Origin of the sequence: Enterococcus sp. DIV1315a (assembly GCF_051712325.1) — a bacterium.
Taxonomy (GTDB): domain Bacteria; phylum Bacillota; class Bacilli; order Lactobacillales; family Enterococcaceae; genus Enterococcus; species Enterococcus faecalis.
Window position 1 is genome coordinate 2,232,501 of the sequence record NZ_JBIOOS010000001.1, and the last position, 115,343, is coordinate 2,347,843.

A 115,343-nucleotide genomic window follows, 5' to 3' on the forward strand; every position below is an offset into this window, starting at 1 on the left:
GTCTCTTCGACTTAACCTCGCATGCAATCGTAACTCGCCGGTTCATTCTACAAAAGGCACGCCATCACTCATTAACGAGCTTTGACTTGTTGTAGGCACACGGTTTCAGGATCTATTTCACTCCCCTTCCGGGGTGCTTTTCACCTTTCCCTCACGGTACTGGTTCACTATCGGTCACTAGGGAGTATTTAGCCTTGCGGGATGGTCCCCGCGGATTCCGACGGAATTTCTCGTGTTCCGCCGTACTCAGGATCCTCCTAGGTGTTGTTAGCATTTCGTCTACGGGGCTTTCACCCTCTTTAGCGGAATTTTCCAAATCCTTCAACTATACTAACAGACTACCATATTGGAGTCCTACAACCCCAACAAGCAAGCTTGTTGGTTTGGGCTCTTCCCGTTTCGCTCGCCGCTACTCAGGGAATCGAATTTTCTTTCTCTTCCTGCAGGTACTAAGATGTTTCAGTTCTCTGCGTCTACCTCTAATCAGCTATGTATTCACTGAAAAGTAATATCCTATAAAAGATATTGGGTTCCCCCATTCGGAAATCTCTGGATCATAGCTTACTTACAGCTCCCCAAAGCATATCGGTGTTAGTCCCGTCCTTCATCGGCTCCTAGTGCCAAGGCATCCACCGTGCGCCCTTATTCACTTAACCTTATCAACCTTACGGTTGGGTCTTGATCACTTCTTCTAGCGATAGAAGGTTAATCAATAAATAAGCAATTGAACTTATTAAAAAACTCATTCAACGCGGTGTTCTCGGTTTGTTTTGATTCTTTTTACTTCAATATCCAGTTTTCAATGAACGAATCTGATAGCAAAAGCTATCAATGGAGCCTAGCGGGATCGAACCGCTGACCTCCTGCGTGCAAAGCAGGCGCTCTCCCAGCTGAGCTAAGGCCCCGAACTTATTTGATTGAGAGTAGACCTCTCAAAACTGAACAAAGTAAAGACAAAATGTGTATTTCCGTAATATTCCTTAGAAAGGAGGTGATCCAGCCGCACCTTCCGATACGGCTACCTTGTTACGACTTCACCCCAATCATCTATCCCACCTTAGGCGGCTGGCTCCAAAAAGGTTACCTCACCGACTTCGGGTGTTACAAACTCTCGTGGTGTGACGGGCGGTGTGTACAAGGCCCGGGAACGTATTCACCGCGGCGTGCTGATCCGCGATTACTAGCGATTCCGGCTTCATGCAGGCGAGTTGCAGCCTGCAATCCGAACTGAGAGAAGCTTTAAGAGATTTGCATGACCTCGCGGTCTAGCGACTCGTTGTACTTCCCATTGTAGCACGTGTGTAGCCCAGGTCATAAGGGGCATGATGATTTGACGTCATCCCCACCTTCCTCCGGTTTGTCACCGGCAGTCTCGCTAGAGTGCCCAACTAAATGATGGCAACTAACAATAAGGGTTGCGCTCGTTGCGGGACTTAACCCAACATCTCACGACACGAGCTGACGACAACCATGCACCACCTGTCACTTTGTCCCCGAAGGGAAAGCTCTATCTCTAGAGTGGTCAAAGGATGTCAAGACCTGGTAAGGTTCTTCGCGTTGCTTCGAATTAAACCACATGCTCCACCGCTTGTGCGGGCCCCCGTCAATTCCTTTGAGTTTCAACCTTGCGGTCGTACTCCCCAGGCGGAGTGCTTAATGCGTTTGCTGCAGCACTGAAGGGCGGAAACCCTCCAACACTTAGCACTCATCGTTTACGGCGTGGACTACCAGGGTATCTAATCCTGTTTGCTCCCCACGCTTTCGAGCCTCAGCGTCAGTTACAGACCAGAGAGCCGCCTTCGCCACTGGTGTTCCTCCATATATCTACGCATTTCACCGCTACACATGGAATTCCACTCTCCTCTTCTGCACTCAAGTCTCCCAGTTTCCAATGACCCTCCCCGGTTGAGCCGGGGGCTTTCACATCAGACTTAAGAAACCGCCTGCGCTCGCTTTACGCCCAATAAATCCGGACAACGCTTGCCACCTACGTATTACCGCGGCTGCTGGCACGTAGTTAGCCGTGGCTTTCTGGTTAGATACCGTCAGGGGACGTTCAGTTACTAACGTCCTTGTTCTTCTCTAACAACAGAGTTTTACGATCCGAAAACCTTCTTCACTCACGCGGCGTTGCTCGGTCAGACTTTCGTCCATTGCCGAAGATTCCCTACTGCTGCCTCCCGTAGGAGTCTGGGCCGTGTCTCAGTCCCAGTGTGGCCGATCACCCTCTCAGGTCGGCTATGCATCGTGGCCTTGGTGAGCCGTTACCTCACCAACTAGCTAATGCACCGCGGGTCCATCCATCAGCGACACCCGAAAGCGCCTTTCACTCTTATGCCATGCGGCATAAACTGTTATGCGGTATTAGCACCTGTTTCCAAGTGTTATCCCCCTCTGATGGGTAGGTTACCCACGTGTTACTCACCCGTCCGCCACTCCTCTTTCCAATTGAGTGCAAGCACTCGGGAGGAAAGAAGCGTTCGACTTGCATGTATTAGGCACGCCGCCAGCGTTCGTCCTGAGCCAGGATCAAACTCTCATAATAAAAGTTAGAACAATCTTGCGATTGTTAAGCTCAATTTGTTTGCTAGCATATTGCTTGCTTGTTAAAAATGTTTGTTGTCTTGAATTGAATCAAGACGCCCTACACATTTGGTTCGTCTATTCTTTGTTCAGTTTTCAAAGGTCTACGTTACCTCGCAGCAACTTTTATATCATAACAAGCTTTCGTTTGAATGTCAAGAACTTTTTTGAAAAAGTTTTTTTAAGTTGTTTTGCTCGGTCGTTGTTGTCTGTTGTGACAACTTCTATATCTTATCATCTCGTTTGTTATTTGTCAACAACTTTTTTGTTGTTTTTTCAAACTTTTTTCGAGAGATTTGAAATCAAGAATTGTTATTTAATTATTGATTTCTGAATCGCTCAGCTGTGTGACTCGCCTTGCGACATGTAATAATATATCAAGATTTTGATGTTTGGTCAACACTTTTTTTCAAAAAAATTAAAAGAAGTTTTCAATCTGTTTTCATTCTTTTCAATTATTTCGTTTTTAAACTTTTTAAATCCTAATTGTCTATCAAAACAGTTTAATTCCTTACTAAAAATCGAACAATTTGAATCATATATTTGAAATAGTTCGATTAACTTTTTTACGTACAACATAAAAAAAGAAAGAATCTGTTCGATTATCGACAGATTCTTTCTTTTTTGTTTAAAACATTGGGACACCTTCAATATGATATTTTGACCAAATCGTTTTTAATTCTGCAGGTGCTACCCATGTATAGTCTTTATCCATTTCATTTTTAAGTGCTTGTTCATCCATCTCGAAGACAAACAGCGGAACATTTTCTTTATTGATATGCGCGTTAGTTAATTCTACTAAGCTAATTGAAGTAACGTCCAATTGAACCTCTTCTTTGAACCATTGTAGCATACTAGCTAAACCCGTCATCTCATCAGAAACTTTTGCCATCGCAAACTCAATCGCTTCACCTATTGGATGCATCAAAAATTTTTTACTACCATCGTTTAAGTTCAGTATGATTGTTCCAGCGACTTTTTTGTTAGACACGACATCCACCTCAATTAATTTTTAGATTCACTAACAAAAGAAATTGTAACACACTTTCTGAAAAAATACAGAATTATTTTTCAAGCAACTTATCCATTGCTTCATCAATCCATTCTGGAAGTTCTTTGTCTAAGGTTGCAAAGCCAATTTTTTTATTCTTATCCGTAAAATATTTTTTGCGTCGATGGTTTACTGAATGAACTTTGTCTTCAAGGGTCCGTAAAGATAAGCTAATCTTTTGAGAATATTCATCAACATCAATAACTTGAACGGTTACTTTTTGTCCAACGGTTAAGAGTCCATGGATATTTTTAGTAAAGCCAGCTTGTACTTCCGAAACATGAATCAGTCCTTGTGTTTCTTCGTCTAAAGAAACAAATGCGCCATATGGTTGAAGTCCGGTAATTGTGCCAGAAAGTACCATACCAATTTTGTACTTCATCAAATTTCCTCTTTTCATACGATAAATTTCTTTTTCCGTTTCTACTCATTTAAAATAATAGCATTTTTTCAACGTTTGTGCATTATTTCTTCCCTAGTTGTTAAAACAATTGTTTCATCTTTTAAGCAAAATCTACTATACTATAGGAAGTAAGACTTTATATAGAAGAAAAGGAGTTATCTTATGTTTAATTTTAATGAAACCATTGATCGTCGCCACACGAATTGTGTTAAATGGGACACCGTTGAAACGAGTTACCACGAAAAAGATTTACTACCTTTATGGGTTGCTGATATGGATTTCAAAGTACATCAGCCTATTCTTGATGCCTTGTCACAAGTTATTGAACAGGGCATTCTAGGATATGCAGTTGCACCTAATGAACTGTATCAAGCAATTCAAGATTGGCAACGGCAACACCATCAATTGATTGTTGAAAAAGAAGAAATTTTGTTTAATAGTGGCGTGGTACCCAGTTTGGCCACAGCCGTTCAAGCGTATACAGCACCTGCTGATTCTGTCATGATTTGTGATCCAGTCTACCCCCCTTTTGCAGATGTGGTAAAACAAAATGAGCGTAGACTTGTGCGCCATTCTTTACTAGAAGTTAACGGACATTATGAAGTTGATTTGGTTAAAATGGAACAACAGATAATCGAAGAAAATGTGAAACTGTTACTTTTTTGTAATCCCCATAATCCTGGTGGACGTGTTTGGACAAAAGAAGAATTGCTAGCAATTGGCCGTTTATGCCAAAAACACCAAGTAACTGTGGTTAGCGATGAAATTCATCAGGATTTGATTTTCAAACCGCATACCTTCACTTCCTTCACTGTCGCTTATGAAGCATTTAAGGAATTCACTGTTACCTTAACCGCGGCAACGAAAACCTTTAATTTAGCGGGGATTAAAAATTCAATGCTGTTCATTCCTAATGAAAAACTACGGCAATCTTTCGTATCTTTACAAGACAAAAATCATCAAGGCGGTATCAATACTTTTGGCTACGTTGGAACGGCAGCTGCCTATCAAACAGGGGAAGAATGGCTAACGGCGTTACTTGATTATTTAAAAGAAAATATTGATTTTGCCCTTTCCTTTTTCCGTGAAGAGCTGCCTAGCGTTCGTGTAATGGAGCCTGAAGGAACCTATCTTTTATGGTTAGACTTTAGTTCTTATTCACTAACGGATCGAGAACTTCGCGATACCTTAATTCATAAGGGGAAAGTGGTTCTAAATCCAGGAATTAGTTTCGGTCCCCAAGGTTCTCAACACATGCGTTTAAACTTAGCTTGTTCAAAAGAAACTCTCGAAGAAGGCCTTTTACGTATCAAAAAAGCCTTTAATTAAAAACAGCTGTCCTAGTTTTTAGGACAGCTGTTTTTAATTCTTTCTTTTGCGTTTAGCTAAATAAACTCTGACGAACCAGATACCTGAAAATAGAAGTAAAATTTCTCCAATTATGATTGTATAAAATCCTGGTTCATGAACGATTCCTTGCTGATCTACATACGTAAAAAACGTTCCTATAAATGGGAGTATTACTGCAAACAAAGCCAAGGCCATTGGATATCTGTATTTTTCTAACAAATTTGGTTCCTCTCCTTCTATTCTTTCACTCAGTATCCTATAAAGACTTCATTAAAAGAAGCGATTTGGATGCTTTTAAAAAAAAGTTAGTCGTTTTAAGAAAAAAATAAAGAGTACCAACGAATTTGTCCCTCGTTGGTACTCTCTTTTTCAATTGGTTAAACTTATTCACCAATGATTTCAACTGTGTCCATGACGACGTCAAATGTTGGACGGTCTTGGGCATCCCGTTGGACTCCACCAATTTCATCCACTACATCCATACCATCAACAACATGACCAAAAACAGTATGACGGAAGTCTAACCAAGGTGTTCCGCCTTGTTTGTAAGCTTCAATAATTTCTTCTGGAAAACCAGCATCTTCTAACTGACTCATCATTTGAGCTGGAACATTTTGATTAGTAACAACAAAGAATTGGCTGCCATTTGTGTTAGGACCAGCATTTGCCATTGACAATGCGCCGCGCAAATTGAAAACATCCCGAGAAAATTCATCCTCAAATGCTTCTCCATAAATACTTTCGCCGCCCATTCCTGTTCCGGTTGGGTCACCGCCTTGAATCATAAAATCAGGAATCACACGATGGAAAATAACGCCATCATAGTAGCCCTTTTTCGCTAATTCAACAAAATTTTTAACCGTTTTAGGCGCTTGTTCTGGGAATAATTGAACAGTGATGTCGCCTCGGTTTGTTTTAATGACCGCTTTTGGGCCTTTAGCATTTTCTAAATCTAATTGTGGAAATTGTGACATGAGAATGTCCTCCTAGATAATTATTTTATAGTTCCATCATATCGAAAAATGCTGAAAATTGCTATGATCTTTTTCCAATGATTAAAGAATGCTTTGATTCGTTAGCCAAACTTGCTTTTTTCGAAAAGCCGTGCTATTTTGTGAAGTGTTCGCAAAACGATCAATAGTTGTCTCAACCCTAAATGAATTAGGAGGAATTTTCAAATGTCTGATGAAAAAGATATTTATGATTTAACGATTATCGGCGGCGGTCCTGTTGGATTATTTGCTGCTTTTTATGCGGGAATTCGTAAAGCGAAAACGAAAATCATTGATAGCCTGCCGCAATTAGGTGGTCAGCTAACAATGCTGTATCCCGAAAAATATATTTATGATATTCCTGGATTCCCTGCTATTAAAGCCGGTGAGTTAATTGCCAATTTGGAAAAACAGATGCAGCCATTTCAGCACGATGTTTGTTTGGAAGAAGAGGTCACACACCTTGCACAGGAAGCAGATGGACTTCTGCGCTTAGACACAACTAAAGGCACACATTATTCTAAAACGGTTATCTTTGCGATTGGTAACGGTGCTTTCCAACCTCGACGTTTAGCTATCGAAAATGTTGAAGCCTTTGAAGGTGAGTCAATCCATTATTATGTGACTGACATGAAAAAATTCGCTGGCAAAAAAGTTGCGATTGCTGGTGGCGGCGATTCCGCAATTGACTGGGCTTTAATGCTAGAAAACGTTGCAGAAGAAGTATCTATTATCCATCGTCGCCCACAATTTCGCGGCCATGAACATAGCGTGGAACAACTGGAAAAATCTAGTGTTTCTATCAGAACTCCTTATATCATTAGTGATATTTTAAAGGAAAACGAAACGTTCACAGGCATCCAATTAACGGAGACAAAAGGTGACCAAACAATGGATCTCCCTCTGGATGATTTAATTATCAATTATGGCTTCACTTCTTCTTTAACACACCTCAAAGAATGGGGATTAGACGTTTCTAGAAATGCTATTAATGTTCATTCCGATATGTCAACTAACATTCCTGGTGTATACGCTGTAGGGGATATCTGTTCCTATGAGGGAAAAGTGAAATTAATCGCTACAGGATTTGGTGAGGCACCTACTGCCGTAAATAATGCTTTACATTACTTACGGCCCGATGCTCGACGTCAGCCAGTTCATAGTACAAGTTTATTTGAAAACGGTGTACCTAAATAAGGTTAGCACTGGACTTTAGCAGTTTTTAAGCCAAGGACAAAAATCTAAATCGGATTTTTGTCCTTGGCTTTCTGCTTTACTGAAAAGCCTTTCTTTTTCTCTTTTAAATTTATTTTTGATACAATAAAAAGTGCTAGGAGGAAGAAAGATGAACCAACCAATTATTTATTTAAATGAAGTATTCAACGAAGAACAACTGGAACAAGTGAAAGCTGTGGCACCCAATTATCTAGTTAAAACATCTACCGATCATTTATCCTCTGCTGAAGAAGAGGCAATCGAAATTATGTTAGGCTGGCATAAAGAAATTGGTCCGCGTTTATTAGCCTCTGAGACTAGTCACCTAAAATGGATTCAGCTCATTTCTGCTGGTGCTGATTATATGGATTTTGATAAATTAAGAGAAAAAGGCATTCTGTTGTCTAATGGTAGCGGAATCCATAGTGTTTCTATCTCAGAACATGTTTTAGGCGTTTTATTAGCACATACCCGCGGACTGCAAGAAAGTATCCAACAACAAATGCAACACACATGGAATCAAACAGCCCCTTCCTATCAACAACTTTCTGGGCAAAAAATGTTAATCGTAGGCACCGGGCAAATCGGACAACAATTAGCTAAATTTGCTAAAGGTTTAAATCTTCAAGTTTATGGCGTGAATACCTCTGGACATGTGACGGAAGGCTTCATTGAATGCTATTCACAGAAGAATATGAGTAAAATTATCCATGAAATGTCCATTGTTGTGAACATTCTTCCTTTGACTGAAACAACAAAACATTTATACAATCAGGCACTTTTTGAAAAAATGGCTCCTGAAACAATTTTCGTAAATGTTGGTCGAGGCGCCTCAGTAGCAACGAACGATTTGATAACTGCCTTAAACAATAAAACCATTGCTTTTGCTGCCTTAGATGTCTTTGAAGAAGAACCTCTTCCCGAAGATAGCCCTTTATGGGAGATGCAGAATGTTTTATTAACACCTCATATTTCTGGCATGACACCGAAGTTCAAATCAAAATTACTGGCGATTTTTATTCCAAACTTAAATCAATTTGTGACGGATCAGACCCTCGTCAAAAACCAAGTTTCCTTAAAAAAAGGCTATTAACTCAAAAAAGGCCTTCAACCATCTTTCAAGTAATTGCATGGTTGAAGGCTTTTTTTGCTATTTTTACCAGATAACCTTGAAGTTATCATTTGTCGACGCTTGAATGATTGGATGTTTTTTTAAATATTCTGCAATCAGTTCCGTCATATCAATTTGGATTTCTCGAATAATTTTTTCAGGTTGGAACATTTGATAGTTTCCGCCACCGACTGCTCGGTATTGATTTGTCACGATTTCCAAAACATCTTCTGCTTGCACTGCTTTGCCATGATAATTAAGTTTCGTCACTCTTTCACCAAACGGTTGTCTTAAATCCAGCGTATACTCAATACCTTCATACATATCATAATTATAGTATTGTGGTTTTGGATCGACATATTTCGGGTTAAAAATTGGTTGGCCTTTTTCTAACACAAAATAAGTAGCGCTTTGTTCTAACGCTTCACGGAGATCTTGTCCAGTGACACGCAATACAGCCAAGGTATTTGGATAAATATAGTTGGTAATGATATCGCGCATCGTAATTTGGTTATTAAACCCTTTGCCTTCATTGTTAAAAAGTGCAGTCCCTGAAATATCCGTTCCGCTTGAAGCCATTTGGACGTTATTAATAAATTCTATATATGGATGTTCTTTTAGGCGTACGGCATTCGGATTTTGAATCGTCATATCCCCTTCCACATTTCCCACTGGTTGGTCAAGCCACTCTTCTACCTCGTCATGTAACGCTGTTGTCAAAGCTAAAACTTCTGTATCTGGTTGTTCGTTCCCAACAGGATGAATAGCTGCGTCACTTCCAATAACGCGATAGCCTTTAGCCATAGGTTCAATTTCTAAAGTAATTTCTCCAACGAAAGCTCCTCTAAAACCTGGTTGAATCACAGGTATTCCATTCAGTTTTGTAGCAATTTCTCGATGTTGGTGACCAGTGACTAAGGCATCAATCCCAGGAACTTTTTCCAATAAATCGTAGCCTTCATTTTCTCCTGTTAGTAATTCCGTGGGTTCCCCTGTTTCTAAATCTTTTTCAAAACCGCCATGGTAAGCAACAACAACTAGATCCGCTTCTTCCCGTAATTTTGGCACGTATTCTGCCGCTGTTTCAACGACACTTTTAAACGTTAAATCTTTGACTGTTGCCGGCTGTTCCCAATGAGGAATATATTGAGTCGTCACGCCAAGGATGGCTACTTTAACCCCTTGTTTTTCTATGATGACATACGGCTGACCGAAATAAGGTTGTCCATCTTTCCCAAGAATATTGGCAGCTAAAACTGGCTGTTGATAACTGGCAATCGTTTCCTTTAAATAATCTAAACCGTAATTAAATTCATGGTTGCCTAAAATGCTAACATCATAATTCATTTGATTAATGATGTTAGTGATGGCAGCCACTGAATGTGTTTCTGCTTTTCTTACGTAGTAACTAAGCGGCGAACCTTGAATAAAATCCCCATTTTCAATTTGAAAAACTGGTCCTTTGGCAGACGCACGTAACTTTTTCAGCATGGTTGCTGCTTTTGCGGTTCCAAAAGGCAAATCCATCTTTTTTTCACTATAACTTGTTGGCATAATATACCCATGCATATCACTTGTTGCTAAAATTTTTATTTGCATTTTGTTTCTCTCCTTCTTCCGCCCAAAAGAACAGGAAGGTTAGAACACGAGCCATAACGACTCAGATCCCAACCTCCCACGTCTGTTTATTTATTGATTATTGGTTCCATGCTTGTTCAAATTGTGACGTTGCATCTTTCAATAATTTTTTCGTGTCTTTATTTGATGAAGCAAAAATACTTTCCATAATTGTCCGCATTTCATTATAGGCTGAATCAGCATTTTCTTCTACTGGGATAGCGAATAAATCTTTTACTGCGTTTTCAAGTTGTGCAGGTACTTTGGTTGTCTTAGAATTTTTGTACTCATCACTGTGTAAAACAGATTCTAGAATTGGCATATAACCTGTTTGTTGTGCCCAGTACAATTGTGAATCAGGCGTTGCTAAGAATTTCATGAATTCAAATGCCGCTGTCCGTTGTTCTGGCGTAGCACTATCGAACATATAAATATCTGTTCCTTGTTGTAAGTTGATTTTTTCAGGACGTGGTGCAACACCATATTCATAGCCACCAGCTTCAGCATCTTTTTGAACAAAACCAGCACCAGCAATACTACCGACAAACATCGCTACCTTTTTGTTTGCAAATGGGCCAGATAAATATTTATCTGAACCAGCTGTGCGGAAGTAACCTGCTTCGATACCATCACGGTAATAGTCCACGACTTCTTGTGAATCTTTGCTTGTTAAATCTAAGTCTTTATTAAAATCAACGCCTTTGTTTTTCATTCCAATTGCGTAATAGTTATTTAACGAGTCAAAACCAGCACCAACGACTTCTTTGTTGGATTTTTCGTAAATTGTTTTAGAAGCTTCTTTTAATTCCTCTAATGTTTTCGGTACTTCAACACCATATTCTTTCAACAAATCAGCATTATAGAATAACATTTCTGTCGATTTATTAAATGGAATGCCGTATTGTTTGCCGTCGATTTTGGCGCCATCTAACAATACCTCACGAATTGGTTCTGCATCTTTCCAGCCGATTGTGTCATCATCCATATATGGTTTTAAGTCCACTAACATTTCATCTTGTGCAGCATTCCATAACCAGCCTGGGTACGCTTGCGTAATTGTTGGTAAATCTTTTGGTGAAGTTAAAGTCGAATTGATTTTGGCTTGTAAATCAGGGTAAGCAGATTGATTTTGTAATTCCACTTTAATTTTTGGATTTTCTTTCATGAAGTCTTTCGTTAATTTTGTTAACGCTTCTTCTTGAACCCCATTCATTGCATGCCAGAAAGTGATTGTCGTATCTTCCTTCACTTCTTTCACAATATCGTTTGATTCTTTGGCCCCATTACCGTTACCACAAGCCCCCAATGCGAAAATAGCTGCGGTTGCTAACACTGTTGTTGCTAGAGTTTTGAACTTCATTTTTTTCTCTCCCTTAAAAAAATTTATAAAACAATTTGCTCGCCACGTTCTGGCAATATTCTTTCACCATACGGGTTTTCCAGTTTTTCTGGTTTTAACGTATGGATTGGAACCAATACTTGAGGTTCAATCAATGCAATAATTTTATCCAGATCTTCTGGAATTGCATGTCCTGAACAAGCTAAGCGGACAAAAGTAATGTCTTTTTTAGCCAACAAATCTAAAAACACGCGATACTGTGGATCAAAGTCCCCTAACGGTTGTGCATCACTGTGAATGTATAAACTACCTTCTTGGAGGTTGTCAAACTGGTTCACAACTTGCCACAAATAGTCTGTTTTGTCCTTTAGTAACGTGTCATACGGGATTTCTAACGCTGGATTCAATTCTGGTATTTTACCAGATTCAGCATAATAATAACGAACTTCTATTCCAAATACTTCAAGTAACAACGCAGCCATATTTGCTTCTAAAACGACTGTACGTGGTGACTTTTCAATAATCTTAGCAAAACGTTCCACGTTTGCTGGATAACCATTAAAGGTAATTTGTCGATTCGGGTTTTCTAGTTCTAAACGAACCAAGTGCTGAACAAGATCTTCTTCACTGACAACCGCTATTTGGGCTGGATCTGGTTCACGTTCTGGGAAGCTAATGCTTACGCCTTCCATCATTAATAATTCAGTATGTTTGGCTTTTTCACAAAAAGCTAAAGTCTCTTCACGATTATGGCCATGTAAGCGCAAATCACCTGTGTATGTGATGAAATGGTCAGGCGTGCGAATCAGTAATGCCGAAGCACCGTACGCATCATGATCAACAGGTACGATTTCCACTGAAATTTCGCCAACTTTAATCACATCGTTTTTATTAAGACCAATCATTTCTCGGGTAAAATTCTTTTCTTCAAACGGTGATGGAATCAAAAAATCACCTTTGCGATTTAAACTATTTAGAATCATTTTCGTTTCTTTTAATGTGTACAACGGAACAGCTGGGTCTAAATAATTAATCATGCGCGAATGATCTAAATGGGCATGAGATAAGAAAACAGCGGTGTGTTGATACTCTTTGTCTTCTGCACCATGATATTCATAACCTAAACGTGGATCATATAAGTCTTTTAATTCTGGCACTAAACGATTATTAATTAAGGTTTCAATGTGATCATCAGGCAAATCTAATTCTGGTCGAAATTCTGTACCAAAATCAAAGAAGATGTGGGCATCTTTATACGCCACTTCAATCACGGTTCCTCCAATTGTTAAAATGCCACTGTGAAAAGTCACAGTTGTTTTAGCCTTTGATTCCATTTTTTGCAACTCCTCTGATAATTTCTTTTCTGAAAATCAAGTAAATAATTAAAATTGGAATAACGGTTAATGTTGCAGCAGCCATTTGTAAATGTACGTCACTACCGCTCTCTGTCGCAAAGGCCGATAGTCCATTATTCAATAGACGGTATTTTTTCTCGTTCGTCACCAACAATGGCCACAAGAAAGAATTCCAACTAGAAATAAATGTTAAAATCCCTACTGTTACCAACGCTGGTTTTGACATTGGTACTAAAATACGCCAAATGTATTCTAAATCACTAGCGCCATCAATCTTGGCAGCCTTATAAAAAGTATCAGGAATACCTTTTAAATACCCGTTTAAATAGTAAATATAAAAAATACTAGTTAAAAATGGAATAATTAAGGCGCTGTAAGTATTTAACAAACCTAATTGCGCAATCGTTTGATAATTGGTAAAAATAATAGATTCATACGGAACCATTAACAACGAAATCATCAAAGCAATGACCACATTTTTAAAACGGAACTTCAAACTCGTTAACGCGAATGAAGCTAACACGGCGGTGACTACCGTAGCAATCGTTGTAACGCCTGAAACAAAGACTGTGTTCAAGAAATACCGAAGAAAGGGTGCTTTTTGAAAGACCTCTGTGTAGTTTTGCCATTGTGGTTGTTTCGGAAACATGGTTGGCGGCATGCTGGTCGCTTCAGAGTAACTCATTAAACCAGCTAAAATCATATAGACAAACGGAAATAACGTAATAACGGCTAAAATGCCTAAGAAAACAAATGCGATAATCGTTAAAACTTTTTTCATTGGCTTATTGCCCCACTTTCTTTAAGAGTTTATTTTGTAAGAAAGTGACCACTAAAATAATCACAAATAAAATCACTGTGGCGGCCATCGCAATTCCGGGACGTCCTGCAATGTGGAATTTGTCATAAATATAGTACACTGCGGTTGTGGCACTATTGGCAATCCCCGCACGACCACCGAATAAAGCATAAACTTGTGTATAAACTTTAAAGGCGCCAATTAAATTGACCGTTAATAAAAAGGCAATGGTCGGGACTAGCTGCGGAAACGTAATACGTCGGAAAATTTCGCCGTCTGAGGCGCCAAACATTTTCGCTATTTTAAAGTGTTCTTCATCAATATTTCTCAGTCCAGCCAACAAAATAATAATATTAAATGCTAAACTCGTCCAAACCCCAAAAATAATCAATGTTGGCATACTCATTTGAACATTATCTAGCCAGTTGACAGAAGGAATGCCGAAAAAGCCTAAGACGTAATTGACAATTCCATAATCGCCATTAAAGAAGTAACGGAAGACAATCCCAATGGCAATCGTACTCGTTACATAAGGCATAAAGAAAATCGTTTCAAAGAAACTCTTATGTTTAACTTTTTCAAAGATAATCCAAGCAATTGCTAGGGAAATTATCAAGGCAATCGGTACCACAGCAAATGCATAGAGCGCTGTATTTTTTAACGCTTTATAGAAGATTGGATCATTCAATACACGTTGATAATTTTCTAAACCAGCGTAGCGTTGGTTAATTAAGGAACCTTTTTGGAAACTCATCCACAAAGAACGAAACAGTGGATAAACGCTAAACAGTAAAATGATTCCTAATGATGGCAGAAGGAAGAGCCATGCTTTTGGTTGATTTTCTGGATTGTATTTTTTCATTAGTAAACCCGGTCTCCCGCTTCGTTAAAGATAAATACTTTTTTATATGAAAAATCAAAAGATAAAGTGTCTCCTTCTTCAATCGCTTCTTCTACACTTACAATTGATTTCACTTGTTCATTTCCTAATGTAAATCGTAAAATACGTTCTCGACCAATCAATTCCACTAAATCTGTCGTTGTGGTAAAGAGACCTGTTTCAGCTGGTACCACATCTTCTGGACGAGAAGCAAACGTATATTTCCCATCAGTCATTGGCATTTTAAAGCGTGCTTGCTCAAAACGCTCAAGCGGAATTTCAAAACTTTCATGGTACATTTTGCCGTCTTTCACTTCAACAGACAATAAATTAATAATTGGGTTACCTATGAACTGAGCAACAAATAAGTTATTTGGTTCTAAGTAAAGGTTTTGAGGTTCATCATTTTGTTGAATAACCCCTTCGTTTAATAAAATAATTTTATCACTGATTGATAGCGCTTCCTCTTGGTCGTGCGTTACAAAGATTGTTGTAATGCCTACTTCTTTCACCAAGCGGCGGATTTCTTCACGAATTTTCAAACGCAAACGTGCATCCAAGTTACTTAAAGGCTCATCTAATAATAAAACATCTGGTTTTTGAACTAACGCCCGGGTAATCGCAACACGCTGTTGTTGACCACCAGAAAGTGTGCCTGGCTTTTTATGGCTTAACTCTTCAATATTCGTTAGTTTCATATATTCTTCGGCAATAGCTTGTGCCTCTGCCTTGGGAACTTTCTTACTTCCTACCGTCAAAGGAAACATTACGTTTTCTAGAACAGTCATATGTGGATATAAGGCATAGTTTTGAAAAACGAACCCGATGTTCCGATCTTTTGGTGCTGTTTTGACAACCGATTGCTGTCGAAACTGAATATCTCCATCACTTGGATGTAATAAACCTGCAATTAAGTTTAAAATTGTGGATTTCCCACACCCACTTGGTCCTAACAAACAAACCAAGTCCCCTTGCTCAATCGTAAAATTGACCGATTTTAACGCTTCAAACCCATTATCGAATACTTTTTTCAAGTCGATAACTTCTATCATGACCCAACCTCCAAAAAAACATTTAATAGCATACCTTTTGATTTTAACATTTATTTCTTACAACCGCGAGAGCAAAGCTGTTTCATTAAGATAAAAATAGGTAAAGTTAATGTATTTTTTATGTAAAAAATGTTGTTTTTCTGAAAAGCCTGTTTACACTTTTTTTAACGCATAACAAAAAAGCAGAGAATTTTTCTCTGCTTTTTTGGTTATTTTTTAGAATCTTTTTCTGATTCCTTTACAATATAAATTGGTCTTTTTTTCGTTTCTAAGAAAATTTTGCCGATATATTTGCCAATAATTCCTAAACATAATAGTTGCAAACCACCTACAAAAAGTACAATACAAACCATTGAAGGCCAGCCGCTTGTTGGATCACCATTAACTAATGTTCGAAAGATAATCACTAACATTGCTAGTGCAGAACCAATACACGAAAAGGCGCCAACGTATGAAGCAATATTCAATGGTGTCTCTGAAAAATTGACAATCCCGTCAATTGAATAACTTAATAGACTCCAGAAAGACCAAGAGGTTTCTCCAGCAATTCGTTCTCGATTTTTAAATTCAATATATTCTGTTTTAAAGCCGACCCAGCTAAAGATCCCTTTTGAAAAACGATTATACTCAGATAACTCTAAAATCGCATCGACCATTTGTCGGGTCATAACACGAAAGTCACGGGCACCATCCACCATTTCTGTCTCAGCAATTCGATTAATGAGTTTATAGAACATCCGAGCAAAAAAGCTACGAATGGGCGGTTCGCCGTCTCTTGTTATGCGTCGTGTGCCAACACAATCTAAATCTGTACTGGTTTCAATCATCTCAATCATTTGAGGTAATAACTCAGGCGGGTCTTGTAAATCAACGTCCATGACTGTCACTAAGTCACCTGTTGCTTCTTTTAAACCAGCGTATAAGCCCGCTTCTTTCCCAAAATTTCGTGAAAAAGAAAGATAACGGACCTTCTCTGGATGTTCGCGATAAAGCTGTCTTAAAACAGCTAACGTATTATCTTTTGAGCCATCATTCACAAATATATATTCTACTGAATGAGACAGTTGCTGGCTAATTTTTTCTACTTCTTCAAAAAACAGCGGAATCGCTGCTTCCTCATTATAACAAGGGACAACAATTGATAACATTTTATTTCCTCCACACTTCAGTTAATTATCATTATACCATATAATAGCCTTATTAAATAACGATATCCAACTAAAAATAACTTAAATAGAAAGAACCTGAGAAAAAATCCAAAACGATTTTTTCTCAGGCTGACTAGCGGTTAAACGAAAGCAACAGAAATAGTCCTACGCACTACTTCAGCCTCTTTTGTTTAGCACTAAAATTATTTTGTTAAATCTTCTTGGTTTGCTTCAAATTGATAACGCGGTTCATCATTCTTTTCATCATAATCAACAATCAAATCATACCCTTTAAAGAACCAATCATCTGTTTCTTCAATAAAATAGGTAATCCCATCTAGGTTCTCTTTAATCATTGGCTCATCTGGCGCTTCTACAGACATCGCAATGGAAAAACCATCATGAACAGGTGTTTTTCCGTAAATTTTTCCGAAAAAACGAATGCCTGTCTCAGGCTGAACCCCGGTTTCTTCTTTAAACCATTGTTGGGCTTTCGGTGTCACTTCTAATTTCATTCTTTGTTCCTCCTTCACATCTCTGTCGCCATTTATTGTAGCACAGCGCAGTGCTTTTAGAGAATAAAGTGCTTAGCCATTCATTTTTTCATCTAATAAATCAACGTCTGCGGTATCACCGATAACTAATAAATTGTCGTTTTCTCGAACAATTTCAGAAGCATCTGGCGAAGCAATTACTTCTGTTTTCGAGCGGCGGATCGCTACCACAGTTAAACCAAATCGCTGACGGAAATTTAATTCTGCTAAGGTTTTATTGTAAAATTTAGGATTGGTGACCCGAACCTCAGCTAATGAAAATTCGCTAGATAATTCAATATAATCTAAAATATTGCGTGAAACAAGTTTGTGAGCAATTCGAATGCCCATATCCCGCTCTGGGTGAACGACCATGTCTGCCCCAATTTTATCTAAGACACGGGCATGATATTCATTGACTGCTTTGGCTAAGACATTGGGAACCCCCATCTCTTTAACCATTAATGTTACTAAAATACTCGCTTGAATATCTTCACCAATTGCCACCACTACGTGATCAAAATTCCGAATCCCTAAAGAACGCAACGTCATTTCATCTTGGGCGTTAGCCACCACTGCATGCGTTGCAATATTCATATATTCATTGACACGGTCTTCACTGCTGTCAATGGCCAAAACTTCTTGACCAGCTTCCACCAAAGTTTGGCATATGCTGCCGCCAAAACGTCCTAAACCAATAATTGCAAAATTTTGTTTCATTTCTTCTGACCGCTCCTGTCTGTTCGTTAAAATTAGTATAACAAATCCATAAATAAATTCCTAGAAGGATTTCCTAGAATTTATTTATGGATTTATCTGATATTTATTTGGCTAAACCATGTTGAAAAGCATAAATCGCCGCTTGGGTCCGATCATCCACATCTAGTTTTGCTAAAATGTTTGAAACATGTGTTTTAACTGTTTTCAAAGTGATAAAGAGTTCATCAGCTATTTCCTGATTACTTTTACCTTGTGCAATCAACATTAAAATTTCGTGTTCCCGGTTTGTCAAATCTTCGTGCAACACCGGCTCTTGTTTTTTTGTTAACCGTTCCATCATCTTATGCGTCACTTCAGGTTCCAACACACGCTCTCCGCGATAAGTCGCCCGAATTGCATCAGCAATCTCATGTGCTGTTGATGTTTTTAATAGGTAGCCCGCTGCACCAGCTTCAATCGCCGGATACACTTTTTCATCATCAATAAAACTCGTCACAATAATAATCTTGGCTTCTGGCCAATCTTTCAAGATCGCTTTGGTTGAATCAATGCCATCCATTTCTTCCATTACCAAATCCATCAAAATAACATCTGGACGTAGTTCCAATGCTTTTTCATAACCAATCTTACCGTTTTCTGCTTCGCCTACGACTTCTATATCCTCTTGAATAGATAAATATGATGAAACGCCTAAACGGACCATTTCATGGTCATCCACTAACATTACTTTGATCACTTGCAGTTTCCTCCTTTATGACAGGAACTTTAATTTCAACGCTGGTTCCCTGCCCTTTAAAACTAATAATTTTAACTGTACCGCCCATGCCGACAACACGTTCTCGGATATTATTTAATCCATAACTACCGGCTTTATTACTTTGTTCCTTCATATCAAAGCCGACACCGTCATCAACAATACGCAATAGCACGTTTTTATCGACTTGGTGTAAGTATACCTCTAATTCCTTTGCTTTGGCATGTCTTAAGGTATTTGAAAGTAATTCCTGCACAATTCGGAAAAGATGATCCTCAATGCTGCTATTTAAATGAACATCTTCAACATCCCAAATCAATTCAATTTTAATTTTTGTTTGTAGTTCTTTCAGTAATTGTTCAATACCTTTACGCAAACTTTTTCCTTCTAGACTGATAGGACGCAAGTGCAATAGTAACGCGCGCATTTCCGATTGGGAGGCATTAATGATTTCTGCCACCATGGCTAGTTGTTTGCGATATGGTTCAGGGGTTTCTGTTCGTTGTGCTTGTTCATTTAAGGCAGACAACATCATCATGGCTGCAAAAAGTTGTTGACTGACTGAATCATGCAACTCCCGCGCCAAACGATGCCGCTCGTTCTCTAAAATTTCTTCTTTTGTTTGCCCATCCATTAATTGCGGTCGACTGTTTAATAATTGCAATTCTTTAGACATCTCTAATAATTTATTTTTAATCGACCAAATATCTTGTTCGACTTCGGTTAGATAATGGTCTTGATTTTCACTGGTCGTTGGTTTGTTTAAGACTGGACTTTCATAATTACCATTGGCCAATAACCGAAGTTTTTCTTCAATCCGTCCATATTGCCCTTTTTGAACCAATGAAATCAGTAAAAAGGTCAATAAGCCTATTAGTAAGGATATGAGAACAATGTGCACAATTAGTGGTAAATAAAAGACTTTTCTCTGAAGAAGCTCTAATAGCCACCGGTTTTGTTTAATCGAATGAAAATATGAAAACAATGTAATTAAGATAACAATAAAGGTGCTAAGGGACGCATATAATGAAATCATGCGTCTTGAAATCCGATCGGTCATACACGGATCACCTCAACATCTCCTACTAAAGTGTTCGTCATAATTTTCAAACGACGAAGATTGGTATCGTAATCATTGCTGTAAATTTTTAATGATTCGTTTTTCAATTGATATTTTTCTTCTTCAAAACGTACCGTTCCGTAAAACGTTGAATGTTCTAACAAAATAGCTACACCTAACGGTACTAGAATTCGCGTGCGGCCAAAACCTTTACGAATAATAATAATATTGTCTTCTTTCGGTAGTAGCGTATTACCTAAATCAATAATGGTGTCCCCAGAGATTAAATCAATATTGATATCGTCCCATTCATAGATATTGTTACCAATGCGTTCGTTGGCAAACCAGCGGCGTTTAAATCGTTTGCCATTTTTAGGTTCTTTTGCCGCCGTCTCCACCATAATCATTTGTTTTTTACGCCAAGGTGCTCGCTCAGCTATATCCACGCCTGAAATCTCAAAGCCTTTTAAGCCGATAAAGAGTACGCCAAAAATCAACATAAACCAAACAGCCGTGCTGTTCATTGCACCAATGACAATAAAAACAACGCCGAGGACGAATTGAAAGTTGTTAAAATGTGTTTTTGATGCTTTCCTGGAAACGTAGGCCACAAGTAAAACGCCAATTGTCAATAAAACAGCTAATCCAGGATTATGTACAATTTGCCATAACGCCAGAATAAAAAGTAATGCTTCTGCGACGATAAAAAAGCGCCAAGGGTTATTCATAGATTTGCCTCCTCCCTCTGTCATTTATTTTACTCGTTTATTTTATTTAATCATAGTGGTTTGCGCCTCAGGTTACCATAGGACTTTAGCCCTAAATGTCCTAGATTGCGAAAGGACAGGCCTTGGAAGCTGCCTGCCCTACTCAATTATTTAGTTTGCTTCAACTTTTGTAATTTTAACTGTCATGTCGCCACCAGGTGTTGCAATAATCACTTGGTCGCCTAATTGTTTACCAATTAAGGCTTGCGCAATCGGTGAATCGTTAGAAATTTTACCAGAAAATGGATCGGCTTCGGCACTTCCTACGATTGTGTATTCCTCTTCTTCTCCATCAGGCAATTCTTGGAAAGTAACTGTTTTACCGATGGAAACTTCGTCTTGGTCCACGCCATCATTATCGATGATTTCTGCAAAACGAATCATATTTTCTAACGTTGTAATACGTCCTTCAACGAAAGCTTGTTCATCTTTAGCTGATTCATACTCTGAGTTCTCTGAAAGATCCCCAAAGCTACGAGCGATTTTAATACGCTCTACGATTTCTTTACGTTTAATTGTTTTTAATTCTTCTAGCTCTTGTTCTAATTTTTCTTTTCCTTCAAGAGTCATTGGATATACTTTTTCTACCATGTTAATTCTCCTTTTTCGCTTAACGATACGTAGTTCTTGGTTGGTTATTGAAAAAAATTCCGCTTTCAATCCACAAAAGAGTACCACGCTTTTTCTAAATTGTAAATATAATTATTGAATTTTTGTGATTTTGCTAAATTTTATTTATATAAATTTCTAGTTGCTACGCTTTCCCTCTGTTAAACAGATTACTTTTTGAGTATCTAAAAGCTTGGTGAATCATACAAAATTGATTCACCAAGCTCTTTTATGTTTTCATTTTATTCACTACTTGAATTATTGACATACTGATCTACTAATACTTGATGTTCTTCATATGTTTTTGAGAAGTATACTTTTCCTGTAGAAATATCTGCTACAAAGTATAAATAGTCACTTGGTGTCGGATTCAAGACTGCTTTAATTGACTCCTCACTTGGGCTATCTAATGGTCCTGGTCCATAACCAGTATTTTTATACAAGTTATAAGACGAGTCCACTTCCAAGTCAGCATACGTTACAGTTTCTTTGTGTTCTCCTAGAGCATACAAAATAGAAATATCTGATTGGATTGGCATATCGGCAGCCAAGCGGTTAAAGAATACTTGCGCAATTTGTTTGCGGTCTGCTTCTTTGACTCCTTCTTTTTCAACCAATGAAGCTAACGTTAAGACTTGCTGATTGGTTAAATTCTTTGCATGAATTGTCGGCGTATATTGTTCCATTACTGTGTTCATTTTAGCAATCATTTGTTCGACAAATTCAGGAAGTGTTGCTTTTTTGTAGTAATCATAAGTTGCCGGGAATAAATAGCCTTCTAAGCGATAACGAACACCTTCTGCGGTTGCAGCACTTTCAAGTAAATCAGGATACTTAGCCTTCATTTGATTGAAGAAGTCTTCGTTTTTCATTAATGCAATGAAATCTGCTTTCTTGAAATCCGTATTTTTTTCAATGGCTTCGCCAATTTTATCTATATCGTAGCCTTCAGGAATCGTTACTTTGCCATCTGCGATTTTAGTTGGTTCTGGCGTACCTCCTTCTTTTAGCATTTCACCAATTTCATCGAGTGTCATGCTTGGAGACATTTGATAATAGCCCGCTTGAAAATCTGTTAAGTTTTTAAATTTTACGTAGTAGTTAAAAACCATTCCGCTTTTAATGACGTTGCTTTCTTCTAAAACCGCAGCAATTTGCTTATTAGAAGATCCTTCTGGGATATGCACTTGAACAAGTTTCTTATTGTTCTTGTCTAGTGGTTGTAGCCCAGCGTCTACATATTTATAAAAAGTAAACCCAAAGATTGCCATCATTAAAACCAATACAGAAACTACAATTAACACGATACGACCGACTAAACGATCTTCTTTTTTACGTGTTTGTTTTTTTGTATTTGTTGGCTTTTCGTCTGTTTCAATCGGGGTTGGCTCTTCGACTGTCTGTGTTGTCTTGTCTTTCCCACGTCTTCGAGCAGCTCTAGAACCTACACGTGTTTGTGTTGTGCGGCTCGCTGTTTCTTGTGATTCATCAGATGAAGGTTGGGGAGACCTATCATTTTTTTCAGAGGAATCAGGTTGATCGCCATCATTTCTACCTTTTAAAGACCCAGTTACTTGATCTCTAAGCGAAGATTTGGGATCTTGGTTATTTTGGTTATCATTAGCCAAAACTAACCCTCCTTACTATTCTATCGTTTATGACTGAAACTATTATACATGAAACCTCTTTAAAATTAAATGTTTTTAATAAAAAGACCGTCATTCCCCGATAAAAAATTCATCATTGACAACGTTTAAAGCCTATGATGGCGCTTTTCTATTGAAACGATAATAAATCTTAAAATCCTCCTAAATTTATCGAAAATCCATTTTTTATTAAGAATTTTGTAGCAAAATATCACCTAAGTCTTTAGGCGATTGTACTAGGAATGTCGCTCCCGCCTCTTGTAATTCTGTTTCTTCACCAAATCCATACAAGACACCTATACTATCTAAGCCATTTTGTTGAGCACCAAGAATGTCATGATTACGATCACCAACCATGATAATCGCTTCTTTGGTTGGGTCTAATTGAGCTTCCGTTAATGCATACTGAATCACATCTGCTTTTTTAGAACGATGACCGTCCATGCTCGCTCCATAGATGCCTGTAAAATAACGATCTAAATCAAAATGAGTAATAATCTTTTTAGCAAATTCTTCTGGCTTGGAAGTCGCAATGTATAACTTTGCTCCCGCTTCCTTTAACCTTGTTAACACTTCTGGAATCCCTGGATACACATGGTTTTCAAACATGCCTTTTCTCTGATAATACGCTCGATAATGACCCACGGCTTGTTGCGCTGCTTCAGCTGAAGGCGCCATGTGCAAAAACGACTCATATAAAGGCGGCCCTATGAAAGAACGTAACGTCTCCTCGCTAGGAGCTGGCCAGCCTAATTGTTCTGTTGCGTATAAAATAGAACGCATAATGCCGCTACCAGAATCCGTAATTGTGCCATCTAAATCAAATAAAATCGTTTGATACATCTTCACTTCACTACTTTCTAGCATTTTTTGTCTAATTGATTCTTCAAAATAAGATACGCAAAAGAAGCACATTTTTCAGCGCTTCTCTGCCTTTTTATTTATTTTGCTGTAAACGTATCTGGTTTTTTATCTGATTGCTGCATTTCATAGGCAATGGCTTCAACGATTCGGCGGCTAGCTTGACCATCCCCATACGGATTTTGTGCATGCGCCATCGCGTGGTAAGCATCAGAATCAGTCAATAATGTTTTCGTCTCTTGATAGACTACTTGTTCGTCTGTACCAACCAATTTCAATGTTCCTGCCGCTACGCCTTCTGGACGTTCCGTTGTATCTCGTAAAACTAAAACTGGCACACCTAAGGAAGGAGCTTCTTCTTGCACACCGCCAGAATCAGTTAAAATTAAAGAACTTTTCGCTGCAAAATTTTGAAAATCTTTGACATCCAATGGTTCAATTAAATGCACACGAGCTAATTCACCTAAGTGTTCCGCTACTATTTCACGGACTTTGGGATTTTTGTGCATAGGGAAAATGACTTCAATTTCTGGATGTTCCATTACAAGTCGACGAACAGCTTTAAACACATTTGCCATTGGCAGGCCTAAATTTTCACGACGATGCATTGTGATTAGTACAATGCGTTGGTCTGTAGGGATTTTTTCCAATAAATCATTTTGATAGTGGGCATCAACGGTGTACGCCATCGCGTCAATCGCTGTATTGCCAGTCACATAAATATGTTCTTCTGGATGATTTTCTTTGATTAAATTGTCCTTACTTTGAGTGGTTGGGGCAAAATAAATATCAGTTAACACGTCTACCAGTTGACGATTCATTTCTTCCGGAAACGGAGAATATTTTTGCCAGGTCCGCAATCCTGCTTCCACATGTCCCACTGGAATCTGTTGATAAAAAGCAGCCAATGCAGCCGCAAATGACGTGGTTGTATCGCCATGAACCAAGACAATATCCGGCTGTTCTGTCACAAGAACCTCAGTTAATAAATTCAAAACACGACTTGTAATATCTGTTAAGGTTTGCCCATCTTTCATGATATTTAAATCATGATTCGGTGTAATTTGAAAATCTTCTAACACTTGATCCAACATTTGGCGATGTTGCGCTGTTACAACTACTACAGAGTCAAACCCTTGACTTTGCTCTTCTAAAACTTTGATTAAAGGGGCCATTTTGATTGCTTCTGGCCGTGTTCCAAAAACTGTCATTACTTTAATTTTCTTCATCATTTTCCTCCTAATTCTATGTTAGTTTCGGGTATTTTTGTTGGCGAAATTCTTCTGCTCGTTGAATATAATGTAAGGCGTTCGTATGATTACTGGCTATTTCTGCTGCCGTTAACGGACGGATAACCTTTGCGGGTCGACCAAATGCTAAAACATTTGGCGGGATAATTTTGCCTTCCGTCACTAAAGAGCCCGCACCAATCAGGCTGTTTTCTCCAATAATAGCATTATTTAGAATGGTTGACCCCATGCCAATCAAAGCACCATCACCGATTTTACAACCGTGTAACATGCATTGATGGCCCACCGTTACATACTTGCCTACAATTGTCGGGGCATCTTCATCAACATGAATAATCGTGCCATCTTGAATATTACTACCTTCACCAATGGTAATTGTGTTACTGTCACCTCTTAAGACCGACTGAAACCAAATATTACTATCCTTTGCTAGTTGTACGTTTCCATAGACATCTGCACTAGCAGCAATAAAATATTCTTTTTTCAAACGCTGTCACCTCTTTTCATTAAGTATAGACAAGAATTCCTCACTTTCATAGTAAAAAAGACAAGAAAAACGACTGTCTTTTCAGACAGCCGTTTTTTTATTCCTCATAGTCGCCTTCTTCAGCAAATTGACTATTGTATAGTTTTTCATAGAAGCCACCTTGTTCCAGCAACTCATGATGCGTACCTTTTTCAATGATTTCTCCTTGTTTCATAACAAGAATTAAATCAGCTTCACGAATAGTTGATAGGCGGTGGGCAATAACGAAACTCGTTCGTCCTTCCATAACACGATCCATTGCTTTTTGAATTAAGGCTTCCAAGCGTGTATCGACTGAACTAGTCGCCTCATCTAAAATCAAAATTTTCGGATCAGAAATTACCGCTCGGGCAATGGTCAACAATTGTTTTTGACCAAGGGAAACGTTATCTCCCTCAGAATTGATTTCCATTTCATACCCGTCTGGCATTGTCCGAATGAAGTGATCCACATTGGCCGTTTTCGCTGCATCGACAACTTCATAATCCGTGGCATCCAACTTCCCAAAACGAATGTTATCTGCAATGGTACCTTTATACAACCAAGCATCTTGCAATACCATTCCAAATACAGATCGGACATCACTACGGTTCATTTTTTTCGTGTCAATACCATCAATTTTAATGGCGCCTTCTGTTACATCATAAAAACGCATCAGTAAGTTGATTAAGGTTGTTTTCCCAGCGCCAGTTGGTCCCACAATCGCAACCATTTGGCCCGCATCAACTTTAAAGTTCAAATTACGAATTAACGGTTTTTCTGGGTCATAACTAAAGCTGACATTTTCAAATTCAACAGAGCCTAAAATAGGTTCTGGTAAAGGAACATCTTGTTCGTTAAGTTCTTCTTCTGGTTCATCTAGGATTTCAAAAATCCGCATGGTCGAAGCTGAAGCGCTTTGTAAAGCTGCAGACAACTGCGTAATATTCCCCATTGGTTGGCTAATTTGCCAAATATATTGAATAAACGCTTGTAATTGCCCCACTACAATCACACCAGCAACCACATAGTAACTACCAAGGACAGCTACCCCGATATAGGTCCCATAAGCGGTCATCTGAACCAATGGCAACATTAATCCTGAGATAAAGGATGCTTTGAAACCAAAACCATTTAAACGATGATTGACTTGTTTAAAGCCTTCAAGGGTTTCTTTTTCCCGACCATATAGTTTTAAAACACTGAACCCAGTCATATTTTCTTGGACATAACCATTTAAGTCTCCTAAAGAATTTTGCATTCCTTGGAAATATTTCTGGGAGATTTTAACAATTGTTCTGGAAATAATCAGAGACAACGGAATCATAATCACTGAAAAAATCGCCATCAGCGGATTGATTAAGAACATCATCACTACCGCCATCACAATACCTAAGACTGCTGAAACAATATTGATAAAACTTTGTTGCATCGCATTGCTGACAGCATCCACATCGTTCGTCACCCGTGACAAAATATTTCCTTGTTGGTTCTTATCAAAATAAGAAACTGGCAAACGATTGATTTTTTCTTCAATATCGCGACGTAAATCGCGCATGGATTGTTGAACGACATTCGTCATTAAAAAGCCTGACAAAAATTGTGCCACACAATAACCTGTTCCCACAACTAAAATCCAAATTAAACATTGGATTACATAATCAAAATTAATGGATTCGCCAGCCGCAATATTACGGCTAATTTCTGTCGTTGGTAATCCAGTCAAATAAGGCAACGCTGCATTAAAGGCAACGGTTAATATTGTAAATAAAATAACTAAATAAAACGTCACTCGGTACGGTTTAATATAGCGACCGATTCGTTTCATAGAAGAAAAGGCGTGTTTCATGCTAATTCCTCCTCTGACAATTGAGAAGCCGCAATATCATAGTAAATTGGACAAGTCTCAAGTAATTCACGATGTGTGCCAATTCCGACCACGTCGCCTTCGTTTAAAACAACAATGCGGTCCGCATGCATAATTGTTCCAACACGTTGTGCCACAATTAAAACAGTGGATTCTGTTGTTTCTTTTTTCAGACGCGCTCGTAAATTTGCATCTGTTTGATAATCTAACGCAGAAAAACTATCATCAAATATATAAATTTCCGGATTGCGAATAATCGCCCGTGCGATAGCTAAACGTTGTTTTTGACCACCAGAAAAGTTCGTGCCACCTTCTGAAAGAGGTTCATCATAGCCTTGCGGTTTTTGTGAAACAAATTCTGTGGCTTGAGCAATGTCAATTGCTCGTTCCATTTCTTCTAACGTCGCATCTTCCTTACCGTAGCGAAGGTTATCAGCAATTGTACCAGTAAAAAGTAACGCTTTTTGTGGAATATAGCCAATCTTATTGCGTAATGCACTAAGTTGGTACTCTTTTACGTTCACTCCATCGATTAAAATTTCACCTTCTGATACATCATAAAACCGTGGAATCAATTGAATTAATGTTGATTTCCCACTACCTGTGCTCCCAATGAAGGCCACTGTTTCACCAGGTGACGCCTTAAAACTTACATTGCGGATGACTGGGCTTTCCGCATGTCCAGGATAGGCAAAGGTTACATTTTTAAACTCTAGATAGCCTTTAGTAGCTGTTTCTGTTACGCCTTCTTCTTCACGAATAGCTGGTTTCATGTCTAAGGCTTCTTGAATCCGCGAAGCCGAAACCGCAGCCCGCGGATACATCATAAAGACACTGGCAAATAACATAAACGAGAACAGCGCATGAAAAATATATTCAATAAAAGCAATTAAATTCCCAACTTCTAAATCCCCATGGCTGATTTGAACAGTCCCGCTCCAAATGATTAAGACCATCACAATATTAAATAAGAAAAAGAACCCTGGTTGGGCTGCTGCCATTAAACGAAACAGACTTTTTGAACTTTTAGTGTAAGTTTCATTGACTTTATTAAAACGAGATTCTTCAAATTTTTCATTAACAAATGCGCGTATTACCCGCAATCCAGAAAGATTTTCTCTTAAAATCCCGTTGATTCCATCTAAGTTCTTTTGTTGCTTTTTAGATAACGGTTCTGACAAACGAGCAATCCCGACAACTGCTAGCAGCAGAAAAGGCAAGGCACCTAAAACGTACATTCCTAACGAGGGACTCGTTCGCATCACCATGTAAAGACTGGCAATAAACATCACTGGCGTCATAAAGCCAAGACGTAAAATATTTCCCATGAAGAGCATAATTTGGTATGCATCATTGGTAGTTCGCGTAATTAAGGAAGAAACCCCAATACTTTCATATTCACTGTGTGAGAAAGTTTGAATCTTTTCAAATAAATCATCACGAATATCACGAACAATGTTTGTTGTAATTCTGGCACCAAAGTACCCCAGCAAAATATTCATTGCGACACCAATAATCGTAATTACAACCATCCAAATCCCTTGCTGATAAATATAGTCCATATCTTTAGGAATAATTCCTTTGTCAATCATTCGTGCTAAAATGGTCGGCAAGCCTAATTCAATTAAAATAAAACCAAACACACAAATAAAATCAGCGAAAAGTAATTTCTTATAACGCATTGTGTAACGCCACATTAACTTCAATTAATCATCTCCTTCTTATCTTACTTTAAATTTTCTAGTACTCCCACTGTATCAAAAAGAAATCGGTAATACAAGCTGTCTGGCTAGAAAAAACAGCCTTTCTCTTTCTATCCTTTCTCTTTTAGATTTTCTAAAAAATAGATAATTTTAATGATTTACTTATACGATTAAAATTGCTACTTCCTTTTGATTGTGCCATAATTGGGAAAAACTGAAAGGACCCTTTGAATGAAAAAATTATTCTTCATTTTTCTCGGTTCCTGTACGTTTGCTTTAGGCACGTTAGGAATCTTTTTGCCGCTTTTACCCACCACTGGTTTTTATTTATTAACGGCCTTTTTTTGGATGCGTAGTTCAGATAAACTTTATAACAAATTTTTAGCTTCTTCTTATTATCAAAAATACATCCAAGAAGCCTTCTTTGAGAAAAAAATTACTCGTAAAGGCAAATGGAAACTATTTATTTCCATGTTTCTTTTATTTGCCATTCCGTGTTTAATTGTCCGAAATACGTTGATGACTACGACTTTAGCGATTGTTTATTTAGCTCACGTGATTGGCTTAAGTTGGTATTGGCGTCCTAAAAAAAAGGCACTCGAACTTGATCAAGAATAAGGCGAAACAAGAAGTTTGTTTTTTTTAAAAGTCCAGTGAGTGTTTCTATACTTCCTTATCATTCTATGATAAAATAAGCTTAATTGTTGTTATTCACAACACACGGGACGGTTGAAAAAGAACACATAAAATCAAATACCCAGAATGAAGCAAAGTCGAGGCTTCATTTCATCATTAACAGATGTTTTTGATGAGCATTCTTTTTTAGGTGATCAGCACCTCGTTTTGTTGTGTTTAATTTTCTGTCTTAAAATGAAAAAAACTATAAATTGCTACTATTAGTAGCTGAAGGAGAAATGAATCGATGATTTACAAAGTATACTATCAAGAAACAAAAATCAGAAACCCAAAAAGAGAAGACACAAAATCTCTTTACATGGAAGCCGATAGCGATGTAATCGTGCGCCAATTAGTTGAAGAAAATACCCCATACAATATTGAATACGTTCAATTATTAGACGAAAAACATCTTGCTTACGAGCAAGAACATGCGGACTTCACTCTAACGGAGTTTTAACATGAAAGTAAACATAAAAAATAACGAAACTGGCGTTTTTGCAATCGGTGGTTTAGGCGAAATTGGAAAAAACACATATGGGGTACAATTCCAAGATGAAATTATCATTATTGATGCTGGGATCAAATTCCCAGAAGATGATTTACTTGGGATTGACTATGTGATTCCAGATTATAGCTACATCGTTCAAAATTTGCATAAAGTCAAAGCACTCGTTATTACCCACGGTCACGAAGACCATATTGGTGGCGTTCCTTATCTTTTACGTCAAGCGAATATCCCAATCTATGCGGGACCACTAGCCTTGGCTTTAATTACCAACAAACTAGATGAACATGGTTTATTGCGAGAAGCGGAATTACACGAAATTAATGAAGATACGGTGATTCGTTTTAGAAAAACAGCGATTAGCTTTTTCCGGACGACTCACAGTATTCCTGATGCCTTGGGCGTTGTGGTTAAAACGCCTTCTGGTAACATTGTCGCAACAGGTGACTTTAAGTTTGACTTTACACCCGTTGGCGAGCCAGCCAACTTACACAGAATGGCGAAATTAGGTGAAGAAGGCGTCCTTTGTCTTCTTTCAGACAGTACCAATGCTGAAATACCCACCTTTACAAAATCCGAAAAAACAATTGGGACCTCTATTTTAAAAATCTTTGAAAAAATTGATGGTCGGATTATCTTTGCCAGTTTTGCTTCAAACATTTTCCGTTTACAACAAGCTGCTGATGCAGCCGTGAAAACCGGTCGCAAAATTGCTGTTTTTGGTCGTAGCATGGAAAATGCCATTGTCAATGGCGAACGCTTAGGCTACATCAAAGTGCCCAAAGGAACGTTTGTCGATGCGGCGGAACTGAATCAATTGCCAGCAAATGAAACAATGATTTTATGTACTGGCTCTCAAGGAGAACCTATGGCCGCGCTTAGTCGGATTGCTAACGGTACACATCGCCAAATTAGTATTCAACCAGGCGATACGGTTGTTTTCTCAAGTTCACCAATTCCTGGGAATACGACAAGCGTTAACCGTTTAATCAACTTATTATCTGAAGCCGGTGCGGAAGTTATCCACGGAAAAATCAATAATATCCATACTTCTGGTCACGGTGGACAAGAAGAGCAAAAATTAATGCTTCGCTTGATGAAGCCTAAATATTTCATGCCTGTTCATGGTGAATTTAGAATGTTAAAAATCCATGCTTCGCTCGCTCAAGATACAGGGGTTCCTGAAGAAAATTGCTTTATCATGGGCAACGGCGATGTCTTAGCTTTAACGGCTGATAGCGCACGTCCTGCTGGTCACTTCAATGCTAATGACGTGTACGTTGATGGAAATGGTGTCGGTGATATCGGGAATGTTGTTTTACGGGATCGTCGTATCTTATCTGAAGAAGGTTTAGTTTTAGCGGTAGCAACAGTTGATATTAAAAATAAAGAAATTATGGCTGGTCCAGACATTCTTTCCCGTGGTTTTGTCTACATGCGTGAGTCTGGTGATATGATTCATGAAGGCCAACGTCTTTTATTCAATGCTCTACGTGAAGCAATGAAAGATAAAAACTGTACCGAAACAAAATTAGGCGAAGCCATGACGACCGCTTTACAGCCTTTCTTGTTTGAACAAACAGAACGTCATCCAATGATTCTGCCAATGATTATGACTGCCACAGTTAGTGATCAATAAAGCTCTCATTTAATAGAGAAGAAAAATGCTTGTCCATTTTTCTTCTCTATTTTTTCTAACAAAAAAACACCTAACATGCGTTAGGTGTTTTTGGATTATTTTTTATTAGTTTTTTTCTACGTTAACTGCTTGAGGGCCACGGTCTGAATCTTCAACATCGAAAGTCACTGCTTGACCTTCTTCTAAAGTTTTGAAACCATCACCTTGGATAGCTGAGAAGTGTACGAATACGTCGCTTCCGTCTTCGCGTGAGATAAACCCAAAACCTTTTTCTGCGTTAAACCATTTTACTGTTCCTTGTTCCATTCTTTTGTTCCTCCTCGTGCATTTGCACATAAATAGTCGTAACTTTGCTCGCTTCCAATAGAATATTTAAAAAAATTTAAAAAGTCTACATAATTCCAAACAAGATTACCCTTTCATTTTACACGTGATAAAATATTTTTGCAAGAATTGTCCTCATTCTGAAGCAAAAAAATTCTCTTCTCTCAAACTAATGTATCCGCTATCACCAACAATAATATGATCCAACAATTGAATCCCCATCATTTCGCCACATTCTTCCATTCGTTTGGTAAATTGAATATCTTGTGGAGACGGTGTCGGATTGCCAGATGGATGATTATGAGCTAATAGTATGCGAGCAGAAGAATATTTAACCGCTTCCCGAAAAATTTCGCGTGGATGAGCAATACTTTGATTCAGTGAACCTTTGAAAATCGTTTTCTGTTGGATAATGTCATTCTTGGTATTCAAGTAAATACAAATTAAATGTTCTTGTTGCAGCCCCTTCATCTCTTAGAGTAATCGTTGAGCGACTTGTTGACTGGACGTAACTTTGCCAAATTTGATTTGACTACTTTGATAAATTCGACACCCCAATTCAATGGCCGCACGTAATTCAATGGCTTTCACTTGTCCAATACCTTTAATAGCCATTAACTCGTTCAACGTGGCTTGCTGCAAATAAGAAAGTTGCTTAAACTGTTTTAATAGCGTTGCGGCAACAGTCATCACGTCTGCTTCTTTTGAGCCAGTTCGTAACAGAATCGCCAACAACTCTTGATTCGATAATGCTTTTTCTCCTATCGCTAAGAGCCGTTCTCGTGGTAAACAATCACTCGGCATCTCGCGAATAAACAGATCCGATACTTGCATAAAAAAAACCTCCTTTGCTAGTCATTAATAAACTACGCAAAGGAGTGTTGTTTTTATTATTTTAAATAATGTGGCGCTTGATGTAAACTCTCCAAGACATGTAATGTTTTCTCTTGGATAACTTCAGTTGGTTGCAATAAATCAGGTACCATGATCACTGGAATGCCCGCACTATGAGCCGCACTTACCCCATGAAATGAGTCTTCGAAAATCAAGGTTTTCGGGGCTTCTGTTCCTAAAAGTTGACGAGCTTTTTGAAAAATTTCTGGGTCCGGTTTTGCTCGTTTAACATCCTCTGCTGAAACGATCCCTACAAAACGATCCTGAATCCCAGCATGGCTTAATAACATTTCAATTGCTGGACGGACGTTACTTGAAGCAACTAATCGAGGAATTTTTTGATCATCTAAAAAGTCAAGGAATTCCACCACCCCTGGTTTTAAAGGGACGTTACCAGATCGAAACTCTTGCAGGGTATCCTCATAAGAACGGCGGATAAATTCTTCCACTGTGTCGTGACCATAGGACGCATAAATACGTCGGTAATTCTCTTGTACTTCTTCATCGGAAATCCCAACATAGTCTAAATAGACTTCTTTACTATATGGTAACCCCATTGCATCTGCTACTTTTTGAGTAGATGTATAGTAAATCAACTCCGTATCAAAAAGCAACCCATCCATATCAAAAATTACGCCATCAAATTTCTTCATCATTTCCTCCTATAGTTAAAAGTAATTCTCTTACTTGAGAAACAAAATATAATGAACCTGTTACTAATAATAAATCATCTGTCGACATTTTTTCTAAAATTTCGCCTAAGCCAAATTGCCATAAAGACACAATTTCTGTTAAATCGTCTTCATATTTTTCCATTTCTGTAAGTGCAATAGCTTTAGGATAATCGAAGCTAGTTAAGTAAAGATGCGCATTCGATACTTGCTTTAAGTCCTGAATCATCTCATCCACATCTTTAGTTGCTAAAGCTGAAAATAAAATATGAATCGTGTGTTGTGGAAACTCTTTGCGCAAGTTTTCAACTAAGCGTTTTACTGCGTGATCATTGTGGGCACCATCTAAAACAATCAACGGTTCATCACTAAGACGTTCCATTCGAGCTGGCCATTGCGCTTTAGCTAACCCTTGAGTAATGTCTCGTTCTTTAAACGGCAAATGTTGTAGTTGGCAATACTTGTCAAATAATTGAATAGCTACCGCCGCGTTTTCTACTTGGTGACGCCCCAACAAGGGAACTTTAATCTTTGTCAGTTTGCCCATTTCTCCATAGAAATTAAATATTTCCCCCCATTGTGTGTCAGGATGTAGATATTCCACTTGATACTCTTTGCCAAAACGAAAAATTGGACTCTGTTTTTCTTGTGCGACTTTTTCAATGACTGCTAGCGCATCAGCACAAATATTGCCTGTTACTACTGGGACTTTTTCTTTAATAATACCCGCTTTTTGATAGGCAATTTCAGCAATTGTTTCACCTAAAATTTCTGTGTGATCCTTCCCAATTGTCGTAATTCCCGTCAATATTGGCTTCACGACATTGGTGCTATCAAGTAATCCACCTAAGCCAACTTCAACAACTGCGATATCCACTTGTTCATTCACGAAATAGTCCAAGGCCATTCCTGTCAATGTTTCGAATTCTGTAATTCCAGCCACTTCAGTGATTTGGTCTAATTCTTTAATGATTGGTTGATACTTTTCCACATAGGTAATCAATTGTTCGTCTGAAATTGGTTGACCATTTATCGCAATTCTTTCATTAAATGATTCAATATAAGGAGAGGTAAAGGTTCCGACTTTCAAGCCCATTTCTTCTAATAGACAGCGTAAATATGTCACGGTTGAGCCTTTACCATTGGTTCCTGCGATATGAATCGTTGGCACTTTGTTTTCTGGATGATCAATTTTTTCTAATAACGCATTAATCCGATCCAAACCAGGTCTTGAGCCAAAGGGTAACCGGCTATGAATCCATTCAATGGCTTCTTCTATTGTTAATTGCATCTTGTCCAACTCCTTGTCTTCTTCTACATTATAACCAAGTTAGGTGACTTTTTCACTAATAACCAATTGAAACTTTTTCTTGAAAATTTTTTGCATTTTTCATAATTTTGCGTTATTAGCGGATACATTAATGAACTTATGGTAAACTAACATTCTGGATGGTTCGTTCCAGCCAGCCAATTAAAAACTATTTTTAGAGCGTTCAACACGCTTATTCATGATTTTTTTATAAAGGTGGACTTATTTTGATGAAAAACAAATCGAAGCTTTTATGGTTAGGAAGTTTTTTCTTGCCGTTTTTACTTCTATTGCTTGTATGGATGACATTACAACTTGCGCCTTTTGGTGACAACAACTTATTAGTTAGTGATTTAGGCACACAATACATGCCTTTCTTGAGTTTTTTAAAACGCTCTTTTCACGAGGGAATAACTACATTCTACTCTTTTTCCAATGAGATTGGTGAATCGATTGTTCCTTTGGCAGCCTATTACTTACTGAGCCCTTTTAATGTGTTGGCTTTCTTTTTTCCTTATGAACAATTACCTATAGCAATTTTATGGATTATTACCTTAAAACTTGCCTTGATGGGCACTACGATGTTTAGCTATTTAAAATACACCTATCAAAAAGTTGATGGCACCACGTTACTTTTTTCAACGTCCTATAGTTTCTGTGGCTTTGTCACCGTCTATAGCCAAAACTTTATGTGGTTGGATGCACTGATTCTATTCCCGCTTATCTTATTGGGACTCCAACGTTTATGGGATCAACGCAAATGGGGCTTATACAGTATCACCCTATTTTTAGCGATTGTGACGAATTACTACATGGGTTATATGATTTGTCTCTTTGCTGTTTTGTACAGTATCTATTGGTTCTTTAAAAAGAATACCCAAGCCCATGCTATTCGGCAATTTTTTAAACAAAGTCCGTTATTCATCCTCGTTTCTTTTTTAACAGGAACCGCAACTAGTTTTTTATTATTACCTGCAGCAGAAGGGATGCTCTATACAAAAAAAGCAGATTTTGATGTCTCGACGTTCTTTTTAACGCCTAAGTTCAACACTTCGTTCTTCTCGCAATTAGGCTTAGGTTCTATTAATTATGAGTTGCGTTTAGACCATTTACCAACCGTTTTTGCTGGATTATTTGTGACACTCCTCTGTGTTGCCTATTTTCAAACGAAACAAATTGCGTTAAAAGAAAGAATAGCTTCAGCAATTCTTTTATTCATTCTCTTTTTAAGCTTTTGGTTAGAAGCCTTTAACACTGTCTGGCACATGTTTCAAAGCCCAGCTGGGTTCCCTTACCGAAATGTCTTTATCTTTAGCTTTTTATTGATTGTCTTTGCCTATGAAGTTTGGCTTAAAAAAGTGACCATTCCTTGGTCCGCACCTATTATTTTTAGTCTGCTGTTAGTCATTGGCTACGGATCTTTGTATTATGGTCCACAAAAGAATCTCTTAATTTCGATCAATTATTTATGGCTAAGTTTACTTTTTATTTGGTTGATTTTCTTTTGCTTGCGTTTAGCACACAAAAAGGCCTTAAGAAACTATGTAGTCGTTGCTTTATTCTTACTGGTCAGCACAGAATTAACAACGAATTTCTGGATTTCTTTTAAACACATGCCCTTTGGTAGCCAAGCAACATTTGCCCAAGATTACCGAAAACACAGCCAATTAATCGATGAAAAAATGGCCTCAGCACCAGAACTTTATCGCATGAAACAAGTCATTCCTTCCAAAGAAACAGGGTTCCGTGAAATCAATAACGGCTACAACAATCCTTTACTTTATGGCTATGCTGGCGTTTCTAGCTATACTTCGACTTTAACTGCCACTACCCAAGACACATTAAGTGCGCTAGGTTTATATCGAAAAAATGATCGCCGGATTGCTTATGTGGATAATTCACAACTAACCAATTTACTTTTAAATGTGAAATATGACTTTTTACCAATTGAAAAACCTACGAGTGAAAAATTGCTAAAAACAGTTGGTTCCACAAAAATCATGGAAAATGATGAAGCAATCGGTATGGGCTTTTTGGCGCCAACCGCATTAACCAAGTTAAAATTAGCAAAAAATAATCCTTTAGATGCCCAAGAAGAACTCCTGCAAATGCTCGTGCCGACGGATAAACCTTACTTTAAAACAGCTTCGTTGATAAATGAACCTCATCATACCAACGAAACAATTGAAGCAACCTTTAAAGTGAATAGCACTGGCGACTTGCATCTTTATATTCCGAATTTAAAATGGAAAAAGGTTACACAATTGAAGGTAAACCAACAAGTTATCTCGACGCCAATTTATATTGCAACCAATCAGCTGTTCAATTTAGGGCATTTTGAAAAAGGAACTACCGTGACCCTGTCACTAACTGCTGAACAAGTGGTTGATTTAACTAATTGGCAGCTTCAAACTTTAGACCAAACAGCCTTTAATCTTGCGGTTGACAAATTACGCCAACAAGCTCTTCACGTGAATGCAACTAAAAAAGGCCATTTAAATGGCGCACTGAATGTACCTGGAAATGACACTCAGTTACTGTATACGTCCATTCCTTATGACCAAGATTGGCAAGTCAAATCGTCGCTACAAAAAGAACCATTAAAAACACAACGCATTCTAGGTGGCTTTTTAGCTGTTGAAGTCCCAGCTGGCAAACAGCAGTTAACCTTTGCCTATCATCCAAGAATGATTTATCTCGGCACTGCCGTCAGCGGAACGATTTTACTGGGAACGGCTGGTTATCTTGGGTTTAAAAAATACCGTCGAAAACGTCAGGAGGCCACTCATGACTAATCAGAAAAAATTTTTAAATGGACTCATTCGGTGGTTACCCCTAGTTGGACTGGTGCTTTTCTTCGGCTTAATTTTATGGGGATATTCCAGAGGAATTTTTCATTCTGTTGCTTCCTTGCAAGCTTTTATTAAACAGTTTGGTAACTATGCGGTTCTGTGTTTCATTCTTTTACAAATCGTCCAAGTGATTATTCCTATTCTACCTGGAGGAATCTCTTCTGTTGCAGGAATGTTGATGTTTGGCAATTTGCAAGGCCTTTTGTATAGCTATCTTGGGTTGATTATTGGTGAGTTTATTGGCTTTTTACTGGTTCGTTACTATGGACGTAGCTTTGTAAAAATAATCCTTTCACCCAATAAATACAAAAAATTTGAAGAGATTTTAGACAAAAATGAACACAATGTCAAAAAGCTCTTAATCTTTACTATGTTAGTCCCCTTCGCTCCAGATGATATTGTTTGTTTAGTGGCGGGAATTACAGATATATCTTTAAAGGAATTCATGAAAATTGTTCTTTTATTGAAATTCTGGTCTGTGGCTACTTACAGCTATTTAATGTTGTATTTGTTTCAATTATTTGGCAAATTATAACAAAAAGACAACAAAACCAAACGTTGGTTTTGTTGTCTTTTCTTTTTTAGATTGAACGTAATTGGGCAATCCGTTCTTTGACAGCCTCTTGTTTTTCAAGGTAGTCTTTTTCTTTTGCACGTTCTGCTTCTACGACCTCATCTGGTGCATTTGACACAAAACGTTCATTTGAAAGTTTGCCTTGCACACGTTTGACTTCTTTTGTCCATTTGTCTAATTCTTTTTCTAAGCGAGCAATTTCTTCCTCGATATTAATCAACCCAGCTAATGGTAGGAATAGTTCTGCGCCTGTTAAAACAGCGGACATGGCTAATTCTGGCGCTTCTATTTCACGACTGATGACTAATTCCTCTGGGTTACAGAAGCGTTCCAAGTAGCTAGTATTAGCTGTTAAAAATTCTTCTACTTCTGTATCGTTTGTTTTAATTAACAAAGTAATTGGTTTAGAAAGTGGTGTATTCACTTCTGCTCGAATATTCCGAACCGAACGAATAACTTCCTTCAGAACTTCCATTCCTCGAGCTGCTGCTTCATCGTTAAATTCTTCATGAACAACTGGGTACTCTGCCACAACCAATGACTCACCTTGATGCGGAATTTTTTCCCAAATTTCTTCTGTTACAAATGGCATAATTGGATGCAATAAGCGTAAGATTTGATCCAATGTGTACACCAAGATGCTCCGTGTTGTTTGTTTAGCTGCTTCATTTTCTCCGTAAAGAATTTCTTTACTCATTTCAATATACCAATCACAGAAATCATCCCAGATGAAGTTGTATAATTGGCGACCTGCTTCACCGAATTCAAAGCGATCAAATAATTCTGTCACACGGGCGACTGTTTCGTTTAAGCGCGTTAAAATCCAACGATCAGCGACAGTCTTTTCACCACTAAAGTCAATATCTGCAGCAGTCATACCTTCTACATTCATAATAACGAAACGACTTGCATTCCAAATCTTATTGATAAAGTTCCAAGAAGCATCCATTTTTTCATAACTAAAACGAACATCTTGACCAGGTGCTGAACCATTTGATAAGAACCAACGTAACGCATCTGCGCCATATTTTTCGATGACATCCATTGGATCAATCCCATTCCCCAATGATTTACTCATTTTGCGTCCTTGCTCATCACGAATTAAGCCGTGAATTAAGACATTTTGGAAGGGACGTTCGCCTGTAAACTCTAAGCTTTGGAAAATCATACGACTTACCCAAAAGGCAATAATATCATAGCCAGTAACTAATGTGCTTGTTGGGAAGTAACGTTGATAATCTTCGCTTGCTTCGTCCGGCCAACCCATCGTTGAAAATGGCCATAATGCAGAACTAAACCATGTATCTAAGACATCACTATCTTGAACCCAGTTTTCACTGTCGGCTGGTGCTTCCATCCCAACATACATCTCACCCGTTTCTTTGTGATACCAAGCAGGAATTTGATGGCCCCACCATAATTGTCGCGAAATAACCCAGTCATGAATATTTTCCATCCAACGTAAAAATGTTTGATTGAAGCGTGGTGGATAAAATTCAACAGCGTCTTCTGTTTTTTGATTTTCTATTGCTTTTTCAGCTAATGGTCCCATTTTTACAAACCATTGGGTCGATAAACGAGGTTCCACGACAACGCCTGTTCGTTCTGAATGGCCCACGCTGTGATTCATTGTTTCGATCTTAATTAAGCGACCTAATTCTTTCAAGTCAGAGACAATCGCTTTACGTGCAGCAAAACGATCCATTCCTTCATATTTTCCAGCCAGTTCATTCATCGTGCCGTCTTCGTTCATAACATTTACTCGAGGTAAGTCATGACGATTACCGACTTCAAAGTCATTTGGATCATGAGCAGGTGTGATTTTTACAACCCCTGTTCCAAATTCCATATCTACATAGTCATCTGCAATAATTGGAATTTCTTTATCGACTAATGGCAAGACAACTGTCTTACCAATAAGTTCTTGATACCGTTCATCTTCTGGATGGACCGCAATCGCCGTATCTCCCAACATTGTTTCAGGACGCGTTGTCGCAATTTCAACAACGCCAGAACCATCTGATAATGGGTAGCTCATGTGGTAAAAAGCTCCTTCAATATCTTTATGGATTACTTCGATATCAGACAATGCTGTTTTCGCTTTTGGATCCCAGTTAATGATATATTCACCACGGTAAATCAAATCTTTCTCGTAAAGAGAGACAAACACTTTACGAACGGCCTCAGATAGCCCTTCATCTAAAGTAAAACGTTCACGGCTGTAATCTAAAGAAAGGCCCATTTTTGCCCACTGTTCACGAATGTGAGAAGCATATTCTTCTTTCCATTCCCACACTTGATCAACAAATTTTTCACGACCTAAGTCGTAACGTGAAATTCCTTGTTGTGCTAGTTTCTCTTCTACTTTTGCTTGCGTGGCAATTCCGGCATGGTCCATTCCTGGTAGCCATAACGTATCAAAGCCTTGCATTCTTTTTTGGCGGATAATCATATCTTGTAATGTTGTATCCCAAGCATGCCCTAAGTGTAGTTTTCCTGTTACATTGGGTGGTGGAATAACAATTGAATAGGGCTTCGCTTTTTTGTCGCCACTTGGTTTAAATAAATCTTGATCTAGCCATTTTTGATAACGGCCAGCTTCGATTTCTGTCGGTTGATATTTCGTTGGTAAGTTTTTTTCTTCTGACATTTTTTCCCCTTCTTTCTTAAAATACGCGATTTGGAGCGGTAATTATTTTACAAATGAGTTTTTTTGGGCTAAACACTAAAATACGCCCTAAAATACTTTCGTATTTTAGGGCGTAGATTCATCTTATTTACGCGGTACCACCTAAATTGCATTTGAATTGAATTCATTCAAATGCCACTCATTCGTGAGATAACGTTCACGAAACGAATCGTTCTACTAACGTACTGTGTTCAAACCATTGACTCACAAGCTACCTTCTCACTGGTTGTGTAAAAGTCTTGCACCTGAACGACTTTTTCTCTAAAACGACGCCAATGATACTCCTCTTGTTCGCTGTCTTTGCTTCATTCTACAATGAAGCGCAAGCAAAGTCAATTTGTAATCTAGAGGGATTACACTTTTTTTGCAGCTTCTAACGCTTGTTGATAATCGGGTTCCGACGAAACTTCTGAGACGATTTCTTCATAAACTAACGTTCCTTCTGGGTCAATCACAAAAATAGCACGTGCTAAACGGCCCATTTCTGGAATATACAAACCATAAGCTGCACCAAATGAGTCTTCAGTATCATGAAGCATTTCCATTTCGACACCTTCAGCGGCACACCAATTTGCTTGTTCTTCAACTGTGTTATTGGAAATCGTGATAATCTGAACACCGTCTAATTTCGCCGCTTCTTGATTGAAACGTTTCGTTTGCAGTGAACAAACACGTGTGTCGATATCAGGAACCACACTAATTAAAACCGTTTTACCTTTATAATCTGCCAAGTTGATTTCTTGGTTGTTTAAATTTTTCAAAGAAAAGACGGGAGCTTTTGTGCCAACTTTAGGCTGCTCACCTGTCAATTCTAATACGTGCCCTTTTCTTGTAACATTCATTCTGAAATCCTCCTTTTCCACTTTCAATAATAAGTATAGTAGAGGATTTTTATGAAGACAATTTTATTGCTTTGGGCTATTTGCTAGTGAAAAAGTTTCATTAAAATAAATCAGCGTTTGCAGTTCCGTAGTTAAATCAATATACTGCACACTAACGTTGGCTGGCACACTGACACGGTCTGGCGCAAAATTTAAAATCGCAGTCACACCCGCTTGTACAATTTTGTCGATGGCTTTTTGGGCATGGTGACTTGGTACTGTAGAAATGGCTACCGTGACCCCTTCTTGTCGAACGAATGCTTCTAACTCAGACATATCATGAACTAATAATCCATTAATCGTGGTGCCAACTAAAGCTGAATCATTATCAAAAGCACAGACAATATTCAAATTCTCGTTGCGTCTAAAATTATTTTTTAATAATGCCTTGCCTAAATTGCCACAACCAATCAGAGCAATTCTTTTTTCTTCTTGCGTATTTAAAATATTACTAAATACCTCAATTAAATACGGCACATCGTAACCATAACCGCTTCGGCCCAGTTCACCAACGTGGGAAAAATCACGCCGAATCGTTGCAGAAGGAATCTGGATCATTTCACTAAACTCTCGTGATTTAATGCGTTTAACACCAGAATCCCCTAACATTTTTAAATAACGTAAATAAACCGGCAAACGTTTTGCCGTTGCTTTAGGCATTTTTTTCTCCATCCTCTGTCCTCCTTGTTACCTACTTCACATATTCAGTTTATCACGGTTCCCCTCTCCGAGCAACTTGTTTGTGAAATAAGTACAAAATAAATACAGTGACGGTCGCTTAGACGTCACTGTATTTATTGCTTATAGGAAATCTGCAAATTCGTCTTCTTGTTTATCTTTCGCTGTTTCTGCTGAAATCTCTGTAATTTTGAGTCCTTCTAAGGCCCGAGCCATTAAACCTTCCAAGTCTAAGCGCGCTTCATAATCTTGCGCTTTATCCAAACGAGGTCGTGTTTTCGGTTGCGGTGGCGCAAAAATTGTACAACAATCTTCGAAGGGTTGGATGGCTAATTCAAACGTGTCAATTTTTTCGGCAATTTCGATAATTTCTGTCTTATCCATTGAAACAACGGGTCGAATTATCGGTGTTGAGGTAACCTCATTAATTGCTACCATACTTTGAAGTGTTTGCGAAGCTACTTGTCCTAACGATTCACCATTAATAATGACTAAACCTTTCCGCATTTCACGAATTGCATCTGTTAAGCGTAACATTAAACGTCGTGTAATGGTCATTAAGTAGCCTTGGGGAACAACTCGTTTTATTTCTTCTTGAATTTCTGTAAAGGGCACTTCAATAAATTGAATAGTTCCTACATAAGGGACTAATTTTTCAGCTAAATCTTTAGCCTTTTGTAACGCTTGTTCACTTGTATAAGGCGGACTAGCAAAATGGACAGCTTCCACTTCCACGCCACGTTTCATAGCTAAATAACCAGCAACTGGTGAATCAATGCCTCCTGACAACATCAACATACCACGACCACTGGTGCCCACTGGCAATCCACCCGCACCGCGAATCGTTTCATAAGATAAATACGCCGCATCTTTACGAATTTCAATTCTTAAGTTAATATCAGGCTTTTTCATTTGTACTTGAATTTCCGGAATGGCTTCAATAACAGCCCCACCTAATTCTTGATTCAAGCCATTTGAATCAAGTTCAAATGAATGGTCCGAGCGTTTAGCAGTAATTTTAAACGTCTTACCTGGCGTATAAACTTCCCGAACAACCTCTTGAACCATTGCACGAATCGCTGGCATTTCTTTTTCAATACGAATACTTGGCGAAAAATTTTGAATCCCAAACACTTTACTTAGTTTCGGAATCACTTCTTCACTATCTTCCCCATTTAATAAAATATGCATTCTATCTCTATCTGCATGGATTTTCAATGCTGGAAAATCAGCTAACGCACGTTTCACATTTTGTGCTAACTGCATGATAAACGTTTTACGATTTTTTCCTTTAGTTGATAATTCGCCATAGCGAACCATAATTTCTGTATACTTCACTCAATTAATTCCTCTCTGTTCCTGTATCTTCACAGGTCAATGTCTTTGCAAATTATACATCAAATAAGGGGCGTTTTTCTAGTGCTTAGTCGAAAAAAAATAGTTGATTCATAAGTTCATTGTCTTATGAATCAACTATTTGATAACTTTCTCTCTTACTTATTGCGCATTCAGGATCCACATGAATCCGACAAAAACAAAGAACAAGCCATACATAATTGGCGAAACTTCTTTCCCACGTTTTGCCGCAATCATTGTAATTGGATAGAAGATAAAGCCTAAGGCAATCCCATCTGAAATGCTATATGTCAATGGCATTCCTAACAAGATTAAGAAGGAAGGGATTGCAATTTCCATCTCGTTCCATTTAATTTTGCTTAAGGATTGTGCCATCAAAACGCCAACAATAATCAACGCTGGTGCTGTAACTTGCGAAGTGACAACTGCTAACAAAGGAGAAAATAGCAAGCTGAAAATAAATAAAATCCCCGTTGTAATAGCTGTGATTCCTGAACGACCACCCACAGCAATCCCCGCAGATGATTCGACATATGCGCCAACTGGCGATGTCCCTAGTAGAGAACCAGCTAACATCGCTGTTGAATCAGCGGCTAAAGCTTTCCCCACACGCGGCATTTTATTGTCCTTCATAAAACCTGCTTGATTGGCTAAACCCACCAACGTACCAGCGGTATCAAAGAATGTTACTAATAGGAACGTTAAAACCACGACCCACATTTGAATCGTATTGATATCTTTCACATGTCCTAACGCCACTAAAAATGTTGGTTCTAAACTTGGCGCGCTTGAAATAATCTTATCAGGCATTGGAATAACCCCTGTCGCTAAACCAACAATCGTTGAAATCGCCATCCCAATAAAAATACCACCAGGCACTCGACGAACTAACAGAATTGCAGTTACGACCAAACCGACAATGGTGACCCACGTTGAGCCAACGTTCAAAGGTCCTAAGCCAACGAGTGTCGCATCATTAGCCACAATTAAGCCACCTTGGCTTAAACCAAGAAAAGCAATAAACAACCCGATCCCACCTGAAATAGCAAATTTCAAGTCTGCAGGAATTGCATCAATAATTAGCTCGCGTAATTTAAAAATTGTAATTAAAATAAATATCAATGAAGCCACAAAAACGCCTGCTAATGTCGTTTGCCAAGGAATCCCCATACCAACAGAGACTGAATAAGCAAAGAATGCATTAATTCCTAAAGCTGGTGCTGTCGCAATCGGATATTTCGCCAACACACCCATTAAAATACAACCTAAGGCACTCGCTAAAGCGGTGGCAGTAAAAACAGCGCCTTCGTCCATGCCAGAAGCACCAAGTACGGTTGGATTAACGAACAAAATATACGCCATTGAGATAAATGTGGTGAAACCAGCTAACATTTCTCGTTTCATATTCGTATTCAATTGTTCAAGTTCAAAATATGAACTTATTTTTTCTTTCATGTTCCGTCCTCCTAAAATCTAAACATTTTACAATGTTCGTAAAATATTCAATTTATTAATGAAACAACGTGTTTAATCATATAATAAACCAACAAATAAGTAAATATCAAATTCTAAATTCTGTAAAAAACGAACAATCACGATTAAAAAAAGTATTCCTTTCTAGGAATACTTTTTAAATTAAATCGTTTGTGTGGTCGGGCGAACAACCATTTCACTGATTGACATACGATCTGGCGTGTCTATGGCAAAGACCACTGCTTGCGCAATGTCTTCCGCCTTTAAGCCCCAACTTAACTGTTCTAGATGTAACGTTTCAGCTACTACTCGATTAGAAATTGTTTGATAAAGTTCTGTTTGTACAGCACCTGGTGAAATAATCGTTGATTTAATGTTATTCTCTCTTTGTTCTTGTCGCAATCCTTCCATAATTGCTCGAACAGCAAACTTTGTTCCACAGTAGACAGCCGAATCTGGATAAACGACATGTCCTGCCACAGAATCAGTAGTAATAATCTGCCCTGATTTTTGTTCAACCATAATTGGAAGAACTGCCGCAATGCCATTTAAAACACCCATAATATTAATATCTAGCATTTGACGCCATTCTCCTTTTGGTGCTTCAATAAGAGGCGCCGTTGGCATAACTCCTGCATTGTTAAAAAGAACATCAATTCGTCCATATTTTTCCATTGTAAGCTTGATTACACGCTGAACTTCCTCTTCTTTCGTTACATCTGCTTGTTGCACGAGAATCGTTGCTTCAGGAAGTTCTTTTTTTATAGCAATTAAACGTTCTTGTCGACGTGCTGCAATGACTAACTTCGCTCCTTTTCTGGCAAGTAAACGGGCTGTTGCCTCACCGATGCCACTGGAAGCGCCCATGATAACAATAACTTTTTCTGATAATGATTTCATTATATTTCCTCCTTATCTTCCTGAATCCAACGAATAATTTTAGCTGGTGTTCCTGCAACAATAGCGTTAGCTGGCACATCTTTAGTTACAGTCGCATTAGCTGCTACGATAGCATTTTCACCAATCGTAATACCTGGTAAAACAGTGACACCCGCACCTAACCACGCAAATTTTTTAATGGTAATTGGTGCTAGCAATACGCCTCGCCGTTTCATTGGCAGTTCCGGATGATTGACACTTAAGAGATTAACGCGCGGACCAATTAAAACATTGTCTTCAATTATAATGCCCCCTAAATCAACAAACATAGCTGCCCGATTAATAAAAATATTTTTACCAAAATGTATATTGCGTCCAAAATCTGTATAAAAAGGCAATAAAATCGTAACAGTTTCGTCAATTTTGTCTTGGATAATCGTGGCAAGAAGATTCCTTACTTCATTATGTGTATAGGCTTGTTGATTTAATTCTATTAAATAGCGACTATTTTCCTCTTGAATCTGATGAATAAGTTGAAATAGTGGTTCATCTTTATCAATGCTACCTGTTGCAATTAGTTCTTGGAGATTTTTTGTAAGCATTCCTAATCGCCTCCTTTTGCTAAATTTATCGTAATACGTGACAACTCCTCTGTCTAATACTTATAATAAATAGATAAGTATGCGTTTTAGTTATAGGAGGGAAAGTAATGGAATTACGAGTGATTCACTATTTCTTAGCAGTGGTCCAAGAAAAAACGATTAGTGGCGCAGCCAAACAATTGCATGTATCACAACCAACATTATCTAAGCAATTAAAAGAATTAGAGGAAGAATTAGGCGTGACATTATTTATACGAGGAAATCGACAAATACAATTAACACCTGAAGGAGAATATTTAGCTAAACAAGGGCAAGATATTTTAAGCTTAGCGAATAAAACAGTCACCAACTTGTCGCAAAATGAATTCATTAATGGCGAAATCACGATTGGTGGCGGCGAAACAAAAGCTATGTCTTTTTTAGCGAATGCACTACAACAAATAACAAGCCAGCACTCAGCTGATATTCACCTTCATTTATACAGTGGGAATGCAGATGATGTAATAGAACGGCTAGACAAAGGATTATTAGATTTTGGTTTAATTATTGAGCCTGCACCTAAACAAAAATATAGCTATTTAACATTACCAGTTGTAGATACATGGGGCTTAATTACTGTAAAGGACCATCCCTTAGCCACTAAAAATGTTATTACTGCAGCCGATTTAAAAGAAGAACCTTTATTTATTTCTCGACAAGCACAAGTTCCGAGCCAACTCTCTGATTGGCTCGAAGCAAGTCTAGATCAGTTCCGAATCGTTGGGACCTACAACTTACTTTACAACGCTTCACTGATGGTAGAAGCTGGGCTAGGTAGCGCCCTAAGCATTGATGGTATTCTAGAAACAAAGCAAACAAATTTACGTTTTATCCCGCTATATCCTGCTTTAACAGCCAAAATTAGTTTAATTTGGCGCAAAAATACGGTTCTTTCCACAGCTGCTGCATTATTTTTAGAACAAATAAAAAAAAGTATTCAACGCCCTGAATAATAGGTCGTTGAATACTTTTTTAAATCATCACTGTGATCGTAGCTGCTGCCAAAATCAAAACTAAGCCGATAATCGTTACGGTCATTTCCTTGGCTGTTTTCTTTTGACCTAAGAACCAAATACCTGTCAACGTTGCAAGCACAACTGATGTTTGGGATAGAATAAAGCCAGTTGCCAAGCCGTTCATATCTGGCTGCGCTGAAATTAAATAAGTTAACGCTGCAAAGGCGAAGAAAAAGCCTGAAAAAATTTGTTTGTAAGAAACAGTTTCTATAAATGGCGATGTTTCCCCACCCTTAATAGTGACAACTGCTGAATAAATAACTGCGACAATTACCATGCCTATTGCTTGTGGTAAAAAGGCATGCATGCCATCAATTGCCGTCGCTTGGGGTGCTGCAGAGTACGCCCAATAGCCGATTTCACCAACGGCTAATAGAAGAACTGCTTTTTTCATAATCCCAGCACTCTCAGCGGATTCCGTTTCCGACCAGACCGTCATTTTGGCACCAATCATGATTAACACTAAGGCAAATGCGCCTAACAATTTGGCTGTCACACCTGGCCAGTTTCCTAAGAAAAAGACACCCCAGAGAGAAGCCCCTAAAAGTTGGAACGCGGTCGTTACTGGCATGGCACGTGATGAACCAATCATCGTGAAGCATTTAAATGTAATGATTTGCGCACAGGCCCAACCGACACCAGATAAAATTGAAAAGAATAAATCCATGCCCGCTGGAAAAGCCAAACCATTAATCATTGAAAAAACAGCGGCAAAAATCAATGTTCCTAAACTGGTACCGAGAATTTGATTCACCGGACGTCCACCAATTTTTGAAGCAATTGTTGGAAAAAGCCCCCAACCTAGAAGCGGTCCTAAACCGATTAATAATGCAGTCGCATTCATCTCTATTTCCCCTCTCTCGTTTAAAAGACAACGTTACTTTCTAATAAAATATTTGCGTATGGGGTCATTTCCCCTGTCCGAATAAATGCATGGCAGTTGTTTAATTCTTGTTTCATTTCTGTATGAGGAATAAAACTGATGGGAGTTTCTGGTAAACGAGTTTTAATTGCTGTCAACATGTCAGGATTTTCTGTTTTAATTTCTTCTGCTAAATAAATTCGTTGAACTGCCAATTCCTCAAGGACATTGTTTAAAACTTCCATAAAACTAGGGACGCCATTGGTAACTGCTAAATCAATTTTTTCTGTAGTCCGAGGCACTGGCATGCCTGCATCACCAATACTTAATTTATCAAAATGACCCATTTGTGCGATAACGCGGGAAATATCTGAATTAATAACTTTTGTTTTTTTCATGTCGCTCGCTCCTTTTTATTTGTCTGCCAATTCGTGTTGATAAGGAATCGAAGGTTGGGCTCCAAAACGTTGAACAGTCAACGAGGACGCCTTGTTTCCATAACGAATAGCTTCTTCCAAATTGCTAAAGTCTTTCTCTAATATACTACTTAATGCGCCAATAAAAGTATCGCCAGCAGCCGTTGTATCAACCGCTTTCACTTTAAAAGCAGGCACAATACCACTTCGTCCATTGACGTCATAAAAGGCGCCTTTACTACCTACTGTAATAATTACTGCTTCAATCCCTAATTGATGAAGTGCTTCTGCGGCTTTACGCATACTCGCTTCATCTGTGATTTTAATGCCTGTTAAAATTTCGGTTTCTGTTTCATTTGGTACAATCATATCTGTAACGTTTAGTAATTCTTCAGGAACTTGTTCTAACGCAGGTGCGGGATTTAAAATCGTTTTGACGCCTGCTTTTTTAGCAATTTTAAACGCTGCAATCGTACTATCAATCGCACTTTCAAATTGGGCAATCACAAAATCACTTTTTTCAATAATTTCTTGATGTTCCTGGACTTGTTTTGGCGTAAAGGCGTTATTGGCTCCCGCGTAAATCATAATGCTATTTTCACCAGCGTTATCTACCATAATAAAGGCTTGGCCAGTAGCTGTTTTTTCTAAAGTGGTGACCCCAGTTAAATTAATTTCATCTTGACTCATTAAATCAGTCATCATAGCTCCAGCGCCATCATTTCCCACAGCACCAATAAAATATGTTTCTGCGCCTGAACGTTTCGCTGCGACTGCTTGGTTTGCTCCTTTACCACCACCCGCTGTAAAATGTTCAATGGCGTGAATTGTTTCGCCTGGCTTTGGCATTTCTTTGACTCTTAATGTTGTGTCTAAATTGATACTTCCGATAATTGTAACCGCGTTCATTTTCATCCACCTCAATAAAATTTATTTTTTCATTCTAATTAAAACGTTTTAGTAAAACGTTTTAATTCCACAACAAAAATATAGCACACCTTGAAAGCTATTTCAAGGGTGCTGTCGAAAATCGTTCAATCAGTTGGACAGGCAAGGTTTGCTCCTCCCAATCTTTTGCAGGCTGATGGATTCTTTCCAATAATAAAGTCGCCGTAGTTTGCCCCAATTGAAAAACAGGTTGAGCAATTGTTGTTAGCGGCGGCGAAACATATTCGCACATATCAACATTGTCATAACCAATAATACTATAATCCTCAGGAATTTTTTTGCCCGCTTCTGCTAATCCTCGATATAAACCAAAAGCAATTTCATCATTGATAGCAAAAATTCCGGTGCTCTCTGTTTTTAAAATTTCGGGGACAGCTTGGTAGCCGCCGGTTTTTGATAATTCTGTTTCGATCAACTGGATCTTTTCCGTATAAACAGAACAAAAACCTTTTAACCGTTGCTGAATATTGACTGGCGCATGTGGTGGCATTACCACGACGACCTGTTCATGTCGTTGCTCTTGTAAATGCTCTGCTGCTAGTTGCCCACCTCTATAATCGTCTGTCAAAACAGCGTCGCTAAAGCCTTCTGCTTTTTTTTGGTCAAGTACAATAAACGGAATCTTTTTCGCACGTAGCGTTTCATTAATCGTTTGATTGGAAATTTCAGAACTTGCAATCACAAAACCATCGACACTGCGACGAATCAACTCTGTTAAATATTCATGTTCTCTTGTAACATCTTGGTCCGCATTGCATAACATCAGTATAAAATTTTCTTTGTATAAAACACTTTCAATTCCTCGAATCAATTGCGCAAAAAATGGGTTGGTAATATCAGGTACGATTACGCCAATCGTCTTACTTTTTTTCATCACCATACGTTGCGCAAAATAGTCGGGTTGATAGTTTAATCGCTCTTTTGCAGCCAATACTTTTTCGACCGTTTTCCCACTAAACCGTGCCCCATTCCCGTTTAAAATTTGTGAAACGGTAGTAATGGAGACACCTGAGTCATTGGCAACATCTTTAATTGTAACCTTTTTATTTGTCATCCTAGTTCTCTCCTTGCCGTGAACGCGCCCATTCACCGGACCTCTTAATCTCATTTAATTTACTACAATCATTTACTTTACGCAACCACAAATAAATACGTACATTCGTTTAAACCGTCCTTTCATCCCCTCAACAAATTTCGTTGTTCTACTTTTAAAATGTTATACTGTAGAAAAAATGATTTACTTTTTGCTGAATGGAGGGCCTTAATTGAAAAAGAAATCGATTGGTTTGTTGTTAGCTAGCGCATATTTGTTCCACGCACGTTCTCGTCAAAAATCCTTAAAAGCCTGTCTTTTTGAAGATTCTTTACGTCTTTCCCAAATTGCTCGCCTTGAACGAAATCCGAAAGTCACCAAGGCTTTTTATCATTGGCAACGATCATTAAATGAACAAGTAACTTTGCCAAAACATTTACGTCATCTTTTTCCTCTTCAAGAAATGACTCAATTTCCTACGATGTATCGCATGTCAAACTCCGTTATTGCGCCTACCAAGAAAGCTGTACTGTACCTGCATGGTGGGGGCTTTACATTGAATCTTGCCTATAGCCAATTAGACTTTAGTTATAAACTAATTGAAGATCTCCCTTTTGCAACAGATTATTTTATCCCTGTATATCCATTAGCACCAAATAAGTCTTTTGCTGATATTTATAATCATTGCTATGCTGCTTACCAAGAAATTTTACAGCATTATGATCCCGAAGATGTTATTTTATTAGGTGATTCTGCTGGTGGCACATTGGTTTTAAACGTATTGCAGAATTTAGCCACCGATTTCCCTGAACGCTTACCCAAAGCTGCTGTTTTAATTTCTCCTTGGTTAGATGGACATTTAGACATTCCTGTTGCCAAAAGTTATCAAAAAAAGGACAAAATGATTGGCATGAACTATTTACAATTAATTGCCCAAGAGATTGATGACACGGCCAATCACTCCACGCTTTCTTTAAATTGCTTGTCCTTTGATTATCAAAAATTTCCGCCACTTTTTTTCGTGGGCGGCACACATGAAGTTTTTTGTCCTTCCTATCACCAATTTTTAAAACAATTAGGTCCACGACCACAAGATACTTGCCGATTGGTGCCTGGCATGCAACACGTTTTCGCAATGAAACAATACTTGCCAGAAGGACGACAAGCGCGGAAACAAATTGCACAGTTTATCCAAGAACAATGGTAAAAGGCAAGTGGGACAGAAGTCAAAACGACTTCTGTCCCACTTGCCTTTTTGTAGAAGAAAACACTTAGTTTTCTTCGGCGACTTTTTTCTCCCGCATAGTCAAAACAGCGCTAGCCAAAAGAACAACCACTACAAAAGCAATGATTCCTCCTACTAAAAGACTCGGACCTGCCTCACCTAATTTGCCTAAAAATAGGCCTGGGATTAAATAATCTGTATCCGCAAACGTTGAGGATGCTAACTGTAGATCACCCAAGACTGGTAAAATAAATAACGGTAACCAACTAATTAATAAGCCATTAAACGCAGCCCCTAAAATCGCTCCCCGACGTCCCCCTGTGGAATTTCCAAAAACGCCTGCCGCGGCACCACAGAAAAAGTGCCCAACAACGCCTGGTATAATCACGGTGGTATTCAGACCAACCATCGCTAACATTGAAATAGTTCCCACAATAAAGCTCACAAAGAACCCAATCAAGACAGCATTTGGTGCATAAGGAAAGATAATGGGAACATCAAGTGCTGGTTTAGAATTAGGTACCAATTTTTTAGCAATTCCTTGGAAAGCTGGCACAATTTCTCCTAAAACCATCCGCACACCCTGTAAAACCACTACGAAACCAGCCGTGAAGGTTCCTGCTTGAATTAATGAAAAGATGATCGCATTTTCGCCATTGCTTAACTCATGCTCGACATAGCCTGTCCCAGCCAGCAAAGCCAAAATCACATAGACAATCGACATCAAAATCATAATTGAGATGGTTGAGTCTCTTAAAAAACCAAAACTTTTAGGAATTTTAATATCTTCCGTTGACTTTTCTTTATTCCCAAAGACTTTTCCAATAAAGCCACTTGCCGCATAGCCGATATTCCCTGTATGACCCATTGCCACTTTATCATTTCCAGTAATTTGTTTCATAAAAGGCTGACAAAGAGCAGGTGTCACTGTTAATAAAGTTCCTTCAAATAAACCACCTAAAAGAATCATTGGCAAACTAACACTAAAACCGGCCCCCACTAAAATAACAGCTGTCAAACACGAAACGTACATCATCGCTTGACCTGTCAAAAAGATATATTTAAAACGTGTAAAACGCGCCAACAGAATATTAACAATCATGCCCACCAACATAATCAGAGCAGTTGGTGTCCCATATTGTTGCAAGGCAATCGCTACAACTGCTTCATTACTAGGTACCACGCCTTGTGTATTTAATGCGGTTTGGAACATCTCCGCAAAGGGCGTTAATGAGTTCGCCAATAGCCCTGCGCCACCAATTAAAACTAAGAAGCCGACGAATGTTTTCAACGTTCCTTGAACAACATCAGAAAATTTCTTTTTCTGTAAAACTAATCCCAACAAAGCAATTAATGAAACCAGAATCGCTGGCTGGCTAACAATTGAAACAAATAAATTCAATAAAGTTTCCATGTTTTTCCTCCTTCTTATTGATGTGCAATGCCATTGTCATCTAAAACTTTCAAGACTTTCTCCTTCGTTTCATCGTAATCAATAATCGCATTTAAAGGAATGATTTTTTCAGCAGGAATTGACCCTAAAGCATCTTGCAATGTTTTTTCGACAAAGAAGTAATCAGCCATATCGCCACTGGCACTCCCGACATCTGTGTGATCAATTTGAAAATTATCTGTATCAACACCGACTTCCTCTAAAATTTGTTGGATATTCATTTGCACCATAAAACTTGTTCCTAAACCACTTTGACAAACTGTAAAAATCTTCATCTTATTTCTCTCCTTCTTGGATAATTGATAGTATTTCTGGAACGGTTTCAGCCGCCACTAAGCGATGTAATGATTCTTTTTTTGATAGAATTTTCGTCAGACTAGATAAGGCCCGTAAATGTGTTTCGTTATCTGAAGCAGCTAAACAAATAAAAAGGTGAATTTCATGCTTAGGATCTTCTAATAAATCGACACTTTTTTGGATTTTTAGTAATGACATACCTAACTGATTAACGCCATCTTCTGGTCGCGCATGAGGCAATGCTACGTCTGGACAAATATGGATAAATGGCCCAAACGATTCGACTTTTTGAATCATCGCATCAATGTATTTTTCCGTAATACTGCCATTTTTTAATAACGGCTTGGCAGCTTCTGTAATTCCCGCTCGCCAGTCTGCAACTTCAGGCAGGACTTGGACTGTTTCTGTTGTTAATAATTCCGATAACATTGGACGCAGATCCTCCTCTTTTTCTAAAATTTTGTTCATTTTACGGTGCAAGACACGATATAACTGCGCTTCTGTGACTCCTTTTTTTAAGGAAATATAAGGTTTTAACGCATCTAAAATATCTTTAACATCTGGCATGGAAATACCTGGCAATAGCCAATCTGATTGGACTTGGTGCATCAATTGATTTTTCTCCAAAGAGCTCATAATGGGCTTGGTAAGATAAACCTTTTTGGCTGTTTCAATAGGGACCGTTGAGAAAATGATGTCATAGCTTTTTTCAGATACATTCTCTATTTCCCTCACCGCATTTGTTTCTTTAAATTCAATCATTGGAAATAGCCGACGCAATTCCGATTGCAAAATCAACGAAGAACTGATGCCACTAGGACAAACAATTAGCGCTTTTAGCTTTTCTTGCCGCTGCTCATTTTTTTGGCCGAAAATTTCTCCACCAAATAATATGGTGAAAAAACCGATTTCCTCTGGCGGGATTGAACGTTTCGTTAATTTTTCTAAAGGAGCTAACGCTTGTTCACAAAGATGATAAAGCGACCGATACGATTGTCGAATATCCTTGATTAAAACATTTGGTAAGTAAAAGCCGTAGTTAATCCGAAAATAGGCAGGAACCAGATGATAATACACATTCATGAGCAATTCACGAGGCTGCTCAAATTGAACGACGGCCAATAATTCCATTTTCCGAATAATTTCACCAGAAATATCTAATAAAAACTCTAACTTCGTATCTCGCAATTCTCCTTGCAAGGCTGTCATTAAACAAATCGTGAAAAAAAGACTCTCAGTTTCTACATTCGCCACTGGCCCAACTAAATCACTTAAAATACGACGACTGACGGGATAAGCGCGTAAGGACTGAATTAACTGTTTCTCAGGCCAGACGACTGTTCCATATTTGCCTAATCTTTTTTGAGAAAAAGCAAGAAAGTAACTAATTTCATCCAATCTGCTGGGTACTAGTTGAAGCTGCACTTCCTGGACGGCTAATTGAATGCCGTCACGCATTTTTGCGTATTGGCTCATTTGATGCTGACTGAGCCAGCAAAATAAAGCGAAGGTGCCCGACTTTTGTTGTAAGAGGCGGGCAAGCCAATTTTTCCCGAAACGACGAATCCGAAATTCATCTCCTTCTAGGTAAAACCCTCGTTTTCGTTCGTAGGATAAAGCAATGTTTTCAGTTGCTAGTTGGTGTCGGACTTTTTTGATGTCCGCTAAAATAGTGCCTTTCGAAACGTCTAAAAAATTTTGGTAATGATAAACTGATAGTTCTTCGATCTCTGAATAAGTGAGTAAAAAAATGAGTGCTTGTCTTTCTGCTTCGCTATAGATCGCTTGACGTTGTTGAAAAAGTTGCTTCCCCCATTCATTTGCGGAAAGACTTGGAATGCTGACAGTATTCTGTTGAACTTCTCCGCCTATTGCCGAAAGTTGCGTCACTAATTCTCGTTGCGAAAGATCGGTTATTTGTTGAGCCAAAGAGAGCGCAATTTTTTGCCCTGCATACTCGTCAAGGAGATAACTTATTTTATAATTCACAGCCTGTGTCCTCCTCCTGTAATCATCATATAATGGTAGCGCTTTATTTTCTATCTAAGTTGGGTACAAATGTCTACTGTACTTTTTTGATAAATTGTACCGTTCTTTATTTTAAAGTTAACAAAAACCCGTTGCAAGTTTCTTAAAAACTTACAACGGGTTTTCTTTATGTTAATTGTGTTTGTAATGCGATATTCAGTAAAATAGCCACCGCTACCCAGCCGCCACACATCACCAGAAGCAGCCAACTAAACATTGATTGTTTTACTAAAGACTGCTTGGGCTTTGCTTGATGAACAAAATTCATGCTACTTACTAAGAATAGTAAAAATAAAGCAAAACAAAGGACGGCCAAGCCGGCACAAATCCAAATCCACATCGTAATCCCCATCAATACGCCTCCTTTTCAAATTGATTTTATTTATAGAAACGGCAATCTATTTTTCTTTTTTCCTTTTTTTATTCAAATAATAGAAACTTATTATTACTATGAGCAGACAGACAATACCAAGACTGTAAAGCCACCTGCTATTTCGTTCACCTGTCCTTGGTAAGGACATCTGGGCATTAGTGGGATTTGTTTTGGCAGTATTTTTCTTAGGCATCTCTTCTTGGCGTTGTGCCGTTTTTTTATCTTTGTTAGTAATTGGCTGTTCTGTTGACTTAGTGATATCTTCTGTTTCTAGCGGTGCCTTCCCACCATAAAACGTCACACCGATATTCGTTTGTCCCGCTTCTTCTGCAAAGCTCTCAGAAGAAGCGGTCAGACTCGCGTTGGCGATGATTAAAAGCATTCCTAATATCACCAGAAGTGACCCTTTACTTCTCGCTGTCATCATCGCGCACTCCTTGTCTATTTTTCAAGGCTGCCTGTTTTTCTTGTTGTAAATAGGCTTGTTGTTTCAGTGTCGCTTTCTGTTGCGTAAAACGCCAAACAGCGAGAATTAGGCTCACAAACGTTGCAACTAACAACCCATAAAAAGCTTGATTCCACCAAGTCGGTAGGACCAATTTCACCACCGCTTCTTTGTTTAATTTTTTGGCTTCTTGACTACTGATGGTAAATTCTTGCTTAAACGGCCAAACTTGTTGTTCATCTTCTTTCAAGACCGCTTTTCCTTCAAAAATATAGGTTCCTGGACGAACATCTTCTTTCCCAAAATCTAAGTGAAAGTTCATCGTTGAATTCGGTGCAAAACGAACACTTGGTAAAATCCGTTTAGCATATTCTTTCGTTTCACCTTTTTTCGTTACTTTCCCTTCTAAACGTACTTCGGGAAAAATAGCGGATGTCGGATTCTGAATAATCGCTTGGACCGACTTATTTCCTAAAGCAATGGTCGGAACTAATTTAACTAATTGAAGAGTCTCTGCTAGATACATTGGCGTATCTTCTGACATTCGCAAAGCAATCGCTACGTTAAACCCATATCGACTGGTTAACCCCGTTGAATTTCCTTTTTCTTCCTTTTCATCTTCTGCAAGCGAAGCATAAACACCACCTAAGACTAATCCCTGAAAGCCATTTGCTGGAATTTCGACAGTCATTTTGGCTGTTACGGTTTTCTTAGCAGGAACTTTTACATGTTCTTCAGGCAATTTAATTAATGTTGTCAAAGGTACTTTCAAACTCGAATCTGGTTTTTTCTCGAAATCATTGTACACAATTAAACCATTGTCATTCGTCACAGCATTTGCCAAATTTAAATCAATTGTCAATTCTTCATCTGTTTTATTAATTAATGATAATTCGATTTCTTGTTTCTGTCCTGGTTTTACAATGAGATCGTAGTAGGATTGCGTATTTTTCGCTTGATTCTCGGGAATATTGGGTTTAACTGTAAATTTTGTATTCATGTTGTCATCCGCTTCTTCTGTCTGTGCAACAGAAGGGATGCTTAATGCCATCACACAAATAAAAACTGTGACGATTAGCCAGCGCATTGTCTTCATTATTTGTTCCTCCTATGTATCGAAAAGGAGCCGTGCACCACTGCGCAGCTCCTTTTCTAGTAATGCAGTATTCTCGTTAGTAACTATTTACGGTGCAGCCACTAATGTCCAAGTTACGTTACCTGTATACGCACCAGTTGTAATTTGTGAACTAGGTGTTGTAATGTTTAATTTTACATTTGATAATTCAGAATCCCATGTACCTTGTCCTTTACCAACTGCTGCTGTAGCAATTGGTACAGCTGCTCCACCTACTGGAATAGTTGTTCCAGCAAATTCAGGACTTCCTGGGTCTGCTGCAAAGGCAGCCACATCACGTGAGTATGTTTTTGCTGTTTCATTGTATTTAGCTACTGCTCCTGTTTGTGCAAAAGTAATTGAGCCTTCTAAAGCAGCGGCTCCATTTTTCATTTCAGTAATGCCTGCAGTAACTGTCCAGCCGGCTTGTGTTCCACGAACATCCCCAACTCCATAGCGTTTTGTTTGTGTGCCTGTTGCATCTAATGAAATCGCTGATAAGTCAGAGTTAACTTCTGTCGCAGCAAATTTAAATTCAGTTGGGACATATAATAAATCAAAGTTAGTATTTGGATTTGTAGGATCTGGTTCTTGTGTACTTCCATCTTCTCCGTCACCAGGCCCATCAGGTAATGAACCACTTGTCATTTCTACGTTTGCTGGCGTTGTACCAGTCGTTGTTGCATGCGCTGCTGCAGGAGCAATGCTTGCGCCTAAAATAGCTGTTCCTGCAAATAAAGTTACCAATGTTTTTTTCTTCATTTTACTCTCTCCTTTAGTATCTTGGTTAATTAATGGATAAAAAAGTGAAAAACTTTTCTATCTCGGTAGAACGTAAACTAAGTATAGCGAAAAAAAGCCTGCTTGTGATTTCAAATTTTAAACACCTCATGCAAAAAAATTGAATTTATTATAATAGCAAGGTTTCAACGACTTTTAACGTCTTTGAAAACGTAATTTTCAAAAGAGATACTGTTTTCTCCCACTTATAAAGTAGTGATTTTATAAAAAAACAGCGAGAAAACGTCAAAATGTCAGTAACAAATACTGACATTTTGACGTTTTCTCGCATTTATTAAATCAAAATTTCCTCAATTTTTTTTAAAAAAATAGTGAAAACTAGAATTACATCGTTTTCATAAACAAAAGAGGCATTTTTTCTTACAAAGATTGACAACTACTTCCTGACTATTCCCTAATCAACGCTTGTGTTGTACAACGGAAGGAACCACCTAACATTCTAGAGACATGGTAATCAATTGCCTCAACTTTGATACCTTTTGCCTCTATTTGAGGAATTAAGGTTGTAAACGATTGGTCTGTTATATATGTTTCTTCGTTAAGCGGTAGACCATTTGTCACTAAATACGCTGCTTCTTGCAAAGTAACGTGAATTTTTTCCCAGTTGGCTAATTGTGCAGGGATTCCATCCAAAAAGGCCTCTTCACAAACAATCATCAAGCCTTCTCTCAACAAGCTTAACGCACAATCTAAGTGGAGAATATGCGGATGTAACCGAACCGGCACCACTTCATAACCAAAATGACCAATCATATTGGCTAACCATTGAATCCCTGCTAAGTTACTTGCCAAACCGGAGTAGCCCACAAAAATTGTTGTTCCTAGAACTAAAACATCGCCGCCTTCAATAAAGGGACCTGCTTCACTTAAAGCCCCTTCAGAAATGTCAGGTTGTGGCGCAGCAAAATAATAGCCTTCTGCTTCTTGTGTCCACTGCTGAATAATCGGACGAATTGGTAAAATTTCTTGTCGACGGTGTTGAAATCTTAAGTTTCCTTCTATTAAAAGGTTGCCGATTGTAAAAAAGGGATCTCGTGAAAAGAAGTTACTATATCCTACGCCCAATTCCTTGCCATGTTCTTTTTCATAGGGTGTCAATAAACGTGGACGAAATACTTCTACGCCATAAGATTCTAATACTCCTTGCATGACTTCTTTTTCTTTTTCCCAACGCACTTGTTGTTCTGGTGCAAAGTCTGCTAAATCGCGCCCTTCATTATTCTGTGTTAAACGGGCATTTTCCTCTGTTAAAAAAGTCGTATCCGCTTCATCAAATTTATCTGGTAAACAAAATTGCGATTGTGCTAAAACAACTGAACGTAACGGTGCAAATTCACTTTCAACATGCATTTTTTTCATTATTTGACCTCACTTTTATCTGGTTACCTTCATTATAACAGAGATAAAATTTTTATGCCTTCAATGAAGAAAAAGCAGAACTTCTATACGTTCTGCTTTTTCTTCATTTTGTTATTTACCAATACCTTTATCTTTAATCTCAGCTTTTTGCCCGGTGCCATCTACTAAGCCAAAAATAATCTTCGCTTGGTCTGTATTATCAATTTGTCCTGAAAAAGCTTCTGCTTGTGGGCCATAAGCATAGACATTTACATCTTCTCCTGTGTGTCCGCCAGTAGTCCAACCAGTATTCGAACGTTCATCAAAAATCTTTCTTAATGCCTGAGCGATTTTTTCAACATCTTTTGACTCCGCCGCTGTTTTCACTGCTTTCAATTCAGCCTCACTTAATTGAAAATCAATATACTCAGTCACTGTTTTTTCCACATTACCATTTTTAATAATTTCTTCTGCCATAAAATCAGGCGTGCGTTTTGCCGCATGTAAAGGCTCCGTCAACCAGTTGTATTGATCTCCTTTGCCTAAAGACAAGCCCCCTGTTGAATGATCTGCAGTTGTAACCACCAATGTTTCACCATCTTTTTTGGCAAAATCGATGGCCTTTTCAAACGCCGCTTCGAAGTCTTGCATTTCGCTCATCGCGCCAACAATATCATTGCTATGCCCGGCCCAATCGATTTGACTACCTTCAACCATTAAAAAGAAACCTTTTTCATTTTTATCTAATCGTTGAAGAGCCGCTTCTGTCATATCAGTTAATGAAGGGACTTCTTCCGTTCGGTCAATCATTTTAGGTAGCCCGCCTGGTGCAAACAAGCCTAAAATTTTGTCGTCTTGGTTCTCATTTAACGACTTTTTGTCTGTGACATGACCATAACCCGCTTGGGAAAATTCTTTGACTAAATCACGATCTTTCCGGGCAAATAATTCGGAGCCGCCGCCAAGTAACACATCGACTTTGTGTTGTCCGTCGATTTGATCATCAAAATAGTCATCGGCGATTTCTGCCATATTTTTGCGTGAAACATTATGTGCGCCATATGCAGCAGGGGTTGCATGTGTTATTTCAGATGTTGCTACAAGCCCCGTTGATTTCCCCACTTTTTTCGCACGTTCCAGCACTGTTTCTGTTTTGGACTTGTCATTATCGAGCGCAATAGCATTATTGTAGGTTTTCACTCCAGCAGCCATCGCTGTCGCTGCGGACGCTGAATCGGTGACATTCTCTTCTTCATCTTCTGGATAAGTGGCTTGTTGCCCAACTAAATAGGTATCAAAAGCTGTTTGGGGAACACGCTTGTCTGAGTGATTGGCTTTGAAATAGCGATAGCCCGTTGTATACGGATTCCCCATGCCATCTCCAATCATAAAAATAACATTTTTTACTGGTGCTTTTTCGGATTCAGTTGCCTTCGCTTCAGCAACCTCTGTTTGTTTTTCGCCGCTTTTTTGTTCAGATAAATTTGTACAACCCGCTAATGTTGTGAATGTTAATAAGGTAACCCCTAGCAAAGCTCTTTTCTTCATTTCCTTGTTTCCTCCTTCATATCTACCCATACATTGACTATAACAAGTCTTAGTTGATTTCTGATAAATAACAAGTAAACAAAGTGTTAAGTTGTTGTGTTGCTTCTGTTAAGTACCTTATTTGTCGCGTCTTGCTGCTCTTTTTTCGGCCTCTTTGCGTAATTGTTTCTGCGCTTTTTTTGAGCCGCGTTCAATATCTTTGAGTTTCTTTCGTTCATGGAAATCTGTAAATAAACTTTCTAAATCATAGTCTTGCGGATATAGATCTTGTGCTTTCGCTTGTAATTTCAACCGTCTTCGTGGTACATTTTCAATTTTATCATTCACAAATACTTGGATTTCTTGTTCACCCTCATCTGTAAAAACCAACCCAATTTGTTGTGTTTCTGTCAATAGGACACGATCACCTTTTTGATAACGGTGTGTTTCTTTTACAAACGTGGCAAAGGTCGTTTCTTTTGCTTTCAGGGGTTTAAATAAACTTCGATTAGTAGGGTATTCTTTCCGCTGAATATAATGGGCCGCCTTTTCAATGAGCTGTGGCTCCATCTTCATTTTATGTGCAATCCAAAGCGCCTGACTATCGCCTACTTCGCCAATTTTCAATTGATATTTTGGCGTTAATGTTTCACGATCGAAGGTCATTGCAGCGGGCACAAAATCATCATGCTCTTGGGCAAAACGTTTAATTTCACCATAATGGGTCGTTGCAACTACCAAGGCTCCCTTTTGATACATCGTTTCCATAATAGCAATCGCTAAGCCAGCTCCTTCGTTCGGCTCGGTGCCACTGCCAATTTCATCTAATAAAACAAGCGTGTGTCGTTTAACATTACGCAACATTTCCGCAATATTTTTCATGTGCCCAGAAAAAGTGCTTAACGCATTTTCCAGATTTTGCTGATCACCAATATCGACAAAAATTTCATCTAATACTGGAATCTCTGTGCCCGCTTGTGCTGGAATTTGCAACCCAAATTGTGTCATGACAGTCAATAAGCCAACTGTTTTCAAGACAACCGTTTTACCACCAGCATTGGCACCTGTAATGACAAGTCCTCGATACTCTGCTCCTAAAGAAAACGTCAATGGTACTGCGTGTTCTAATAAAAGAGGGTGTTTTCCTTGAACAATGAGCAAGCGTTCTTCTTTGTTTACTTTTGGCGTAATCCCACCAATTTCGCGACTATACTTTCCTCGTGCAAAAATAATATCTAAGGTGGTCATTGTATCGACGGCTTGATCGACTAGTCGTTCTTGCTCATTGATTAACCTTGTTAGTTCTGCCAAAATTTGATATTCTTCCGCTGTTTCTTCCGCTTTTAAGAGTGTCAATTGTTCATTTAATTTACTAATTGCTACAGGTTCAATAAAGACCGTTTGTCCTTTATTGGATTGCTCAATGATTATGCCTGAAACCTTATTTTTATAGCTAGCTTTGATTGGTACCGTGTAATGTTCCCCTTTTTTCACCATCATATTTTCTTGAATATACAGTTGATTATTTTTATTGCGTAAAAATTTGGTGACTTTTGTTTCAATTTCTTGTTGGCATTCATTGATTTGACGCCGGATTTTCCGAAGTTGTCGAGAAGCATCGGTGGCAACTTTTTGGTTATGGATTTTCGTATAAATTTGTTCTTCGATTGCTCTGAAATCAGCTAAGTGCTGACTGTAACTAAATAGGCGTGGTGTTTGGTATTGATTTTTTTCAAAAAACTTCTGAATTCGCTGACTACTTCTTAAAAAGTCAGCCACCTCAATCAATTCGTTTGGTGTAAGGATTAAGCCTTTTTTCACTTGTTGAAGCAAGCGGGTAATTTGGCTCAAGCCCATGAAAGGGACGTGTTGTCCGCTATCAATAATTAAGCGGGCCTCGGTTGTTTCCGTTAAGCGGGACTGCACTGTTTCTAAACGTGTTGCAGGGACCATTTTTGCCAACCGTTCTTTACTATACTCGCCAATCGCACGTGTTTGAACTTCTTTAAGAATTGTTGTAAATTGTAATTTTTGAATGGTTTCATGATTCATTTGTTTTTTCTTCCTTTCTATCACGAAAAGAATACCTGGCGCCTTTAAATAAAAACCAGTTTCTATAGAAAAAAGAGGACAGCGTTCTACCGCTGTCCTCTTTATCATTGGATAAAGGTTACTAAAGAAACCTCTTTTAAAGGAGGTATTTAGTAATTGAGATGACTGACAGGTATCACTTTCTAAGCACACCAAATAAACCTTGCTTGGTTCACTGGTTATTCAACTTATCAATTAGATACCTACGACACTCACCAAAATACCCCACATTCATTTGTTGGTTTTTATTTATTCTCCACTTGAGAGTAGCAAATCTAGCGAAGAAAGTCAAATAAAGATTGGCCCTTTATTTATTCAATGTGTTTTTCATCATGGTTAGTAACGTTTTCACGTCTTCTGTTCTAGTGTCCCCTGTTTCTTGATCGATAATTGAGCTGTAGACATGAGGAATGATTTTTTTAACGCCGGCATCCACCGCAATTTGAACAATTTCTTCAAAGTTTTCTAAATCAATGCCCCCTGTTGGCTCTAAATAAAAGTCATACTTGGCACAAGCTGCTGCTACTGCTTGATATTCTTCTTTGTGAGCCAAGCCTTTCATCGGGAAATATTTAATGGAACTGCCCCCCATGTCTTTCAACAATTTGATGGCGGTTTCGATAGGCACTTCCGCCGCTGGCGCACCAGAGCTTAACGGACCTGTCGCAATGTTGACATAGCCAACTTTGCCTGTGGGTGAAACCAAGCCATTAATCACTGTTTCGTCTTGACGAAGTAAGGCCCGCGAAGCGCCGACACCTGTGAAGACTTGGTTCACGTGTTGCGGTTGTAGAACTTCTGATAAGCGAGCCACCATTTGACTTTGATTAGGATCGCCAGCCCCTAAGCCGACAGATAAAGCGTTGTTGGTTGCTGCTTGGTATTTTTTCATATCGTCAATGGCTGCTTCATCGGTTTCATAGTTTTTTGAAAGGACGCCTAACACAACATGCCCTTCTGCTGCTTCATAACAGGCTTGGGCATTTTCTACTGAATTGGCTAAGACGTTTAAACAAATGCGTTCTTCTAAATAATTAGGTTTTAATGACATGGCTTATTTCTCCTTTGTGTCCATAATTTCTTGTAATCGTTGCACGATTTTGTTCATTTCTTCTTGATTGACAGAACGAATGTCAAATTCAATGATGCCATTGTTGGCTTGATATTCACGCGTATAAATGGCTGGACTTTCTGCTTTTAATGCTTGGATGACTTCCTTGGCGGTTTTTCTGCCGTCCACCTTGACACTGGCGCGATAAATGTCTCGGCCAGCGCCATCTTGGACAATTTTGGCGGTTAAATCTGACAGGTTGTTGATGGCTTCAACAAACGGTTTTAAGCGTTCTTGCATCGAAGCCCCTGATTCACTGCCATGCGCCAAGTATTCTTCCACTGCTTGCGTAAAGCCCAGGATATTGTCTTTGCCAATTTTCATTGCTCGACCAATGCCTTTGCCTTGTAGGCGCACCCAGTCAATGTATTCTTTTTTCCCGACCACTAAACCGGCACTTGGCCCTTCAATGGCTTTGGCGCCGCTGTAAATCACCAAATCAGCGCCTGCTTCAGTGTATTTGAAAAGATCTTCTTCTGCTGCCGCGTCAACAATTAGCGGCACCTTGTGGCGTTGCGCCACTTTGGCCGCTTCGGCCACCGTCAGCATACTTTTTTGCACGGTATGATGGCTTTTGATGTATAGAATGGCCGCTGTTTTTTCGGAAATCATCATTTCCACGTGTTCTGGACTGCACATGTTGGCGTAGCCAGCTTCCACTACTTGGCCGCCGCCTTGCGCTACCATGACTTCTACAGGCGTGCCGTAGTCCACGTTGTGCCCTTTAGGTAAAATAATCTCTCGCTGTTCAATTTTTTCTGTATAGGGATGATACGCGTGGTACAAGCTGCCTTTTCCAATCAGGGCAGCCACCGCTTGGGCAATCCCCGCCGAAGCCGAGGAAACGATTTGGGCATCTTCTACCTTCAACAAGTTGGCTAAAAAGGCCCCTGTTTGCACACTAAGTTCACTCATTTCAAAGAAATGTTCGCCGCCGAATCGTTGAGCTGCTAGGACTGCCTCCGAAACTTTGGAGACACCTAGAATGGTCATTTTCCCAGAAGCATTAATGACTTCTTTTAAATGGAATTTTTCGTAACTATTCATTATTTTCTCCTTTATAACAAACCAAAGAATGAAGTGACCAAACTAACTAAGACAATCGTGCCGATAATGATACCGTAACGTGGGCCTTTTTTTACCATGAAGAAATAAATAGCCATGACTGCTGCTAAAGGAAGTAACCCTTTCATAATTTGATCTAGGATATCTTGTAAAACAATCGTGGCACCGCCAGTAACTTTAAACGTCATCGGGCTAGCAATTTTAACATAACTCGCACTTAAAGCGCCCATCATCATCATTCCTAAAACATTTGCTGAATAAATGACTTGCTTAATTTTGCCGTCTTTTAACAAACTTAAGATTGAATTACGCCCTAATGTATAGGACTTATTCACTAACGTCCAACTGATGTATAATGTAATGGCTGTGTACAGAACCAACGGACCGATACTTCCAATCACGTTACCTCCTTTAGCCATTGGAATAAAAATGGAAATGATTAACGGCATTAATGCTGCCCAAATAATCGAATCGCCAATCCCAGCCAGTGGACCCATCAGCCCAGTTTTAATCGATGTGATCGCCGTATCAGAGATCGCTGCGCCATTGGATTTTTCTTCCTCCATAGCAATTGCAATCCCTTGAATGGAAGCCCCTACTGTTCCTTCAGTATTAAAAAAATTCAAATGACGTTTCAGAGCTTCTTTTTGTTGTTCTTCATCGTCTGCGTAAAGTTTTTTAATTGCAGGAATCATCGATGCACAAAAAACTAAACTTTGAAGACGTTCATAAGAATTTGATAATTCACAGCCTAGTTGATAAATCCAAAAGGCTTTGGATAATTCTTTTTTAGTAATTTTTTTCTGTTCCAATTGTTGTTCATTTGCTTGTGTCATTTGTTCCATTATGCTGCCTCCTCACTCAATGCCTTGTTTCTAACTAAAAAGGCAATACAGATTCCTAAAATAGCGACGGCCATAACTTCTGCGCCAAAATATACTACTGCAACAAAACCAATTAAAAAATAAGGAATCAAATTTTTCTTGCCAATTACCATAATTGTTAAGGCGAATCCTAACGCTGGTAAAATACCACCCATTACTTCAAAGCCGTGCATCAACCATGCTGGGATAACTTCTAAGACTTTATTCACCACAGATTGACCAAAAAAGTTCGCCGCAAAAACCAACGGAAAGCGAATTAAAAATCCCGCTAAAGCTGGATAAACAAACGCAGCTCGGTAAATCCCCCCATAATTTAACTCTTCCGCATATTTATCAGCCATATGCACCCACGTCGCATTGATGGTGCGCCGTAATTGATCCATAAAGACGCCTAACACACCAAAAGGAACAGCTAGTGCAACAGCCGCCTCGGCATTCATTCCCACACCTAAAGCAATCGGAATCGCGATTGCTGAAGCTAAAGCCGGATCACTAGGCACATTGCCACCCGGTGTGGAGGTGACTCCGAGATAAACAAGTTGAATCCCCGCCCCCACAACCATTGCTTCACTAAGTTTTCCTGTTGCTAAACCAGCCACCAACGCTGCGCCTAATGGCTGAGACAGCATGCCTGAAAATGTGTACCCAAAACGCAAACGTGCAAACCAATAATAAAGTCCCATAATAATTGAAACACCTAAAACGCCCATATGATTCTCTCCTTTTTCTCTGATTATAGTGATTGATATTTTTCAATTAATTTTTGAATTGGTAGGGGATTTTCTTCGGGAATCGCTTGGAAGAAAACATGGATGCCCTTCGTTAAAAGTTCAGTCAAAATTGCAACATCTTCTTCAGATAAATTGATATTTTTTAAAACATTTTTCCGATTAGGTCCGCCACCTAAACCACCAACTTGAATCTCCTCTTTAATAATTTCTTGGTCCACCATCGCTTTTAAGGTCGTTAAATCTGGCACTAAAAATAACACCTTTTTCTCTTCCTTTTCTTGCGATTCCCAATATTCTTTGGCATTTTCAATCCCTTTAATTACTACAGAAACCCCTGGAGGCGCCGCCATTAAATAAATACTTTGTAAAAATTCATCTTGCTCTAGTTCATCACTCACTACCAAAATTTCATTTGCACCTGATTGTTGTAACCATTTAGTCACTACTTGTCCATGGATTAAACGACTATCGACTCTTGTTAATACGATTTTTGACATTCTGTTCACCTGTACTTTCTTATTTTGGAATTTCTAAAATTTGACAACTGTCTACTGCTGCTTGTTGAATCATCTCTGCATCTTGTAAACGAAATCCAGGACCACTTTGTTTCATGACGGATTCTAATAATAACGATGTGCATAATCCTGACACAATCAGGAGGTCATAATCTTTTGATAAACGTAATGCAACGTTACTAGGTGTGCCGCCTTTAACATCTGTTAAAATTAGCAACTGGTTGTGCCACGTTAATTGGTCAATTTTTTCTGTGACTCGTTCTAAATAATCCCCCAGTGAATCCTCTGCTTGTAATGCAACTTCATGTACATTTGTGACTTCTCCAACAATCATCTGGACGCTTTTGACTAATTCCAAGCCCCAACCATTGTGTGTTAAAAGTAAAATTGGTTCATTTTCCATAAACAAACTCCTTTGCTAATTAATCATTTTATTAAAAGCAATAAGTGTGCCAACTTTCATTTCCGTTTGAATTAAGCCTTTTCAAAGAGCAATTCATAAATATAGCGCACTTCCAAAGGTGGAATCAACAGATTATAGGACACTTCAAGCGGTCGAAACGCCATTTTTATGACAGATACTGCTTCTGGCAACTCTCGGTATGACACTTCATAAGCTGTCGGGTCATATTCTGGATTCAATAATTGCCGTTCTAACATACAGGCACAATGAATGATAAAACGAAGTAAAATCTTTTCGTCACTTTTTATTTTGGTTTGCAAGCAAATGTCTGAATAAATCTTAGCTAATTCGATTGAAATGGTTGTAGGATTCAAAACCGTTAGTAAGTCTGTAATAGCTTCGATTGATAATCCTTGAATATATTTAGCTGAAACTTTCTTTAGTAACTCTTGGTTTTGTTTTTCTTCTAAATGATGGCCTAATAATTCGAAAACTAGCTGAATGCCCCGCTTCGATAGTAAATCTTGTAAAGAAATAAACGGAATATCTGGCACTTCTGTCTTTACGGTGCCAATGATGCCAACGATTTTCTCTTCTTTCCGAACAAAAGAATGCAAGCGATCAATGTCTTCCACTTCTCTTTTCTCTAAAGTAATGATGCGTACATTCGTTAGTAATTCATTAGGAAAAGTTTTTAGTAACAACTGTTCAATTTTAATAGCAGTCCCCATACCAGTTAGACAGGAAATAATGAGAACTTTTGCCTCGTTGAAGCGACCTTTACTGCAAATCAAGGCGCGATGATTTTTTTCTTTTAAGACTGGTAATAGATACTCAAACGCCGTCGATTCATAAATGACTTCTCGGGCCACTTCTAGCAATGTTAAGAGATTGATATTGCTAATTAGCAGCACTTCCATTTGAAACGTTTGACTGATAGCATTACCAAAGTAAACCAGGGAACCGATGTCCACCATTAAAATAATTTTTTTATACTGATTTTGCTTTACAATTGTACGAACTTTTTCTAATGTTTCTTCCACTGATTGATTAATCGGCATATCAACTGCACGCATGACAGTTGTTGAGAACAGAAGGTTGGTGTACTCAACCATGCTGCTGGCCGTTGCGGCACCATGTGCAACGACGATAACGCCACAGTTTTCTTCAACTGAGTGCGCTCTTTTTTTAGCTGTGACTTTACGAATAAATAGATCGAAAAAGAGGATTTCCGTATCAGCAAAAGAAATCCCAAACAACGTTTGTAAAAAGTCCACCATGGTCTTAGCAGCTTGATACTGGGTTACTTTGCCAGAATAGATATTTTTGGTATCTGAATAAAATGTTTCATTCATTTGTGCAGAATAAAAAACAGCAGAATAAAGGTGGACAATTAAAATATTCTGGAAATCCTCTGTCAATTTTTCTTGGATTAATTGTTCAAAAAAGACAATGGCTTCTTGAATTTTTGGCTGCAATGTTTCGTCAATGGCCTCTATGGCTAGCGGTTCTTGAGCAAAAATATCCATATCATAAAGTTGCTCGACTTTGTTTTGCATGATTGCTAGCGCATCCTCTGTCGAAAGAGTTAATTTTTTCAAATCCGCATATTCTTTCAATAGAAAATTATAAAAACGATCATTTTTCAGACTTTCCGATTTGAGTAATTCTTGACTGCTTAAATAAAAATGGTTGTATTGAATCGTGAGGCCATCGTTAGGTATCCACTTATTAAAAGCCAGCAGACTTTCTACATCAGGTTGCTCTTTGACTGTCCCCTCGTTTGCTTCAATGCAAATAGTTTCCGTTAATTGATCGAACACTTCTAAATAGGCTTGTGCGCTCATAAATTGAATCGCCGCTTTCAATTCACCAACGTTGGCTTCAAAATGAGTAAACGTTAATTGTTTCAACGCCTCATAACGAATGTGGATATTCTTTTGAATCCGTTGACTTTCTTCTAAGAAAAAGGACAAAATCAATTGAATTTTTTCTTTCAAAGAGCGCTCGGCTAAAGCTGGAATGGCTAATGTCACAGGGATCCTTCTTAAAAACGTTTTCAAAAAATGTTGATTGACTGCTTCGGTTGTTGCAAAAATAAATTTTATCGATACATTTCTTTGTTTTTCGGCTTCGCCCATCCGTGTAAAATACCCTTTATCCAAAACTGTAAACAATTTTTCTTGGCCTTCGCTCGTTAATCGATGGACTTCATCTAAAAATAAAAAACCGCCATCTGCCAACTCCACTAAACCTTTTTGGTCATTGACGGCACCAGTGAAACTGCCTTTTTTATAGCCAAACAGATGCGAAGTTAATAATTCTGGATTGTTGAAATATTCTGCACAATTAAAATAAATAAACGGGACTTCTTGGTTCATTTTAACTTGATAAAATTGGTGTAATTGTTCTGCAATTAAGGTTTTGCCCACCCCAGATTCTCCAGTAAGTAAAATATTCAAGCCATTAGGCGGATATAAAATAGCGGCTTTCAACTTCTTGATGGCGTCTGCTAAGCTCCCATCAAAACCAATTACGTTCGCAAATGGATTCATTTTCAGTAGCTGCTTTTTCTTATGTATCTGTTCTGTCTGTTGATAAATGTCCTCTTGCAGCGAAGCGAGGGAATCGTAGCACGTGCTACTTTTAAAAAAAGGAAACTGTTCCTCTAAGTAGTCTTTATCAAAAAATAACACTGGTCTAGATTTAACTTTAACGACTTGGTCTTTTCTCACTAATTCTGAAAGCTCTTCACTAACAGCGGTTCGGGTATAGCCAGAGGCCTGACTTAATTGCGAAGCCGTTGCGGGCAACAAGGTTGCTTTGCTACTTGGATTTTGTACGTGAAACTGTTTTAACGCTTGATGAATATTATCAATTCTCATAGTCTTTTCCCCATTTCTTTTTTTATCCAAAAGTTAATTTATTATACATTAAAACGGAAGCGGTTTCTTATCTACCATAAAAAAAAATCAAGTCTTTAACCAAAAGATTAAAGACTTGATTTTTATTCTCCGTATTGTACAAGTTGTGTATTTTCACAATGAAAGTCCAAGAAATCTTGGATTTTTTTACCATTGAAGTAGTTATCAATGACTCGCATAACCGCATTGTGGCAAACAAATAGGTAAGTTTCCTCTGAAGCCAAGGCTTCCTCAATCAAGGGATAAATTCGACCCGCGACATCTAAGACTGATTCCCCTTCTGGAAATGGCAAGGAAATCTCAGAACGATTTTCTTGGAAAGCCGTTGTTTCAATCGGTTCACCATCATAAATGCCAAAATTCATCTCAATTAAACGTGGTTCTGTTTCAATCGTCAACTGATTTCGTTCCGCAATTTTACGTGCTGTTTCTTGCGCCCGTTTTAAAGGGGACGCCAGTAAACGGTCGATTTGAATTCCTTGTTTGGCAATTTTTTCAGCTACCAATTCCGCTTGTTGATAGCCTTTTTCGGTCAATTGTGCTTCCGCATGACCACAAATTCTACGGGCCACATTATAATCTGTTTCACCATGTCTCACTACGTACAGCATTTTTCCACCTCAGTTTTTTGTCTTGTGTCTATTTTATCTGAAATTTGGTCACAATAACACCCTATTTAGCGATAACTTTCTGGTAATTTAAATTTGCCTTCTTGCTCAAACTGTTCACCTACTTGGAACAAGAGATCTTCACGTCCACGAGCAGCCAACAATTGAATACCTAAGGGTAACCTCGTTGCTGTCACATGTGTGGGCAAGCTGATGGCTGGTTGTCCTGTCAAGTTCGCTAGTTGAGTATACGGTGTTAGCTGTAAACTTTTATCAAAATAATCATAGATTAATTCAGCTAATTCTGCTTCTGTTAATTCTGCTGCTTGCGCCATTCGTTGACGAATGTGCTCACTTTGCAAATCTTCGTTAATTTTTGGTGCTGAAAAAGCCGTTGTTGGTGATAAAAACAGATCAAATTTTTGAAAAAGTTCTTCCATCGTTACTGCTGCTTGATCCCACAACTGTAATGAATGAACATAGGTGGCTGCTGGAATCTTTTGGCCAAATTGATGCATGGTCCATGAAAAAGGTTCGATTTCTTCTTTACGAATTGGGCGCCCGAGCCCCTGTTGAATGCTGTTCATCATCGCTGTAGTTTCTGCGCCGTTCATTTGATAATAGGAGCGAATCAGCGCTGCACCATCGACTGGATAAGGAATCTCAATGATTTCATGGCCAGCGGCTGCCAGAAAATCAGCCGCTTGTTTCGCCGCTTGTGTTGCTTCTGGCGAAATCAGTGAGCCGATAGGCGAAGCGGTACACAGAGCAATTTTTAGCCGTTGTTTTTTAGGGTGTGTTTGCCATTCTGCCAAGGGCGCTTGGTAGGGGGCGCCACTGTGGCTACCACGTAGGCCATAAAATAACGCTTTGGTGTCTCTCATAGAAATAGTCAACGCAAAGTCAATCGAGGCACCTTGCCAGCCTCGCCAGCCTTCTGGGCCGACAGGCATGGAGCCACGGCTAGGTTTTAAGCCAATTAAGCCACTAAAAGAGGCGGGAATTCGGATGGAGCCACCGCCATCGCTAGCGCCGGCGATAGGAACAATCCCGCTAGCGACAACTGCGGCAGCGCCGCCACTGGAACCGCCTGGCGAATGTTCCAGGTTCCAAGGATTGCGGGCTGGCCCGTAAAGCGCAGGATCCGTAATATTTTTAAAGCCAAACTCTGGAGCGTTGGTTTGTCCTAAGGGCATCAAACCAATCGTTTCTGCTTGTTTGACAAAGTTAGAGGTCGTTGTTGCAGTACTATTTTTAAAAAGTTGCGAGCCGGCCGTTGCCGACCACCCCGCTTTTTCTTGGCCTAACATTTTCAAAGGAAATGGCAAACCAGCAAATAGTGTGTCCTGCTGTTTATTTTTTTGGTAAGTTGCTTCTGCTTCTTGGCTGTCAAAGGTTACAAAGCCATTGATCTTTGGATTTAACTTTTGGACTTTTTTCTCAATATCCTTTAAGAGTTCTGTGTGACTTACTTTCTGTTCTTTTAATTGTTGTACCCAATATAGTCCGTCTTTCATACAGAACCACCTCCTATACTATTCAGTATTAGTATAGCATGGTTTTTAGGGGTCATCCTGTGATGGTGATTTTCATTCGTCAAGTGCTTCTCTATTTTAAGTAAATAATTCGCCAATGTAAGGAAGCAACTGCGGATGCAGTTTGTAGCCTTTATACCGTGTATTTTGGATACCTTGTTTTTTAAAGCCCCCTACTTGAATTTTTTTATTTAATTTTGTCAGCTGTTTGGTCATTTTTTTTCGATTATTGGCTGTTTCTTCTGTGTCATATATTAATTTACAAAGGCGTTCCATTGGTAAGTGTTCTTTTGGCGTACTATACAAGACAGCCAGTAGTGCACGTTCTGCGGCTGTTAGCTTTATCCCCTCTACATCTAACTTTTCATCTTCTCGTTGGATGGGTTTATTTAATTCTGCCAAAAGGAGATTTTCTCTTAATGTATCCAAAGTCGCATCCAATCGTAACCAATTGAGAATGCCATATTGATAGCTAATGCTCAATTCTTCCGAGGTAGGAATGTCTTCCGAGCGAAGAAACAACGGCGTTTTAACTCTGGCTAATTCCTTTAGATATAAATATTGTTCTTTGCGAGGAATCGTTTCGCTGAGAATGATTGCATCAAATTTTCGATAAAACAAATGACTTTCCTTAATTTCACCAATCAAACACGTCGTACAAAAAACTTGGTGATCTAAATGCTGTAAGTGGTTTTGAAAAGCAGTTTCTGATAAAATATTTTTTGTGATGACCATTATTTTCATTCTTGATTCCTCCTTAATTCTTTTTTAGTTCAAAATTTTCTCAATTTTCGTGTTTTGTTTTGATATATTTAGTATACTGGAATTTTTTCGAATTAAAATTTAGAAATTTACAATCAAATCAGTCATTAACAGTCATTCCTATAATCCCCGATTTATAAAGGATTTCCAATAGTCTTATTTAAAAAATGTTTGTTATTTAATCCTCAACGTGCTATTTTTTTAATTTTTTCTTTTTTTATTTAGCTGACAAACGTCAAAAGGTTGGTAGCTAATACCAACCTTTTGACGTTTGTCAGCTATTTTCTCTTGAAATCTTTGGATTTTTTTCTACTTTCACTAAAAAAAACAGCCAAAAGTGGCTGTTTCTTTGCTGTTTATATTTATTTCATAATATCGATCAAGTCTTTTTTCGAAGCTGCCGAGGCAGGGAAATAGCTAAATACAACCCCGATAAAGACAGAAATCCCAATGGCTAATGAAACGGTCATTAAATCTGGTCGAACAGAAAACGGTAGTGCCATTGAGGCTAAGTAGGCAATAATCATTCCTAAAAGATAACCAGTAATTCCGCCGATTAAGGTCAAGGCAATCCCTTCTGTTAAGAATTGCTTTTTAATATCACTGGCTGTCCCGCCCAATGCACGTCGGATACCAATTTCCTTAATCCGTTCTGAGACCGAAATGTACATCATATTCATAACGCCGACCCCAGCAATTACCAGTGAAATAGCCGCAATTGCGGAAATAAACAAGGTTAAATTATTTAATAAAGAGCCCATTTCTTTGATGGTATCTTTAACATTATATTCTTGATACGTCCCACTGTTTTTCATGGTTCCTTGTTGAGAGAGAGTTTTTATTGTTTCTTTCAATACTTGATCTGGTTGGTAGCCAGGTGCCACTGTTAGCTTCAACGTAGATGTATCTTTTAGCTTGCCGAAATAATGTTCATAGGTCTTTTTGGGAAAATAAAGCAATGAGTCATCATTACCTGGACCAATGGCACCGCTGGTATTGGTTGTCACGCCAACAATGGTAAAAAGTTGCTCTTTATATGGAAAAGTTCGATTAACTGCTGCAGTTGGGTCTTGGTAGAGTTCTTTGGCAACCAGTTCATCAACCACCACTGTTTTATCCAGTTTTGCATTGTCTCCATCATTCAGTTGGCGTCCCGCCAACAATTCTTTGGTGGTTTTGTCGGCAAGTTCATAGGTTACAGAAAGATTTTTCGGTCCTGCTTGAAAATTCAGTGTACCTTTTTGAGCGCCATCAACTTCTCTTTGATCAAAATCAATTTTTTCTACGCCAGGAACCATGCGCACGACCCCTAAATCATTATCGGTAAACATCGCTTGGTCACTAAACATATCCGAAGTGTTGTAGGCCGAAAAAGAAATCTTTTTCACATTTTCTTTTTGTTTTTCAGCGGATAATTTATCGACCATGTCTTCTTTAAAGCCGTTACCGATAGCCACGATGGTAATCACCGAAGCGATCCCGATGACAATCCCTAGCATCGTTAACAAGCTGCGTCGCTTATTTTTCAAAATGGAACGGAAGGCGGTTTTCCAAATAATTGAACGTTTCATGTCAGCACCTCCTCTAAAATCTTTCCATCACGAACTTTAATCAAACGATTGCAGTATTCAATTGTTTCTTCATCATGTGTCACTAAAATAATGGTGACACCTTCATTGTTTAATTGCTGAAAGAGCGTTAAAATTTCTTCCGATGTTTTACTATCTAAAGCCCCAGTTGGTTCATCTGCAATAATAAAACTTGGCCGATTGACAATCGCACGTGCAATGGCCACACGTTGTTGTTGTCCGCCCGAAAGTTGTTTTGGATGCTTCTTGCCTTTATCTGGCAAGCCGACTTTTGTCAGAACTTCGTGGACACGATCTTTGGCTTCTTTTGGGGTTAACCCACTATATAAAAGAGGTAATTCAATGTTTTCTTCAACTGTTAGTGTTTCAATTAAACTAAAATTCTGAAAGACAAAGCCGACTGCTTCATTTCTAATTCGGGATAGTTCCTTATCAGAAAAGTCGCCAATTTCACGGTCTTCAAATAAATACGTTCCTTCAAACTTTTTATCAATAAAGCCTAGCAAATTAATCAAAGTCGATTTCCCAGAACCAGAAGGACCCATAATCGCTAAAAATTCTCCAGCGTCTACTTGGAGGTTAATATCATCTAACACATGCAGTGTTTCTTCTTCGGAATAATAATATTTATGAATATGGGCTAGCTTAATCATTGGCAGCTACCTGAACATCTTGATTATCTTTTAATTCTTTATTGGGATTGGCAATCACTTGGTCTTTCCAGTTCAAGCCACTTTTGACAACTTTACGACCTAAATTTGTTTCTGTTTCAATCGGTGTTTTTTTCGCTTTGCCCGCTTTGTAAACATAGACAAATTCTTTTTCGCCTTCTTTTTGGATTGCTGCTGTCGGTATAATCATTTGTTTTTGCGGTACAGCGATGCTAGTAGACAAGCCTTCTGCCCAAGGAAAATCACCTTCTACTGTAAATTGATAACTCACTACTGGATTGCCTTCATTTTTAGCTATTGGGGTTTGCGCAATGGAAACAATTTTGCCTGGCGCTGATTTGCCTGAACCAACGGTCGTCACTGTTACTTCTTCCCCTGTCTGTAATTTATCGTAATCATACTCGGTTACTTTTCCTTGAATATTTTTCTTTTGTGTTGCAATTTTAATGACTGGTTTGTCGGTACTACTCATGGCACTAGCATCGACAGTGACTTGGCCATCAATTGGTGCTGTAACGACTGTGTTGACTTTGCCACGTGTTTGTTCAAGCGTGTTTGCTGCTCCGACGGCATCACTGTTGGCTAATTGAAGGGCTTGGTTAGCTTGGGCGACTTCACTATTCGCAGCACTAACGGCTTCATTCAATTGCTGAATTTCCGCATTTAGTGTTTCTTTCTCTTCAGCCTCTTTTGCGGTGTTTAATTTTTGCTTGGCTGCAGCAACTTTGTTTAAGGCTTCATTGTATTTTTGAGTGGCTAAGTTAACGTTCTCTTGTGCTTGTTGGACTTGAAGATTGTTTCGATTAACGGCATTCGCTTGTTCTGTTTCTGTGGCTTGGATGTCTGAGTTATTGTACGTTAACAATGGACTATCTTTCTTGACTTCTTTACCATTTTCAACATTTATTTCGGCAATTTTTCCTAAAGAAGGATCAAAGAAAATATCCCGAGTATCTAGAAAACTCACTTGACCATCTAATTTTAATGAGGCCATTTCTGTAATGGTATACGTTGTGTATTCAGGTTCAACTTCTTTTGAAGAAAAAACTGTTTTTGCTCCGATAAATCCGACGACGACCACTGCGGCACCAATACCGAACCACACTTTTTTATTTCGCTTCTTCTGGCCTGACTTTTTCATTTATTTGTTCCTCCTTGATTTCTGTTGACGAGTTTGTCATTTTATTTAGTATATAATGAATAAAAAAACTGGTCCCTTCATCTTCCTATCATTCCTCTTACAGTTTTGACACATCTTTATTTAACAAAAAAACGTTTATCCTGTGTAAAAGGATAAACGTTTTTTGTTATTTTATTGTTCTAATTGACCCAACCAGCCAGATGTACCGCCTAGAACATTGGTTACTTGATACCCTTGTTGACTGAGAAACGCACACGCTTGTGCGGAGCGCGATCCCATTTGACAAATCAGATAATAGGGCTGGTTTTTATCTAATTGCTGATAATTTTCGGTTAAAGTACTTAAAGGTAAGTTGATGGCCTGAGGGACATGCCCCAGTTGGTATTCCATTTCTTCTCGTACATCAATAATCGGTAATTTTTTTCGTTTTGCTTCCTGATAAAATTCAGGCATGCCAATCGTGTTATACATTTTCTAGTTCCTCCGGTTTTACCATTCGATATAGCGCAAAAGCACCATCTAAATTTTTGGCTGAGATGCCTGCTTGTTTTAGCATCCGTTCTGCAATATAACTACGCAAACCGCTGTGACAACTAACAATGTACTCCGTTGACTTGTCTAATTCCTCCAAACGTTCTCTTAACTCATTTAAAGGAATAGAGACAGCATTTTTAAATTGACCATTGGCTCGTTCGGCGGGATTACGGACGTCTAATAAAACAGCCCCCTTAGCTAATTCGTTGGATAACTCATACCATTGAACGTTTTCACTCAATCCTTCTACAAGGTTCATCGCTGCATAGCCTAACATGTTCACAGGATCTTTCGCTGAACCAAACGGCGGAGCATAGGTAAACTCTAATTCAGGCAAATCAAAAATAGTTAACTGTCCTTTAATAGCGGTCGCAAGAATATCAATCCGCTTATCTACGCCCTTTGCCCCAATTCCTTGTGCGCCATAAATTTCCCCTGTCTTAGGATGGAAAACTAATTTTAACTGAAGATCTGTTGCGCCAGGATAATACCCCGCATGGTCTTTTCCACTGATATGCACAACAGCTTTTGTTAGTCCAGCAGCTTTAGCAGCCCGTTCGCTTAAACCAGTTGAAGCAGCGGTTAAATCAAAGACTCGCACAATGGCGGTCCCAATGTTTCCTTGATTTTTTCTCTCTAACCCAGCAATCACATCCGCTACTTGACGTCCTTGGCGATTGGCAGGAGAAGCTAAAGAAATCAGCGCATCTTCTTGAGTGATTTGTTGTTTCACTACAATAGCATCCCCAACCGCATAAATATCGGGTTGATTCGTTTGATAGTGTTCATCAACAACAATACCGCCACGTAAACCAGTTGCTACACCTGCTTCAACTGCTAAGGTATTTTCTGGTTGGACCCCCACCGACAAAATGGTTAAATCAGAAGCTAATGTTTGACCGTCTTCTAAGCGAATCACTTGCCCTTCTTCTTCAAAAGCAACCGCAGATTGTCCCGTAATTACTTGAACATTGTTTTTGCTTAATTCAGCTTTGACAAAAGCGGCCATTTCTTCGTCTAATGGCGGTAAAACATGGGGTGCTTTTTCCACGAGAGTGACTTCTAATCCGCGTTTTTGCAAGTTTTCTGCCATTTCCAAGCCAATGAAGCCTGCGCCAATCACGACGGCTCGTTTTGTTTCTGGTGTCAAGGCTGTCATAATTTGATCTAAATCAGGAACATTTCTTAATGAAAAAACATTTTTGGCTTCTGCCAATCCTGTAATTGGTGGCACAAAAGGTTTCGCCCCTGGTGATAAAATTAATTTGTCATAGTGTTCTGTTAAAATTTCTGTTTCATGTTTCACTGTGATCACTTTTTCTATTGGATCAATAGCCACGACTTCATGGTGAGGACGAACATCTAAATTAAACCGTGCCTTTAACGCTTCGGGTGTTTGAACAAGCAGTTGCTCTCTTTCTGCGATTTCGCCAGAAACGTAGTAAGGCAAACCACAGTTTGCAAATGAAACAAAAGGGCCTTTTTCCATGACAACAATTTCAGCATCTTCCATTAAGCGACGTAAACGTGTCGCTGCTGACATGCCACCAGCCACGCCTCCGATAATTACAATTTTCATTTATTTTCCTCCTTTAATTTGACCAGACCATTGGGACATCCCGCCACGAACGTTAATCACGTGATAGTTTTTTCTCGCTAAAATTTTGGCCGCATTTTTACTGCGCATGCCGGACTGGCAAATCACATAGACCTCGTTAGCGGATTTGTTGTAGGCGGGAATTTTGTTAAGTGGGACATTAATCGCTTGTGGAATATGCCCTGCGCGGTATTCGCTAGGTGTTCGGACATCTAATAACGTTATCTCTTTAGATAAACGTGACTGCAATTCCTTTGCTGAAATACTTGGCGTTTTTTTAAACAATTGAAATAACATTTTGTTCTCCTTCTCTTATATACCTTATGGGGTATATTTAACATGAAAAAGTTAGACTTGTCAACTGAAGAGATTTCTACCATTTTTAGATTCAAAGAAAAGATAGTTGACAAAAATACCTCGTGTAGGTATATTTTAAACCAATCACTACTCTTAAGGAGGGGCAAAATGACTGAAGAAAAAAAGAAAGTGCTGAATCGTTTACGCCGCACAGAAGGTCAAATTCGCGGGATTCAAAAAATGATTGATGAAGAAAAAGAATGTATCGATGTTATCACTCAGTTGAGTGCGGTCCGTTCTAGTATTGATCGCGTAATGGGGATGATTGTTGCGGAAAATTTAAAGCATTGCTTTGAAAATCCTGAAAAAGATCCTAAAGAACAAGAAGAGCGATTAGCACAAGCGATTAATATGATTGTCAAAAAGTAAAACAACGCAAACTTATTCAGCGAAAGATAAGTTTGCGTTGTTTTTTTATTTATTAGAGGAATCTGCCCTGCGTTTTTTTAAATTGACAAGCATAAAAAGAATCGTGCCAATTAGTAAAATCACGACGGCGATATAAAAGCCCATGACTTTCGAACCCGTTGTGTCAGAAATTTTCCCAGTTAAAGCTGGGGCAATCACAGATGACATCATGCCGAAAAAGTTAAACACGCCCAAAGTAGTGCCAATTCCAATTTTTGGTGCATTTTCACCTAGCCAAGAAATAATAATTGGTTCTACAGCTAATTTTCCTAAGAACCCATACATAATTAAAGCAATTAATAACAACGTCGCATTACTTACTTGTACAGTTAACAAGAGCATAGCTGTTGCTAAAAATTCTAAAACAACGATGAATTGAACTTTTTTATGCATGTACTTATCCGCCAACCGACTAAAAAATAACGCTCCTGGAATAGAGGCAAATGCGACCAGCGAAGAGGACAATCCAATTGCCGCTCCTTGGAAACCACGTTCGGTACTTAAAAAATTAGGTAACCAAGTCACAATCATATAATATGCATAACAAGTGCCAAAATATAAAATATACGCAAATAGCATATGTGGCGCAAACAGTTTTTTAAAGGGCACTTTTTCTTTTACCGCTCCGTTATCTTTTTCATCAACAACGGTTGGCTGAATCAAGGCCATGTCTTCTTTATGATTGCGAATAATCACTTGAAAAGCCACTAACATACAAATAATCATAAAGGCGGAAATGTACATCATCACTTGCCAAGGCAATCCTTTTTGGGCAACTAAATAACTAGATAAAATCATTCCTAAACCTGAACCAACGGCTGAACCACTGTTGACAATAGCTGTTGCAAAACTTTTTTTGGCTTGAGGAATGTTTTGCGACGTCAACGAGTAAGCCGAGCCATAGAAAGAACCACATCCTAAGCCTGCCAATAAGCTACCTAAGTAAATTGTTCCAATCGTTTGGGCTTGGGCAATCAGTAATGCTGCCAGCGCAAACAAGATAAATCCTGGAATTAATACACGTTTTTTCCCAATCTTGTCTACCAAGAAGCCTGCAGGGATCTGCATGACTACGTAACCGAGAAAATAAAAGCTAGAAATGGACCCTAGTGCCGTATCGGAAGCGTTACCATTTAGAGACGCGCGAATTTGTGGATAAACGGGAGAAAGCGCGGAACGATAAATCCAGATTGTTACCCAGCCCATACATAGTAAAATAACGATTTTTTTCCAATAAGCCAACGAACTTTTTGTCTTGTCTGTCATTTTCTTTTCCTCCACCAATCATTTTTTTGGTTAACGTTTCACAAGGAACAAAAGCACTACGCTTTTTTTACGTAGTGACCTTTGTCCTACCTTCTTTTTTAGTTTAAATACTCAGCCAATGCATGAGTACTACCGCTACCGCCTTCAAATTGATAACCTTGGTGTTTCAATACAGTCTCAAAGGCACTTAAGAAATGCAACACATTGTCTTCGCGACTGCTGTAACCCATATTACCGACCCGCCAAATTTTTCCTTTTAAATCACCGAAGGAAGAGGCAATTTCAACTTTAAAATGATCCAGTAATAAGCTCCGCACTTTTTCACCATCAATTCCTTCTGGAATGACCACAGGAATGACTGTTGGTGTTTTTGTGTCTAACTTCCCGAAAATTTCTAAGCCCATTTTTTGCAGACTTTCAACTAAAATACGATCGTTTTTCCGATGGCGTGCGTAGACATTTTCCATGCCTTCTTGAAGTAACAAGCGCAGCCCTTCATGTAGCCCATAAATCATTGTAGTCGCTTCTGTATGGTGATTTAAGCGCTCTGGTCCCCAATATTTTTCTAATTGCGATAAATCCAAGTAGTTACTTTGAATGAACCGTTCATTCCGCGCATCCGCGCCAAGCCCTAACTCTTTTTGGTAACGGCCCGCCAGATAGTCGGCCACACGTTGGTTGTAAGTAATCAAAGAAAGGCCTGAAGGTACACTGACACATTTTTGAGTGCCTGCTACCGCAATATCAATCTTCCAATCATCGACCTTTGTTTCGACACCGCCGTAAGTCGCCACCATATCTACTACGAAGAAAATTTCATTTTCCCGACAAAAGGCGCCAATTTGATCCAGCGGTTGCATTTGTGCATTCGCCGTTTCGCCGTGGACCATCGCAACAATTTTTGGTTGATGTTCTTTAATCGCTTCAATCACCGTTGTTTGTTCAAACGGTGCGAGCCAGTCCTTTTCTAAATAAATGACTTCGGCCCGGGCGCGTTCGCAAATTTCACCTAATAAATAAGCAAACCGGCCATACGCAGGCACAAGCACTTTGTCACCTGGCTCAATCAATGCAAATAACCCCGCTTCTAAGCCTGAACGTGACGTGCCATCAATGGCAAAGGCTTGTTGATTCTTTGTGGCAAAAGGTACTTTAATCATTTCCCGAACTTCGTCCATAATCTGTAGAAATTCTGGATCAAATTGCCCTAAAATTGGTTGACCCATTTGACGAAGTACCGATGGATGGGCTTCGACTGGTCCCGGCGTCATGATTGTTCGCCGTACAAAATCTGGTTGTTGATACATAGTAATCCCTCACTTCATTTTTAATTCTTCTCTTTTATTATCTTTGGAAAAACCCAGAAATTCATTGTTCAATTTGCACTATTTTGACTTTGTTTTTTAGACATATTCAATAACTATCTTTTGTACTCCTTTTTATTCTTCGCTATACTATAAAAAAAGGAGGTTGTTGTGATGAAAATATTAGCTGAGGTCTTGGCTTTACCAAGATTTTCTGACTTACAATTATTATCGTCTCACTCAAACTTAACACAGCCCTTGGAAAGTGTAGAAATCACGGAAACACCTGATGTGGCTGATTTTATCCCTAAAAATGTCATGATTTTAACAACGGCAATGATTTATAAAGATGATCAAGAAAAATTGAAACCTTTTATTGACTCGCTAAAACAAGCAGAGTGTACGGCTTTAGGAATCAAAGTTGGGCGGTTCCTTGACGAAATTTCACCAGAAATTGTTGCCTATGCCAGTGCCGTTGATTTGCCCCTGATTAAAATTCCTAGCACACAGCCACTAGGCGGGTTGTTGCATGAAATTGTAGGCTATCTTCGTGATAGCAAAACCGAACAGATGTCTGTAGCATTTGACATACAAAAGCGTTTTTCAACATTATTAATGCAAGATGTTGATGCTACGCGCTTCATCGCTGAATTTGCGAAAATTTTAAATGCGCCAATTATTTTATTAAGTCCTTGGCAACAGGTGATTGCCCACTCGAATTATTTTTATGGCAATCAAAAATCAGCGGAGTTTTTTATCAAACAATTATCAAAAGACCACTTTCAACAATTGGCACAAGAAAAGAAAATCTTTCGTTTACAGGATGAGCGACAAGAAAACATTCAAGTAGCTGGCTTTCCAATTCGTGTGAACGATTATTTTCCCTATTATCTATTGGTCTTATCTCCTGAACAGATTCCTTATCCTATTTCTGAATTTGCCATTGATCAGGCCATTTTAGTTTTGACTTTTATGTTATTTAAAAACCAGAAAATTGCTGAATCTTTTGAGCATCTCAAAACAGACTTTTTGGACCGCTTGCTTGATACACATCAAGAAGCGCTGAGTAAACATCAAAATTGGTTGGAACTTTGGAAAAATTATCGTTTAATCAACAGTGATTATTATCAATTAGCGATTGTCTACGGCGTGACTAAACCAGAAAATGAAACCCATATTCGTTATCAGCAAGCGGAAGGGCAACTAATTTTCCAATGGCTCAAAGAACAATTGCCAGAAATCCTGCCAGATGTCGCCTTGTTTAAATTAAAAAATCAAAATAAAAGTATCTTGATTTTTCAATCTAAGAAAAATGACCATTTGATGATTTTGCAAAACCTCGCTGAACGTTTGCAACAGGCTTTGCCTATTACCATTCGCTTTGCTTTAGGCAATGCTTATGAAAACCTAGAAGATTTGCCTAATTCTTATATTGAAGCTTCCTCGACATTAGAGGCTTCTTTACACGCTCAAAAACCAGCAACTGTGCAATTGTTCCATCCCAAAGGCCTAGCTGGACTTTTTGAAAAGATTGGCACTGAAGATGTTGAATACTTTTGCCAGCAACAATTGAAAGAGTTGGCCTATCCGACGGAACCGACGTTACAAGAATTACGAAAAACCTTGAAAGTTTTTTTAGATTTCAATTGCGAAATTACTAAAACGGCCAACGCTCTTTACCTTCACAGAAACACCATTAAATATCGCATGAATCAATGTGAAAAATTATTAGGTACCTCTATTCAAGAGCCTGAGACGAGTTTACTCTTACGGGTAGCGCTGGAACTTTCAGAAAAATAATTAACAGGAAAATAGCCGAATAAAAGTAACGTCTACCAAGAAAAAGGACTCTACCGTTCACCACTGCGTGTTCAAATCCTATTGTTCCGAGGTCATTACTTTACATTCGGCTTTTCTTTATAATTCTGGTTCACGATTGGCATCTTTGGAATAAACGTACATTAGCGGTTCTTCACGACCAACCGCATAGGCTGCTTGTGGCACATAGGCACTCATGAAAATATAGTCCCCTTTTTCCACTGGATACCATTCGTTGTCCAAATTGTACATCCCTTGGCCACTAATTAAATACGCGCCATGCTCTTGGACATGCGTTTCAATGTAGGCATGACTAGCGCCTGGTTCAAAAGATAAGATATGCATATTCATATCAAAGTCAAACTCTTTCGGTAATAAACTCCAAAGTAACACGTCTGTCATTCCTTCATATTCTTCTGGTTGTTGGTCATGAATTGACCCAACCACTTTATAAGGTTGATGGCCTGCCAACGGCTGATAGCGTTTTTTATATAAGAAAACTTCTGTGTCCGCTTCCTGTGCGTTCGCTAAATACATTTTCATTTCAGGCGTAAAGTAGGCGTAGCCCCCGGCTTCAAGTTCATGAGTTTCTTGACCATCTGAAACGCGCAAACGACCGTCAATGACATAAACCAACGTTTGGATCCCGTCGCCACCAAAACCAGTTGTTTGTTGACCATTTTTATGAAACGTAGCAATGTAATCCACAAATGTCGCACCTAATTTAGGCGATCCCAAAATGGAAATATCGACATTTTCAAAACCAGGTACTGCATTTTGCACCAAACCATCATGGGGAATAATGGCGTAATTGTCTTTTTTTATCACAGCTCTTGATGTTAACAATTCTTTTTGGTAACCAACTCGATTATTTTTATAACCCATCACAATTCTTCCTTTTCTATCTTATTTATACGCTAATTCATATAAGGTATCTGCTAAAAGCTTGACGCCTTCATCCAAATCTGGAAATGCCGTTGCTTCTGCTGGATTATGACTAATCCCACCAATACTTGGCACAAATATCATCGCTGTCGGGTAATGGGGCGCAATAATTTGCGAATCATGCCCAGCACCACTATGCATCATACGATACTGATACTTGCCTTCTTTGGCTTTTTGTTCAATAACTTCTACAATTGCTTGATTCATCGGTACAGGGGCTTCATCCATCCAGCGGTCAATCGCAATCGTCAAGCCTAATTCTTGAGCAATTGTTTTCATCCGTTCTTCTAATTCACCGGTAAAATGTCGTAAAAAAGCAGCGTCGGTATGACGGCAGTCAATTGTAAATTCCACTTCTCCAGGCACCACGTTGACTGTATTGGGTTTCGGAATAACTTTGCCGAATGTTAAAACTAACGGATCCCCAATTTCGTTCGCACGATCAATGGCTTCTGCACAAATTTTAGCAAAGCCATATACCGCATCATGACGGTAACTCATTGGCGTAGTGCCTGCATGATTGGCTTGCCCTTTTAAGTTAACCGTGTAGCGACGTTGCCCTACAATACTATGAACAACACCGACTTGGAGCTTTTCGTTCTCTAAAATATTGCCTTGTTCAATATGAATTTCGACAAATGCTTCAATGTCCTCACGTCTAGTTTGCTCCTGCCGAAAATCAAAGCCTTGGCGATGCATCTCATCAACAAACTTTTTACCTTCGTTGTCAGAGATATCGACTACTTCTTCACGTTTGGCTTCACCAACGACATTTTTGCTTCCCCAGAAAACCGTTGGAAAACGACTCCCTTCTTCTTCAGCCATGGAAAGCACTTCTAAAGAACGCCGTGGTTTCCCATATTTGTCTAATAAATATTGAACAGCCGTCATGGAAGCAATGACACCATATTGACCATCTAATGTCCCACCATTAACTACTGTGTCGATATGTGACCCAGTTAAAATCGTTTCCTGAGGAAATTCCGTTCCTGCCACTCGACAAAACAGATTCCCGACTTCGTCAAATTGCGTTTCCAGTCCAAACGCCTCAGTTTGGCTTTGCACATACTTTTGTGCTGCCAACCACGAATCTGTATAAAGTAAGCGTGTCATCCCTCCAGCAGGATCACTCCCAATTGCTGACAACTCTTCGATTCTTTGTTTTAAAACTTTTTCCAAGTCCATCACAAAACCCCCTGACTGATTACACTCTGATTGTAAACGTTTCCTTAGTTATCTTCATTGTACTTATCAAACAAAATTAAGACTTTTTTTGTGCGAAACAACCAACGAACATCCTCTAACTCGTGGACAGAGGCGCTAATTCAATCACGCTTCTGTCCCTTTACATTTCTAAAATAAGTGTTTAATTTTTGATAAATACGCCGTTAAACACCTCGGTTACTCCAGTTTCTTGTGCGTAAATTGTTTCGCCTCTTAAAATTGTTTGAATCACTTGGGCCCCAATTTCACGACCAATGTAAGGACTAATTTTATTTCGATATTCTAAATCTTCTGCTTTTAAGATATACGGCGCATTAGGTTTAATTAGTACAAAATCGGCATCCTTACCAATGCTGATGCGGCCCTTTTGTGCTAAGTGATAACGGTCAGCTGGGTTTGCTGCAATCATATCCGCGAATTGTTTCAAGGATAAACCACGTTTTTGGACGGCTTCATCGAATAACACATCGACGTTATTTTGAACACCAGAAATGCCGCCCCAAGCTTCAAAAGCATTGGTTGTATCTTTTAAGTCTGGCGTACAAGGAGAATGGTCAGAGGTTACAAACGCGATGCCGCCTGTTTGCACGTGGTTCCATAATGCGGCTTGTTGGTCCGCGTCACGAATCGGCGGTGAACATTTGACAACTGGACCAATGGCATCAAGTTCATCCGTGGTAAAATATAAATAATGCGTACATGTTTCACAAGTCACATCTACCCCTTCTGCTTGGGCTTTTAAAACTTCTTCCACGCCTTCTTGACAAGCCACATGACAAATATGAATCCGACAACCTGTTTCTTTGGCAAATAAAATGGCTTTTTGAATCGCTTCAACTTCGGTAAACACAGGACGTGTAGCTACATATGCTGCTAAAGTCGTTTCGCCATTTTGATAAGCTAACGCGCCTAATTTATCCGTAATTGGCGCATTTTCTGCATGGATTGCTAGCACTTTGCCAGTTTTGGCGACTTGTTTCATTCCTTCATATAGCGAATAATCGTCGACATTTTGAAAATCTCCTTCAATTGAACGATCGCCGCACGTTCCTAAAAAGCATTTATAGCCGGAAACGCCTCCTTCATCAAGTTCCTGAATCCCGCCAGCCAAGTTGGTCGGGACCACGCCGCCAAATGACCCTACATCTACTTTTAGTTTATTTTCTCCTGCCTTGTATTTGATCTCAAGAGAGGTCTTATCCACAGTTGCTGGAATCTGATTTAAAGGCATTTCCATAAAGGTCGTCACGCCCCCTTTGGCACAAGCGGCCGTTCCTGTGACATACCCTTCCCATTCATCGCGGTAACCACCACCAGGATCGGTAATATGAACATGAGCATCCACCATCCCAGGACTAACGACTAAACCCGTCGCATCAATCACACGTTCTCCTGACAAGTCTTGCCCAATCGCTACGATTTTTCCTCCTTGAACGGCGACATCCGTAATGACTTCTCCAGTTTCTAAAATAACTAACCCGTTTTTAATCACTAACTCTGCTTGCATTTATTTTCCCTCCTGATAAGCTGTTTCTTTCACTTTTTTTGAATCCCAAGTCCATTTTTTTAACACTAAGTACAGCACAAAACCTGTGGCAAAGCCCACAAACCACGAAATATCAGCAATGATTTTAACCTGCGGAATAAATTGACCACTTAAGGAAAGAACCAACGCTAGAATAGTAGCAACATATGCCGGCTTGTTTAATCCGTAAAAAGGATTGGCTTCCTCTTTTTTGTGTTTATCTACGTATAAAGCATTTAAATCAATTTGTTGCTTTTGAACAAAATAATAATTCGCAATCATCACACCAGCGACTGGTCCTAAAACAGCCCCAATTGCGTTCAGAAAAATAAAAATACTATCGGCGTTTTCCATCAGTTTCCAAGGCATAATAAGAAAGCTAATAACACTGGCAATCATGACGCCTTTTTTATATGTCATTTTTTTAGGAAATAGCGCCGCCAATTGGTAACCTGCCGGAATGATGTTCCCCGTTGCATTCGTTGAAATAGTCGTTAATAAGAAAACCGACATGGCTAAGACCACCACTGCCACATTATCTAAACGATCAATAATGTTTAAAATATTCCATTCTTGAATCCCAAAATACAGCGAACCACCTAACAGAATAACCACACTGGAAAAAGCGAAAATCCCATAACCAACAACTAAACCTGCTGTTTGCCCCACAACCTGAGCACGTGTCGAGCGCGCATTCTTAGTAAAATCCGCCACACTCGCACCAGGCGCTGACCAAACGGCCACAACCGAGTTAAAAATAATCAGATACGCCACCAGTGGATTGACTGAACGAATCGCACCAGAAACTTGATAGGACAAAATTGGTGTTAAACCGCCCCCAGCTCGAATGGCCCAAATCGTTAATCCAATAATAACGACATAAATCAACGGACTTAAAATGGCGGTAAAACGGTTCAAAATTTTGCTACCACCGAAACCTATTGCCACATTTAAGAGCCAAAAAAGAGTAAACGCCATTAATTCAGGTAGCCTAAGACCAAAAAACTGGAATGATCCACCAATTTGTAAAAAGTTCGGCCAAAATTTCCCGAGAATAATTAATAAAGCCAGCGATCCTGTAAATGTTTGCAGACCAAACCAAGCAATCGCGGCCACACAACCTCTTAAGAACCCTGGCAGTTTTGCTCCGAGACTGCCGTAAGTAGACTGTAAGTGCATCGCAAAAGGAATCCCATATTTAGAGCCAGCCACGCCATTCAAATTCATGAAAGTTGCTACAATGAATGAGCTTAACACAACTGCCAGCATAACTTGCAGCGGCGATAAACCTAAGAAAATAAAGCCGCCCACTGCTGCATAATTCGGGATATTATGAATCGAACCCATCCATAATGTAAAAAAATTGCGCGCGCCCATCGTCCGTTGTTTCGGGCTACTTGGCAACAAATCCTCATTGTAGCCACGTGCTTTCAGCGCTGTTTCTTCTTGAGCTGTTACTTGAGACACATTTTTCTCCACGACAAACTCTCCTTTTTATTAAAAATTTTTTTCTATTAAAACACCCTGCCTTCTCTTTTTTGTCACTTTTGCACAAACATGCGTACTACTCTCATCACACGAATTGTAAGCGCTTTTTATAACAACAATCATTAGTTACCCCAACTAAATAACAAACGATTCTTTGTTCACTTTGAACGAAAAAATAGCAACCTTTTTTATATCGTCCTCTCACTCTAGAAAGTAAGAAACAAATCTTTTTATTCACATATTATGTACAACTTCTCTTTTCAAATGCTAAAATACGCTTATTATTAAAAATGACATAAATAAATTATACAGTTAAATGAAATCCAACACAACGTTTTTTAATCAAAAACACACAAAACAGATAAACTGAAGTGGATTTTCAGGAAGAGACCCATCCTGAAAAAAGACACTGACAAAAGAGTTTTCTCACAAGATCGACAACTTTTCACAGATTCAAAATCTTCTTTTTCAATTTTTACGTTTTTAAAAATAACATTTTGAAAATAAAAAATTGCTTAATTTTAATCAAAAAAATAAACAAAGATTTCTGATAAAATCAGAAATCTTTGTTTCTAAATTTTCTTGCTATAATTCCTTTAACAAAATAAAATCCGTCTGTTCATCGTCTCCCATAAAAAATGAATGTTGACTGTAATAGCGGTAGCCAATCGTTTTATAAAATGACCGCGCCGCATCATTGTGTTCCCAGACACCTAGCCACAGTGCGTTTTTACCAAATTCACGAGCTTTTTCTTCCGCCAGTTCTAACAATTGTGTTCCCAGCTTCTTTCCTTTAAACGCAGGCAAAATATACAATCGCTCAACCTCGAGCTTTTCTGGCCCCATCGGTTCCGTTTGTGCCTTCTCACGATTTAATTTCATGTAGCCAGCTAATTGATTATCGACAAAGATAAAATAAAAGTCAGAGTGGGGATTAGCCAATTCCTTTTGTAATTTTTCTAAATTGTAGGCTTCTACTAAATAGGCTTGCATATTTTCTGGGGTATTATATGGTCCGAAAGTATCTGTATAAGTTTCAATGCTGATTTCTTGTAACGCTGGTGCATCTTCTATTGTTAATTTTTTTATTTCTCCCATCAATCAGTCGTCCTTTCCTTAATAATTTCGAGTGTTCCCTTTTTTGACAAATTCCCAATCTTCGCTGACATTTTTACGCATCCGGACTAAGTAATCTGCCAATTGTGAAATTTCCACTTCTGACAAGCCTTGCAAAGCAACTTGATTCGAGTGTTGATTTTCGCGCACAATGATTGGATAAACGGTTTCCCCTTTTTCTGTGGCATAAATCCGCTTAATTTTTTTGTTGCTTGCATCTTCTTGACGATAAATAAAGCCTTGTTCTTCCAAACGCTTAATCGCCCGCGCCGCTGTGGTTCGATCAACTTTAATCAGTTCGGCGATCTTTTCTTGGATAATTCCAGGATTTTCACAGACCCTGACCAAATAAAGATATTGTCCTCGTGTTAAAGATAATTCCTTAAATTCAATATTACTGATTGAATCTAAGGCCCGCGCAATCATGCCAATTTCTCTTAAAATATCTGTCACTAGGACACTTCCTTTCGCTAATATTTTATGATTGTCATTACTTTAACTTATTTTTGTTGCAAATGCAACAAAAATAAGTATAAAAACTACAGATTTAAACAATTTGAGCATTCATGAAAATAAAATAATTATTCCTTTTGTTATATTAACAAGTAAGATAAAATTAGTTATAGCGTCTATAGGAGGAATAGTATGAAAAAATTATTTTGTGTTATTTTAGTTATTTTTTTAACAGGTTGTAGTTCTCAAAAAGCGAATGAACCTAAAAAACAAGAAAATTCTACCGATCATACAACATCAATGAAAAGCAGTGCTAATCATTACAGTTCTAGCACAGAAACAAGCTCTAATAATAAACTAAAAGAAACTTCAGAAAGTGCCAGTACCACTCAAGCTTCGGCAAAGTCTAAAAATGAAGTATCCACAAATGTCGAAGAAGCAAATTCTTTAGAAGCAACACCTTATGCTGTCGATCTTAGTAGTTTAAACAATCCACTCGTATTTAATTTTAAAGGAATGAATGTGCCAACTTCAATTACGTTAGAGAACTTAAATTCAACACCAACTGCTACCTTCCGAACTAAATTGTTTGGGGCTGAAAATGGTCAAGTGAAAGAAGCCATTAATAAATATGAGCTATCTATAAATACAATTCCTACAAAAGAGATTAGAATATTTTCAGCGGCCGATAACAGTATTCGCACCGTTAAAGTAAATACAGAGTTAATTTTAGGAACTAATATTTCTTCAAACGATGAACAAAATAGATCGGGCACTTTATACTTATTCAACAATAAAAATGGTTCGATATCTTTAATCACTCCTAACTACGCAGGCAATGTTACGGATGATCAAAAAGACGTTATGTTAGAAGTAATTCAATAAATAACCAAAAAAAATAATAAAGAGAAAACTTCATACTTAGAAGTTTTCTCTTTATTATTTTTTAGGAACTCCTCTAGAAACTCGTTTTAGTCCCCACTTAGTTTTCTTATTTCTTCACCCATTAAGCTCGCGATAGAAAATAGAACATTTTATTTGAAAATGAATTATTGTTCTGCAACATGCACCGTTTGTAAAAATTCTGCGACTGAGAAATGGTATTCTTTCTCTTGATTTCCTTGAATGGTTCGAATCATTTTTTCAACTTCTGGTTGCAGAGCGGCAAATTGAACTTGTTGTCCACGACCTTCTGCTGCAAGACAAAATTCTTCTAAAATATCTAGCGCCGTACTATCAATGCTAGGAACTCCTCGCATTGAAAATACTATACCACTTTTTGTTTCCAATTGCAGTAACGTTTGTTTCAATCGTTCAGAAGACATGAAAAATAACGGGCCACTCAAATAAACCACCACCCAATTTTCCGTACAATCGGTCGGTACTAGCCCCATTCTTGACCAATCAACTTCCTCGACATTAATCGTAATCACGGCACTTTTCGCAATGAAAAACAGGCAACCCGCTAAGACCCCTAAAACAATCGCTAAACTCAAGTCAAAAATAACGGTCGCTACCATCGTTAAAAAGAATAAACATAAGGCCGTGTGGAAACGTTTCTGGAAGAATTCTTTAATCACCGACCATTCATTCATTCGCCACGCTGTCACCACTAAAACACCAGCTAACGCAGGCATGGGAATTTTAGACATGACTGGCGATAAAAGCAACATCGATAACAATAAAAAGACTGCATGAAAAATACCCGCTAAACGTGTTTGCGCACCAGATTTAATCACTACGCTCGTGCGGGCAATCGCTGCCGTTGCAGGTACGCCACCGAAAAATGGCAAAATTAAGTTGCCAATTCCTTGTGCCACTAGTTCCTGATTACTGTCTAATGGTTTCCCTGTCATGCGACCAGCCGAAGCGCCACAAAGCAAACTTTCAATCATACCTAACATAGCAATGCTAATCGAAGGCACCAAAATATCCTGAAACGCACTTAATTGAAGCGAACCAAGTTCCAAACGTGTATCACTAAAAATACTTGTCGGAATTTTCCCTACAGTGGCCACTGGCAGTTGAAAAACCACTGTTGCTAACGTAGCTAAAATAATCATCACCAATGAAGCTGGTATCATCGCATTCCACTTTTTCGGAAAGAATACTAATCCAAGCACCACTAAAATCGACATAACCGTCGTTGGTATACTTAAATCAAAGCCCAATGAACGATAACTGCTGATTTTCTCAATTAAATTGTGTCCTTCTGAACGAACCCCAAAGAAATTATCAAGCTGCCCCAACGCAATAATAATAGCAATTCCTGAAGTAAACCCAGTAATGACCGGTGACGGAATAAAAGAAGTCAAGCTCCCTAAACGCAAAATCCCTGCCAAAAGCAAGAAAATTCCCGCCAAAAAGGTGGCCAACAAAATCCCTTGCATGCCATGCACTGCCGCAATTGACATTAAAATAGCTGCCATCGCACCTGTTGGTCCTGAAATTTGATAAAACCCACCCGAAAGGCTCCCAATCACAATTCCAGCGATAATCGCCGTGATCATGCCAGCTGCTGCAGTGGCGCCGCTAGAGACCCCAAACGCTAACGCTAACGGCAACGCGACGGCTGCGACAGTCAAACCTGCCAAGAAATCTTTTTTCAATTTTTTTTGATTATACCCTTTAAATTCATCCCTTATCATTTGTGTGTACTTTTTAAACATTCGCATCCTCTTTTCATGAAATTTCCATTCTAAAGATATCATATTTTCGGAAAGATAATAAGGTGTTTTGTGAAGGAAATCGCTAAAAAATTTTTTTCACCTCATTTAGACAAAATTGTCTAATATTTTAAGAATTTAGCCACCGCTGTTTCCTAGAGTATGATATGCTTAACTAGTAAACAGGCTTCACAAACTTACATTAATTGGGGGAAACTATTATGTGTACAGGCATCAAGATTATTTCCAAAACAAATGATATTTTTTATGGACGTACGATGGATTTTACGTTTGACTTTTTTGGCAACGAAGATCCAATTGCACCAAAAATCCCTACTCTAATTGCTCAATTTCCAAAAGGTACAGTTCTAAATAGCCAACTAAATCCTTGGACGGCAAAATATTCCTTTATGGGACTAGCAATGTCAGGCACAGATCAACCAGCGAACGATGGTAAAACCGTCAGTCTTGCTATCACAGATGGTATCAACGAAGCCGGCTTATCTGGTGATATTCAATATTTAATGGAATCTTCAACAGCACCTGCTGAAAGTTTAGCAGAGCGTGGTTTAACACCTCATATTGCAGAAGAAGTACTCGCTTATATTTTGAGTAATTTTGAAAGCGTTGACGAAGTAAAAGTAGCTTTTGAAAAAATCGGCCTGTTAGATCAAAAATTCCAACTTGATTCATTGGGGGAAGTTCATTTTACCTTACACTGGACCATTAATGATAAAAATAATAATAGTATCGTTTTGCAACCAACAGATAACGGAGCGTTCGTCATTTATGATTCGATTGGCGTAGTCACAAACAGCCCAGAATACAATTATCATTTAACCAATGCACGAAACTATATCGGGATGCGCAACTATGCTATTAAGGAACCTTACACTTTAAAATCAGGCGCAACACTTGACCCAATTGAAGGCGGGACTTCTTACGGACTACTAGGAATCCCAGGAGACTTCACTTCGCCGTCACGTTTCATTCGTGCGTTATACTATTCTGACAATCTCCAAGAATTTGATAGCTCTGAAGGGATTATGCAACTCTATCGCGCCTTCCAAACAGTGATGATTCCTCGGGGGATTGGCCATTTAGGTCAAAGTAATTCTCTGTCTGATTTCACACATTATTGGTCAGGATATGATGTGACTAATCTAACCATGTATGTCCAACCAGAAAGTACTACCTCATTTACAAAATACACTTTGGATCCAGCTTTAACAGAAGTTACTACTTTTGCTGTTTCTAACGAGCTACTACTGACAGATTTAAATCAATAAAAACACAAACAACGTCTCTGACTAGGTACTTGGTCAAAGACGTTGTTTCGTTCATTTTTCAGATAATGCGTTATACAACGGCGCTAATTCTTGAAGCGCCTGACAACTTTTTTCTTCAATCGTTTCAAGCTTTTCCGTCGCAAACCACAACTTACCGATCTGAAATGAGCGATTGCCTATCCGCTCTTCTAGAATTTTCCGTTGTTTTTCATCTGCTAAATAATCTTTTAAAGGCAAATGGTCCACTAGTTCATGCTCCTCCTGCGGCCAAATATAATAGCCTTCACAGTCGATGGTTTGGCTCCAAGCTTCTAAACGATTAAGCAATTGATTGTAAGCGACGACTGAGCCTGCCCGCTCCTCACTTTTGTAATGTTGAAACATCAAATATACTTGAAATTGCTTTTTATTTAATAACAACGCCAGACAAGCATTTTCCGCTTGGCGTTGCTCACTGCGATATGCAGCCCAGAAATGACTGCGTAAATTCCAGCCGTTGGTCCAGCTTTCGATTTTCGGCTTAGTGATGCCGAGTTCAGCTGGTAAACCTTGGGTGATTGCGAGGTTTAAGGCTTTCCACTTTTCCCAATGTTGCTTGTAGGTTTGCTTTAAGGCATCGATTTCTGCTGATGTTTGTTGCTCTTTGAGTTGTTTAAATGTGAAGATTTCTCGGTTGAATAGATTGAAGTCTTGATGGGTTAGGTTCATTTTATTCCCTCTTTTTAGTATCTTCTAGTTACTCTTAATAATTTTATTTTTCAATAGCCATTGTAAAAATAACACAAGGACTACAACTGGCCAAAGCGTGATGGGGAAAAAGAGCCCCACAAAAATGCCTGGTACAAGAATCGTTCCTAAGATTTGGGTTGTTAAACTCGTAGCAAAAATTGCGACAACAAAAAGCGAGTCAATTGTTGGGAAAAATTGTGCGACCGCAAACCCGATTAAAATAGCTGAAAAAACGACGGGAAAAATATCGCCACCTATCCAACCCGTGTGTAAACAAACTTGTAAAAATACTAGTTTCATTATCGCAGCGACCACCAAGATATACCAGGCTTGTTGACTACCAAAACTAGGAACTAAATGCATAAAAGATTGTCCTGAAAATAGTAATCTTGGCATTAAAATAACAAAAAGAAAAATACAGGCTGCACCAAAGCTTACCAGTATGCTTTGCTTTTCTTCAAAAGGTTGGCATAGTTTAGCCAGAGCAGCTTGCAACCATTGATAGGCGTTACTAATCACAAAAGCAGTTAATAAAGCGGGTAAAATCAGCCATAACGAAGCCATTTCAATTTTTCCAGTTCCTAACTTCGTAATAAACGATGGGTGTCCCACCAATTTCATTAAAAAGGTAAACACCACCAACCCGTTCACAATAAATAACCCGTTCATCACTTGTTTCAGTTTCTTTTTATCCACAGGAGCGAGCCTCGTATCGTAGCGCTGAACAAACTGTTGCGGATGTAGTAAGCGCTGGATTTTTGTCCAAAATGTTTGCTGTTCTTGCTCGTCATAATGAAAATAAAGGTACCGTAACTTATCAGATTGCCAGACTGACAACGAAATAATTGCTCCCAACAATGCGGCTTCAGGACCGACACCAGCCCCGAAAATTAAAATTACCAAGGCGGCCAATAAATTTCTAAACACACCTGAATAATCGACCGATTGTTTCGCCTTCAATTCTGTCAGCGCCTCATGCGCCGTTTGTGGTACTTGCCCGAAGCGTTTCTTCAGATAACTCAATACCCACGCTCCTAGCACACACAAGACAAAATAATAGAGGATTGGCCACTTCATTTGCGCTGGCAATACCTCCCAGAGCAGAGTCGTTAACTCTCCTTCAATGATTAAAAATGCTCCTGAAATTCCCGCGATGATACTACTTAAAAATAACCCACTGACGATAATTGTCCACATTTTTCTGTTACGCATACTTCCTCCAAATGATAGTTGTTTCTTTTATAGTAGCAGATAGTTAGTGGTTTGTGTTTGAAGATTTTGGGAAGGATTTATTTTTTTGAAAAAATTGAGGTTATGAAAAGATTCCATTTTTTATTGATTAAATTATCCTTCTTGTATAATCGTTTCTTTTAGCTATATATATTCCATTAAATTAAAAACCGCCACTTATATTGCTTCTTAAGTTCCCACAAACAACGCCACTTCCAGCGCCAACAAATCCACTTCCTTATCAAAATCCAACAGCACTAGCTGTTCAATTTTCTCCAATCGTTGTAACAAAGTATTACGATGAATAAAGAGCTTTTTGGCTGTTTGAGACAAGTTTCGTTTTGATTGAAAATAGACATTCAGTGTATGGACAAAGTCGGTATGTTGCTGTTGATCACTTTTCTGCAATGGTTGGAGATATTTGTTTCTGAGGGTTGCTTGTCCTTCTTCTAAAAAATAACGTTGTAGTGTCTGTCTAAGATGAAAATTCGCGTAGGAAGCAATCCTCATTTCAGGTTTTTCTGCAATGAATTGGCGTTGAAAGGCTAAAACGTCAATCGCTTGTTGATACGATTCATGAATCTGGGTCAGACCTTGAATCTTAGGTCCTATTGTTAGGAAAAGTTCCACATCTTCTTGTACTTTCATTAACTGATTTATGCTACTTTTTGCTAGGCGTTGCATCATTTTCAGATAATCGCCTTCTTTTTCAGGTGGATTTTCAACTAATAAGACAAAGGAACTGTCAATTTCAATACAAACAATTTTTTGTTTGTCCCCTAAGATAACTTGGTTTAGCTGGTTGCCTAAAATAGACATTCTTTCTTGCCTTTGGCGTTCATTTAAGGTTAATGAAATTAGCAAAATCGCATAGGGCTTATCTATTGCCAAGCGATAATATTGTTGAAATTGTTGGAAAACAGCTTGATCCCTCTTTTCATGCGCAATCAGCTTAAAAAATAATTCGTTTCGTTGTTGGTATTCTTCAAATTTCCGTGAGTATTCCAATTGCAATTGTAAAAGTAAGTAATGAGCTGTGATTTTAAAATGAGCCACGTCGACTGGTCGTAATGGGGCCAAGGTGTTCCAGACGAGCAAATAATATAAAATAACATTTTTCTTTTTAATTGGATAAATTTCAATTGGCACCACTTGGTTCTGGAGTTTCAACTGTAAATGAATCGGTTCTTGATAAAAGCGTAATAATGGATGACTTTGTTCCAGCAATTGTTTTTGGAACTCTGAGGTTTCTTGTCTATCTTCTAAAATGCTAGAAATACGAATTGGATTTTTAGGCAAGTCAAAAAAATTAACTCCTTCAAAGTGGTCATTCAATAACAAGACAGGATTTTGAATGGTTTCTGCTAGATCCTGCAGCAAATGAAAACTGCTACTTCCCGTTTCTAAGATTTGGTAAATTTTATTATGCAATGCGGTTTCTTGCGCATTCATGTCAAATTGTTCTAACGTGACACGACTTTTCAACACGTCAGCAATTTGCGAAAAGGTGTAATTGTAAGGAATTGCTAAATAGGAACGTTCATTTCATCTGCTAATTTGATTAGGTCTGGTGGAACTTCTTCAAAATAACGTTGGGTTTTAAATCCTAAGGCAGCACAATGGTGTTTGGCTAGTTCTTTCAAAAAATTTTTCTGTAATTTCCGATCATCTTTAAATATGTACCCTGTCGTTAACAGCAGCTCACCTGCTGTTAGCCAATCTAAAATATCAGGATTTTCTAAAATATTGACTTTTAAAATCGGTTGGTCCTGATTTTTATGTCCTGCCACTAAGGTAATGCCAGGTAATTCTTCTAACGTTAATAAATCACTCACTTTTAACATCATTTATCCTCCCAATGTACAAATTGTCCATTCAAACTTGTAAATCAATGTCATTTTTAGCAATTGTTTAGCGTGCTGGATTCTTTTATTATGAAGTTGTGAAAGCGCTATTAAAAAGGAGGTCGTTGGAATGACAAAAATTTTAGCTTATGACCAAACGATTTTATCGAAACTCCCTCATCAAACATTGACTAGCTTGCAATGTTTTACGCACGCTATTAATTATGGTCATGTAGACACCCAAGAAATTCTCTTGACCATTTCAACGCATCCCGAACATATAGCACCTAACACGATTATACTCGATGAAAAAAAACTTAGCCATTTCGCTGATTTACCTGTCCAAATTGAGCCCCTGTTTATCCGGTTAGGCCGACGACAATTAACCCTAGCCGATGCCCAAATTTGGCAACCAACGCCACTTTATTTAACACCCAGTAAAACAAAAATAGCTATTTTTTTAACGTATATTCAGCAAACTCGTTTCAATCCTTGGCAAACGCTTTTTCCTGCTTCGTCGTCAACCTTTCTTTTTGATTCTTATAGTCGGACCCAGATTCAAAAAGAAATGGTTCATTTTCAACAAGCTTGGGAGCAAAAATCTTTTAAAATAGCTCTTGATTGTTTAACGAAGATTTTGGGATTGGGGATTGGTTTAACTCCCACTGGCGATGATTTTATCACAGGATTAATTGCTAGTTTTTCTGCATTACAGCAGCTTCCCTCGAATTTCCAACAGCTGGCTGTGCTAGCCAAGGAACGAACGAATGCGGTCAGTTATGCGGAAATCCATGAAGCAGTGAACGAGCGGTTTTCTCAGCTAGTTCAGCGTGTTTTTTTATCAATTGAAAGTGGAAATACAAACGAAATGGCTCAAGCGGTTTCAGCTTTAGAGGAGGTGGGCTCAACTTCAGGAAGCGACATACTTTGCGGCATTATTTTTGGTTTAAAACTATTTTGTGAGGAGAATAATCATGACAATTCAAACAGTAATTAAAGAGAACGCCTATTTTGATTCAGTTACTTTAATGACCATTTCAACACGAGCCAATGAACTGGCTGGAGTTAAAACCGCAATGATTGGGATGGGAACCGACATGAATCTTGAAGTGATTCGGAATGTTGGTTTATATACACCCGCCTTGGATCATGTTACAACGGGCGATTTATTAATTGTTTTAGATCTTGATGACCAAGCGAACTCAGAAGAAATTTTACAGCAAGTCGACGAGTTATTTACGAAGAAAAAGAAAACCGCTTCTTCTGAAGTAACCTATAAGACGTTAGATTCAGCCCTTCATGAAGAGCCTGATGCCAACTTAGTTGTAATTTCTGTCAATGGAAAATTTGCTGCACGAGAAGCGCATAAAGCTTTAGATCAGCAAAAACACGTCATGCTCTTTAGTGATAACGTGACGGTTAACGAGGAATTAGCGTTAAAACAAAAAGCACACGAAAAAGAACTGTTTGTGATGGGTCCTGATTGTGGAACAGCGATTATTAATGGTGTTGGGTTATGTTTTGCTAACGAGGTACGTTCAGGAGATATTGGAATTGTCGGCGCTTCTGGTACGGGTAGCCAAGAAGTTAGTGTTCAAATCCATAAATATGGTTATGGGATTTCACAATTAATTGGTACTGGTGGCCGTGATTTGTCTGCTGAAATTGGTGGGCTGATGATGCTTGACGGGCTGGATGCTTTAATGGCTGACGAACAAACTAAGGCAATTTTGCTTATTTCTAAACCGCCTGCTCCAGAAGTAACAGAGAAAATTTTAAAAAAATTAGCTGTTTCAACTAAACCAGTTGTTATTTATTTTATCGGCAGTGAACAAACGGAACGAAAAATAGACAACGTCACTTTTGCTACTTCTTCTCTGGATGCAGTTCAAAAGGTGATTCAATTTAGTCAAACACAGGAAGCGGAAACCAGCCTCTATCAAAATCCGACAGGCGCAACGTTAACAGCCATCCAACAGCAACAAGCCCCTTCTCAAAAATTTGTTCGTGGGTTGTTCTGTGGTGGCACTCTTTGTGATGAACTTTTATATGCTTTAACAGAAGTCTCTGATGATGTTTATAGTAATATTCATAAAATTCCTGAACGGCAATTAGCAAATCCTGACCACAGCCAAGCACATACATTGATTGATTTCGGTGATGATCGTTTCACAGAAGGACGCCCACATCCAATGATCGATCCGACTTCTCGGATTACTCGCATTCTTCAAGAAGCCAAAGATCCTGAAGTGGCAGTTTTAGCGTTAGATTTTGAATTAGGTTATGGTTCTCACGAAAATCCTGTTGGCGTGTTAGCGGAGGCGTTAAAGGAAGCCAAAGCAATAGCGAAAGCAGATGGTCGTGAGTTAGCCATTATTGGCTATGTTTTAGGGACCGAAGAAGATCCACAAGATATTCATGAACAGCGGAAAATTTTAGAAGATTTAGAGGTTCTCGTTGTCGACAGCAGTCACCAACTTTGCGAAGCCACCAAAACTTTTGTAAAAGGAGCGAACGAACATGAGCAGAAATGATCTTTTTAAACAGCCTTTAGATACGATCAATGTAGGCATTGACTTTATTCATGAAGACATGAAAAAACAAGGGATTCCTTCACATCAAGTAAATTGGGCACCGCCAGCCAATGGTGACCCAGAGCTATTGAAATTATTGGATCAATTAAAAAATCCAACACTTTATGAAAAAATCCAACAAGCCAACGAAGAAGCGGTTACCCGCATTATTCAATCAAAACCTATTTTAGTAGGATTTGATAAAGCAATTAATGTCATGCCCAATATGACTGAAACGACCATTTTACATGCTGGGCCACCCATTACTTATGAAAATATGTGCGGACCGATGAAAGGTGCCGTTCAAGGAGCGCTTGTTTTTGAAGGATTAGCAAAAGATCTAGCTGATGCCGATCGGGTTGCTCGTTCTGGCGCGATTACGTTTTCTCCTTGTCATGAACATGATGCCGTTGGTTCCATGGCTGGCGTGACTTCTCCGAATATGTACGTTCATATTATCAAAAATGAAACGTACGGCAACACGGCTTTTACTAATTTAAGTGAACAATTGGCGAAAGTTTTACGATTTGGTGCAAATGATCAATCCGTCGTGGATCGCCTGATTTGGATGCGCGATGTTTTAGGTCCATTACTTCATGATGCCATGACTTTTTGTCCAGAAGGCATTGATTTACGCTTAATGCTTTCGCAAGCCTTGCATATGGGTGATGAGTGTCATAATCGCAATGTAGCTGGAAGTACGTTGTTAGTCCAAGCATTAACACCTTACATGGTTCAAACTGATTTTTCTCGTGAACAATTAAAAGAAGTATTTGAATTTCTTGGCAGTTCTGACTATTTTTCTGGTCCGACTTGGATGGGCGCCGCTAAATGTGCGTTAGATGCTGGGCATAATGTGGAGAATAGTACAATTGTCACCACCATGTGTCGCAATGGGGTCGAATTTGGGATTCGTGTCAGTGGGATTGGCGGAAATCACTGGTTTACGGGGCCTGCCCAACGGGTGATTGGTCCGATGTTTGCTGGTTACACACAAGAAGATGCTGGTTTGGATATGGGCGATAGTGCTATTACAGAAACATATGGTGTTGGCGGATTTGCTATGGCAGCTGCACCAGCAATTGTCCCATTAGTTGGCGGAACAGTGGCAGAAGCATTGAATTATTCAAAAGAAATGCTGGAAATTACTACGAAAGAAAATCCCAATGTCACGATTCCTGTTTTAGATTTTATGGGGATTCCTTCAGGCATCGATGTCTTAAAAGTCTTAGAAACAGGGATGCTGCCTGTCATTAATACTGCTATTGCTCATAAAGAACCGGGGATTGGTATGATTGGCGCTGGATTGACTAATCCGCCAGCAAATGTCTTTAACGAGGCACTAAAAGCTTTAGTAGCTAAAATAAACTAATTTCAAAAACTTAGTAAAATGTCATTTTTTTTGGAGCGATCATATGAAAAATAAATCGATCAATTACGAAGCCGTTTTAGCTCTTGTTGTAAAAATTTTTTTGGGAATGTTCCTGTATTGGATCATGAATGGCTTTCGACATGTGTCTAACTTTTTTCCTTACAATGACGTAGTTACCAAAGTGAATCAGCAGGGATTTTACAAATTTATCTATTTTGTTATGAACTTCACGGAAGGGGAATTTTACGGTGGACTTTTTACAACGCTTTTCTTACTAATCGGCGGTCTGATTGCTTGGCAACTTTATCGGAAAAATTCAAAATGGCAGGGATTTGCAATTGCTGGTGGCTCTGGTGCTTGGCCTTGGGTACTTGCTTCTCAGCTACTTTCCATCTTTTTAACTATTTATGTTTTTGATTTTACACGCTTTTTTACAAAAGAAGTGTTGTGGTTACCAACGTTTATTGTGGTGGTCGGCACGCCGCCAGCTTTAACGCTCGTTTATGGTCCTGGCTGGAAAAAATTAGGAACGATTTCTCTGTTGAGTGCGCTTTTCACCTTTCCGTTTGCCAATTGGCTGAATGCGCAATTGATGCCCCTTTTAAATGTACCTGGGACAGTTTCCAACGTTACCACAATGGCTTTTGTTGGCTGGATTGTTTCAGCCATCTGTCATCAACTTCCTTGGATGGTTCCTTCTGTTGCACCAATCGCTCAGAAGCGGCAAAAACAACCTAAAATTGAAAATACGCAAACCTTTCAATGGTCAATACGACGCACTTTTGCTGACTTCTCCGAAGCTTGGTTTTATGGAAATGAGTTAGTTGGAGGTTTGGTAATTCTAGGCGTTTTAACAGATTGGTTTGTCAATATTAATCATATTACAAATGGTTCTGGCTTGGTTCCTGACATTTTAATGGGACAAATGATTGCTTCGGCTGTTGGTGTTTTTCTTTATCGAAAACATTTCGCTGAAGAAGGTTGGTATCCAACGTTTATGCCACTGGTCAGTATTGTTCCTGGTGTGATTTTAATGATGGGTGGTGGCTTTTGGCTTTCCCTGACCATCGCCGTTTTAGCAGGAATCAGTGCGGCCCCTGTCGGTAGCTATATTGCTAAACGATTACCTCCGTTTGTTCCTGGTGCTGTCGGCTTTGTATCAGGAATGGCTGTTGTAACCATTTTATTGTCAGCCGTTTTGCATACATTTGATATTTTTGTATAGTGAATAAAAAGAAGCGAATGACGATTCGCTTCTTTTTTTAATTGACCAATCCCCTTTTTATCCGTATTCTTAAGCAAAAGGAGGTTTTGCCATGTACTCCATGTTAAAACGTGTGATAACGGAAAAAGATTTGCTTCGGCAAATTCGTTTGTTGGAACAGTTGTTAAATGTTCCCCAGCTGACAGCCAAGCGTTTAGCCGCGCAAATCCAAACGACAGAGCGAACCGTTTTTTCGGATTTACAGTATATTCGCAGTCAATTACCCGCCGACTGGTCCATTGAAACCGATAGCAGTGGTATTCGGTTACGTAATCAGGGGAATGCGCAAACCAATGAGCTTTGGTCATTATTTTTACCTCAATCCATTAGTATTCAGCTATTAAAAGAGCTACTATTTACGAAAGAGTTAGTGACAACTTCTTTTTTGAGCACTAGTGGTGTTTCTTATGAAACTTTGAAGCGACATATCAAAAAAATGAATCTGGCCTTACGTGATTTTCATTTAACGATTCAGCTAACCACGACGACCATTCAGCTAATCGGGGCAGAAAGCAATATTCGGATTTTTTATCACCGTTTGTTGGTGCCTTTTACTCATAATAATTATTTTTTTGACGATTATTCTATTCATGAGGAGCATTATTTTCAATTTTTGAAACAAGTTTACAATAGTGAGTTGACGGTGGAAACGGAAGAAATTTTTGGCGCTTGTTGGTTTTTTATTAACACGATTCGCAACAAAGCCAATTGCCGAGTGAGTCAATTTTCTTTTGACTCAAAAGATGTCTTGTTTCAACTTTATCAACCGTCCTTGGCAAAACTTTATGCTTCTGAAGGCATCTATTTGCAAGGAGAAGAAAGTTTTTTCGCCTTCTTTTGTTTCTTAGAAAGTTGGAATTACGATAATGTCTATGGCGAAACGTTGGCTTCTGCGCTCCACACTCATTACAGTCAGCTGCGAAAGTCGTTACAACAGTTTATCACTAATTTGTCCACTGAAGAAGCCCGGCCTGATTTAATCCAAACAAATTTATTGGATAATCTGTTATTGTTATTCATTAAATATACCGAGTCCCCAACACTTTCTGAGCAATTTCAATTGGAATATCAAGAATTAATGACTGAACAAGCCGCGGAGGACCTTGCGTTATCAAAGAGCAACCAAGAACTTTTGGAGATTTTATCTCGCTACACCACGATTGAAGAACCAACTTATTTTCTTAGTTTGGCTTCTTTGTTAGAAAAACAAGCCAGTTATTCTATTCAGACGCAAACGATGACTGCCTATTTCCTCTTTCAAGGGGAACCTGCTTGGAAAGCTTTTTTACAACAAGAATTAGCTGCTTATTTAGGTACTCGTGTGAAATTACAAGCCATTGAATATGTGGAACTAAGCCAGTTGACGTTAAATGAAGCCGACATAATTATTTCCAATTTCCCCTTGGATCATCTTGATCTTCCTGTCTTTTATCTCTCTTTAATTCCAACAAAAAATGAACTCCGCCGACTAGCAGAGCTCACTCTTCATTCTTATTTTTAAAGGAACTAGCGAGGACATTCGCTAGTTTTTTGGCTTTCTTTCGTCATGAATCGTTTGGTTATATATTTTTCCCCTTCAACAAGGAAAAACAGACTCACAACATGGACGAAAATCATTGCTAATTGAAGGCCATTTAAAGAAGTTGTGCCAATTAATTGCTGCGCTACTGGCCAGTAAACTACTAGCGCTTGTAGTAAAAAGAGGATTCCTAATGAAGCAAACAACACTTTATTTTGGAAAAAGCCTGTGCTTAACGACGGATCAACCAACTTACGACAGTTGATCATATACGCTGCTTGCGCTAAGACGATACTTTGTAAGAGGAACGTTTGCTGTAAGGCTTGGCCCTCAAATTGTAACGCCATAAGGTAACCTGGTACCATAATGAGTACCGACACATAGACGATTCTAAAAATACTGTACTTTGTTAAAATGCCTTCGTTGACATCTCTTGGTGGTCGTTTCATGGTATCAGCACTCGCTTTTTCAAAACCTAATGCATAAGACAAAGTAATCGTAGTTACCATGTTTACCCATAATATCTGGACAGGTGTCAACGGTAGAGGATGATTCATTAAAAGCGCCCAGACAACAATTAAACCTTGTGCTAAAGAGGTTGGCAAGAAGAAGGTAATCGTCTTTTTCAAGTTATCAAAAATGCGGCGTCCTTCTTTCACGGCTTTAGCAATCGTATGGAAATTATCATCTGCCAAAACCATATCTGCGGCTTGTTTGGTTACTTCACTTCCTTTAATTCCCATGGCAATTCCGACATCGGCTTTCTTTAGTGCTGGCGCATCGTTCACGCCATCGCCGGTCATCCCGACAATTTCACCATTGTTTTGTAAAGCCGTGACAATTCGTAATTTATGTTCTGGCGTCGTTCGTGCAAATACATCGACTTTTTGAACGTGCTGAGCTAATTCTTCATCTGACATAGCATCAATTTCTAATCCTTCAAGGACTTTTTTCGTATGCTTTAAACCAACCTGCTCGCCAATGGCTTGCGCTGTATCTTTATGGTCTCCGGTAATCATTTTGACGGAAATACCTGCTTCTTGAGATTCTTTGACGGCTTGAATGGCACTTTCTTTTGGCGGATCGATGATGCCTGCCAGTCCAGCAAACGTCAATCCTGACAATGTTTCATGTGTCAGTTCCTGTTGTGACGTAACTGTCTTATAAGCGAAACCTAATACCCGTTGTCCTTTTTGCGCTAATTGCGCAGCTTGTGCTTGCCAAGCACCTTTTTGATTATCAGATAACGTAGAAAGTTGTAACAATACTTCTGGCGCACCTTTGACATAAATAATTGAACCTTCTGCTTGCGGATGGCTAGTGGCCATGTATTTATAACTTGAACTAAACGGAATTTTCTTTTCTACAGGGCGTAAAGACAGTTGATCCTGATCAACATATTGTAGTAAAGCTAACTCGGTAGGATTCCCTTGTAAGTCGGCGATTTTTTGTTGGTCTTGTAATTTCAATTCTTGACAGTTAGCCATAATCTCTTTGACAATGGTCATTTCTTCAGTCACTACATCCATTACCGTCATTTCATTTTTAGTTAGCGTTCCTGTCTTGTCTGAACAGATAACTGTCATTGAACCTAATGTTTCAACGGAAGGCATGCCTTTAATAATCGCATTTTCTCTAGCCATCTCATGAACACCCATCGATAAAATCATCGTTAACACAGCAGGTAAGCCTTCTGGAATCATTGCTACAATTAATGCAATCATCGCAGAAAATAAGAGGCTCCATTCCATGCCATGACGAAAAGTGGTAAAGAAAATCAGAAACACGATCAAGACCATAATCCCTTGGAAAATTTGCTTGTTTAATTGGTGCATTTTCCGCACGAGCGGCGTTGTTTTTTGATCTACTGACTGCAACGCGTGATTAATTTTTCCAACTTCAGTAGAATCTCCTGTTTCTACTACAACGCCTAAGGCTGAGCCCGCTTGGACAAGAGTTCCAGAAAAAGCCAAATTCTTTTGATCGCCTGTTGGCAATTCTTCATTCAAGGAACCGGTAATTTTCTCCACGGCTTCTGATTCGCCTGTCAAAATTGATTCTTCAATCATCAGATTATGAACATCAAATAAGCGCAAATCTGCTGGGACTACATCGCCAGCTTGTAACGTGACTACATCTCCCAGAACCAATGTTTCAGAAGAAACGGTTGTTTTTTGTCCATCAATTAGAACGACTGCCTCTTGGCCCATCATCTGTTTCAGGCCGTCTAATGATTCTTCTGCTTTACGCTCTTGCCAATAACCGACAAAGCCATTGACAAGTACCACTAGAAAAATGATACTTCCTTCGACCACTTCGCCTGTGGCAAATTTTAGAATTGCGGCAGCGAGTAAGACCACCATTAGTAAATCTGTAAAATGTTTGGCTAGCTTTTGCCACGTTTTCAGTTGTTGTTTTTCTTCAATTTTATTTGGACCATTCGTTTGTAAACGTTGCTGACGTTCTTCGCTAGAAAGACCCGTTTGCTTCGTCTTAGTCTGCTCGATTACTTTTGTTGAGGAAAGTTGATACCATTTCATTTCGTGTACCTCCTATTTACTTGATACCTTTATTATAGAGAGGATTTTCTTCACAAAATGGTCGATAATTTCAGTGGCCCCTGAAAAAAATGGGGCCGAGATTATTAAAGAAAGGAACAACCCGCATTTTAGCGGGTTGTTCCTTTCTTTTAAATATTTTCTTGTTCGACCACCAATTGACTTTTGCCAATTAACGCTTTAACATCAATAATTTCACCATTTTTACGTCGGTCTGCTAACTCAACTGAGGTGGTAAACAACAAGTCACTAGAAGAGTTCAACGCTGTTTCAATGGAATCTTGGACTACGCCGACGATAAAGCCAACGCCGACGACTTGCATGGCAATATCATTGGAAATGCCAAACAAACTACATGCAAGCGGAATTAACAACAAGGAACCACCAGCAATTCCTGAAGCCCCACAAGCAGAAACAGCGGCGATGATACTCAACAATAATGCTAAATAGATTGGCACGGACATGCCTAATGTGTGGACTGCCGCCAATGTCATAATGGTAATCGTAATGGCTGCGCCGCCCATATTAATCGTTGCGCCCAGCGGAATAGAGACCGCATAAGATTCTTCATTTAAATCCATTGCTTTCGCCAATTCCATATTAATGGGAATATTGGCCGCAGAACTGCGTGTAAAGAATGCGGGAATCGCACTTTCCTTTAATACAAAAAAGACTAACGGATACGGATTTTGCCGAATATTCCAAAAAACAATCGCTGGATAAACGACTAAAGCAACCACGGCCATCGTACCAATTAACAATAATAATAACTGGCCATACTTAGCTAACCCTGCAATGCCTGTGGTTGCCACCGAATGAAACACCAATCCCAGAATCCCAATTGGCGCAATGCCGATAATCATTTGAACGACCGTGGTAATCCCTGTCGAAAGATTGGCAATCACATCCTTGGTAGCGACCGAACTTTGGCGTAACCCAATGCCGATTAATGAGGACCAAAATAAAACAGATAAATAATTGCCTTCAATCATCGCTTGAATCGGATTTTGGACAACGCTTGTTAACACATTGCTTAAAACATCACTAAGTTGCGTTGGGGCTGCTTGCGCTTCCTGCGCCGCCTCCAAGACAATCTTAACGGGAAACAGATAGCTTGCCGTCACGGCAACAACAGCTGCCAAAAATGTCGCTAACAGATACACAACTAAAATTGATCCAACATATGTTTTCGCCCCAGCCTTTTGTTGGGCCAGCGACGCAATAATTAAGACAAAAACTAAAATCGGCGCAATTGCTTTTAAGGCGCCCACAAACAATTCACCAAGAACGCTGATGAAGGTCCATTCCGGCACCAAGAAACCCAAGGTGGTTCCAATCACAATCCCTATCATGATTTTTTGAATTAACGATAATTTCCGAATCGCTTTGACCATTCACTTCACGCTCCTTTAAAATAAAATACAGTTTGGGACATACTACCATAATTATTAAGATAAAAAAAGAGTGTTTCTCAAAAAACTTTCATTTTTCGAGAAACACTTGGTCAACTCATCAATTTCGTCTATTTTTCTGAAGACTTTTCCGCTGAATGTTCTTTGTTTTTATGGTGATGATGGTGATGACTTTGTTTAGAATACAAGTAGGATTTTGCTACGACCGAAATAAACATAGCCATAATCCCCAAGCCTACTGTAGCATAAATCATGGTGAAAATTTTTCCCAAGTCAGTAACTGGATGAACATCTCCATAACCAATCGTGGTTAACGTCATGAAACTTAAATATAACGAATCTAATGGCGACAATTTTTCCACTGTTGAATAAAAAATAGTCCCACTCAACAACGTGGTTGCCAGTAAAAAGAACAAGGCACGAGTGTCTTCTTTTTTTAAGATACCTAAAAAAGATGAAAATAGTTTTTTGACAGAAATAAGTAAAGATAGCAAAAAAATGACCTCTTTCTATTGTTAATCTCTTCTTAACGTTAGCACTTTTTAGATAAAGTTCAACTTTTTAATTGGTGTGGTTAAAGAAAATTTATTTTTTTGTTATTTATAATACACTTCATCTAAAAACAACCCTTGTGCAGGAGCCGTTTCACCTGCGCCTTCTCGGACTTTTGTTGCGAATAATTCGTCAATTATCGCTAATTCTTTGGTGCCTGCACCAATTTCTAAAAGTGTCCCAACGAGGATGCGGACCATTTTATGCAAGAAACCATTGCCCACAAAAGTGAACTGTAACATTTCGCCGTTTCTTTCAATCGTAATCTTTTCAATCGTTCGAGTAGTCGATTTTTTGGTTTTTTTCAATGCCGAAAAACCAATAAAATCATGGGTCCCTATTAATTTTTGGCAAGCTTGTTCCATTTTTTCTTGATCCAACGCTTTGGGAAAGTGAAAACTATGATACCGTTCAAAGGCATTAGGAATTGGGCTATTCCAAACATAGTAGCTGTATTGTTTGCCTGTGGCGTTATACCGTGCATGAAAACGTTCAGGCATTTCTGTAACTTCTTTAACAACAATATCGCCAGGTAAATATCGATTTAAAAAGGATAACATTTCGGTTGTTGTTAGTGAACTAGTCGTTTTAAAATTCGCTACTTGACCACGTGCATGTGTGCCGGCATCCGTTCTGCCTGAGCCAATAATTTCAATCGGTTCACCCGTCATTTGTGTTAAAATACTTTCAATTTTCCCTTGAATCGTTTTCTCTGAATTGCCTAGTCGTTGCCAACCTGAGTATCTTTTACCATCATATTCAATGGTTAATTTTATGTTGCGCATGGGCGAAGCTCCTTCGTATTCTTTTTCTCTCTTATCATAGCAGAAATAAGTGGATTTTTCTTCTTTTCCAAGAATGAAACACCTCTTTTCTATAGAAAAGAGGTGTTTTATTTAGTTTAATCCTGCAATTTTCAATTCTTCAACATTCGCTGCTTTAGCATTTTCAGTCACTACGGCTTTAAATGTCACTTGGTCGCCCTCTTTTAAGAATAGCGCCAGCGGACTGTTATTAGTTGTTACGCTAAAAATGGTTTTTTCATCTTCTAGTAAAAATGAAACTACCGTTTGCGCTTCCCCAGCTACTACTGAGACACGAGCTACTTTACCTTGCATCGTTTTCAAGTTGGCTTTGTCTGTATTTTCATTGTTACTTCCTTTGGTTACTAACTCAATTCGATAAGCGTCTAATGCGCCTTGTGCCGTGTCTGCATCAATTACAATATCATTATCTACAGCATTTATATAGACATATTTTTTGAAAATCCCTTTACTGTCCATTAACGAAACAATCCACGTTGGCACACCATCAATGTTATAAAGGACTGGCATACTAGCTTTCCATTTCTTTTCTGGATAAATTTTTGAGGCGATAGAAATGGCGCCATCACTATCCATAATGCCGACTTTAGTATCACGATAATACGTAACTTGGCCTGTTCGGGCATTGATTAAGGAATAACCTAAAGCGGAATCTTGGTCTTTTTCACTACTTGTAAAGTCCGTAAAATAAAGCAACTGGTTCCCTTCCTTGTTCATCATCGGCGTAATTTGTCCTGATGCATAAATACCATTTTCAGTTGGAATTTTAACATCTTTTTTGGCACCAAACATTGTCTGGTTCCACCAGCCTTGACTGTAACGACCAAAGAATTCATTTAAGCTATTCGCCGCTGAACTAGTAATCGGCGCATCAACGAAACTTGGAGCTTTTTGACTGTCATAAACGTTAACTTCTCCTGTTGTAGCATTTAATACCGCCGTTTTAAATTCATTATAGTGCATGCGACCAGAAACCCCATACTCTTTGTAAAGCGTTTGAATATAGTAAGGATTCCCTTGGTCGTCCAGCTCTAAATTGATTGTGCCCGTTGCTGCATAACCTGGATAAGCGGAATAAATTTTTCGTGCGGCATCTTTGCCAAAGTAAGCTGAAGGAGTATAAACAATTGGTTTTTCTACAAATTCTGGCTGTGCGTTGATATCTGTCGCACTAATGATGAAATAGCCAGGTACTTCCCCCAGTTTTAGCCATTTAAAGAAGCCATTAAATTCGACTGTTGCTACATAAACATACTCGCCATTGACAACTTGTGCCGTTATACCATCCAAAGTAAACATATTGGAATTGGGAATGACAGAAAATTTCTGTAACATTTTTCGTTTCGCCGTTTGTGGTGCAATCGCAATGGGTGTTTCTTTCGCCGAAGTTAAAACTTCAGCTTTTTCTTCCGTTTTTAAAGGAATCGTTTGATAAATTTCATCAATAGAAGAGATTCTGGTAATACTACTGACAATAGTCAACAAAATCATTGCCAAAACGGCAACACCCAAAATTTTGCCAGACCAGTCTTTGTTAGCCGTTTTGGTGGTATTCTTGCCTACTTCTTTGCGGCCCTTTTGGATACCAGGAACTTCGACTTTACTAGCTAAGCGTGTACTTAATAACACCCCACTAGCAATCACTGCGCCAATCAAATTAATCCACAACACAGTTGAAAGATTTTTACTTGGCAAAGTCACAAATAAAAAGATACCTAACAAGAGCAGTTCCATCACCATTAATAGAATAGTCCCTTTACTCTTTTTCCCTTTATTCGCTACAATTTTGGCGCCATTCGCAACTAAGATCCCGATACCAAAAAATAACGTTAACCCAATAAAATTAAAAAACATTCACTTGCCCTCCTCATAGATAAGTAAAAAAAGTGCTCCCACGCATTGTAGAAGCACTTCCTGTGATCCATTCTATTATAACGTTTTCTATTTTTACTGACAATATCGTTGAAGCAAAATCAGTCGGAAGGCTTAGAGTTCTGAAGAACGTTTATTTCTCTGGCTGAATATAAGGAACGATAGGTGCGGTCACGCCAATTGAAGCCCCACGAACAAAAGGTTCATTTTGTAAGGCTTTGAAATTTTTAGTTTGTCCGGTGAGCATGACTCCCCAAATAGGTAATTTTTCGACTTTTTTATTTTTATTTTGTTGGATAAACTTTTGGCCTTCTTGGTTGTCAGCAAACATGGGGGATTTTTCTAAGGTTTCAAAAAAGTGTTGCTTGTCGTTTTCAGGATCAAATATTTCGTTTTGATCGTCCATGCTTAATTGAAAACCATAAGGCAGCGTACCAGAAGGACCCTCTTTTTCATTAACCGTTTCGGAGTAAACATAGAGCCAAACTAAGTTGACATTGCTCGGCAACATTTTGCAGACTTCTTCATATGGATAAGGTTTATCAAAAGAAATCGCCACTTCCGCTACTTGGTTTTCCATTTTATCTAATTCACTTAATTCGTTTTTGATACCACCATAGTAATTGGTAATCGCTGGGTTATAAAAAGATGCTACTTTCTGCTTGGTTTGTCGGTTGTATTCATAAAAATTCTTAGAAGAATAATAGCTACCAGGATAGACTTCATTCCAGTCAATCGAATTTCTGAAAAAGCTATATCTGCTACGTAAATTACTCCACTCCACCGTGTAACCATCAATATTTTTTGAACGATTAGTTACAACTTCGCCCCCAAAAGGCGAACTATTAGCAATTACTTGGGAATCTAATTGAGTGTTTGGTGAAGCAATCATTTCTTGATCATTAATTACTTCTAGTAAGGCCTGATAGTTTTTCGTCGAAAGTTTATCCATTCCCACAAAAAAACCGACAAACAATACAGCAAAACTAACAACGGTTATAGCACCAATCACGATAAATTGTTTTCTTTTCGCTTTACGAATACTTTTTTTTAAATCCACTTCTATTCCTCCAGTTCTTTTTTTAATTTTTGACGTGTGCGATACAATTTTTTGCGAACATTTTCAACAGATAATTCTAAAATCAACGCAATCTCGGCATACGATAATTGATAATAATATTTCAAAAGTACTAGTTCTTGTTCCTCATCTTTTAAGGAATCAATCAATAATAATAACTCTTGCCCTTCCATTTTTTCTATTGATTGCACAGGATGGCTGTTTGCCACAAAAGTGCGTTCTCGTTTCTTTTTTCGATACATCGTAATGTAGTAATTAAATGTTACTCGGAAAAACCACGGGCGTAGATTTTCTGATGTAATTTCAGGTAATATTGAAAAAATCGTTGTATACGTTTGCGACACTGCATCTTGTGCATCTTCAAGACTTGCTCCTCGGCGAATCAAGACTTGGATGACTTCTTGCCC

101 protein-coding genes, 1 tRNA gene, 2 rRNA genes, 2 pseudogenes and 1 other annotated feature (2 of these 107 cut by a window edge) are annotated in these 115,343 nt (G+C 38.7%); of the genes and pseudogenes, 19 read left to right on the top strand and 87 right to left on the bottom strand.

Annotated features, from left to right (window positions below; all coding sequences use genetic code 11):
- From IGJ03_RS10620 to IGJ03_RS10645, 6 genes are all read right to left on the bottom strand, one after another.
- Positions 1-656 (bottom strand): 23S ribosomal RNA (locus tag IGJ03_RS10620) (it extends 2,257 nt beyond the left edge of the window).
- Positions 657-832: 176 nt separating this feature from the next.
- Positions 833-905, bottom strand: a tRNA-Ala gene (locus IGJ03_RS10625).
- Between the two features lie 79 nt (positions 906-984).
- A 16S ribosomal RNA gene (locus tag IGJ03_RS10630) occupies positions 985-2,545 on the bottom strand.
- Together the 16S and 23S rRNA genes with 1 tRNA gene alongside form the textbook arrangement of a ribosomal RNA operon.
- Before the next feature lie 434 nt (positions 2,546-2,979).
- Entirely contained in the window at positions 2,980-3,228 is a 249-nt protein-coding gene (locus IGJ03_RS10635) for a hypothetical protein (RefSeq protein WP_002392518.1), read from the bottom strand.
- The gene (locus IGJ03_RS10640) at positions 3,212-3,583 is read right to left on the bottom strand and encodes a hypothetical protein (protein ID WP_002385270.1); all 372 of its coding nucleotides are present in this window, start codon (positions 3,581-3,583) and stop codon (positions 3,212-3,214) included. Before IGJ03_RS10640 ends, IGJ03_RS10635 begins: the two co-directional genes overlap by 17 nt.
- 64 nt (positions 3,584-3,647) lie before the next feature.
- Entirely contained in the window at positions 3,648-4,016 is a 369-nt protein-coding gene (locus IGJ03_RS10645; protein WP_002365178.1) for a CvfD/Ygs/GSP13 family RNA-binding post-transcriptional regulator, read from the bottom strand.
- A 183-nt stretch (positions 4,017-4,199) separates the two neighbouring features.
- Here IGJ03_RS10645 and IGJ03_RS10650 point away from each other — a divergent pair, with 183 nt between their 5' ends.
- Positions 4,200-5,366, top strand: a complete 1,167-nt coding sequence (locus IGJ03_RS10650) for a MalY/PatB family protein (protein WP_375804884.1) — start codon at positions 4,200-4,202, stop codon at positions 5,364-5,366.
- Between the two features lie 33 nt (positions 5,367-5,399).
- On the opposite strand, the gene IGJ03_RS10655 is transcribed toward IGJ03_RS10650, so the two are convergent.
- Positions 5,400-5,606 (bottom strand): DUF3955 domain-containing protein, encoded by a 207-nt coding sequence (locus tag IGJ03_RS10655; RefSeq protein ID WP_002355151.1) that lies wholly within the window; start codon positions 5,604-5,606, stop codon positions 5,400-5,402.
- Between the two features lie 164 nt (positions 5,607-5,770).
- Complete coding sequence (locus IGJ03_RS10660; protein ID WP_002355150.1) at positions 5,771-6,361, bottom strand: peptidylprolyl isomerase; 591 nt, start codon at positions 6,359-6,361, stop codon at positions 5,771-5,773.
- 204 nt (positions 6,362-6,565) lie between these two features.
- On the opposite strand from IGJ03_RS10660, the gene IGJ03_RS10665 reads away from it, so the two are divergent.
- A complete protein-coding gene (locus IGJ03_RS10665) occupies positions 6,566-7,576 on the top strand; it encodes an NAD(P)/FAD-dependent oxidoreductase (protein WP_375804885.1) in 1,011 nt (336 codons plus the stop codon).
- A gap of 148 nt (positions 7,577-7,724) precedes the next feature.
- Entirely contained in the window at positions 7,725-8,687 is a 963-nt protein-coding gene (locus IGJ03_RS10670) for a phosphoglycerate dehydrogenase (protein ID WP_002380857.1), read from the top strand.
- 63 nt (positions 8,688-8,750) lie between these two features.
- On the opposite strand, the gene IGJ03_RS10675 is transcribed toward IGJ03_RS10670, so the two are convergent.
- The 19 genes from IGJ03_RS10675 to efrA all read right to left on the bottom strand — a co-directional run bounded on the left by IGJ03_RS10675 (position 8,751) and on the right by efrA (position 29,173).
- The gene (locus IGJ03_RS10675; protein ID WP_429861449.1) at positions 8,751-10,304 is read right to left on the bottom strand and encodes a bifunctional metallophosphatase/5'-nucleotidase; all 1,554 of its coding nucleotides are present in this window, start codon (positions 10,302-10,304) and stop codon (positions 8,751-8,753) included.
- Positions 10,305-10,401: 97 nt separating this feature from the next.
- Entirely contained in the window at positions 10,402-11,682 is a 1,281-nt protein-coding gene (locus IGJ03_RS10680) for an extracellular solute-binding protein (protein WP_002359172.1), read from the bottom strand.
- Positions 11,683-11,705: 23 nt separating this feature from the next.
- On the bottom strand, positions 11,706-12,995 hold the full coding sequence (locus IGJ03_RS10685; protein ID WP_002359171.1) for an MBL fold metallo-hydrolase: 1,290 nt from the start codon (positions 12,993-12,995) through the stop codon (positions 11,706-11,708).
- The gene (locus IGJ03_RS10690; RefSeq protein WP_002355144.1) at positions 12,979-13,797 is read right to left on the bottom strand and encodes a carbohydrate ABC transporter permease; all 819 of its coding nucleotides are present in this window, start codon (positions 13,795-13,797) and stop codon (positions 12,979-12,981) included. Before IGJ03_RS10690 ends, IGJ03_RS10685 begins: the two co-directional genes overlap by 17 nt.
- A 4-nt stretch (positions 13,798-13,801) precedes the next feature.
- Positions 13,802-14,677 (bottom strand): carbohydrate ABC transporter permease, encoded by an 876-nt coding sequence (locus IGJ03_RS10695; protein ID WP_002355143.1) that lies wholly within the window; start codon positions 14,675-14,677, stop codon positions 13,802-13,804.
- Entirely contained in the window at positions 14,677-15,747 is a 1,071-nt protein-coding gene (locus IGJ03_RS10700) for an ABC transporter ATP-binding protein (RefSeq protein WP_002359170.1), read from the bottom strand. Before IGJ03_RS10700 ends, IGJ03_RS10695 begins: the two co-directional genes overlap by 1 nt.
- 209 nt (positions 15,748-15,956) lie before the next feature.
- Positions 15,957-16,895 carry a glycosyltransferase family 2 protein gene (locus tag IGJ03_RS10705; RefSeq protein ID WP_002373102.1) on the bottom strand — a complete coding sequence of 313 codons (939 nt, stop codon included), beginning with the start codon at positions 16,893-16,895 and terminating at the stop codon, positions 15,957-15,959.
- A gap of 203 nt (positions 16,896-17,098) precedes the next feature.
- Entirely contained in the window at positions 17,099-17,428 is a 330-nt protein-coding gene (locus IGJ03_RS10710) for a HesB/YadR/YfhF family protein (RefSeq protein ID WP_002355140.1), read from the bottom strand.
- A 54-nt stretch (positions 17,429-17,482) separates the two neighbouring features.
- Positions 17,483-18,148 carry a potassium channel family protein gene (locus IGJ03_RS10715; RefSeq protein ID WP_002355139.1) on the bottom strand — a complete coding sequence of 222 codons (666 nt, stop codon included), beginning with the start codon at positions 18,146-18,148 and terminating at the stop codon, positions 17,483-17,485.
- 103 nt (positions 18,149-18,251) lie between these two features.
- Positions 18,252-18,884: a response regulator gene (locus IGJ03_RS10720; protein WP_002355137.1), complete on the bottom strand. Its 633-nt coding sequence runs from the start codon at positions 18,882-18,884 to the stop codon at positions 18,252-18,254.
- A complete protein-coding gene (locus IGJ03_RS10725) occupies positions 18,859-19,962 on the bottom strand; it encodes a sensor histidine kinase (RefSeq protein WP_002365182.1) in 1,104 nt (367 codons plus the stop codon). The genes IGJ03_RS10720 and IGJ03_RS10725 overlap by 26 nt, the downstream gene beginning before the upstream one ends.
- Positions 19,959-20,690: a cell wall-active antibiotics response protein LiaF gene (gene liaF / locus IGJ03_RS10730; RefSeq protein WP_002381168.1), complete on the bottom strand. Its 732-nt coding sequence runs from the start codon at positions 20,688-20,690 to the stop codon at positions 19,959-19,961. The genes IGJ03_RS10725 and liaF overlap by 4 nt, the downstream gene beginning before the upstream one ends.
- A gap of 150 nt (positions 20,691-20,840) precedes the next feature.
- The gene (gene greA, locus IGJ03_RS10735; protein WP_002355133.1) at positions 20,841-21,320 is read right to left on the bottom strand and encodes a transcription elongation factor GreA; all 480 of its coding nucleotides are present in this window, start codon (positions 21,318-21,320) and stop codon (positions 20,841-20,843) included.
- A 260-nt stretch (positions 21,321-21,580) separates the two neighbouring features.
- Entirely contained in the window at positions 21,581-22,966 is a 1,386-nt protein-coding gene (gene mltG, locus IGJ03_RS10740; protein WP_173961952.1) for an endolytic transglycosylase MltG, read from the bottom strand.
- Between the two features lie 207 nt (positions 22,967-23,173).
- Complete coding sequence (locus IGJ03_RS10745; RefSeq protein WP_025189584.1) at positions 23,174-23,851, bottom strand: HAD family hydrolase; 678 nt, start codon at positions 23,849-23,851, stop codon at positions 23,174-23,176.
- 74 nt (positions 23,852-23,925) lie between these two features.
- On the bottom strand, positions 23,926-25,077 hold the full coding sequence (wecB, locus tag IGJ03_RS10750; protein ID WP_375804887.1) for a non-hydrolyzing UDP-N-acetylglucosamine 2-epimerase: 1,152 nt from the start codon (positions 25,075-25,077) through the stop codon (positions 23,926-23,928).
- A gap of 13 nt (positions 25,078-25,090) precedes the next feature.
- Entirely contained in the window at positions 25,091-25,582 is a 492-nt protein-coding gene (locus IGJ03_RS10755; RefSeq protein ID WP_002355129.1) for a gamma carbonic anhydrase family protein, read from the bottom strand.
- Between the two features lie 97 nt (positions 25,583-25,679).
- Positions 25,680-27,449 (bottom strand): multidrug efflux ABC transporter subunit EfrB, encoded by a 1,770-nt coding sequence (gene efrB / locus IGJ03_RS10760; protein ID WP_002365186.1) that lies wholly within the window; start codon positions 27,447-27,449, stop codon positions 25,680-25,682.
- The gene (gene efrA / locus IGJ03_RS10765; protein WP_173961954.1) at positions 27,446-29,173 is read right to left on the bottom strand and encodes a multidrug efflux ABC transporter subunit EfrA; all 1,728 of its coding nucleotides are present in this window, start codon (positions 29,171-29,173) and stop codon (positions 27,446-27,448) included. The genes efrB and efrA overlap by 4 nt, the downstream gene beginning before the upstream one ends.
- Positions 29,174-29,401: 228 nt before the next feature.
- On the opposite strand from efrA, the gene IGJ03_RS10770 reads away from it, so the two are divergent.
- The 3 genes from IGJ03_RS10770 to rnjA all read left to right on the top strand — a co-directional run bounded on the left by IGJ03_RS10770 (position 29,402) and on the right by rnjA (position 31,992).
- Positions 29,402-29,788 (top strand): YbaN family protein, encoded by a 387-nt coding sequence (locus IGJ03_RS10770; RefSeq protein WP_002355126.1) that lies wholly within the window; start codon positions 29,402-29,404, stop codon positions 29,786-29,788.
- Positions 29,789-30,092: 304 nt separating this feature from the next.
- A complete protein-coding gene (locus tag IGJ03_RS10775) occupies positions 30,093-30,305 on the top strand; it encodes a DNA-directed RNA polymerase subunit epsilon (RefSeq protein ID WP_002355123.1) in 213 nt (70 codons plus the stop codon).
- Between the two features lies 1 nt (position 30,306).
- Positions 30,307-31,992: a ribonuclease J1 gene (rnjA, locus tag IGJ03_RS10780; RefSeq protein WP_438711127.1), complete on the top strand. Its 1,686-nt coding sequence runs from the start codon at positions 30,307-30,309 to the stop codon at positions 31,990-31,992.
- Positions 31,993-32,097: 105 nt separating this feature from the next.
- Here rnjA and IGJ03_RS10785 read toward each other — a convergent pair whose 3' ends face one another.
- The 4 genes and pseudogenes from IGJ03_RS10785 to IGJ03_RS10800 all read right to left on the bottom strand — a co-directional run bounded on the left by IGJ03_RS10785 (position 32,098) and on the right by IGJ03_RS10800 (position 35,172).
- Entirely contained in the window at positions 32,098-32,298 is a 201-nt protein-coding gene (locus tag IGJ03_RS10785; protein WP_002355121.1) for a cold-shock protein, read from the bottom strand.
- 153 nt (positions 32,299-32,451) lie between these two features.
- A pseudogene (gene radC, locus IGJ03_RS10790) lies at positions 32,452-33,150 on the bottom strand (RadC family protein).
- A gap of 56 nt (positions 33,151-33,206) precedes the next feature.
- Positions 33,207-33,866 (bottom strand): HAD family hydrolase, encoded by a 660-nt coding sequence (locus IGJ03_RS10795; RefSeq protein ID WP_016616796.1) that lies wholly within the window; start codon positions 33,864-33,866, stop codon positions 33,207-33,209.
- Complete coding sequence (locus IGJ03_RS10800) at positions 33,850-35,172, bottom strand: bifunctional folylpolyglutamate synthase/dihydrofolate synthase (protein ID WP_202573673.1); 1,323 nt, start codon at positions 35,170-35,172, stop codon at positions 33,850-33,852. The genes IGJ03_RS10795 and IGJ03_RS10800 overlap by 17 nt, the downstream gene beginning before the upstream one ends.
- Positions 35,173-35,420: 248 nt before the next feature.
- On the opposite strand from IGJ03_RS10800, the gene IGJ03_RS10805 reads away from it, so the two are divergent.
- Positions 35,421-37,985, top strand: coding sequence for a YfhO family protein (locus tag IGJ03_RS10805; protein ID WP_202573674.1), 2,565 nt, complete (start codon positions 35,421-35,423; stop codon positions 37,983-37,985).
- Positions 37,978-38,577 (top strand): TVP38/TMEM64 family protein, encoded by a 600-nt coding sequence (locus IGJ03_RS10810; protein WP_002355114.1) that lies wholly within the window; start codon positions 37,978-37,980, stop codon positions 38,575-38,577. The genes IGJ03_RS10805 and IGJ03_RS10810 overlap by 8 nt, the downstream gene beginning before the upstream one ends.
- A 46-nt stretch (positions 38,578-38,623) precedes the next feature.
- Here the strand turns inward: IGJ03_RS10810 and IGJ03_RS10815 are convergent, their stop codons facing one another.
- The 7 genes from IGJ03_RS10815 to IGJ03_RS10845 form a co-directional block, all read right to left on the bottom strand.
- Positions 38,624-41,266 carry a valine--tRNA ligase gene (locus IGJ03_RS10815; RefSeq protein WP_002375712.1) on the bottom strand — a complete coding sequence of 881 codons (2,643 nt, stop codon included), beginning with the start codon at positions 41,264-41,266 and terminating at the stop codon, positions 38,624-38,626.
- 103 nt (positions 41,267-41,369) lie between these two features.
- Positions 41,370-41,609: a binding site (T-box leader), on the bottom strand.
- Positions 41,610-41,658: 49 nt separating this feature from the next.
- Positions 41,659-42,147 (bottom strand): thiol peroxidase, encoded by a 489-nt coding sequence (gene tpx, locus IGJ03_RS10820; protein WP_002355111.1) that lies wholly within the window; start codon positions 42,145-42,147, stop codon positions 41,659-41,661.
- 63 nt (positions 42,148-42,210) lie between these two features.
- Complete coding sequence (locus IGJ03_RS10825) at positions 42,211-42,858, bottom strand: redox-sensing transcriptional repressor Rex (RefSeq protein ID WP_002365189.1); 648 nt, start codon at positions 42,856-42,858, stop codon at positions 42,211-42,213.
- Positions 42,859-42,987: 129 nt separating this feature from the next.
- Entirely contained in the window at positions 42,988-44,202 is a 1,215-nt protein-coding gene (gene thiI / locus IGJ03_RS10830; protein WP_002359156.1) for a tRNA uracil 4-sulfurtransferase ThiI, read from the bottom strand.
- Between the two features lie 159 nt (positions 44,203-44,361).
- Positions 44,362-45,675: an NCS2 family permease gene (locus IGJ03_RS10835; protein WP_002355107.1), complete on the bottom strand. Its 1,314-nt coding sequence runs from the start codon at positions 45,673-45,675 to the stop codon at positions 44,362-44,364.
- Positions 45,676-45,855: 180 nt separating this feature from the next.
- Positions 45,856-46,593, bottom strand: coding sequence for an SDR family oxidoreductase (locus IGJ03_RS10840; RefSeq protein WP_002355106.1), 738 nt, complete (start codon positions 46,591-46,593; stop codon positions 45,856-45,858).
- Positions 46,593-47,174 (bottom strand): DapH/DapD/GlmU-related protein, encoded by a 582-nt coding sequence (locus tag IGJ03_RS10845; protein ID WP_002355105.1) that lies wholly within the window; start codon positions 47,172-47,174, stop codon positions 46,593-46,595. The genes IGJ03_RS10840 and IGJ03_RS10845 overlap by 1 nt, the downstream gene beginning before the upstream one ends.
- Before the next feature lie 107 nt (positions 47,175-47,281).
- Here IGJ03_RS10845 and IGJ03_RS10850 point away from each other — a divergent pair, with 107 nt between their 5' ends.
- Positions 47,282-48,166 carry a LysR family transcriptional regulator gene (locus IGJ03_RS10850; protein WP_002370030.1) on the top strand — a complete coding sequence of 295 codons (885 nt, stop codon included), beginning with the start codon at positions 47,282-47,284 and terminating at the stop codon, positions 48,164-48,166.
- Between the two features lie 19 nt (positions 48,167-48,185).
- Here the strand turns inward: IGJ03_RS10850 and rbsU are convergent, their stop codons facing one another.
- From rbsU to rbsR, 4 genes are all read right to left on the bottom strand, one after another.
- Positions 48,186-49,073 (bottom strand): ribose/proton symporter RbsU, encoded by an 888-nt coding sequence (rbsU, locus tag IGJ03_RS10855; RefSeq protein ID WP_429861450.1) that lies wholly within the window; start codon positions 49,071-49,073, stop codon positions 48,186-48,188.
- Positions 49,074-49,093: 20 nt separating this feature from the next.
- Positions 49,094-49,489, bottom strand: coding sequence for a D-ribose pyranase (rbsD, locus tag IGJ03_RS10860; RefSeq protein ID WP_002355102.1), 396 nt, complete (start codon positions 49,487-49,489; stop codon positions 49,094-49,096).
- Between the two features lie 15 nt (positions 49,490-49,504).
- The gene (gene rbsK / locus IGJ03_RS10865) at positions 49,505-50,422 is read right to left on the bottom strand and encodes a ribokinase (protein ID WP_002381157.1); all 918 of its coding nucleotides are present in this window, start codon (positions 50,420-50,422) and stop codon (positions 49,505-49,507) included.
- A 91-nt stretch (positions 50,423-50,513) separates the two neighbouring features.
- Positions 50,514-51,509, bottom strand: coding sequence for a ribose utilization transcriptional repressor RbsR (gene rbsR / locus IGJ03_RS10870; RefSeq protein WP_002375704.1), 996 nt, complete (start codon positions 51,507-51,509; stop codon positions 50,514-50,516).
- 211 nt (positions 51,510-51,720) lie between these two features.
- Here rbsR and IGJ03_RS10875 point away from each other — a divergent pair, with 211 nt between their 5' ends.
- Complete coding sequence (locus tag IGJ03_RS10875; RefSeq protein ID WP_002410038.1) at positions 51,721-52,695, top strand: alpha/beta hydrolase; 975 nt, start codon at positions 51,721-51,723, stop codon at positions 52,693-52,695.
- A 64-nt stretch (positions 52,696-52,759) separates the two neighbouring features.
- Here the strand turns inward: IGJ03_RS10875 and IGJ03_RS10880 are convergent, their stop codons facing one another.
- The 26 genes from IGJ03_RS10880 to IGJ03_RS11005 all read right to left on the bottom strand — a co-directional run bounded on the left by IGJ03_RS10880 (position 52,760) and on the right by IGJ03_RS11005 (position 80,547).
- Positions 52,760-54,127, bottom strand: a complete 1,368-nt coding sequence (locus tag IGJ03_RS10880; RefSeq protein WP_010777947.1) for a PTS ascorbate transporter subunit IIC — start codon at positions 54,125-54,127, stop codon at positions 52,760-52,762.
- 14 nt (positions 54,128-54,141) lie between these two features.
- Complete coding sequence (locus IGJ03_RS10885) at positions 54,142-54,441, bottom strand: PTS sugar transporter subunit IIB (protein ID WP_002367331.1); 300 nt, start codon at positions 54,439-54,441, stop codon at positions 54,142-54,144.
- 1 nt (position 54,442) lies between these two features.
- Positions 54,443-56,452 carry a BglG family transcription antiterminator gene (locus IGJ03_RS10890; protein WP_375804905.1) on the bottom strand — a complete coding sequence of 670 codons (2,010 nt, stop codon included), beginning with the start codon at positions 56,450-56,452 and terminating at the stop codon, positions 54,443-54,445.
- Between the two features lie 166 nt (positions 56,453-56,618).
- Complete coding sequence (locus IGJ03_RS10895; RefSeq protein WP_002375698.1) at positions 56,619-56,843, bottom strand: hypothetical protein; 225 nt, start codon at positions 56,841-56,843, stop codon at positions 56,619-56,621.
- A 46-nt stretch (positions 56,844-56,889) separates the two neighbouring features.
- Positions 56,890-57,291, bottom strand: a complete 402-nt coding sequence (locus IGJ03_RS10900) for an LPXTG cell wall anchor domain-containing protein (protein WP_025189585.1) — start codon at positions 57,289-57,291, stop codon at positions 56,890-56,892.
- Positions 57,272-58,405 (bottom strand): DUF916 and DUF3324 domain-containing protein, encoded by a 1,134-nt coding sequence (locus IGJ03_RS10905; protein ID WP_172759532.1) that lies wholly within the window; start codon positions 58,403-58,405, stop codon positions 57,272-57,274. Before IGJ03_RS10905 ends, IGJ03_RS10900 begins: the two co-directional genes overlap by 20 nt.
- Before the next feature lie 87 nt (positions 58,406-58,492).
- Positions 58,493-59,185, bottom strand: coding sequence for a WxL domain-containing protein (locus IGJ03_RS10910; RefSeq protein WP_002375694.1), 693 nt, complete (start codon positions 59,183-59,185; stop codon positions 58,493-58,495).
- A gap of 426 nt (positions 59,186-59,611) precedes the next feature.
- Entirely contained in the window at positions 59,612-60,583 is a 972-nt protein-coding gene (locus tag IGJ03_RS10915; RefSeq protein ID WP_375804906.1) for a dimethylarginine dimethylaminohydrolase family protein, read from the bottom strand.
- A 111-nt stretch (positions 60,584-60,694) separates the two neighbouring features.
- Positions 60,695-62,140 (bottom strand): alkaline phosphatase, encoded by a 1,446-nt coding sequence (locus tag IGJ03_RS10920; RefSeq protein WP_438711129.1) that lies wholly within the window; start codon positions 62,138-62,140, stop codon positions 60,695-60,697.
- An 87-nt stretch (positions 62,141-62,227) separates the two neighbouring features.
- Positions 62,228-64,141, bottom strand: coding sequence for an endonuclease MutS2 (locus IGJ03_RS10925; RefSeq protein ID WP_438711131.1), 1,914 nt, complete (start codon positions 64,139-64,141; stop codon positions 62,228-62,230).
- A 346-nt stretch (positions 64,142-64,487) separates the two neighbouring features.
- On the bottom strand, positions 64,488-65,231 hold the full coding sequence (dagF, locus tag IGJ03_RS10930) for a 2-dehydro-3-deoxy-phosphogluconate aldolase (RefSeq protein ID WP_002361094.1): 744 nt from the start codon (positions 65,229-65,231) through the stop codon (positions 64,488-64,490).
- 3 nt (positions 65,232-65,234) lie between these two features.
- Positions 65,235-66,338: a DgaE family pyridoxal phosphate-dependent ammonia lyase gene (locus IGJ03_RS10935; protein WP_429976467.1), complete on the bottom strand. Its 1,104-nt coding sequence runs from the start codon at positions 66,336-66,338 to the stop codon at positions 65,235-65,237.
- Between the two features lie 11 nt (positions 66,339-66,349).
- Entirely contained in the window at positions 66,350-67,201 is an 852-nt protein-coding gene (locus IGJ03_RS10940) for a PTS system mannose/fructose/sorbose family transporter subunit IID (RefSeq protein ID WP_002355080.1), read from the bottom strand.
- Positions 67,201-67,950: a PTS mannose/fructose/sorbose/N-acetylgalactosamine transporter subunit IIC gene (locus IGJ03_RS10945; RefSeq protein ID WP_002355079.1), complete on the bottom strand. Its 750-nt coding sequence runs from the start codon at positions 67,948-67,950 to the stop codon at positions 67,201-67,203. Before IGJ03_RS10945 ends, IGJ03_RS10940 begins: the two co-directional genes overlap by 1 nt.
- 23 nt (positions 67,951-67,973) lie before the next feature.
- The gene (locus IGJ03_RS10950; RefSeq protein WP_002368351.1) at positions 67,974-68,468 is read right to left on the bottom strand and encodes a PTS system mannose/fructose/N-acetylgalactosamine-transporter subunit IIB; all 495 of its coding nucleotides are present in this window, start codon (positions 68,466-68,468) and stop codon (positions 67,974-67,976) included.
- Positions 68,469-68,487: 19 nt separating this feature from the next.
- Entirely contained in the window at positions 68,488-68,889 is a 402-nt protein-coding gene (locus IGJ03_RS10955; protein ID WP_002365282.1) for a PTS sugar transporter subunit IIA, read from the bottom strand.
- Positions 68,890-68,960: 71 nt separating this feature from the next.
- Positions 68,961-71,774, bottom strand: a complete 2,814-nt coding sequence (locus IGJ03_RS10960) for a sigma 54-interacting transcriptional regulator (RefSeq protein ID WP_375804865.1) — start codon at positions 71,772-71,774, stop codon at positions 68,961-68,963.
- 122 nt (positions 71,775-71,896) lie between these two features.
- On the bottom strand, positions 71,897-72,424 hold the full coding sequence (locus tag IGJ03_RS10965) for a histidine phosphatase family protein (protein WP_002359138.1): 528 nt from the start codon (positions 72,422-72,424) through the stop codon (positions 71,897-71,899).
- Between the two features lie 65 nt (positions 72,425-72,489).
- Positions 72,490-73,938, bottom strand: a complete 1,449-nt coding sequence (locus tag IGJ03_RS10970; protein WP_375804864.1) for an amidase — start codon at positions 73,936-73,938, stop codon at positions 72,490-72,492.
- Positions 73,939-74,034: 96 nt separating this feature from the next.
- Positions 74,035-74,700, bottom strand: coding sequence for a helix-turn-helix domain-containing protein (locus tag IGJ03_RS10975; protein WP_375804863.1), 666 nt, complete (start codon positions 74,698-74,700; stop codon positions 74,035-74,037).
- A 380-nt stretch (positions 74,701-75,080) separates the two neighbouring features.
- Positions 75,081-76,289, bottom strand: a complete 1,209-nt coding sequence (locus IGJ03_RS10980; protein WP_002359134.1) for an ABC transporter permease — start codon at positions 76,287-76,289, stop codon at positions 75,081-75,083.
- Complete coding sequence (locus IGJ03_RS10985; protein WP_002365285.1) at positions 76,286-76,960, bottom strand: ABC transporter ATP-binding protein; 675 nt, start codon at positions 76,958-76,960, stop codon at positions 76,286-76,288. The genes IGJ03_RS10980 and IGJ03_RS10985 overlap by 4 nt, the downstream gene beginning before the upstream one ends.
- Positions 76,953-78,119 carry an efflux RND transporter periplasmic adaptor subunit gene (locus tag IGJ03_RS10990; RefSeq protein ID WP_002361088.1) on the bottom strand — a complete coding sequence of 389 codons (1,167 nt, stop codon included), beginning with the start codon at positions 78,117-78,119 and terminating at the stop codon, positions 76,953-76,955. Before IGJ03_RS10990 ends, IGJ03_RS10985 begins: the two co-directional genes overlap by 8 nt.
- Before the next feature lie 171 nt (positions 78,120-78,290).
- Positions 78,291-78,590: a rhodanese-like domain-containing protein gene (locus IGJ03_RS10995; protein WP_002355066.1), complete on the bottom strand. Its 300-nt coding sequence runs from the start codon at positions 78,588-78,590 to the stop codon at positions 78,291-78,293.
- Complete coding sequence (locus tag IGJ03_RS11000; RefSeq protein WP_429861465.1) at positions 78,583-80,232, bottom strand: FAD-dependent oxidoreductase; 1,650 nt, start codon at positions 80,230-80,232, stop codon at positions 78,583-78,585. The genes IGJ03_RS10995 and IGJ03_RS11000 overlap by 8 nt, the downstream gene beginning before the upstream one ends.
- A complete protein-coding gene (locus IGJ03_RS11005; RefSeq protein ID WP_002375669.1) occupies positions 80,233-80,547 on the bottom strand; it encodes a rhodanese-like domain-containing protein in 315 nt (104 codons plus the stop codon). It abuts the gene before it with no gap.
- A gap of 168 nt (positions 80,548-80,715) precedes the next feature.
- Between IGJ03_RS11005 and IGJ03_RS11010 the strand changes: the two genes are divergently transcribed.
- Entirely contained in the window at positions 80,716-80,976 is a 261-nt protein-coding gene (locus IGJ03_RS11010; RefSeq protein ID WP_002355063.1) for a metal-sensitive transcriptional regulator, read from the top strand.
- Between the two features lie 45 nt (positions 80,977-81,021).
- Here IGJ03_RS11010 and IGJ03_RS11015 read toward each other — a convergent pair whose 3' ends face one another.
- Both IGJ03_RS11015 and IGJ03_RS11020 read right to left on the bottom strand, forming a co-directional pair.
- Positions 81,022-82,281: an MFS transporter gene (locus tag IGJ03_RS11015; RefSeq protein WP_002378762.1), complete on the bottom strand. Its 1,260-nt coding sequence runs from the start codon at positions 82,279-82,281 to the stop codon at positions 81,022-81,024.
- Positions 82,282-82,379: 98 nt separating this feature from the next.
- Complete coding sequence (locus tag IGJ03_RS11020) at positions 82,380-83,588, bottom strand: pyridoxal-phosphate-dependent aminotransferase family protein (protein WP_113848582.1); 1,209 nt, start codon at positions 83,586-83,588, stop codon at positions 82,380-82,382.
- 171 nt (positions 83,589-83,759) lie between these two features.
- On the opposite strand from IGJ03_RS11020, the gene IGJ03_RS11025 reads away from it, so the two are divergent.
- Entirely contained in the window at positions 83,760-85,385 is a 1,626-nt protein-coding gene (locus IGJ03_RS11025; protein ID WP_002361079.1) for a PucR family transcriptional regulator, read from the top strand.
- A 117-nt stretch (positions 85,386-85,502) separates the two neighbouring features.
- Here the strand turns inward: IGJ03_RS11025 and allE are convergent, their stop codons facing one another.
- From allE to sylA, 6 genes are all read right to left on the bottom strand, one after another.
- Positions 85,503-86,288: a (S)-ureidoglycine aminohydrolase gene (gene allE, locus IGJ03_RS11030; RefSeq protein WP_002384779.1), complete on the bottom strand. Its 786-nt coding sequence runs from the start codon at positions 86,286-86,288 to the stop codon at positions 85,503-85,505.
- Positions 86,289-86,309: 21 nt separating this feature from the next.
- Positions 86,310-87,533 (bottom strand): allantoate deiminase, encoded by a 1,224-nt coding sequence (allC, locus tag IGJ03_RS11035; RefSeq protein WP_375804861.1) that lies wholly within the window; start codon positions 87,531-87,533, stop codon positions 86,310-86,312.
- Between the two features lie 181 nt (positions 87,534-87,714).
- Positions 87,715-89,079: an allantoinase AllB gene (gene allB, locus IGJ03_RS11040; protein WP_002372928.1), complete on the bottom strand. Its 1,365-nt coding sequence runs from the start codon at positions 89,077-89,079 to the stop codon at positions 87,715-87,717.
- The gene (gene allW, locus IGJ03_RS11045) at positions 89,080-90,576 is read right to left on the bottom strand and encodes an allantoin permease (RefSeq protein ID WP_033594876.1); all 1,497 of its coding nucleotides are present in this window, start codon (positions 90,574-90,576) and stop codon (positions 89,080-89,082) included. It lies immediately after the preceding gene.
- A gap of 594 nt (positions 90,577-91,170) precedes the next feature.
- Entirely contained in the window at positions 91,171-91,683 is a 513-nt protein-coding gene (locus IGJ03_RS11050) for a GNAT family N-acetyltransferase (protein WP_010823228.1), read from the bottom strand.
- Between the two features lie 18 nt (positions 91,684-91,701).
- On the bottom strand, positions 91,702-92,154 hold the full coding sequence (gene sylA, locus IGJ03_RS11055; protein ID WP_375804860.1) for a transcriptional regulator SylA: 453 nt from the start codon (positions 92,152-92,154) through the stop codon (positions 91,702-91,704).
- A 192-nt stretch (positions 92,155-92,346) separates the two neighbouring features.
- On the opposite strand from sylA, the gene IGJ03_RS11060 reads away from it, so the two are divergent.
- Positions 92,347-93,039, top strand: a complete 693-nt coding sequence (locus IGJ03_RS11060; RefSeq protein WP_016633816.1) for a hypothetical protein — start codon at positions 92,347-92,349, stop codon at positions 93,037-93,039.
- A 164-nt stretch (positions 93,040-93,203) separates the two neighbouring features.
- On the opposite strand, the gene IGJ03_RS11065 is transcribed toward IGJ03_RS11060, so the two are convergent.
- Positions 93,204-94,865, bottom strand: coding sequence for a SulP family inorganic anion transporter (locus IGJ03_RS11065; protein ID WP_375804859.1), 1,662 nt, complete (start codon positions 94,863-94,865; stop codon positions 93,204-93,206).
- A gap of 176 nt (positions 94,866-95,041) precedes the next feature.
- On the opposite strand from IGJ03_RS11065, the gene IGJ03_RS11070 reads away from it, so the two are divergent.
- On the top strand, positions 95,042-96,109 hold the full coding sequence (locus tag IGJ03_RS11070) for a choloylglycine hydrolase family protein (RefSeq protein WP_002365295.1): 1,068 nt from the start codon (positions 95,042-95,044) through the stop codon (positions 96,107-96,109).
- Between the two features lie 51 nt (positions 96,110-96,160).
- On the opposite strand, the gene IGJ03_RS11075 is transcribed toward IGJ03_RS11070, so the two are convergent.
- The 3 genes and pseudogenes from IGJ03_RS11075 to IGJ03_RS11085 all read right to left on the bottom strand — a co-directional run bounded on the left by IGJ03_RS11075 (position 96,161) and on the right by IGJ03_RS11085 (position 99,915).
- The gene (locus tag IGJ03_RS11075; protein WP_002367365.1) at positions 96,161-96,817 is read right to left on the bottom strand and encodes a glucose-6-phosphate 1-dehydrogenase family protein; all 657 of its coding nucleotides are present in this window, start codon (positions 96,815-96,817) and stop codon (positions 96,161-96,163) included.
- Between the two features lie 24 nt (positions 96,818-96,841).
- Entirely contained in the window at positions 96,842-98,050 is a 1,209-nt protein-coding gene (locus IGJ03_RS11080) for a hypothetical protein (RefSeq protein WP_002378924.1), read from the bottom strand.
- Between the two features lie 207 nt (positions 98,051-98,257).
- Positions 98,258-99,915, bottom strand: a pseudogene (locus IGJ03_RS11085) (PucR family transcriptional regulator).
- Positions 99,916-100,042: 127 nt separating this feature from the next.
- On the opposite strand from IGJ03_RS11085, the gene IGJ03_RS11090 reads away from it, so the two are divergent.
- The 5 genes from IGJ03_RS11090 (at position 100,043) to IGJ03_RS11110 (ending at position 106,622) form a co-directional block, all read left to right on the top strand.
- Complete coding sequence (locus IGJ03_RS11090; RefSeq protein ID WP_010713751.1) at positions 100,043-100,909, top strand: DUF2877 domain-containing protein; 867 nt, start codon at positions 100,043-100,045, stop codon at positions 100,907-100,909.
- A complete protein-coding gene (gene fdrA, locus IGJ03_RS11095) occupies positions 100,887-102,446 on the top strand; it encodes an acyl-CoA synthetase FdrA (RefSeq protein ID WP_010713750.1) in 1,560 nt (519 codons plus the stop codon). Before IGJ03_RS11090 ends, fdrA begins: the two co-directional genes overlap by 23 nt.
- Positions 102,433-103,857: a DUF1116 domain-containing protein gene (locus IGJ03_RS11100; protein WP_002378927.1), complete on the top strand. Its 1,425-nt coding sequence runs from the start codon at positions 102,433-102,435 to the stop codon at positions 103,855-103,857. The genes fdrA and IGJ03_RS11100 overlap by 14 nt, the downstream gene beginning before the upstream one ends.
- A 43-nt stretch (positions 103,858-103,900) precedes the next feature.
- Entirely contained in the window at positions 103,901-105,082 is a 1,182-nt protein-coding gene (locus IGJ03_RS11105) for a hypothetical protein (RefSeq protein ID WP_078126726.1), read from the top strand.
- 100 nt (positions 105,083-105,182) lie between these two features.
- The gene (locus tag IGJ03_RS11110; protein WP_025190631.1) at positions 105,183-106,622 is read left to right on the top strand and encodes a helix-turn-helix domain-containing protein; all 1,440 of its coding nucleotides are present in this window, start codon (positions 105,183-105,185) and stop codon (positions 106,620-106,622) included.
- 5 nt (positions 106,623-106,627) lie between these two features.
- Here IGJ03_RS11110 and IGJ03_RS11115 read toward each other — a convergent pair whose 3' ends face one another.
- The 7 genes from IGJ03_RS11115 to IGJ03_RS11145 form a co-directional block, all read right to left on the bottom strand.
- Entirely contained in the window at positions 106,628-109,180 is a 2,553-nt protein-coding gene (locus IGJ03_RS11115) for a cation-transporting P-type ATPase (RefSeq protein WP_375804858.1), read from the bottom strand.
- A gap of 149 nt (positions 109,181-109,329) precedes the next feature.
- A complete protein-coding gene (sstT, locus tag IGJ03_RS11120) occupies positions 109,330-110,592 on the bottom strand; it encodes a serine/threonine transporter SstT (protein ID WP_002355037.1) in 1,263 nt (420 codons plus the stop codon).
- 128 nt (positions 110,593-110,720) lie between these two features.
- Complete coding sequence (locus IGJ03_RS11125; protein ID WP_002367385.1) at positions 110,721-111,104, bottom strand: potassium channel family protein; 384 nt, start codon at positions 111,102-111,104, stop codon at positions 110,721-110,723.
- A gap of 102 nt (positions 111,105-111,206) precedes the next feature.
- On the bottom strand, positions 111,207-111,947 hold the full coding sequence (truA, locus tag IGJ03_RS11130) for a tRNA pseudouridine(38-40) synthase TruA (protein ID WP_002355033.1): 741 nt from the start codon (positions 111,945-111,947) through the stop codon (positions 111,207-111,209).
- A gap of 111 nt (positions 111,948-112,058) precedes the next feature.
- The gene (locus IGJ03_RS11135) at positions 112,059-113,840 is read right to left on the bottom strand and encodes a DNA-binding protein (protein ID WP_174091049.1); all 1,782 of its coding nucleotides are present in this window, start codon (positions 113,838-113,840) and stop codon (positions 112,059-112,061) included.
- A 151-nt stretch (positions 113,841-113,991) separates the two neighbouring features.
- A complete protein-coding gene (locus IGJ03_RS11140) occupies positions 113,992-114,918 on the bottom strand; it encodes an anti-sigma factor (protein ID WP_116495168.1) in 927 nt (308 codons plus the stop codon).
- Positions 114,919-114,920: 2 nt separating this feature from the next.
- Positions 114,921-115,343, bottom strand: the 3' portion of a protein-coding gene (locus IGJ03_RS11145; RefSeq protein ID WP_002355030.1) for an RNA polymerase sigma factor. Its footprint extends 42 nt past the window's final position; the window shows 423 of its 465 coding nt (coding positions 43-465); its start codon lies off the right edge, out of view; it ends in the stop codon at positions 114,921-114,923.

Coding starts and splice junctions, on each gene's coding strand:
- IGJ03_RS10645 (WP_002365178.1), bottom strand. CDS start 4,016: ATGAAGTACAAAATTGGTATGGTACTTTCTGGCACAATTACCGGACTT.
- IGJ03_RS10650 (WP_375804884.1), top strand. CDS start 4,200: ATGTTTAATTTTAATGAAACCATTGATCGTCGCCACACGAATTGTGTT.
- IGJ03_RS10660 (WP_002355150.1), bottom strand. CDS start 6,361: ATGTCACAATTTCCACAATTAGATTTAGAAAATGCTAAAGGCCCAAAA.
- IGJ03_RS10665 (WP_375804885.1), top strand. CDS start 6,566: ATGTCTGATGAAAAAGATATTTATGATTTAACGATTATCGGCGGCGGT.
- IGJ03_RS10670 (WP_002380857.1), top strand. CDS start 7,725: ATGAACCAACCAATTATTTATTTAAATGAAGTATTCAACGAAGAACAA.
- IGJ03_RS10675 (WP_429861449.1), bottom strand. CDS start 10,304: ATGCAAATAAAAATTTTAGCAACAAGTGATATGCATGGGTATATTATG.
- IGJ03_RS10680 (WP_002359172.1), bottom strand. CDS start 11,682: ATGAAGTTCAAAACTCTAGCAACAACAGTGTTAGCAACCGCAGCTATT.
- IGJ03_RS10685 (WP_002359171.1), bottom strand. CDS start 12,995: ATGGAATCAAAGGCTAAAACAACTGTGACTTTTCACAGTGGCATTTTA.
- IGJ03_RS10690 (WP_002355144.1), bottom strand. CDS start 13,797: ATGAAAAAAGTTTTAACGATTATCGCATTTGTTTTCTTAGGCATTTTA.
- IGJ03_RS10695 (WP_002355143.1), bottom strand. CDS start 14,677: ATGAAAAAATACAATCCAGAAAATCAACCAAAAGCATGGCTCTTCCTT.
- IGJ03_RS10700 (WP_002359170.1), bottom strand. CDS start 15,747: ATGATAGAAGTTATCGACTTGAAAAAAGTATTCGATAATGGGTTTGAA.
- IGJ03_RS10705 (WP_002373102.1), bottom strand. CDS start 16,895: ATGTTATCAATTGTTGTCCCTTGTTATAATGAGGAAGCAGCGATTCCG.
- IGJ03_RS10715 (WP_002355139.1), bottom strand. CDS start 18,148: ATGAAACAAAATTTTGCAATTATTGGTTTAGGACGTTTTGGCGGCAGC.
- IGJ03_RS10725 (WP_002365182.1), bottom strand. CDS start 19,962: ATGACCGATCGGATTTCAAGACGCATGATTTCATTATATGCGTCCCTT.
- liaF (WP_002381168.1), bottom strand. CDS start 20,690: ATGAATAACCCTTGGCGCTTTTTTATCGTCGCAGAAGCATTACTTTTT.
- greA (WP_002355133.1), bottom strand. CDS start 21,320: ATGGTAGAAAAAGTATATCCAATGACTCTTGAAGGAAAAGAAAAATTA.
- IGJ03_RS10745 (WP_025189584.1), bottom strand. CDS start 23,851: ATGCTAGAAAGTAGTGAAGTGAAGATGTATCAAACGATTTTATTTGAT.
- wecB (WP_375804887.1), bottom strand. CDS start 25,077: ATGATGAAGAAAATTAAAGTAATGACAGTTTTTGGAACACGGCCAGAA.
- efrB (WP_002365186.1), bottom strand. CDS start 27,449: ATGAAACACGCCTTTTCTTCTATGAAACGAATCGGTCGCTATATTAAA.
- IGJ03_RS10770 (WP_002355126.1), top strand. CDS start 29,402: ATGAAAAAATTATTCTTCATTTTTCTCGGTTCCTGTACGTTTGCTTTA.
- IGJ03_RS10775 (WP_002355123.1), top strand. CDS start 30,093: ATGATTTACAAAGTATACTATCAAGAAACAAAAATCAGAAACCCAAAA.
- rnjA (WP_438711127.1), top strand. CDS start 30,307: ATGAAAGTAAACATAAAAAATAACGAAACTGGCGTTTTTGCAATCGGT.
- IGJ03_RS10785 (WP_002355121.1), bottom strand. CDS start 32,298: ATGGAACAAGGAACAGTAAAATGGTTTAACGCAGAAAAAGGTTTTGGG.
- IGJ03_RS10795 (WP_016616796.1), bottom strand. CDS start 33,866: ATGATGAAGAAATTTGATGGCGTAATTTTTGATATGGATGGGTTGCTT.
- IGJ03_RS10800 (WP_202573673.1), bottom strand. CDS start 35,172: ATGCAATTAACAATAGAAGAAGCCATTGAATGGATTCATAGCCGGTTA.
- IGJ03_RS10805 (WP_202573674.1), top strand. CDS start 35,421: ATGAAAAACAAATCGAAGCTTTTATGGTTAGGAAGTTTTTTCTTGCCG.
- IGJ03_RS10810 (WP_002355114.1), top strand. CDS start 37,978: ATGACTAATCAGAAAAAATTTTTAAATGGACTCATTCGGTGGTTACCC.
- IGJ03_RS10815 (WP_002375712.1), bottom strand. CDS start 41,266: ATGTCAGAAGAAAAAAACTTACCAACGAAATATCAACCGACAGAAATC.
- tpx (WP_002355111.1), bottom strand. CDS start 42,147: ATGAATGTTACAAGAAAAGGGCACGTATTAGAATTGACAGGTGAGCAG.
- IGJ03_RS10825 (WP_002365189.1), bottom strand. CDS start 42,858: ATGGAGAAAAAAATGCCTAAAGCAACGGCAAAACGTTTGCCGGTTTAT.
- IGJ03_RS10835 (WP_002355107.1), bottom strand. CDS start 45,675: ATGAAAGAAAAAATAAGTTCATATTTTGAACTTGAACAATTGAATACG.
- IGJ03_RS10840 (WP_002355106.1), bottom strand. CDS start 46,593: ATGAAATCATTATCAGAAAAAGTTATTGTTATCATGGGCGCTTCCAGT.
- IGJ03_RS10845 (WP_002355105.1), bottom strand. CDS start 47,174: ATGCTTACAAAAAATCTCCAAGAACTAATTGCAACAGGTAGCATTGAT.
- IGJ03_RS10850 (WP_002370030.1), top strand. CDS start 47,282: ATGGAATTACGAGTGATTCACTATTTCTTAGCAGTGGTCCAAGAAAAA.
- rbsU (WP_429861450.1), bottom strand. CDS start 49,073: ATGAATGCGACTGCATTATTAATCGGTTTAGGACCGCTTCTAGGTTGG.
- rbsD (WP_002355102.1), bottom strand. CDS start 49,489: ATGAAAAAAACAAAAGTTATTAATTCAGATATTTCCCGCGTTATCGCA.
- rbsK (WP_002381157.1), bottom strand. CDS start 50,422: ATGAAAATGAACGCGGTTACAATTATCGGAAGTATCAATTTAGACACA.
- rbsR (WP_002375704.1), bottom strand. CDS start 51,509: ATGACAAATAAAAAGGTTACAATTAAAGATGTTGCCAATGACTCAGGT.
- IGJ03_RS10880 (WP_010777947.1), bottom strand. CDS start 54,127: ATGGAAACTTTATTGAATTTATTTGTTTCAATTGTTAGCCAGCCAGCG.
- IGJ03_RS10885 (WP_002367331.1), bottom strand. CDS start 54,441: ATGAAGATTTTTACAGTTTGTCAAAGTGGTTTAGGAACAAGTTTTATG.
- IGJ03_RS10895 (WP_002375698.1), bottom strand. CDS start 56,843: ATGGGGATTACGATGTGGATTTGGATTTGTGCCGGCTTGGCCGTCCTT.
- IGJ03_RS10900 (WP_025189585.1), bottom strand. CDS start 57,291: ATGATGACAGCGAGAAGTAAAGGGTCACTTCTGGTGATATTAGGAATG.
- IGJ03_RS10905 (WP_172759532.1), bottom strand. CDS start 58,405: ATGAAGACAATGCGCTGGCTAATCGTCACAGTTTTTATTTGTGTGATG.
- IGJ03_RS10910 (WP_002375694.1), bottom strand. CDS start 59,185: ATGAAGAAAAAAACATTGGTAACTTTATTTGCAGGAACAGCTATTTTA.
- IGJ03_RS10915 (WP_375804906.1), bottom strand. CDS start 60,583: ATGAAAAAAATGCATGTTGAAAGTGAATTTGCACCGTTACGTTCAGTT.
- IGJ03_RS10920 (WP_438711129.1), bottom strand. CDS start 62,140: ATGGGTAGATATGAAGGAGGAAACAAGGAAATGAAGAAAAGAGCTTTG.
- IGJ03_RS10925 (WP_438711131.1), bottom strand. CDS start 64,141: ATGAATCATGAAACCATTCAAAAATTACAATTTACAACAATTCTTAAA.
- dagF (WP_002361094.1), bottom strand. CDS start 65,231: ATGTCATTAAAACCTAATTATTTAGAAGAACGCATTTGTTTAAACGTC.
- IGJ03_RS10935 (WP_429976467.1), bottom strand. CDS start 66,338: ATGAATAGTTACGAAAAATTCCATTTAAAAGAAGTCATTAATGCTTCT.
- IGJ03_RS10940 (WP_002355080.1), bottom strand. CDS start 67,201: ATGGAACAAATGACACAAGCAAATGAACAACAATTGGAACAGAAAAAA.
- IGJ03_RS10945 (WP_002355079.1), bottom strand. CDS start 67,950: ATGGGCGTTTTAGGTGTTTCAATTATTATGGGACTTTATTATTGGTTT.
- IGJ03_RS10950 (WP_002368351.1), bottom strand. CDS start 68,468: ATGTCAAAAATCGTATTAACAAGAGTCGATAGTCGTTTAATCCATGGA.
- IGJ03_RS10955 (WP_002365282.1), bottom strand. CDS start 68,889: ATGGAAAATGAACCAATTTTACTTTTAACACACAATGGTTGGGGCTTG.
- IGJ03_RS10960 (WP_375804865.1), bottom strand. CDS start 71,774: ATGAGAATTGATAATATTCATCAAGCGTTAAAACAGTTTCACGTACAA.
- IGJ03_RS10965 (WP_002359138.1), bottom strand. CDS start 72,424: ATGCTGTACGTAGTGAGACATGGTGAAACAGATTATAATGTGGCCCGT.
- IGJ03_RS10970 (WP_375804864.1), bottom strand. CDS start 73,938: ATGAAAGACGGACTATATTGGGTACAACAATTAAAAGAACAGAAAGTA.
- IGJ03_RS10975 (WP_375804863.1), bottom strand. CDS start 74,700: ATGAAAATAATGGTCATCACAAAAAATATTTTATCAGAAACTGCTTTT.
- IGJ03_RS10980 (WP_002359134.1), bottom strand. CDS start 76,289: ATGAAACGTTCAATTATTTGGAAAACCGCCTTCCGTTCCATTTTGAAA.
- IGJ03_RS10985 (WP_002365285.1), bottom strand. CDS start 76,960: ATGATTAAGCTAGCCCATATTCATAAATATTATTATTCCGAAGAAGAA.
- IGJ03_RS10990 (WP_002361088.1), bottom strand. CDS start 78,119: ATGAAAAAGTCAGGCCAGAAGAAGCGAAATAAAAAAGTGTGGTTCGGT.
- IGJ03_RS10995 (WP_002355066.1), bottom strand. CDS start 78,590: ATGTATAACACGATTGGCATGCCTGAATTTTATCAGGAAGCAAAACGA.
- IGJ03_RS11000 (WP_429861465.1), bottom strand. CDS start 80,232: ATGAAAATTGTAATTATCGGAGGCGTGGCTGGTGGCATGTCAGCAGCG.
- IGJ03_RS11005 (WP_002375669.1), bottom strand. CDS start 80,547: ATGTTATTTCAATTGTTTAAAAAAACGCCAAGTATTTCAGCAAAGGAA.
- IGJ03_RS11010 (WP_002355063.1), top strand. CDS start 80,716: ATGACTGAAGAAAAAAAGAAAGTGCTGAATCGTTTACGCCGCACAGAA.
- IGJ03_RS11015 (WP_002378762.1), bottom strand. CDS start 82,281: ATGACAGACAAGACAAAAAGTTCGTTGGCTTATTGGAAAAAAATCGTT.
- IGJ03_RS11020 (WP_113848582.1), bottom strand. CDS start 83,588: ATGTATCAACAACCAGATTTTGTACGGCGAACAATCATGACGCCGGGA.
- IGJ03_RS11025 (WP_002361079.1), top strand. CDS start 83,760: ATGAAAATATTAGCTGAGGTCTTGGCTTTACCAAGATTTTCTGACTTA.
- allE (WP_002384779.1), bottom strand. CDS start 86,288: ATGGGTTATAAAAATAATCGAGTTGGTTACCAAAAAGAATTGTTAACA.
- allC (WP_375804861.1), bottom strand. CDS start 87,533: ATGGACTTGGAAAAAGTTTTAAAACAAAGAATCGAAGAGTTGTCAGCA.
- allB (WP_002372928.1), bottom strand. CDS start 89,079: ATGCAAGCAGAGTTAGTGATTAAAAACGGGTTAGTTATTTTAGAAACT.
- IGJ03_RS11050 (WP_010823228.1), bottom strand. CDS start 91,683: ATGGGAGAAATAAAAAAATTAACAATAGAAGATGCACCAGCGTTACAA.
- IGJ03_RS11060 (WP_016633816.1), top strand. CDS start 92,347: ATGAAAAAATTATTTTGTGTTATTTTAGTTATTTTTTTAACAGGTTGT.
- IGJ03_RS11065 (WP_375804859.1), bottom strand. CDS start 94,865: ATGATATCTTTAGAATGGAAATTTCATGAAAAGAGGATGCGAATGTTT.
- IGJ03_RS11070 (WP_002365295.1), top strand. CDS start 95,042: ATGTGTACAGGCATCAAGATTATTTCCAAAACAAATGATATTTTTTAT.
- IGJ03_RS11075 (WP_002367365.1), bottom strand. CDS start 96,817: ATGAACCTAACCCATCAAGACTTCAATCTATTCAACCGAGAAATCTTC.
- IGJ03_RS11080 (WP_002378924.1), bottom strand. CDS start 98,050: ATGCGTAACAGAAAAATGTGGACAATTATCGTCAGTGGGTTATTTTTA.
- IGJ03_RS11090 (WP_010713751.1), top strand. CDS start 100,043: ATGACAAAAATTTTAGCTTATGACCAAACGATTTTATCGAAACTCCCT.
- fdrA (WP_010713750.1), top strand. CDS start 100,887: ATGACAATTCAAACAGTAATTAAAGAGAACGCCTATTTTGATTCAGTT.
- IGJ03_RS11100 (WP_002378927.1), top strand. CDS start 102,433: ATGAGCAGAAATGATCTTTTTAAACAGCCTTTAGATACGATCAATGTA.
- IGJ03_RS11105 (WP_078126726.1), top strand. CDS start 103,901: ATGAAAAATAAATCGATCAATTACGAAGCCGTTTTAGCTCTTGTTGTA.
- IGJ03_RS11110 (WP_025190631.1), top strand. CDS start 105,183: ATGTTAAAACGTGTGATAACGGAAAAAGATTTGCTTCGGCAAATTCGT.
- IGJ03_RS11115 (WP_375804858.1), bottom strand. CDS start 109,180: ATGAAATGGTATCAACTTTCCTCAACAAAAGTAATCGAGCAGACTAAG.
- sstT (WP_002355037.1), bottom strand. CDS start 110,592: ATGGTCAAAGCGATTCGGAAATTATCGTTAATTCAAAAAATCATGATA.
- truA (WP_002355033.1), bottom strand. CDS start 111,947: ATGCGCAACATAAAATTAACCATTGAATATGATGGTAAAAGATACTCA.
- IGJ03_RS11135 (WP_174091049.1), bottom strand. CDS start 113,840: ATGTTTTTTAATTTTATTGGGTTAACGTTATTTTTTGGTATCGGGATC.